Annotated in this window: 93 protein-coding genes; 42 read left to right on the plus strand and 51 right to left on the minus strand. The window is 66.9% G+C overall.

Features of this window, described 5'->3' with window-relative positions:
• Positions 1-32 precede the first annotated feature (32 nt).
• Together AUL30_RS20270 and AUL30_RS06005 are read left to right on the plus strand one after the other, a co-directional pair.
• Positions 33-185 (plus strand): hypothetical protein, encoded by a 153-nt coding sequence (locus AUL30_RS20270; RefSeq protein ID WP_407638265.1) that lies wholly within the window; start codon positions 33-35, stop codon positions 183-185.
• A 56-nt stretch (positions 186-241) separates the two neighbouring features.
• Complete coding sequence (locus AUL30_RS06005; RefSeq protein WP_062226959.1) at positions 242-1,777, plus strand: gamma-glutamyltransferase family protein; 1,536 nt, start codon at positions 242-244, stop codon at positions 1,775-1,777.
• Positions 1,778-2,079: 302 nt separating this feature from the next.
• Here the strand turns inward: AUL30_RS06005 and AUL30_RS06015 are convergent, their stop codons facing one another.
• The 4 genes from AUL30_RS06015 to AUL30_RS06030 all read right to left on the minus strand — a co-directional run bounded on the left by AUL30_RS06015 (position 2,080) and on the right by AUL30_RS06030 (position 6,096).
• Positions 2,080-2,352, minus strand: coding sequence for a helix-turn-helix domain-containing protein (locus AUL30_RS06015; RefSeq protein WP_062226961.1), 273 nt, complete (start codon positions 2,350-2,352; stop codon positions 2,080-2,082).
• Positions 2,353-2,539: 187 nt separating this feature from the next.
• Complete coding sequence (locus tag AUL30_RS06020; protein WP_062226962.1) at positions 2,540-3,517, minus strand: hypothetical protein; 978 nt, start codon at positions 3,515-3,517, stop codon at positions 2,540-2,542.
• 426 nt (positions 3,518-3,943) lie between these two features.
• A complete protein-coding gene (locus AUL30_RS19230) occupies positions 3,944-5,209 on the minus strand; it encodes a PAN domain-containing protein (RefSeq protein ID WP_244490722.1) in 1,266 nt (421 codons plus the stop codon).
• A 227-nt stretch (positions 5,210-5,436) separates the two neighbouring features.
• On the minus strand, positions 5,437-6,096 hold the full coding sequence (locus tag AUL30_RS06030) for a GntR family transcriptional regulator (protein ID WP_083507704.1): 660 nt from the start codon (positions 6,094-6,096) through the stop codon (positions 5,437-5,439).
• Between the two features lie 120 nt (positions 6,097-6,216).
• Between AUL30_RS06030 and AUL30_RS06035 the strand changes: the two genes are divergently transcribed.
• The 3 genes from AUL30_RS06035 to AUL30_RS06045 all read left to right on the plus strand — a co-directional run bounded on the left by AUL30_RS06035 (position 6,217) and on the right by AUL30_RS06045 (position 12,331).
• Positions 6,217-9,663, plus strand: a complete 3,447-nt coding sequence (locus AUL30_RS06035; protein ID WP_062226964.1) for a molybdopterin-dependent oxidoreductase — start codon at positions 6,217-6,219, stop codon at positions 9,661-9,663.
• A 68-nt stretch (positions 9,664-9,731) separates the two neighbouring features.
• On the plus strand, positions 9,732-11,186 hold the full coding sequence (locus tag AUL30_RS06040) for a short-chain fatty acid transporter (RefSeq protein WP_062226965.1): 1,455 nt from the start codon (positions 9,732-9,734) through the stop codon (positions 11,184-11,186).
• 86 nt (positions 11,187-11,272) lie between these two features.
• Positions 11,273-12,331, plus strand: a complete 1,059-nt coding sequence (locus AUL30_RS06045) for an Ldh family oxidoreductase (protein ID WP_062226966.1) — start codon at positions 11,273-11,275, stop codon at positions 12,329-12,331.
• Between the two features lie 21 nt (positions 12,332-12,352).
• Here AUL30_RS06045 and AUL30_RS06050 read toward each other — a convergent pair whose 3' ends face one another.
• Genes AUL30_RS06050 through lhpI (AUL30_RS06065) form a run of 4 tightly spaced genes read right to left on the minus strand, consistent with a single transcriptional unit; the run spans position 12,353 to position 16,791 of the window.
• Complete coding sequence (locus AUL30_RS06050) at positions 12,353-12,988, minus strand: helix-turn-helix domain-containing protein (RefSeq protein WP_306302730.1); 636 nt, start codon at positions 12,986-12,988, stop codon at positions 12,353-12,355.
• Positions 12,989-13,040: 52 nt separating this feature from the next.
• The gene (locus AUL30_RS06055; RefSeq protein ID WP_062226968.1) at positions 13,041-14,069 is read right to left on the minus strand and encodes a trans-3-hydroxy-L-proline dehydratase; all 1,029 of its coding nucleotides are present in this window, start codon (positions 14,067-14,069) and stop codon (positions 13,041-13,043) included.
• Entirely contained in the window at positions 14,062-15,774 is a 1,713-nt protein-coding gene (lhpI, locus tag AUL30_RS06060; RefSeq protein ID WP_062226969.1) for a cis-3-hydroxy-L-proline dehydratase, read from the minus strand. The genes AUL30_RS06055 and lhpI (AUL30_RS06060) overlap by 8 nt, the downstream gene beginning before the upstream one ends.
• 48 nt (positions 15,775-15,822) lie before the next feature.
• On the minus strand, positions 15,823-16,791 hold the full coding sequence (lhpI, locus tag AUL30_RS06065) for a bifunctional Delta(1)-pyrroline-2-carboxylate/Delta(1)-piperideine-2-carboxylate reductase (protein WP_062226970.1): 969 nt from the start codon (positions 16,789-16,791) through the stop codon (positions 15,823-15,825).
• Positions 16,792-16,929: 138 nt separating this feature from the next.
• Here lhpI (AUL30_RS06065) and AUL30_RS06070 point away from each other — a divergent pair, with 138 nt between their 5' ends.
• The gene (locus AUL30_RS06070; RefSeq protein ID WP_062226971.1) at positions 16,930-17,778 is read left to right on the plus strand and encodes a DUF429 domain-containing protein; all 849 of its coding nucleotides are present in this window, start codon (positions 16,930-16,932) and stop codon (positions 17,776-17,778) included.
• Here the strand turns inward: AUL30_RS06070 and mgtE are convergent.
• The 15 genes from mgtE to cyoA form a co-directional block, all read right to left on the minus strand.
• Positions 17,767-19,158 (minus strand): magnesium transporter, encoded by a 1,392-nt coding sequence (gene mgtE / locus AUL30_RS06075; protein WP_083507706.1) that lies wholly within the window; start codon positions 19,156-19,158, stop codon positions 17,767-17,769. The two genes, AUL30_RS06070 and mgtE, sit on opposite strands and share 12 nt — an antisense overlap.
• 248 nt (positions 19,159-19,406) lie before the next feature.
• Positions 19,407-19,796, minus strand: coding sequence for a GFA family protein (locus AUL30_RS06080; RefSeq protein ID WP_062226972.1), 390 nt, complete (start codon positions 19,794-19,796; stop codon positions 19,407-19,409).
• 27 nt (positions 19,797-19,823) lie between these two features.
• Positions 19,824-20,654, minus strand: coding sequence for an ABC transporter permease subunit (locus tag AUL30_RS06085; RefSeq protein WP_062226973.1), 831 nt, complete (start codon positions 20,652-20,654; stop codon positions 19,824-19,826).
• Entirely contained in the window at positions 20,651-21,448 is a 798-nt protein-coding gene (locus tag AUL30_RS06090; RefSeq protein ID WP_062226974.1) for a taurine ABC transporter ATP-binding protein, read from the minus strand. The genes AUL30_RS06085 and AUL30_RS06090 overlap by 4 nt, the downstream gene beginning before the upstream one ends.
• A 3-nt stretch (positions 21,449-21,451) precedes the next feature.
• The gene (gene tauA, locus AUL30_RS06095) at positions 21,452-22,429 is read right to left on the minus strand and encodes a taurine ABC transporter substrate-binding protein (RefSeq protein WP_062226975.1); all 978 of its coding nucleotides are present in this window, start codon (positions 22,427-22,429) and stop codon (positions 21,452-21,454) included.
• A 157-nt stretch (positions 22,430-22,586) separates the two neighbouring features.
• A complete protein-coding gene (locus AUL30_RS06100) occupies positions 22,587-23,819 on the minus strand; it encodes a serine hydrolase domain-containing protein (protein WP_062226976.1) in 1,233 nt (410 codons plus the stop codon).
• Positions 23,820-23,991: 172 nt separating this feature from the next.
• Positions 23,992-25,005, minus strand: a complete 1,014-nt coding sequence (locus tag AUL30_RS06105) for a zinc-dependent alcohol dehydrogenase family protein (protein WP_062226977.1) — start codon at positions 25,003-25,005, stop codon at positions 23,992-23,994.
• A 34-nt stretch (positions 25,006-25,039) separates the two neighbouring features.
• Positions 25,040-26,065 carry an NADP-dependent oxidoreductase gene (locus tag AUL30_RS06110; RefSeq protein WP_062226978.1) on the minus strand — a complete coding sequence of 342 codons (1,026 nt, stop codon included), beginning with the start codon at positions 26,063-26,065 and terminating at the stop codon, positions 25,040-25,042.
• Between the two features lie 156 nt (positions 26,066-26,221).
• Positions 26,222-26,824 carry an SCO family protein gene (locus AUL30_RS06115; RefSeq protein WP_062226979.1) on the minus strand — a complete coding sequence of 201 codons (603 nt, stop codon included), beginning with the start codon at positions 26,822-26,824 and terminating at the stop codon, positions 26,222-26,224.
• Between the two features lie 29 nt (positions 26,825-26,853).
• Positions 26,854-27,402: a copper chaperone PCu(A)C gene (locus tag AUL30_RS06120; protein WP_062226980.1), complete on the minus strand. Its 549-nt coding sequence runs from the start codon at positions 27,400-27,402 to the stop codon at positions 26,854-26,856.
• A gap of 21 nt (positions 27,403-27,423) precedes the next feature.
• Positions 27,424-28,146, minus strand: a complete 723-nt coding sequence (locus AUL30_RS06125; RefSeq protein WP_407638268.1) for an SURF1 family protein — start codon at positions 28,144-28,146, stop codon at positions 27,424-27,426.
• A gap of 35 nt (positions 28,147-28,181) precedes the next feature.
• Positions 28,182-28,571 (minus strand): cytochrome o ubiquinol oxidase subunit IV, encoded by a 390-nt coding sequence (gene cyoD, locus AUL30_RS06130; protein ID WP_062226981.1) that lies wholly within the window; start codon positions 28,569-28,571, stop codon positions 28,182-28,184.
• The gene (cyoC, locus tag AUL30_RS06135; RefSeq protein WP_062226982.1) at positions 28,568-29,206 is read right to left on the minus strand and encodes a cytochrome o ubiquinol oxidase subunit III; all 639 of its coding nucleotides are present in this window, start codon (positions 29,204-29,206) and stop codon (positions 28,568-28,570) included. The genes cyoD and cyoC overlap by 4 nt, the downstream gene beginning before the upstream one ends.
• A gap of 3 nt (positions 29,207-29,209) precedes the next feature.
• Complete coding sequence (cyoB, locus tag AUL30_RS06140) at positions 29,210-31,213, minus strand: cytochrome o ubiquinol oxidase subunit I (protein ID WP_062226983.1); 2,004 nt, start codon at positions 31,211-31,213, stop codon at positions 29,210-29,212.
• Between the two features lie 53 nt (positions 31,214-31,266).
• Complete coding sequence (gene cyoA / locus AUL30_RS06145) at positions 31,267-32,472, minus strand: ubiquinol oxidase subunit II (RefSeq protein ID WP_062227059.1); 1,206 nt, start codon at positions 32,470-32,472, stop codon at positions 31,267-31,269.
• Between the two features lie 229 nt (positions 32,473-32,701).
• Here cyoA and AUL30_RS06150 point away from each other — a divergent pair, with 229 nt between their 5' ends.
• A complete protein-coding gene (locus AUL30_RS06150; protein ID WP_062226984.1) occupies positions 32,702-34,057 on the plus strand; it encodes an MFS transporter in 1,356 nt (451 codons plus the stop codon).
• A gap of 16 nt (positions 34,058-34,073) precedes the next feature.
• Here AUL30_RS06150 and AUL30_RS06155 read toward each other — a convergent pair whose 3' ends face one another.
• Complete coding sequence (locus tag AUL30_RS06155; RefSeq protein ID WP_062226985.1) at positions 34,074-34,604, minus strand: response regulator transcription factor; 531 nt, start codon at positions 34,602-34,604, stop codon at positions 34,074-34,076.
• Positions 34,601-35,896 (minus strand): ATP-binding protein, encoded by a 1,296-nt coding sequence (locus AUL30_RS06160; protein WP_062226986.1) that lies wholly within the window; start codon positions 35,894-35,896, stop codon positions 34,601-34,603. The genes AUL30_RS06155 and AUL30_RS06160 overlap by 4 nt, the downstream gene beginning before the upstream one ends.
• A 161-nt stretch (positions 35,897-36,057) precedes the next feature.
• Between AUL30_RS06160 and AUL30_RS06165 the strand changes: the two genes are divergently transcribed.
• The 5 genes from AUL30_RS06165 to AUL30_RS06185 are packed head-to-tail and all read left to right on the plus strand — an operon-like array spanning position 36,058 to position 41,130.
• The gene (locus AUL30_RS06165; RefSeq protein ID WP_062226987.1) at positions 36,058-37,206 is read left to right on the plus strand and encodes an ABC transporter ATP-binding protein; all 1,149 of its coding nucleotides are present in this window, start codon (positions 36,058-36,060) and stop codon (positions 37,204-37,206) included.
• The gene (locus AUL30_RS06170) at positions 37,203-38,120 is read left to right on the plus strand and encodes a carbohydrate ABC transporter permease (RefSeq protein WP_062226988.1); all 918 of its coding nucleotides are present in this window, start codon (positions 37,203-37,205) and stop codon (positions 38,118-38,120) included. The genes AUL30_RS06165 and AUL30_RS06170 overlap by 4 nt, the downstream gene beginning before the upstream one ends.
• On the plus strand, positions 38,120-38,941 hold the full coding sequence (locus AUL30_RS06175) for a carbohydrate ABC transporter permease (RefSeq protein WP_062226989.1): 822 nt from the start codon (positions 38,120-38,122) through the stop codon (positions 38,939-38,941). The genes AUL30_RS06170 and AUL30_RS06175 overlap by 1 nt, the downstream gene beginning before the upstream one ends.
• Before the next feature lie 44 nt (positions 38,942-38,985).
• Positions 38,986-40,269 (plus strand): ABC transporter substrate-binding protein, encoded by a 1,284-nt coding sequence (locus AUL30_RS06180; protein ID WP_062226990.1) that lies wholly within the window; start codon positions 38,986-38,988, stop codon positions 40,267-40,269.
• Positions 40,270-40,329: 60 nt separating this feature from the next.
• A complete protein-coding gene (locus tag AUL30_RS06185; RefSeq protein ID WP_062226991.1) occupies positions 40,330-41,130 on the plus strand; it encodes a phosphodiesterase in 801 nt (266 codons plus the stop codon).
• Between the two features lie 23 nt (positions 41,131-41,153).
• On the opposite strand, the gene AUL30_RS06190 is transcribed toward AUL30_RS06185, so the two are convergent.
• Positions 41,154-41,957 (minus strand): MBL fold metallo-hydrolase, encoded by an 804-nt coding sequence (locus tag AUL30_RS06190; RefSeq protein WP_062226992.1) that lies wholly within the window; start codon positions 41,955-41,957, stop codon positions 41,154-41,156.
• A gap of 240 nt (positions 41,958-42,197) precedes the next feature.
• Between AUL30_RS06190 and AUL30_RS06195 the strand changes: the two genes are divergently transcribed.
• Together AUL30_RS06195 and AUL30_RS06200 are read left to right on the plus strand one after the other, a co-directional pair.
• Positions 42,198-43,412: an efflux RND transporter periplasmic adaptor subunit gene (locus tag AUL30_RS06195; protein ID WP_062226993.1), complete on the plus strand. Its 1,215-nt coding sequence runs from the start codon at positions 42,198-42,200 to the stop codon at positions 43,410-43,412.
• 17 nt (positions 43,413-43,429) lie between these two features.
• Positions 43,430-45,412, plus strand: a complete 1,983-nt coding sequence (locus AUL30_RS06200; RefSeq protein WP_062226994.1) for a MacB family efflux pump subunit — start codon at positions 43,430-43,432, stop codon at positions 45,410-45,412.
• A gap of 32 nt (positions 45,413-45,444) precedes the next feature.
• Here AUL30_RS06200 and AUL30_RS06205 read toward each other — a convergent pair whose 3' ends face one another.
• The 4 genes from AUL30_RS06205 to carA all read right to left on the minus strand — a co-directional run bounded on the left by AUL30_RS06205 (position 45,445) and on the right by carA (position 51,889).
• Positions 45,445-46,488: a glycosyltransferase family 4 protein gene (locus tag AUL30_RS06205; protein ID WP_062226995.1), complete on the minus strand. Its 1,044-nt coding sequence runs from the start codon at positions 46,486-46,488 to the stop codon at positions 45,445-45,447.
• 17 nt (positions 46,489-46,505) lie between these two features.
• Positions 46,506-46,979 carry a transcription elongation factor GreA gene (gene greA / locus AUL30_RS06210; RefSeq protein ID WP_062226996.1) on the minus strand — a complete coding sequence of 158 codons (474 nt, stop codon included), beginning with the start codon at positions 46,977-46,979 and terminating at the stop codon, positions 46,506-46,508.
• Positions 46,980-47,115: 136 nt separating this feature from the next.
• Positions 47,116-50,547, minus strand: coding sequence for a carbamoyl-phosphate synthase large subunit (carB, locus tag AUL30_RS06215; protein ID WP_062226997.1), 3,432 nt, complete (start codon positions 50,545-50,547; stop codon positions 47,116-47,118).
• Between the two features lie 160 nt (positions 50,548-50,707).
• Positions 50,708-51,889, minus strand: a complete 1,182-nt coding sequence (carA, locus tag AUL30_RS06220; RefSeq protein WP_062226998.1) for a glutamine-hydrolyzing carbamoyl-phosphate synthase small subunit — start codon at positions 51,887-51,889, stop codon at positions 50,708-50,710.
• 284 nt (positions 51,890-52,173) lie between these two features.
• Between carA and AUL30_RS19905 the strand changes: the two genes are divergently transcribed.
• The 3 genes from AUL30_RS19905 to rpoD all read left to right on the plus strand — a co-directional run bounded on the left by AUL30_RS19905 (position 52,174) and on the right by rpoD (position 56,933).
• A complete protein-coding gene (locus tag AUL30_RS19905) occupies positions 52,174-52,623 on the plus strand; it encodes a GatB/YqeY domain-containing protein (protein ID WP_062226999.1) in 450 nt (149 codons plus the stop codon).
• Between the two features lie 112 nt (positions 52,624-52,735).
• Positions 52,736-54,691 carry a DNA primase gene (gene dnaG, locus AUL30_RS06230; RefSeq protein WP_062227060.1) on the plus strand — a complete coding sequence of 652 codons (1,956 nt, stop codon included), beginning with the start codon at positions 52,736-52,738 and terminating at the stop codon, positions 54,689-54,691.
• 274 nt (positions 54,692-54,965) lie between these two features.
• Entirely contained in the window at positions 54,966-56,933 is a 1,968-nt protein-coding gene (rpoD, locus tag AUL30_RS06235; protein WP_062227000.1) for an RNA polymerase sigma factor RpoD, read from the plus strand.
• Positions 56,934-57,004: 71 nt separating this feature from the next.
• Here rpoD and AUL30_RS06240 read toward each other — a convergent pair whose 3' ends face one another.
• The gene (locus tag AUL30_RS06240) at positions 57,005-57,889 is read right to left on the minus strand and encodes a SapC family protein (protein ID WP_062227001.1); all 885 of its coding nucleotides are present in this window, start codon (positions 57,887-57,889) and stop codon (positions 57,005-57,007) included.
• A gap of 234 nt (positions 57,890-58,123) precedes the next feature.
• On the opposite strand from AUL30_RS06240, the gene AUL30_RS06245 reads away from it, so the two are divergent.
• The 3 genes from AUL30_RS06245 (at position 58,124) to AUL30_RS06255 (ending at position 59,555) form a co-directional block, all read left to right on the plus strand.
• Positions 58,124-58,495: a hypothetical protein gene (locus AUL30_RS06245; protein WP_062227002.1), complete on the plus strand. Its 372-nt coding sequence runs from the start codon at positions 58,124-58,126 to the stop codon at positions 58,493-58,495.
• A gap of 248 nt (positions 58,496-58,743) precedes the next feature.
• Positions 58,744-59,028 carry a hypothetical protein gene (locus AUL30_RS06250; RefSeq protein ID WP_062227003.1) on the plus strand — a complete coding sequence of 95 codons (285 nt, stop codon included), beginning with the start codon at positions 58,744-58,746 and terminating at the stop codon, positions 59,026-59,028.
• 62 nt (positions 59,029-59,090) lie between these two features.
• Positions 59,091-59,555 (plus strand): BA14K family protein, encoded by a 465-nt coding sequence (locus AUL30_RS06255; protein ID WP_062227004.1) that lies wholly within the window; start codon positions 59,091-59,093, stop codon positions 59,553-59,555.
• 38 nt (positions 59,556-59,593) lie between these two features.
• Here AUL30_RS06255 and AUL30_RS06260 read toward each other — a convergent pair whose 3' ends face one another.
• The 4 genes from AUL30_RS06260 to AUL30_RS06275 form a co-directional block, all read right to left on the minus strand.
• Positions 59,594-60,556, minus strand: a complete 963-nt coding sequence (locus AUL30_RS06260; RefSeq protein ID WP_062227005.1) for an ABC transporter permease — start codon at positions 60,554-60,556, stop codon at positions 59,594-59,596.
• On the minus strand, positions 60,556-61,497 hold the full coding sequence (locus AUL30_RS06265) for an ABC transporter permease (RefSeq protein WP_062227006.1): 942 nt from the start codon (positions 61,495-61,497) through the stop codon (positions 60,556-60,558). Before AUL30_RS06265 ends, AUL30_RS06260 begins: the two co-directional genes overlap by 1 nt.
• Complete coding sequence (locus tag AUL30_RS06270) at positions 61,497-62,978, minus strand: sugar ABC transporter ATP-binding protein (protein WP_062227007.1); 1,482 nt, start codon at positions 62,976-62,978, stop codon at positions 61,497-61,499. Before AUL30_RS06270 ends, AUL30_RS06265 begins: the two co-directional genes overlap by 1 nt.
• An 82-nt stretch (positions 62,979-63,060) precedes the next feature.
• Positions 63,061-64,074 (minus strand): ABC transporter substrate-binding protein, encoded by a 1,014-nt coding sequence (locus AUL30_RS06275; RefSeq protein ID WP_062227008.1) that lies wholly within the window; start codon positions 64,072-64,074, stop codon positions 63,061-63,063.
• A 286-nt stretch (positions 64,075-64,360) separates the two neighbouring features.
• Between AUL30_RS06275 and AUL30_RS06280 the strand changes: the two genes are divergently transcribed.
• Positions 64,361-65,587, plus strand: a complete 1,227-nt coding sequence (locus AUL30_RS06280; RefSeq protein ID WP_083507709.1) for a GAF domain-containing sensor histidine kinase — start codon at positions 64,361-64,363, stop codon at positions 65,585-65,587.
• On the plus strand, positions 65,587-66,321 hold the full coding sequence (locus tag AUL30_RS06285) for a response regulator transcription factor (protein ID WP_062227010.1): 735 nt from the start codon (positions 65,587-65,589) through the stop codon (positions 66,319-66,321). The genes AUL30_RS06280 and AUL30_RS06285 overlap by 1 nt, the downstream gene beginning before the upstream one ends.
• Here AUL30_RS06285 and AUL30_RS06290 read toward each other — a convergent pair.
• The gene (locus tag AUL30_RS06290; protein ID WP_083507710.1) at positions 66,310-67,026 is read right to left on the minus strand and encodes a GntR family transcriptional regulator; all 717 of its coding nucleotides are present in this window, start codon (positions 67,024-67,026) and stop codon (positions 66,310-66,312) included. The two genes, AUL30_RS06285 and AUL30_RS06290, sit on opposite strands and share 12 nt — an antisense overlap.
• Before the next feature lie 145 nt (positions 67,027-67,171).
• On the opposite strand from AUL30_RS06290, the gene AUL30_RS06295 reads away from it, so the two are divergent.
• From AUL30_RS06295 to AUL30_RS06305, 3 genes are all read left to right on the plus strand, one after another.
• A complete protein-coding gene (locus tag AUL30_RS06295; protein ID WP_062227011.1) occupies positions 67,172-68,155 on the plus strand; it encodes a Bug family tripartite tricarboxylate transporter substrate binding protein in 984 nt (327 codons plus the stop codon).
• 90 nt (positions 68,156-68,245) lie between these two features.
• Positions 68,246-68,722: a tripartite tricarboxylate transporter TctB family protein gene (locus AUL30_RS06300; protein ID WP_062227012.1), complete on the plus strand. Its 477-nt coding sequence runs from the start codon at positions 68,246-68,248 to the stop codon at positions 68,720-68,722.
• A 7-nt stretch (positions 68,723-68,729) separates the two neighbouring features.
• Positions 68,730-70,226: a tripartite tricarboxylate transporter permease gene (locus tag AUL30_RS06305; protein ID WP_062227013.1), complete on the plus strand. Its 1,497-nt coding sequence runs from the start codon at positions 68,730-68,732 to the stop codon at positions 70,224-70,226.
• Between the two features lie 4 nt (positions 70,227-70,230).
• On the opposite strand, the gene AUL30_RS06310 is transcribed toward AUL30_RS06305, so the two are convergent.
• From AUL30_RS06310 to AUL30_RS06335, 6 genes are all read right to left on the minus strand, one after another.
• Entirely contained in the window at positions 70,231-70,527 is a 297-nt protein-coding gene (locus tag AUL30_RS06310) for an HPr family phosphocarrier protein (RefSeq protein ID WP_062227014.1), read from the minus strand.
• A complete protein-coding gene (locus AUL30_RS06315; protein WP_062227015.1) occupies positions 70,524-70,925 on the minus strand; it encodes a PTS sugar transporter subunit IIA in 402 nt (133 codons plus the stop codon). Before AUL30_RS06315 ends, AUL30_RS06310 begins: the two co-directional genes overlap by 4 nt.
• A gap of 194 nt (positions 70,926-71,119) precedes the next feature.
• Complete coding sequence (locus AUL30_RS06320; protein WP_062227016.1) at positions 71,120-71,551, minus strand: HPr kinase/phosphorylase; 432 nt, start codon at positions 71,549-71,551, stop codon at positions 71,120-71,122.
• Positions 71,548-73,353, minus strand: coding sequence for a stimulus-sensing domain-containing protein (locus AUL30_RS06325; protein ID WP_062227017.1), 1,806 nt, complete (start codon positions 73,351-73,353; stop codon positions 71,548-71,550). The genes AUL30_RS06320 and AUL30_RS06325 overlap by 4 nt, the downstream gene beginning before the upstream one ends.
• Before the next feature lie 131 nt (positions 73,354-73,484).
• On the minus strand, positions 73,485-74,186 hold the full coding sequence (locus AUL30_RS06330; protein WP_062227018.1) for a response regulator transcription factor: 702 nt from the start codon (positions 74,184-74,186) through the stop codon (positions 73,485-73,487).
• 98 nt (positions 74,187-74,284) lie between these two features.
• A complete protein-coding gene (locus tag AUL30_RS06335; protein WP_062227019.1) occupies positions 74,285-74,758 on the minus strand; it encodes a pyridoxamine 5'-phosphate oxidase family protein in 474 nt (157 codons plus the stop codon).
• A gap of 329 nt (positions 74,759-75,087) precedes the next feature.
• Between AUL30_RS06335 and AUL30_RS06340 the strand changes: the two genes are divergently transcribed.
• From AUL30_RS06340 to AUL30_RS06360, 5 genes are all read left to right on the plus strand, one after another.
• Entirely contained in the window at positions 75,088-76,698 is a 1,611-nt protein-coding gene (locus AUL30_RS06340; protein WP_062227020.1) for a phosphoenolpyruvate carboxykinase, read from the plus strand.
• A gap of 120 nt (positions 76,699-76,818) precedes the next feature.
• Complete coding sequence (gene arfB / locus AUL30_RS06345) at positions 76,819-77,268, plus strand: alternative ribosome rescue aminoacyl-tRNA hydrolase ArfB (protein WP_062227021.1); 450 nt, start codon at positions 76,819-76,821, stop codon at positions 77,266-77,268.
• 124 nt (positions 77,269-77,392) lie between these two features.
• Positions 77,393-77,887, plus strand: coding sequence for a peptide-methionine (R)-S-oxide reductase MsrB (msrB, locus tag AUL30_RS06350; RefSeq protein ID WP_192843020.1), 495 nt, complete (start codon positions 77,393-77,395; stop codon positions 77,885-77,887).
• Between the two features lie 152 nt (positions 77,888-78,039).
• Positions 78,040-78,468 (plus strand): Hsp20 family protein, encoded by a 429-nt coding sequence (locus AUL30_RS06355; RefSeq protein ID WP_062227022.1) that lies wholly within the window; start codon positions 78,040-78,042, stop codon positions 78,466-78,468.
• Between the two features lie 30 nt (positions 78,469-78,498).
• On the plus strand, positions 78,499-78,756 hold the full coding sequence (locus AUL30_RS06360; RefSeq protein WP_407638266.1) for a BQ00720 family protein: 258 nt from the start codon (positions 78,499-78,501) through the stop codon (positions 78,754-78,756).
• A gap of 77 nt (positions 78,757-78,833) precedes the next feature.
• Here the strand turns inward: AUL30_RS06360 and AUL30_RS06365 are convergent, their stop codons facing one another.
• The 6 genes from AUL30_RS06365 to lptC form a co-directional block, all read right to left on the minus strand.
• Positions 78,834-79,286 carry a PTS sugar transporter subunit IIA gene (locus AUL30_RS06365; RefSeq protein WP_062227023.1) on the minus strand — a complete coding sequence of 151 codons (453 nt, stop codon included), beginning with the start codon at positions 79,284-79,286 and terminating at the stop codon, positions 78,834-78,836.
• A gap of 280 nt (positions 79,287-79,566) precedes the next feature.
• A complete protein-coding gene (gene hpf, locus AUL30_RS06370; RefSeq protein WP_062227024.1) occupies positions 79,567-80,148 on the minus strand; it encodes a ribosome hibernation-promoting factor, HPF/YfiA family in 582 nt (193 codons plus the stop codon).
• Between the two features lie 209 nt (positions 80,149-80,357).
• On the minus strand, positions 80,358-81,749 hold the full coding sequence (rpoN, locus tag AUL30_RS06375; RefSeq protein WP_062227025.1) for an RNA polymerase factor sigma-54: 1,392 nt from the start codon (positions 81,747-81,749) through the stop codon (positions 80,358-80,360).
• A gap of 120 nt (positions 81,750-81,869) precedes the next feature.
• On the minus strand, positions 81,870-82,625 hold the full coding sequence (lptB, locus tag AUL30_RS06380; RefSeq protein WP_062227026.1) for an LPS export ABC transporter ATP-binding protein: 756 nt from the start codon (positions 82,623-82,625) through the stop codon (positions 81,870-81,872).
• A gap of 59 nt (positions 82,626-82,684) precedes the next feature.
• Complete coding sequence (locus AUL30_RS06385) at positions 82,685-83,284, minus strand: LptA/OstA family protein (protein WP_062227027.1); 600 nt, start codon at positions 83,282-83,284, stop codon at positions 82,685-82,687.
• Between the two features lie 5 nt (positions 83,285-83,289).
• The gene (gene lptC / locus AUL30_RS06390) at positions 83,290-83,994 is read right to left on the minus strand and encodes an LPS export ABC transporter periplasmic protein LptC (RefSeq protein ID WP_083507711.1); all 705 of its coding nucleotides are present in this window, start codon (positions 83,992-83,994) and stop codon (positions 83,290-83,292) included.
• 204 nt (positions 83,995-84,198) lie between these two features.
• On the opposite strand from lptC, the gene sppA reads away from it, so the two are divergent.
• From sppA to AUL30_RS06405, 3 genes are all read left to right on the plus strand, one after another.
• Positions 84,199-85,149 (plus strand): signal peptide peptidase SppA, encoded by a 951-nt coding sequence (sppA, locus tag AUL30_RS06395; RefSeq protein WP_062227029.1) that lies wholly within the window; start codon positions 84,199-84,201, stop codon positions 85,147-85,149.
• Between the two features lie 90 nt (positions 85,150-85,239).
• Positions 85,240-85,521 (plus strand): integration host factor subunit beta, encoded by a 282-nt coding sequence (locus AUL30_RS06400; RefSeq protein ID WP_062227030.1) that lies wholly within the window; start codon positions 85,240-85,242, stop codon positions 85,519-85,521.
• Between the two features lie 136 nt (positions 85,522-85,657).
• Complete coding sequence (locus AUL30_RS06405) at positions 85,658-86,056, plus strand: LapA family protein (protein ID WP_062227031.1); 399 nt, start codon at positions 85,658-85,660, stop codon at positions 86,054-86,056.
• A gap of 24 nt (positions 86,057-86,080) precedes the next feature.
• Here AUL30_RS06405 and AUL30_RS06410 read toward each other — a convergent pair whose 3' ends face one another.
• Complete coding sequence (locus tag AUL30_RS06410) at positions 86,081-86,530, minus strand: SRPBCC family protein (RefSeq protein WP_062227032.1); 450 nt, start codon at positions 86,528-86,530, stop codon at positions 86,081-86,083.
• Between the two features lie 98 nt (positions 86,531-86,628).
• Between AUL30_RS06410 and AUL30_RS06415 the strand changes: the two genes are divergently transcribed.
• The 4 genes from AUL30_RS06415 to AUL30_RS06430 all read left to right on the plus strand — a co-directional run bounded on the left by AUL30_RS06415 (position 86,629) and on the right by AUL30_RS06430 (position 90,225).
• Complete coding sequence (locus AUL30_RS06415; protein WP_062227033.1) at positions 86,629-87,738, plus strand: class I SAM-dependent methyltransferase; 1,110 nt, start codon at positions 86,629-86,631, stop codon at positions 87,736-87,738.
• Positions 87,738-88,604 carry a TrmH family RNA methyltransferase gene (locus AUL30_RS06420; RefSeq protein WP_062227034.1) on the plus strand — a complete coding sequence of 289 codons (867 nt, stop codon included), beginning with the start codon at positions 87,738-87,740 and terminating at the stop codon, positions 88,602-88,604. Before AUL30_RS06415 ends, AUL30_RS06420 begins: the two co-directional genes overlap by 1 nt.
• A gap of 1 nt (position 88,605) precedes the next feature.
• Positions 88,606-89,091 (plus strand): signal peptidase II, encoded by a 486-nt coding sequence (gene lspA, locus AUL30_RS06425; RefSeq protein ID WP_062227035.1) that lies wholly within the window; start codon positions 88,606-88,608, stop codon positions 89,089-89,091.
• A 243-nt stretch (positions 89,092-89,334) separates the two neighbouring features.
• Entirely contained in the window at positions 89,335-90,225 is an 891-nt protein-coding gene (locus AUL30_RS06430) for a GNAT family N-acetyltransferase (protein WP_062227036.1), read from the plus strand.
• A gap of 12 nt (positions 90,226-90,237) precedes the next feature.
• On the opposite strand, the gene nagA is transcribed toward AUL30_RS06430, so the two are convergent.
• Both nagA and AUL30_RS06440 read right to left on the minus strand, forming a co-directional pair.
• Positions 90,238-91,386 (minus strand): N-acetylglucosamine-6-phosphate deacetylase, encoded by a 1,149-nt coding sequence (gene nagA / locus AUL30_RS06435; protein WP_062227037.1) that lies wholly within the window; start codon positions 91,384-91,386, stop codon positions 90,238-90,240.
• Between the two features lie 18 nt (positions 91,387-91,404).
• Positions 91,405-91,677, minus strand: a complete 273-nt coding sequence (locus AUL30_RS06440) for a DUF1236 domain-containing protein (RefSeq protein WP_157069950.1) — start codon at positions 91,675-91,677, stop codon at positions 91,405-91,407.
• Between the two features lie 182 nt (positions 91,678-91,859).
• On the opposite strand from AUL30_RS06440, the gene mutS reads away from it, so the two are divergent.
• The 5 genes from mutS to trpS all read left to right on the plus strand — a co-directional run bounded on the left by mutS (position 91,860) and on the right by trpS (position 101,178).
• The gene (mutS, locus tag AUL30_RS06445; RefSeq protein ID WP_062227064.1) at positions 91,860-94,592 is read left to right on the plus strand and encodes a DNA mismatch repair protein MutS; all 2,733 of its coding nucleotides are present in this window, start codon (positions 91,860-91,862) and stop codon (positions 94,590-94,592) included.
• A 93-nt stretch (positions 94,593-94,685) separates the two neighbouring features.
• A complete protein-coding gene (locus AUL30_RS06450) occupies positions 94,686-95,534 on the plus strand; it encodes an SDR family oxidoreductase (protein WP_062227039.1) in 849 nt (282 codons plus the stop codon).
• Between the two features lie 84 nt (positions 95,535-95,618).
• Positions 95,619-98,450 (plus strand): [protein-PII] uridylyltransferase, encoded by a 2,832-nt coding sequence (locus AUL30_RS06455; protein WP_062227065.1) that lies wholly within the window; start codon positions 95,619-95,621, stop codon positions 98,448-98,450.
• Positions 98,447-100,057, plus strand: a complete 1,611-nt coding sequence (gene murJ / locus AUL30_RS06460) for a murein biosynthesis integral membrane protein MurJ (RefSeq protein ID WP_062227040.1) — start codon at positions 98,447-98,449, stop codon at positions 100,055-100,057. The genes AUL30_RS06455 and murJ overlap by 4 nt, the downstream gene beginning before the upstream one ends.
• Before the next feature lie 53 nt (positions 100,058-100,110).
• Entirely contained in the window at positions 100,111-101,178 is a 1,068-nt protein-coding gene (gene trpS, locus AUL30_RS06465) for a tryptophan--tRNA ligase (protein ID WP_062227041.1), read from the plus strand.
• Positions 101,179-101,218: the final 40 nt, after the last annotated feature.

A 101,218-nucleotide genomic window follows, 5' to 3' on the forward strand; every position in this document is an offset into this window, starting at 1 on the left:
TCATCGTCTCGGACGAGAATGAGAGGCTCGGCATGGGCGATCTCGACGATGCGCGCCTGACCCGGGGTATCGGGATCGTCGTCGAAGGCTACGACCTTCCGACGACGCCGGAAGCCTCTGCGGTCTTCAACCGTGCATTCCTGCCGCCGCTGGCCGAGCGCGCGCTCGTGTACAAGACCAAGTAACAAAGGCGGCGGCCAGCAAGATGCAACCGGGCGGCGAGGCGCTATCGCGCACAGGAATGGTGACGAGCCCGGACCTGCGCGCAAGCCAGGCGGGGCGCCATGTCCTTGCCGCCGGCGGGAATGCCGTGGAGGCGGTGGTGGCGGCCGGCGCCGTGCTGGCCGTCACCAATCCGCATTTCTGCGGGCTCGGGGGCGATGCCGTCTGGCTCCTTGCGGACGGGGAGGGGCGGCGTGACTGCCTGCTCGGCATCGGGCAGGCGGCCGGCGCGTTGCCGGCCTATCCGGACGGCATTCCGACGCGCGGCCCCTTGTCAGCACTCACCAGCGCCTGCCTCGTCGACAGTTGGGAAACGGCGCTCGACCTTTCCCGCAAGAGCTGGGGCGGCACGGGCATGCTGTCCGACCTTCTTGAGCCGGCGGTGCGGCTGGCGGCGGATGGCTTCCCCTTGACGGGTTCGCAGGCCTGGTGGCGCAAGTTTCGCGCGGGGTCTGCCGAAGACTGGCCCGGCTTCCTGCCGCTCTTCGCGGCGGATCGGGCGGGCGAGCCCTTCCGCCAGCCGCAACTGGCCAGGTCCTTTCAGCGCATCCAGCGGTATGGCGCGCGCGAGTTTTACGAGGGAGCACTCGCCGCCGACATAGCACGCGGCCTGGCGGCGGCAGGCTCGCCGCTGCGCGTCACCGACCTGCGGGCGGCGCGCACGCGACACGCCGAGCCCGTTTCGCTCGACTATCGCGGCACCACGCTTCTCGCCCCGCCGCCGCCGACCCAAGGCGTCACCACGCTGGCGATCATGGGCATCCTGGCACGTTGCGATCTGCAGCCGCTCGTTCCGGGCGGACCGGAGCATCTGCACCACCTTGTCGAGGCGGTGAAGCGGGCCTTCCTCGACCGGCCGGGCATCGCCGACCCGGATGTCGTGGCGCAGCACACGGAAGAATGGTTGAGCGCCGCCCGGCTCGATGCTCACGCCGCCGCGATCGAGCCGGAGCGCGCAATGGCTTGGCCGCATCGCTTCCGGAGCGGCGATACGGTCTTTCTTGCAGCCTGCGATGCGCAGGGGCGCTGCGCCAGCGTTCTGCAGAGCCTCTATTTCGACTGGGGCAGCGGCGTGGTGGCGGGAGACACCGGCATCCTGTGGCAGAACCGGGGTGCTGCCTTTTCCACCGAGGCAGGCGATCCCAATTGCCTTGCGCCGGGCAAGCGACCTTTCTACACGCTCAATCCCGGGATCGGCCTTCGAGAGGGCCGTCCATCGCTCCTCTACGGTACGCAAGGGGCCGACGGCCAGCCGCAGACGTTGTCGCTCGTCCTCTCCAATCTCCTCGATTTCGGCCTGTCGCCTGCGCAGGCGCTGGCCGCGCCCCGCTTTCTGCTCGGACGAACCTTCTCCGACACGCGGGACAGCCTCAAGCTGGAGGAGTCTGCGGGGGAGGCGACCATTGCGCAATTGTCACGCCGGGGCCACGAACTCGCGGTGATCCCGCATTTCAGTCCGCTCGCAGGCCAGGCGGGGGTCATCGCGATCGGGGCAGACGGGACGATGCGGGGCGCCCACGATCCGCGCAGCGATGGCGCGGCCCTTGGTCTGTGATGCGGATTCGGCAGTGTCTCATGGCGGAAAGACTTCCGCCTCCCATCTCCGAAGGCCTTCGACGATCTCCATCCTGCATGCGCGGAAATGGGCGACCTTCGCCGGCACATGGCGGGTCAGTAAGCAGGTATCGCCGCGCCGGTATGCAGCTTAGCGCTCGTGAACCAGCACTTCTGCCTGTCGTCGGCGGGCCGCGAATTGGTCTTGTTTCGGCCTGACATCATGATCGTTCGCGTGAAGCCGTTCGAGACGGAACTCTCAACCCGCTTCATGCCGAGCAGATGATCGTAGTAAAATGGCAATCATCGGTTATCACCGAATGTCGGCAGAAACCCAAGCTCGTCATTCACGGCTTTCGGGGCGGACCGGGCCGCCTTCAAATCACCGATGTCCATGCCCACGGTGCGCGCCGCGATCAGCGCCTTTTCGAGTTGGCAGGTCGGCTTCCCGGCCTCCAGCTCGACGATGAAGCGCTCGCCCGTGCCGGATCGCTCTGCCAGTTCGGTCTGCGTCCAGCCGAGCGCCTTGCGTTTCTGTCGAATGGCCTGGCCGAAGTCGCGGGCGCTCTTGAACATGCAATATCTCCCTACAGAAACTTACCGTACAGGAAGCTTAACATCATAACAAGCTATGGCTTACCGATCGGGATGAAAGACATGGATTATGCCTGAAGCATCCCGATCGGTAAGACCCTGCTTCGGCCGGGTAGGGTTTGGGCCGTCTACAAGACATTCAGCACCAGCCAGGGCACCGCGTCAGAACTCAGCAGGGCGGCGGATACAGACGGGAGAGTGCCTGCAAGATCACCGACTGGGCATGGGTGAAGGGCGGCATCGCTTCACCGGACGGATCGATCTCATCGTTGACGGCATTGATCAGAGCCAGCAGATGCTCGTCGTCCATCTTGGCTTTACCGCAGATCATCTTCTGCTCGACGAGGGCATGCTGCATCTGGACGATGTCGGTCGCATATTCCACGAACGCATCGACTTCGGCCTGCGTGGGCGACATGGGCCAGTCGAGGAAAAGCTTGATCAAGCCTCCATTGCGAACGTGCGAGGACATGAACTCGTCATAGGTACGGAAGCGCTCGGTCGCTGCGCGCCGCTGGATGAGACCCTCCTGCGTGTCGTAAGGGGCTGTGACTTTGACGGAAAGATACCAGTGAGACGCGAAATAGGCGGACACCATCAGGACGGCCACGACCATGGCCGCGAAAGCTTTCCACCAGTCCTTCCGGGTCGGCGCAGGGGCGGACTCGTGGCCGAAGAGTGCGAGCGTGCGAAGACTGCCCGGCCTGTCGCCGGCAAGACGGTCCCACTGCTCGGCCGCGCGCGCCTTGCGCTTGTCGGCGCCCTTCCGGATCATCTGCATCGCCTGCGCATCGGGATGCGCGACCACTTCGCAATCGTCGCCTCCGGACGGCTGATCGACGAAGTGCCCCGCGGCGCAAACCCAGGCGGTTCGTGCCAAGGTTTCGGCCTTCAAGCGCGTATCGGGTTCCATGTCGCCGTCGCGGGCGGCTTCCAGCGCGGAGACCGCGGCGATCTGTACGGCCATCCTGGGAAAGGCCGCCCGCCGCTCGCGAAGCACCACAGGTTCCCCGTCACCGCTGAGATCCGTGACGTGTCGGATATAGGCAATGCAATAGGAGAGGTTGCCGCCGGCCGCACCGATGCGCTCAAGATGGTCGAGGGCCTCCGCCCTGGTCCGTTCCACCCGTTCATCTGACTTGGTCATGTGCTTCCCGGCTAAGGGCGAATGCGAAGGCGCAACTGCAGCCACGTGCCGATCGCGTGATCGAACCGCCTTCAAGGTCGATTGATGGAATGTCGACGATGGACCGCATAGGGCCCTGCGCTCAGCGATGTGCCGCTATGGCGAGGAACGGCCCAGCATTGCAGTTGTGCTCGAAGACGTCGCAGCCAGGCGCGCAACATAGGAATGCCGATCCGAAGAGCATATTGCGCATAGGCGATACATGGCGAGCAACTTCATAAGTGTCATAGCGCAAGGATGCGCATATCCGCCACGCTTGGCAATGGTCTTATGGTTTATATGCTGCGATTGAAACTGTAGATCAAATAATGCGGCGCGAGATGCAACCGACAGTATATGTATTGCATGTCGCATCGACGGCTGTTGCGATATGCGATCGTTCCCCCGTCAGTCCAGGTCGATCAAAGTCGCGGTGAAGGTCTCGAACGACTTTGCGCCGCTGACCATGCCCTCCATGACGCGCGTCGGGCCGATCCGATCTTTCAGCCAGCATTCCCCCTTGCGCTTCACGAAGGTGAAGGCAACGCATTCCTGGGTGTCGACGCAGGCCAGGCGGCACTCCTGGGGCGATGCGGCGGGGTGGGGCCGGCGTGACAGGTCGCCGCCGGGCAGGTCGATATTTTCGGCAATGCCGCCTTTGGGATCGATGATGCCAAGGGACAGCGCCGCGGGGGCCGGGTCCGCCGGGCGCAGCAATTCGCCCGACAGCGCGACGGCATTGCCATCCGCCGTACCGCGCCTTGCCTTGAGGAAGCAATTCGGGCCGCGGATCACGCGGTCGTCGGTGTTGTAGGTGAAGGCCCGGCATTGGCCGGCTTGGGACAGGCATGCGGATGCACAGCCCGCCGCATCGGCGACGCGCAGGGATGAAAGATCCTCGCCGAAGAAGTCGAGGCCCGCATAGAGCGCCAGCCGGTCCGGGCGCCGGGCGAAGGACTCGATGGCCGAAAGGCGCGTCTGCGCCTCATTCGCAAGGGCCGGGCTCTGCGCTTCGACTGTTGCGACGGGCGTCTCCAGCGGACTGGAAGGCGGAGCGGTGGGCGCCTGCGGTTGGACCGTGACCTCTGCCTGTGGGATGGAATCGCCCTGCCGTCGGTTGATGCCGAAGCGGGCGATTTCCGAGGCCGTGAAGACATGCATGTCGTCCGGCGGCGTGCGGAACATCAGGGTGAAGACATCCATCGACGTGCCGAAGCGGTTCAGGACGTCCAGGACGTCCGATATCGAGAGCTGTGCGCTGACCGCGTCATTCGCCTCGTTCCAGACCTGGTGAACGCCCAATTCCCCGTCGGCCTGGCGTTCCACGCCGGCAAGAAAGATGAAGGAACAGGCCGAGTAGCAGCGCGACCCATCGGGGATGAGCGTCGACAGGCGCCGCGTGAAGACATCGTCCGCGATGAGAAGGCCCGACGAGACGATCCCGCCGCCGCTGTTCAGAACGACCAGTTCGGCCTTCGGGGCGAAATTGAGCGCGCGCCGGAAGTTCAATGCATCCGCCACGCCGATATCGCCATCGAGGCGGATCACCTCCATCCGCTCCGTATCGACGGAAAAGGGGCCGAAGCTGCGCGTTTCGGCCCAGGCCGGGACGGCTGATAGAGAGAGGACGGACAGGACGGCCGCCAGAAGAATGTTGGAGAGGAACCGACGCACGAAACTTGCCCCGAGCTTGCGATGGTGACAGCAAGCCACAGATGGCGTGCCGACGACAAGCGGCTTATCCGAATGGGGTACGTCGCCGATCGTGCCGGCGGGGAGGCCGCTGTGGGGCGCGACATCTCCTCAATCATCGGTGCGGCGGGCCAGTTTACCCAGCCGCTCTTTCACGATCCGATGCCGGATCTTTCGATCAGGCCAAGAGATATTGAAAATGATTTATATCAGAAGTTGACAGCTTCTCGATGTGCCGTTCGGATATGGGCTATGTAAATCGGCTTCCAGACCTTGATGTGCCTGGCCAGAAGCTCCTTTAGTTCTTCCGGCCGCCCAGATTCTATCAAATCGACGATCTCGTAATGCTCGCTGATGGACAGGATTTGTTGCCGTTGGCCTTCCGGACTCGTCAGTCCATACAACCTCATCCGGTCCTTCAAATCCGTAATATAATTCAGAAGCATGAAATTGTTCGAACCGATCGCAATCTGGCGGTGAAATTCCCTGTCGGCTTCGATGTAGGTTCGGTAGTCGTTCGACTTGGCCGATACTTCGATCATACCGGCAAGTTCACGCAGTTTGACCGTGTCGATCGGGCCGCGATCCATGGCGAGCCCTGCCGATTCGACCTCAAGCAAGACGCGCATTTCGAAGATCTGCGAGATTTCGTCCGGAGAGGGCTCCAGGACCTCGAAGCCGCGATTGCGGTGTGGCCGAAGCAGGCCGGCACGCGATAGTTCCAGAAGTGCTTCGCGAACGGGCGTGGTGGAGATGTTCAAGCTTGTTGCCTGGCCGGGCACGGAGATCATGGATTTTGCAGGCATCTGCCCGGAAATGATCTCCGCACGCAGCCACCGCACAACCCTTTCGCGCAAATTTTCAGTCATGCTGCCCTCATTTTGAGCATGCTCTTATAGACGACAACCCAGCACTTGACACCGCTAAAATCCTCACCGATTGTGTAGCGCATTACAGTAAAGCGCTACTCGTCGAAAGGACGGGCATTCATGCTAAAGCCCGGCTTTTGCACCCTATGTCGATCCAGATGCGGCACGTTGAACGAGGTCGTCGGCGATTGTTTGGTCAGCGTTCGCCCCAACCCGGACCATCCCACCGGAAAGGCGATGTGCGCCAAAGGGCGGGCTGCTCCCGAACTCGTCGACAGCCCGCATCGTCAGTTCCATCCGCTGCGACGGACCGCGCCAAAGGGAGCGGCCGATCCGCTCTGGGAGCGCATTTCGTGGGAGGAGGCACTTTCGGAAATCGCCGATCGGCTGGTGACGTTTCGAGAAGAGACGGGCGCGGAGTCCGTTGCTTTCGCGGTGACGACGCCGAGCGGTACGCCGCTCTCGGACAGCATCGACTGGATCGAGCGGTTCATCCGTCATTACGGCAGCCCCAACACCTGCTACGCGACGGAAATATGCAACTGGCACAAGGATTTCGCCCACGCATTCACCTTCGGCTGCGGGATCCCTCCGGCCGATTACGAGAGTGCCGACGTCATCGTTCTGTGGGGGCATAACCCGACAAATACCTGGCTGGCGCAAGCCGATGCCATTGCGAGGGGACGGCGCAGGGGCGCCAAGCTCATCGTCGTCGACCCGCGACCGACGGCCCTGGCGAAGGAGGCGGACGTCTGGCTGCAGGTTCAGCCCGGCACGGATGGTGCGCTCGCGCTCGCGCTCATCCGGCAGATCATCGAGATCGGCGCATGGGACGAAGCCTTCACGCGGGCGTGGACGAACGCTCCTTTGCTCGTGCGACAGGATAACGGTCAGTTCCTTCGAAGCGAGGATGTCTTCGCGGATCAAACGGATGGGAAGGACTACGTCGTCTGGAACAGGGCGACGGGAGCCGCCGAGCCATACGACCCGGACGCCCATGACAACACACTGCGCTCATCGAGCTGGGCGCTGGAGGGCGCGATCGAGCTTCCGCTTCGGAGCGGCGCAGCAAAGGATGCCGGAACGGTCCTTTGCACGCCGGCTTTCTCGCATCTGAAAGAGGCGGCCGACCCTTACACCATCGCTCACGCCTGCCGGATCACCGGCGTCGATCCGCAAGCCTTGCAGGCGGCGGGCCGCCTTCTGACGGCGGATCGGCGGATCGCCTATCACAGCTGGACGGGGGTCGGTCAGCATACGAACGCCACACAGACCGAGCGTTCCATCGCGGCACTCTACGCGCTTACGGGAAGCTTCGACCGGGTCGGAGCGAACCGCGTTCGCCGTGGCCCGCCGGTTCGCGCCGTCAATGCGCTCGATCGCCTGCCCGAAATCCGCGGCAGGGCGCTCGGATATGCCGAGCGCCCTATCGGTCCGGCTGCGAACGGCTGGGTGACGGCACATGATCTGTACCGCGCGATCACGGAAGGCGAGCCATACAAGATCCGGGCGCTCTTCGCCTTCGGAACAAACCCTCTCGTCAGCCAGGGAGACCCCGAGAAGGGTCGTGAGGCCCTGTGCGCTTTGGAGTTCCACGTCCATTGCGATCTATTCCTCACGCCCTCGGCCAGCCACGCCGACATCTTCCTTCCCATCAACACGCCATGGGAACGGGAAGGGCTGCGCGTCGGGTTCGAGATCAATGACGCGGCAGCGTCGCTCGTCCAACTGCGGCAACGCTTCGTATCGCCCCGCGGGGAAGCGCGATCCGACAATGACATCGTGTTCGATCTCGCCTGCCGGATCGGGCTGGGGGATGTCTTTTTCGGGGGCAGCCTCGAGGCGGGTTGGAACCATATCCTCGAGCCGGCAGGGCTTACGGTGGCCCGCCTGCGCGACGAGCCGGCGGGCATCGCGTGCGAGATCGACTGCCGCGAACGGAAATACGCCCTCGATCATCACGACGGTTCGGGCCGGCTTCGGGGCTTCGACACGCAGACGCGGCGGATCGAACTCTACTCGGAACTGCTCCACCGCCATGGGCAGCCCGCAGTTCCGACCTTCATCCCGATAACGGAGCACAGGGCGGAGGGACCGCGCGACTTTCCGCTGACGCTGAGTTCCGCCAAGAACGGCTTCTATTGCCACAGCCAGCATCGCTCGCTGGTTTCGCTGCGCAGGAAGGCCCCGGATCCCATCGCCGAGATCGGCCCGGGCCTTGCGACGGCGAAGGGCATTCGGGATGGCGACTGGGTCCAGCTTTCGACCCGTTCGGGCAGTGCCCGCTTCGTCGCGCGCATAACGCCGCGCCTGCGGGACGACGTCGTCGTTGCCGAGTTCGGCTGGTGGCAGGCATGCGAAGAACTCGACCGTCCGGAACTCGACGCCGTCGGTCCCTGGACGAGCAACTTCAACCGGCTCGTCACGACGATCGACCAAGACCCGGTGAGCGGATCGGTCCTTCAGCGCGCACTCCGGTGTGACATCGCCCTCGATCCGCGAACCGAAGAGCGGCAAAGAGGCTGGCCCGGCCATCGGAGGCTTCGCATTGCCCGGCTGCGCAGGGAAGCAGAGGGGGTAACCGCTGTCGAACTCGAGACGATAGATGGCTCCTACCTGCCGGACTACCGCCCCGGGCAGCATATCCAGCTCAGCCTTCCATTCCCCGACGGCCCCGTATCCCGCGCCTACTCGCTGACGGGCCCTGCCGCGATGCGGCGGCGCACCGGCTATGAGATCGCCGTGCGTCACCAGAAGGGGGTCGGAGCGGACGGGGCCACGTTCGAGGGGCTGGTATCGAGCCATGTGAACATGCGGTGGCGGGTCGGCGATATGGTCGATGTCAGTGCCCCGCGCGGCAGCTTCGTGATCCCCAGAGACCACCGCCAACCCATCGTTCTCCTGGCAGGGGGAATCGGCATCACACCCTTCATCAGTCTTCTGGAAAGCCTGCAGGACGGGTGTCTCAACGAGATATGGCTGTTCTACGCCAATCTCAACAGCAGAACACACGCCTTCCGGACCGCCATAGAGCACCATCAGGCGCGCCTGCCCGGCCTGCGGGTTCAAAACCATTACGATGCCCCCCTCCAATCGGACAGGCTCGGCGTCGATTACGACAGCGGAACGCGCGTCAGCGCAGACGTCGTGTCGGACGAGCTCCTGGAACGGCGCCCGCGCTTCTACATGTGCGGGCCGCCGGCAATGATGGACGCGTTCGCGGACGGACTGACCCGTCGCGGTACGCCGAAGTTCGACATTTTCCGCGAGGTGTTCCGCTCTCCGTCCCCCCTTCCGAAGGACGATGGGAGGACCTTCTCGGTGCGTTTCGCCAACTCGTCGGACGCGGCGGCGACGTGGTCTCCCAAGGACGGAACGCTGCTTTCCTTCGCGGAGTCGCTCGGGATGACGCTGCCGAGCGGCTGCCGGGTCGGCCAGTGCGAGAGCTGCGTGGTTCGGATCGCCTCGGGGCGGGTCCGTCATCTGCACGGACATGAACCGGAAGACCCGAAGGACTGCCTGACGTGCCAGGCAGTTCCGACCGAAAATCTCGTCATCGAGGCCTGAAGGTCGGCCCGATTTCAAACGTCACACGATCATCGATGCGATGTCTTAAGGAGAAGAGGGGAAGTACAATGTCCACACAAGGCACCACACTGGGAAAGGATGCGGCTCACCCGCCTGAGATGAGCGACGGGGTGCTTGCGCGGCTCGGGCTTCGCTTCGCCGCCTGGGCGGAGAAATGGTTTCCGGACGCATTCGTGTTCGCCGCCATTGCCGTGATCGTGGTTGCGGTCGCGGCGGTCGCCCACGGCCTTCCGGTCCGAAGTGCCGTCAAGGCTTTCGGCGACGGTTATTGGACGCTCATCACCTTCACCCTGCAACAGGCGGTGGTGGCCATCGGCGGTTACATCATCGCCAGTTCGCCCCCGGCCTCCCGCCTGATCGCCCGGATTGCCCGCATTCCGCGCACGGGCCGCGGGGCGGTGGCCTATATTGCGCTCATCTCGATGATCCTGTCGCTCTTCAACTGGGCGATCAGCCTCATCTTTGCCGGGCTTCTCGCCAGGGCCATCGCGCAGCGCTCGGACATTCGGATGGACTATCGCGCCGCCGGCGCCGCCGCCTATCTCTGCATGGGTGCGACCTGGGCCATGGGTCTCAGCTCCTCGGCCGCGCAGCTCCAGGCCAATCCGGCCAGCATGCCGCCCGCCCTCCTGGAGATCACGGGTGTCATCCCGTTCACCCAGACCATTTTCCTGTGGCAGTCGATCGCGCTGACGCTCGTCCTGATCGTGATGTCGACCATCATCGCCTACTACTCGGCGCCCTCCGAAGCGGCGGCCAAGACGGCGCAGGATCTCGGGGTCGATGTGCGCACAGTCGTGGAAGCGCTGCCGAAGCGCGAGCAGCCGGGGGAGTGGCTGGAATACAGCCCCGTCATCACGCTGTTGATCTGCGCCCTGGGTCTCGGCTGGCTCTTCCTCGAGTTCTCATCGCAAAACCCGCTCCTCGCGATCTCGAAGCTCAATACCTACAACTTCCTGCTGATCATCGTTGGAATGCTGCTGCACTGGACGCCCCGCAGCTTTCTCAACGCCGCGGCCAAGGCCGTGCCGACGATCACCGGAATCATCATCCAGTTTCCGCTCTACGGCTCCATCGCCGCCCTGATGACCGCGGCCGCCGTCGGCGGCGCGTCGCTGTCGGACAGTTTGGCCCACCTCTTCGTCAGCTTCACCAATTCCGACACGTTCCCGGTGGTGATGGGCGTGTATTCGGCGGTTCTGGGCTTCTTCATCCCGTCCGGCGGCGGCAAGTGGCTGCTCGAGGCGCCGTATGTGATGCAGGCGGCCAACGATCTCCAGGTGCATCTCGGCTGGGCCGTGCAGGTCTACAACGCAGCCGAGGCCTTGCCCAACCTCATTAACCCGTTCTGGATGCTTCCCTTGCTGGGAATTCTGGGCATCAAGGCACGTGCGATCGTCGGCTTCACGGCGCTGCAGCTGGTGATACATACGCCGGTGGTTCTGTTCCTGCTCTGGGCGTTCTCCGAAACGTTGACCTACATACCGCCGGTCTTTCCTTGAGCGATCGACACATCGTGGACGGCGGCCTTGCCGGGCCGCCGTCCACACGCCGTCAACAGCAACCATGATCAGCCGTCAGGAACGCAATGAACCATCTGCCGGACAGCACCATCCCGGACCTACTGGCCAAGGCCGATCGCGAACCGCTCAGCGTTGCAGAGGCCGTCGAACTGGCGGAAGCTATTCTTTCGTCGAACGGATGCTCTGCGGACGTTGCGGCGATCCTTTCGCGCAACTGCGTCGCGGCGGAACGGGACGGGACGTTCAGCCATGGCCTCTTCCGGATTGCAGGATATGTGCGCACGCTGCGCAGCGGTTGGGTCGACGGGCGGGCCGTTCCCGTCGTGGAGGCGGCCGGGCCGGCTCTTGTTCGTGCGGATGCCTGCAACGGCTTCTCGCAGGTTGCCCTGGACGCCGCCACACCGCTGCTTCTCGAACAGGCGCGGGCAGGGGTGGCGGTGCTCGCACTGCGCAACTCGCATCATTTCGGGGCTCTCGCGCTCGATGTCGAGCCCTTCGCCGAACAGGGGTTGATCGCGCTCAGCGTCGTCAACTCGATGCGGCAGGTCGCTCCCTTCGGAGCAACGACGCCGATCTTCGGCACCAACCCCATCGCCTTCGCCGCGCCGCGCCGTGGGCGCGCGCCTTTCGTCTTCGATCTCGCCACCTCGACCATGTCGAACGGCGACGTCCAGCTTGCGGCCCGCGAGGGGCGTACACTCGATGAACCGGCCGGGATCGACCGGCAGGGTGCTGCGACAGTGGACCCGCGCGCAATTCTGGACAGTGGCGCCCTCGTTCCGTTTGGACGGCACAAGGGGGCGTCCATCTCTCTCATGGTGGAGATTCTGTGCGCCGCGTTCGTGGGCGGGCAATTCTCCCACGAAGTCGATTTTACCGGTTTTCCGGGAGCGGAGATCCCCAAGACCGGCCAGACGCTGATCCTCCTGAACCCTCAGGCAGGGCGCGGTCCTGAAGCGGACTTCGTGTCACGGATCGAGGCGCTGTTCGAATGCATGGAGGATGCGGGCGTGGATCGGCTTCCGGGGGAGCGAAGACTGGCCGCCCGCGACCGGGCGGCGCGGGACGGCCTGCGGATCGCCGCCGAACATGTGCAGGCGATGCGATCCTGCTTGGACGTTTGAAACGGTGCAGATGGATAGGGCTCAGCCGGCCCGGCGAACCAGATCCACGACGCGTTGGCTGGAGCATACCCAGAAGATCTCGGCGTCGCTCTTGCCGTGCAACACGCACAGATGCCCCATCGAACTGTCGAGGTAGGTGCAATCGCCGGCGCGCAGGACGACCGGTGCGTAAAGTTCGGTGTGAAGCTCGATTTCACCGCTGAGCACGAGCAGCACCTCTTCCCCCGGATGCCGGACGAAATTCTTGACCTCCCAGGTCTCGTTGGCCTTGACGCGCGCCTTCAGCGGTATCATCGCCTTGGCCACCAGGTCGGTACACAGCATTTCATAGCGATAGGCCGCGTTCTCGAAAATCTGGCCTTCGCCCTTGCGGGTGATCGAACGTCTCCCCTTTTCTCCCTCAATGTCCGTCTGGGAAAAGAGCGCGTCGATGTTGACGCCCAACCCCTCGGAAATCCGGACGATCGTCTCGTAGGTGGGGGACAGGCGGTTGTTCTCGATCTTGGATAAGGCGCTCGCCGACACGCCGGCCTGCGATGCCAGATCCCGCAGTGTCAGGGATCGTGACATGCGCAGGGACCGAACGCGTGACCCGAGGTCGAATTCGTTTGCCCGCTCCCTGGTGACTGTCAATCTTCGTCGTCCGTCCTGGCGCAAGGGCGTCGGCCAATGGCCGCGCCTCTGGTGGCATTAAAGCGGGGGGAGCCCGTTATCGAGCGCCCCAGGTGTCCGTCAGCCGATATCCGCCGGGCCAAGGGTCGCTCGGATCGAGCATATGCTGGTGAATGCCGGTAATCCAACCCCGCCCCGAGATTTCCGGCTGAATGGCAGGCCGGTCGCCGACCTGCGTCAAGCCAAGAATGCGGCCGGAGAAGGTGGAGCCGATGAGCGACTGGCAGGTGAGCGTGTCGCCGAGTGTCATCTCGCCGCGAGCATGAAGCACAGCCATGCGTGCCGACAGGGCGGTGCCGGTCGGTGAGCGGTCCACCTTGCCGGGACGGATCGCGACGGCCGAGCGCGCGGTGAGGCCCGCGCCCCTCCGCTCGACGGGTCCGGCAAAGAGGCAGAACGAGAAATGCGTCCAGTCCGCGTCACCGGGGTGTCGGAAGCCAAGGGCCGCATCTGCCGCATTGGTGACGCGCACGCCCAGGCGCGCGATCTCGTGCGCCTCGTCCGGCACGAGGGCGAAGCCGAGCGCTGCGGCGTCGACGATCACGAAGCTGTCGCCGCCATAGGCCGTGTCCACGGTGATCGTGCCGAGCCCTTCCACCTCGAGCGGAACGCCGAGCCTGTCGGCGAAGCTCGGCAGGTTCTCAACGAAGATGCGCTCCGCCTTGCCCGCACGGCACTCGGCGCGCACCTTCACCAGGCCGCCGGGTGCCTCCAGTATCATCTCGGTGATCGGTTCGCGCATCGGCAGGATACCGGCGTCGAGAAGCACGGTGGAAACGCAGATCGAGTTCGAACCCGACATGGGAGGCGTATCTTCGGGCTCCATGATGATGAATGCGGCCTGGGCCGAGGGGTGGCGCGGCGGCACCAGAAGATTGACGTGCCGGAAGACGCCGCCGCGCGGCTCGTTCAGCATGAAATTGCGCAAGGTGCCATCGCGCGCGATCCAACGGCTCTGCTCCCAGACCGTGTCGCCGGGCGGCGGCGCAACGCCGCCGACGATGACGTCGCCGACCTCTCCTTCGGCATGCGCCGAGATCACATGAATCGTCTTCGAGCTACGCATTGCCGTCTCCGATGGGTTTCAGCCAGGGCGGCAGGCGCGGCGGCGCATGCCCTGTCGTCAGCGCCTCGACGCAATCGTCGAGCGTGCCCAGGCGCACCGTGCAGCCGGACAGGCCGGGCCCGTAATGGGCGTATTTGCCCGACGTGGTCAGCACTGTCTTTGCACCGACCGGGAACACCGGGCGCGTGATGGAGCACCAGCAGAGATCCGTGATCAGATCGATCCCGGCTGCGGCCAGGCGGGCACGCGTGCCGTCCGCAGCGGCCGCGGCTGCCACGTGCCGCCCGGCCGTGACGATCGCCGCCATATGCGCAAGGCGGGACCGCCCCGCCATCGCCTCGGCCAGGGCGCGGCATTCATCGAGGGATGCGTGCGGGCTGCCGACCGCGACCAGCTCGACGGCGGAGGGGCCGTCGTTCAGCTCCTTCCATGCCCGGGCAAGGTCGGCGCGGGTGACGGTCGATACCGGCGCGTCCGGTAGAGCGCAGCCTGCCGCTTCTGGCGTGATCCCCTCCACATGCAGCATGGGGGCCGATGAGGTCGTGCCGAAGGCCGCGCACATCGCCTTCAGGTCATCCCGGGTCGGGCGCGCCTTTGCAAGCCCACGCAGCAGGGGGATACGGTCCCCGGCAATCGTGCCGGCGAGGTGGCCGAGGAGCGGCCATACCGCGGCCCCGGCCTGGTCGGCAAGCTCGACATCGACCACGAGACTGGCCCGCCGCCCGCAATCCAGGAAAGGGCCACACAGGGGCGCCCGGCCGGTGACGGCGATGCACAGGTCCAGGAAGTCCGCATGCTTGGCGGTCCGGGCTCCCAGAACGCTGTTGGCGAATATCACGGCGTTGGATTCCGACCAGCCGATTGCCTCGCCCTCGCTCGGCGCATTGTCGAGATGATAGGGCGCGCAGGTGAAAGTGGGCGCGCACCCCATGCGCACATAGGCATCGGCCAACCGCGACGCCGGGTCGCCGAACGTCGCCGGTACGCCCTGGCGCTCCCAGTTGACCCGGTCCACGGAAATGGCGTTCATCGTTGTGGGCACCCGCGTCCTGGCGCCCATGCCTTCCATGGTTTCGGCGAACAGAAGGTTGGCCGGACCGGCATAGATACAGCCGTCGATATGGGCGCGCGACACGTCTGTCAGCCGGGCAGCACCCTGCTGGCGCGCCATCTCGACCAGGATCCGCATGGCCAGCGCCGCGCCGTCCCCCATCTCCCCAGCCAGCATCCTCTCATCCGTGGGAGAAAGCTCCACCACGGTCTGGGATGCCTCAGCCACGGCGATCGCCAGACCACCCCCCTGGACAACTCCATCGTCGATCCGGACCGTCCCGGCGCGGGACAGGCTGTGATAGGCAGCAGGAGACAGGCGAAGGACCGGAATGGTCCGCCCGAACATCCGCGCCGCGACCAAGGCGCCGAGGGTTGCGACATCCTCCGGTTCCAAAATCAGGAGCGCGGCGGGTGCGTGTCCAGCCAGCGCCAGTTCCACGAGAACCCCGGAGCCGGAGCATGAGCCTCGGCTCGTGCGCATCATCAGGACCTTGCCCGCCACCGACGCTCCGTGCTGTGGATGATGCACGTCGATGATGCGCCCCGATCGGGGATCGATGCCGCCCCAGAAGCTGATCGGCTCAGCCAGGGCCAGGACCGGCCCCTGGGCCGAGCCGCTGATCACTGGTAAGGCAGACAGGGCGACAGTCACGCGGCGTGGCTCATCTTCAGCATGTGAGTGTGGTGAACTGAAGGGGGGTCATCGGGCGCTGACGCCTGCGCCCGATGCAGCCTCGTAGACCATTCTGGCGGCCACGATGTCGGCGAGCGCCGACCCGACGGCCTTGAAATAGGTAATCTCCTCGCGGTTCGTCCTGCCGGGGTTTTTGCCCGCGGCCAGATCGGCCAACGTGGCGCGAACGTGCGATCGGCCGATGATCCCGGCTGCGAGCGGCTGCGTCAGATCGCCGGACTCTATCAGAGCTTCGAGCGTATCGATGAAGACGCTCGACATGACGACCGCATCATCATCAGCTTCCCGCATGCGCGGCGTAAAGCCGCCGATCAGGTCGATATGCGTGCCGGGACGAACCCAGGCGCCTTTCACGAGCGGTTCCGTTGCCAGCGTCGCGGCCGTCACGATATCCGCCGTCGATACGGCCGTTTCCAGGTCGGACACGACCTCCGCCTTCATGCCACTGCTTCGCAGAGTCTCGACAAACCGATCTGCCCGCGCCGCGTCGATATCCCAGACCAGAACGCGCTCGATGGGGCGGACCGCGCGATAGGCTTGGGGAAGCAGGCTCGCCACCCGGCCCGACCCGATGACAAGAAGCGTTTTAGAATCCTCGCGGGACAGGTATCTTGCAGCGAGGGCGGATGTCGCAACGGTTCTTCTGGCGGTGATGACGTTCCCGTCCAGCAAGGCCAGTTGCGCGCCCGATACGCCATCGTACAGGATGTAAGTGGATGTCAGGCCCGGTAATCCGCGCGCGGTGTTTCCGGGCACGACCATGACGATTTTCACACCCAGATAACTCGGATCGTCCCGGCTGTGGGACCATGCGGGCATCAGGAGGAGCGTTGCATCCGGTTCATTGTTCCTGTCGATCGTATGATGGTGTCGAATGGGGGAAACGCATCCCGTGCGAAAGCCCTGGTTCAAAGCGTCGATCAAACCGTCAAACGGCAACAGCGCCCGGGTCATCTCTGCGTCGAGTATCTTCATGATGGCCAGGCCTGCCTTACGCTGAGTGCATTATAGGAAACATGTTTCCTATAATGCATCAAGCCAGCCGCAGCAAGTCGTGGTCAAAACGCCTGGCGCAAGTCCGGCATGTTTTCTTATCCTCAGGAGGCACGGCGAATGCGCCCCTATCGCGACTGCATCATCGGTTTCGATTCGGCCTGGACGGACAAGCCGGGCGCCCCCGGGGCGATCTGCGCCATCCTGGTGGACCGACGCGGCGCCCGCCATTTCGTCACGCCGCGCATGGCGACCTTCCGGCAGGCGCTCGCCTTCATCGACGAGACGGGCGCACAGGCGGAGCGATGCCTTGTCGCGCTGGACCAGCCGACCATCGTGCCCAACGCATCGGGGATGCGGCCTGCCGAGCGCGTCGCGGCGTCTCTCGTGTCCTGGCTCGGTGGCGGCGTGCAGCCGGCGAACCGGGGCAAGCTCGGCATGTTCGACGATGCCGCGCCGCTCTGGCCCTTCCTGAAGGCGCTCGATGCGGTGGAGGATCCGGAAGGCGCGCGCCGGGCCAGGTCCGGCCGCTTCCTCATTGAGGTCTTTCCAGCTCTGGCGGTGGCTTCGCTCGAGGCCGGCTTTCTCGGCCGGCGCCTTGGCCCGCGCTACAACCCGGCGCGCCGCAAGACATTCCGCATGGATGACTGGACGCGGCTTGTCGCGGCACTGGCCACCTATGGCGCGCGCGACGGGATCGACGGGCTGGCCGGCTTTGTCGCGGAACTCGCCACCCCGTCCGCACCGCGCAAGGCGGATCAGGACCGGCTCGATGCCGCCCTCTGTGCGATCATCGGGCTGGAGTGGCTTCTCGGCCCGCGGGAGCGTTCGATCATGATCGGCGATCTTGCCTCCGGATACATCGTCGCCCCGGCCGCACCGCAAGCGCGCCAGCGCCTGGAAGAGGCGGCGGCGCGCTACGGGGTGCCGGTGGACGGCCGGCCGGCCAGGCCCGCCTCAACCGCCTAGGTTCAGCAGCGCCGTGGCGATGCCGAAATAGACGAGCACTCCTGCGGCATCGGTGATCGAGGTGACGAGCGGCGCCGACGCGGTGGCAGGGTCCAGCCTGAAGCGCTGCAGAAGGAAGGGCAGGGTCATGCCGACCAGGCTGCCGATCATCACGATGAGCGTCATGGCCAGTGCCACCACCAGCGCAACCTCCGCCCCGCCGCGCACGGCACCCAGGACAGATACCGCCACGGCCATGGTGAGCCCGAGGCTCACGGCGACGACGATCTCGCGACTCAGCATGCGGCCGAAATCGGAGAAGCGGACATCCCCCGTGGCCAGTGCCCGGACCATGAGCGTCGCCGATTGCGACCCCGCATTGCCGCCGGATCCGATCAGCAGTGGCAGGAAGAAGACCAGCACGACATAGGCCGAGATCGTGTCCTCGAAATAGGCGATGCCGAGGCCCGACAGGATATTGCCGAAGACGAGCAGGATCAGCCAGGTGATCCGCGCCCGGTACAGCATGCCGATGCCGGCTTCGCGCAGGCTGGCGGACAGATTCGGTACGGTGCCGACACGGTGGAAATCCTCCGTGGCTTCCTCTTCCACCACATCCATCGCATCGTCCTGCGTGACGATGCCGACGAGGCGGCCCATCTCGTCGATGACGGGCAGCGCGATGAGATCGTAGCGGGCGATCTGACGGGCCGCCTCTTCCCGTGGGGCGGTCGCGGGAACGCTCACGACGAAACCATGCATCAGCCGGGCGATGGGCATTTGGGGCATGGCCAGGACCAGATCGCGCAGCTCGACCGTGCCGATGGGCCGGGCCTGCGCGTCCACGACGCAGACCTCGTAGATGGTTTCGGAACCCGGCGCCTGCATCCGCAGCGCGTCCAGGGCCTGCCCGGCCGTCAGATCCGGCGCCAGCACGGCATAGTCCGATGTCATGATGGAGCCGGCCGTGCCTTCCGCATAGGCGGCGAGGCGGTTCAGATCCTCCCGCTCGGCCTCGGCAAGCGCCGGCAGGAGATGGGCCTGTTCGTCTCGCTCAAGGGCTTTGAAGAGATCGGTCCGCTCGTCATGCGACATGGCCGAGACGATCGCGGCCAAAGCGCCGCGCTCCATCAGCCCGGCCATGGCCGTCTGCTGCCGGGCATCGAGATAGCCGAACACCCTGGCCTGCCGCTCCTGGGCGATGGCACGCAGGCTGCGCACCGCATCGGCCGGCGTCAGGAGGTTGAGCGTCTGGGCGATATCAGCATCGTGCGAGCGGGCGACCACGGCATCAAGAGCCGCATTGCGGCCATCGGCCAGCCAATCGGCCAGGGCCCGTTCGAGGGTCAGGGTGCCGGCGTCCAGGGTGCCGGTGGTCTGGTGGATCGTGTGCTTGGTCATTGTGCGTCTTCTCCATCCGCGCGCGGCGCGAACGGAGAAGCCGCCGGAGATCAGGCCGGAAGGCTCCTTCCGTCCGGCAGGGCCGGCGCGGCAGCTTGGTCAGGTTGGGCAGCGCTTGCAGGCAAGCGCCGACTGGAGCCGTCGTCCATGGTTCGTCCGTTGCGATTGTCGCCGCGACAAGGCGGCACGGGTGCTATCGTCCCGTGAGCGGAGCTTGTCAATGATCGGGGGTGCAAAGCTCTGGCCGGTCAGTCCTGACCGGTGGGCCGGTCCGTCTGATAGCGGTGCGTGACGGGAAAGTCGGGAAGGAACGCCTCGCGCCGCAGGGTCCAGCACTCGTATTGCGGAACGAAAACGTCCTGCGCATCGAACGCCCCCAAGGGAAGCTCGATCTCGTCGCCCGTGCGGGCAAAGACTGAACTTCCACAGGCAGGGCAAAAGTGCCGTCCGGCGAAGCTGTGCGTCGTGCCCGTGACGCGGACCTTCGCCACATGAAAGATCGCCGCGGCATAGAAGAGCGCGCCATGGTGCTTGCGGCAATCCCGGCAATGGCAGATCCCGACCCGCTCGGGCGCGCCATCCGCCTCGAAGCGCACGGCGCCGCACAGGCACCCTCCGGCATGTCCCGTCCCGTCCATCCTCGCTCCTCCGGCCTCAAACGGCCGTCAGCGATGCCGCGACCAGGGCAGGAGGATATGCTCGATCAGGCGGAAGACCAGCTCGAAGGTGAAGGCGAGCGCTGAAATGACCAGGATGCCGACGATCACCACGTCCGTCACCAGGAACTGCGCTGCGGACTGGATCATGTAGCCAAGGCCCCGTGTTGCGGCCACGAGCTCGGCGGCGACCAGCGTCGTCCAACCCGCACCGAGCGCGATGCGGATGCCGGCGACGATCGAGGGCAGGGCCGCCGGAATGAGGACAAATCGCAGAAGCTGGAGGCGCGTGGCGCCGAGCGAGCGTACGGCATTGATCTGCGAACGGGTGGCGCTGCGCACGCCGAGCGCTGTCGCGATGGCGACGGGCGCGAACATGGCGATGCCGATGACCAGGATCTTGCTCGGCTCGCCGATGCCGAACCAGATGATGACGAGCGGCAGATAGGCGAGCGGGGGCAGGGGCCGGATGAATTCGATGATCGGATCGAGAAAGCCCCGCCCGACAGGGCTGAGCGCCATGAGAAGACCGGCAGGCACCGCGATGGCGACGGTTGCGGCGAGTGCCGTGACCACCCGCACCAGACTGGCGAGCGCATGCTGGGCAAGGGTGGCGTCGGCATAGCCGCGCAGGCTTGCCGCCTGTGCCGCGCGCCAGACCCGCTGCGGCGATGGAAGGAAGACGGCCGAGACCCACCCGAATGTCGAGGCCGCCCACCAGAGGGCGAGGATGAGCGTCAGCGTCGTTGCGGCGGCCAGATACGGCCAGGGAAGGGCGCTTGTCGAACGCACGCGACGCGCCTGCGCCGGTGGCTCCGCCCGGGCCGTCTGCGTGCTCATGCGGGCGCATCCTCCGTTTCGTGAATGGCGTCGGTCAGCGCTTCGCGCAGAGCGGTGAAGCCGGGGTCCGACCGTATGGACCGGGCTGGCTTGCCGGAAAGGAAATCCTGCGAGAACGAAATCTCGACCGATTGGGCGATGCGGCCCGGCCGACCGGACAGGACGATCACGCGGGTCCCGAGGAACAGCGCTTCCTCGACGCTGTGGGTGATCAGCATGACGCCTGCGCCGCTGGCATTCCAGGTCCGCAGGATCAGCTCCTGCATGCGCTCGCGTGTCATGGCATCGAGCGCACCGAGCGGCTCGTCCATCAACAGAAAGTGCGGGTCGGCTGCCAGTGCCCTGGCAATGCCGACCCGTTGGCGCTGGCCGCCGGAAAGCTCCCAGACATGGCGCTGCCCGAACTCGGGAAGGCCGACGGCCTGCAGAAGGGCATTGGTGCGCTCGGCCTGATGCGCGCGGCTGAGGCCCCGGAGGCGCAAGGGCAGCGCGATATTCTCTGCGACACTGAGCCAGGGCAGCAGCGCATCGTCCTGAAAGACCACGGCCCGTTCGGGACCCGGCCCAAGAACGGGCACACCGTCACAGGCGATGCTGCCCTTGGTGGGCAGGACGAAGCCTGCAGCGAGGTTCAGGAGCGAGGTCTTGCCGGCACCCGAGCGCCCGAGCACGGTGACGAAGGCGCCCCGCTCGATGACGAGATCGACCCCATCGAGCACCGCCGCCGCCGGGGCACTGTCCCGGCGGCTCGGGCGATAGGCAAGGCCTACCCGATCGAAGACGAGGCTGCCCACGCGTCAGTCCCCGGCCTTCTCGGCGAAGGACTTGTCGACATAGGGGCTGTAGTCGTCGAGCGCGGTCGCGATCGTGCCCTGCTCCACCAGGAAGGCCGCGGTGGCGGCCACTGCCTTGGCCGTGCCGCCGCCCAGGAAGGCCTCACTCGTCTGGGCTTTCAGATCCGCGAACTCGTAGCCCTTCAGAAGCTGCGGAACGTCCTGTGCGGGTGCGCCGGTCAGCTTGGCGATGGCTTGCGCCTGGCTCGAGGTCGCGTCCCAGGCGGCCGGGTTGGACAGGTAGTCGGCCGTCGCCTCGCCCGTGACCTTGACGAAGGCTTCGACGATATCGGGATGCGCCTCTGCATAGTCCTTGCGCACGATCCAGGCGTCGAAGGTCGGCCCGCCCCAGTCGGCGACATCCTTCGACGTGGCGATCACCGTGCCGCCGGTGGTCTTGATCGTGTTGAGGACCGGGTCCCAGACATAGGCGCCATCGATATCCCCGCGTTCCCAGGCGGCCGCGATATCCTGGGGTCGAAGGTTCACCAGCTCCAGGCTGGACGGTGCGATCCCCCAATGCGACAGCGCCGTCAGGAGCGAGTAGTGGGCGGTCGAGGCGAAGGGCGTTGCGATCTTGTGTCCGGCAAGTTCGGCCGGAGAGGCGATGTTGCGGACCGCCAGGGCCTCGGCCTCGCCGATATTGCCGACGATGTAGATGGCCTCGATGGGCAGTTCCTGGCTGGCCGCAGCGGTCAGCGGACTGGACCCGACATAGCCGATGTCGATGGCGCCGGAGGCGATCGCCGCAATCACGTCGGCGCCGCCTCCGAACAGGTTCCAGGTGATGTCCGCCCTGGTTTCCGCCTCATAAGTGCCGGCGGCCTGCGGAACCCTCGATGGCTCCACGATCTGCTGCCAGCCGATGCGCAGCTCCGCCGCATGCGCGGTGCCGGCCATGAGCAGGCTTGCCGCCAGCGCCGCAATCCGTCCGAATGTCATTGCCCTTACCCCCTTCTGGAAACGATGGGATAAGTCTACTGAATGGATGGACTGTGTAGAGGCACAAACAAGCGTTTTGCGTATCGCAGGTGTGAATGCTTTACCGCGCGATACGCAAGGCTTGGGATTTTCCGCCCCCGTGCGGGGGCCACGACCGTCAGTCCAGCGCCGCGGCGACGGCGTCGAAGAAGACGAGCGGGTCGATCGGCTCCTTGCCCGTGGGCTTGGGCTGCGCGCCGAAGGTCACGATGACCACCTTGCGCGCCGGGTTGATGTAGATGTTCTGCCCCTGGATGCCGATGGCCGCATAGGCGCCATCGGCGATGGCCGGTTCCGTCCAGCCCGTCCACCACATATAGCCGTAGTCGAGCGCCGTTCCGTCCTTCAGCCGGGTCGGGCCGGCGGCCTCGCGCGTCCAGCCATCGGGCAGGATCGAGGCGCCGTCGATCACCCCCTCGTTCAGGAAGAACAGCCCGAAGCGCCCGTAATCGCGCAATGTGGCGCTGATGCCGCTGCCGCCGATCTCCACCCCGTCCGGGGAATCGAGCCACCAGGTCGCGTCCGCTTCCATGCCGTAGGGGATCCAGATCTTCTCCGACAGATAATCTGCCAGGGGGCGCCCCACGGCGCCGTGCACGATCTCTCCCAGGACCTGCGTTTCGCCGGTGCTGTAATTGTTGACGGTACCGGGTTCGGCCGCACGCGGCAGGCGCGCCATCAGGGCCATGGCCGAGCCCGGCTTCTGGCCGATCTGCGCCTGCAAGAGCGCACGGCGGTCGGATTGCGGGTCGGTATAGGTCTCGTTCCAGCGCACGCCAGACGACATCATCAGAACGTCGCGCACGCTCACCCCGTCATAGGCGCTGCCCTTCAAGGCCGGCACGTAATCGACGACCGGCGCGTCGAGCCCGGCCAGGAGGCCCTCCTTGATGGCGATGGCGGCCAGCGTGGAGGTGATGGATTTGGCGACCGACATGGACATCCAGCGCGTCTCCTGCCGGTTGCCGCGCTGGTAGCTTTCGAAGGCGATCTTGCCGTCCTTCAGGACGAGCAGCGCCGTGAAGTTGTCGAGCGCCATGACATCGAAGAGATCGTAGGTCTGGCCGTCCAGTTCGAAACTCACATCGCCCAGCTGGCGCTCGGCACGTGGCAGGTCCCGGACCGTGCCGCCGGCCCGGATGGTGCGCGTGGGAAACAGCCGGTCGATGTTGCGGAAGGTCGCCACCGCATCGTCGGGCAGCAGCGCCCCATCATAGATCTGCTCGACAGTGCCGATCGCCTCTCCGGCATGTGGATAGCTCGTATCCGCAGCCCGCGCGCCCGTGCAGGCCAGGGCGATGCCGAGGCTTAAGAGAAGCCCGCGGCCTGTGCATAAGCTGTGAACGGACATGTGACATACTCCCCCTTCATGGCCATCGGGCGGCCGGTCCGGGACGGACAATATCGCGGCAGGCGGCGCCGGCAAGGCTTCCGGCGCGCCCCGCAAGTTTTGGAGCGTCGCCGAAAGCCGAAGAATTGCGGGTCGTGCGTGCCCGTACCGTGAAGGCCGAGCCGATCCGGCTCTACCACTCGACAACGATCTTGCCGAAATGGCCGGCAGTTTCCTGGTGGCGGAAGGCGGCTGCCAGCTCGTCGAGCGGGTAGGTCCGGTCGATGACCGGGCGCATGCCCGTTGCCTCCAGGGCGGCGATATAGTCGAGCTGGTCCTGGCGGCTGCCGACGATGAGGCCCTGAAGGCGTGCCTGGCGCGCCATCAGGAGCGCGGTCGGAACATCGCCCTGCCGGCCGGTCAGAACGCCGATCAACGCGATGTGCCCGCCCACGCGCACCGCGCGAATGGACTGGGCCAGCGTTCCGGCGCCGCCGACCTCCACCACATGGTCGACGCCCTCGCCGCCCGTCAGTTCCTGGACGCGGGCCCCCCATTCGGGCGTCTGACGGTAATTGATCGTCTCGTCCGCGCCGAGGTCGCGGGCCCGGGCGAGCTTGTCGTCGGAGGAGGATGTCAGGATCACCCGCGCGCCCATCGCCTTGGCGATCTGCAGCGCGGCGATGGAGACGCCGCCCGTGCCGAGCAGGAGGACGCTCGCCCCCGGCTTCAGGCCGCCATCCACGACCAGCGCCCGCCAGGCCGTCAGGCCGGCCGTCGTGATGGTGGACGCCTCGGCATGGCTCCATCCCTGCGGCGCGCGGGTAAAGTCGGTGGCCGCCCGCACGGCGAACTGCGTCGCATAGCCATCGATCCCGTCGCCCGGCGTGCCGCGGAAGTTCCCCACCGCGCCGAAGGGCCGCCCGGCCGGCCACTTCGGGAAGAAGCAGGAGACGACGGGATCGCCGGGCTTGAACTGCGTCACGCCCGCGCCGACCGCTTCCACCGTGCCGCCGGCATCGGACATGGGAATGCGCCGGTCCTGCGTGGGAATGCCGCCATTGGCGACCATGAGGTCGTGATAGTTCAGCGAGGTCGCATGGAGCGCCACGCGGATCTGGCCGGGGCCGGGCGCGCCGGGGTCCGCAATGTCGGCGGCTTCGAGCCGGTCCAGCCCACCTGGGGCACGTACGAGAATGGCTTTCATGGATACACCTCTTTCACATGCTGCTCAGTGTGGGTCATGCGTTTATGCGGATAACGAGCTTGCCGAAATTGCGTCCTTCCAGAAGACCGATGAAGGCCTCCGGAGCGTTTTCCAGGCCATCGACGATGTCTTCGCGGATCGTCATGCGGCCCTCGCGCAGCCATCCTGTCATGTCGCGCAGGAACTCTTCATGGTCCGGCCCGTAATGATCGGCGATGATGAAGCCCTGCACCAGGATGCGCTTGACCAGCAGGCCGGCCATGACGGGTGCGAGCCGGTCGGGCCCGGAGGGCTCTGCGGTCCTGTTGTAATTGGCGATCAGGCCGCAGAGGGGAATGCGCGCGTGATCGTTGAGGCGCGGGAAGACGGCGTCGAAGACCGCGCCGCCGACATTCTCGAAATAGACGTCGATGCCCTCCTGCGTCGCCTGTTCCAGGGCGGCCGGAAAGTCCGGGGACCGGTGGTCGACGCAGGCGTCGAAGCCCAGTTCCTCCATCGCGAAGCGGCACTTGTCCTGCCCGCCGGCAATGCCGACGGCCCGGGCGCCCCGGATCCTGGCGATCTGGCCGACGACCGACCCAACCGCCCCCGTTGCCGCAGCCACGACGACCGTTTCGCCCGCCTTCGGCGCGCCGATCTTCAACAGGCCATGCCAGGCCGTAAAGCCCGGCATGCCGAGAAGGCTGAGCGCATGGGAAGGATGGGCAAGCTCGGGATCGAGCGCCATGACGCCGCGTCCATCCGACAGGGCATAGTCCTGCCAGCCGCCGAAGGCGAGCACCAGGGCACCATCCTGGAAATCCGCATTGCGGGACGCTTCGACACGGGCCACCGTCGCCCCGCCCATGACGTCGTCGAGCGGGTTGGGTGCGGCATAGGAGGCCGCGTCGCTCATTCGGCCGCGCATATAGGGATCGAGCGACAGGTAAAGGTTGCGCAACCGGAACTGGCCGTCCGCCGGCTCGGGGAGGGGCTCCTCTTCCAGGCGGAAATTGTCCGGAACCGGGGCGCCCGTCGGACGTGAGGCCAGGACGATACGGCGATTGCGGGCTTGCGACATGGCATGTGCCTCCTCATACGCGTCCCCCCGGACTGGCCTTCAGCCGGCGCGGGCGGAGCGAGCGTTTCCTCCCCGCCACATCGTGGCCGACGCGGCAGGGTCAAGGGGGGAAGGCGAAGGGTTCGGACGGAAAGACGGCCCGCAGAAGCGGCCCGGTCAGACGGCGGGGCGCGCGGGCCGGTCCAGAAGGACGGCGCGAATCTTGGCGATGGCCTCTTCCTGCGTGGCCTCGTAGGGGATCAGCCCTGCCAGGCGCCCATTGGCGCCGACGAGCAGAAGGGATGTCGTATGGCGCATGCTGTAGCGCTCCGCCGTGCCGCGCTGCTCGGCGGTGACGAGCCAGCCATCCGTGACCTTGCGCACCTCCTGCGGATCCCCCGTAATACCGGTGATCCGGTCGGAGAATGCTGCAAGATAGGGTTTGAGAATGTCCACCGTGTCACGCTCGGGATCGACGGTGAAGAAGAGCGTCTGCAGGTCCTTGCCCTCGTCTCCGAGGGCCTGGAGCCAGCCGGACACCTCGTACAGCGTGGTCGGGCAGACTTCCGGGCAATGGGTGTAGCCGAAATAGACGATGGAGGGCCGGCCCTTGAAGATCGATTGATCGACGGTTCCGCCGCGCGTGCTCACGAGCTGAAAGGGAGCATCGGGCGAGCCGGAGGGCTTGTCGAGCGCCGTCCAGGCAATGACGCCGAGGAGGAGCGTCATCAGAGCGCCGATGGCGCCGATGGCAAGAAGGCGGCCGGGTCGGTTTGCCATGGAAGGGTCCTCCGCTTGCTTTCCCGTCATCAATGCGCGCCGTGGCCCTGGTGCCCGCCATGGGCATCGTGACCCTGCGGCGCCGTGTCGGCAGCGCCCGCGCCTGCCGGGCCCCGCGCGCCGAGCGAACCGACCGACAGGGTCGTCTCGACCGTGCCGGCGCTTTCGAAGCGCAGCGTCAGGGGGATCGTCTCGCCTTCCGCAAGCGGCGTCGGAAGGTCGACCAGCATGAGGTGGTAGCCGTTGGGCGCCAGCGCCAGGCTGCCATGCGCCGGCACCTCCAGCCCGTCCGGCAGGGCATCCATCTGCATCATGCCGCCTTGCGTCGACATGACATGGATCTCCACGCTCTCGGCGCGAGGGCTGGAGGCGCCGAGCAGCCGGTCGGCCGCCGCGCCGGAATTGGTGATCGTCAGATAGCCGGCGCCGACCCGCGCGCCCGGCGCCGTCGCACGGCTCCAGCCGGCGGAGACGGCAAGCTCGCCCTTGAGGACGGTATCTTCGGCGGACCATGCCGGCAGCGCCAGGAAGGCGCAGGCGGCGAGGGCGGCCAGTCGGGTCTTGGCGAAGGGCAGCATGGATAAGCTCCTTTCAGATCGTCAGGGCAGGGGCGGACAGGCCGCACGCCGCCGCGTATCGTCGCGCAGCACGAAGAGCGTGGCGCCGCCGACGAGGCCTGCCAGGCAGAACCAGGTGATGGCGTAGATCAGATGCGAATTGCGGAAGGTGACGACCGTCAGCCCGCCCACCGGGAAGCCGCCCGGATTGGCCGTCGCATCGGCATCGATGAAATAGGGTGCGACGGGGCCGAGCCCCCGGGCGGCAGCGATGGCCGCCACATCGCGTGAGAACCAGCGGTCGCCCGCCGCATCGTTGGAGCGCAGGAAGCCGCCGCCGGGCTCGGTCGGGCGCAGGAGCCCCGTCACCGTCGCCACCGCCTGGGGGGACGCCGGCGCCGCGGCATCGCGCCTGTCTGCCGGAACGAAGCCCCGATTGATCAGGACCGGCGGCCCGTCCTCGCGCAGGAGGGGCGTCATGACCCAGAAGCCGGGTCCAAGCTCCGTGACCGCCTGGACGAAGGTCTGCGCATCCCCGAGCCAATGCCCGCGCAGCGTGACGTGCCTGTAGGCGTCGGCCGCCGGATCGAAGGCGTCCGCGGTCGGCGGCGCGGCCGGCGGGGCATGGATGCGGGCGTCGACGCTGGCGATAAGATCGAGCTTCCATTGCAGGCGCTCGATCTGCCAGATGCCGAGCGCCAGGAAGGCGAGCGCCAGGAGGGCGCCCAGGGCCGCCACGATGATGCTTCGGCGGCGTGTCGGCACGCGCGGGGAAGGCGTCTCGTGGTGGCCCGATGCGGTCACGGCGTGTAGCCGGCCGGCCGCATGTCGTCCATCGGCATCATATTGGTGTTCAGGTGGTACATGACCCACAGCGAGCCGGCCAGCATGATGACCGTGATGACGAGGGTGAAGACCAGCGCCAGCATGTTCCAGCCGCCTTCCGAGCGGGTGTTCATATGCAGGAAGTAGACCATGTGGACGACGATCTGCACCGCCGCGAAGCCCATGATGACGAAGGCCGTCACCTGCGGGCCCATTCCCGTTTCACGCATGGCGATCAGAAAGGGAATGACGGTCAGGACGACCGACAGGACGAAGCCGATCACATAGCCCTTCATCGTCCCGTGGGCGCCGTCCTGGTGATGATGCTCCGCGCCCGTATGGGCGGAATGGGTGTGCTCGCTCATGACAGGGAACCGATCAGGTAAACGAAGGAGAAGACGCCGATCCACACGACGTCGAGGAAGTGCCAGAACATGGACAGGCACATCAGCCGGCGCTGGTTGGCCGGGATCAGCCCATGCCGCGCGACCTGGATCATCAGAACGCAGAGCCAGACGCAGCCGAAGAAGACGTGCAGCCCGTGCGTTCCCACCAGCGTGAAGAAGGCCGACAGGAAGGCGCTGCGCTGCGGGCCGGCCCCGATCTCGATCAGGTGGTGGAACTCGTAGAGCTCCATGCCGAGGAAGGCGACGCCGAGCACGCCGGTGACGGCGAGCCAGAACATCATCGCGCCCTTGCGCCCGATCTGCATGGCCATCATGGCCATGCCGAAGGTCAGGGACGAGATCAGAAGCATGGCCGTGGCCACGGCGACGAGGTTCAGGTCGAACAGGTCGGCGCCGGACGGGCCGGCGGCGAAGGCCTGGCTGTAGACGCCGAAGCAGGCGAAGAGGACCGCGAAGATGAGGCAGTCGCTCATCAGGTAGATCCAGAAGCCGAGCAGCGTGCCGCCGTCCGACTCCGCGTGGTGGTGCTCCTCCTCGACGACGTAGAAGCTGACGGGCTCTGTACCGGCGGTTGCGATCTGTGCGTTCGCCATGGCTCAGGCTCCGGCTGCGAGGGCTTGGGTGCGGCGGTCTTCCTGGAGCGCCACTTCGTCGGCCGGGATGTAGTAGTCCCAGTCGTAGTTGAAGGTGTGCAGGATGGCGGTGACGAGGATGCCCCCGAAGGCGAGCGCCGCCAGCCACCAGATGTACCAGACCATGGCGAAGCCGAGGATGAGCGCCAGCGCCGACAGGACCGCCCCGGCCGCCGTGTTGCGGGGCATGTGGATCGGCTGGTAGCCGCCCACCGGCCGCTCATGGCCGCGCTGCTTCATGTCCCACCACGCATCCTGCTGGTGGACGACCGGCGCGAAGGCGAAGTTGTAGGCCGGCGGCGGCGAGGACGTCGCCCACTCCAGGGTCCGGCCGTTCCAGGGATCGCCCGTCACGTCCCGCAGCGCCTCGCGGTTGCGGTAGCTCACATAGAGCTGGATCAGGAAGCAGGCGATGCCGATGGCCACCAGAACCGCCCCGAAGGCCGCGATGATGAACCAGATCTGGAGCGAGGGGTCCTCGAAATGGTTGACGCGGCGCGTCACCCCCATCAGCCCGAGCACGTAGAGCGGCGTGAAGGCGAACCAGTAGCCGGCGAGCCAGAACCAGAAGCTCATCTTGCCCCAGAAGGGATCGAGCCGGTAGCCGAAGGCCTTCGGGAACCAGTAGTTCATTCCGGCAAACAGGCCGAACACCACGCCGCCGATGATGACGTTGTGGAAATGCGCCACCAGGAAGAGCGAGTTGTGGAGCACGAAGTCGGCCGGCGGAACCGCCAGGAGAACGCCCGTCATGCCGCCCACCGTGAAGGTGACCATGAAGCCCATCACCCAGAGCATCGGCACGTCGAAGCGGATCCGCCCGCGATACATGGTGAAGAGCCAGTTGAAGATCTTCGCCCCGGTGGGGATCGAGATGATCATGGTGGTGATGCCGAAGAAGGAGTTGACGCTGGCACCCGCGCCCATGGTGAAGAAGTGGTGCAGCCACACCAGGTAGGACAGGATCGTGATGACGACCGTGGCATAGACCATCGACACGTAGCCGAAGAGCCGCTTGCCGGAATAGGTGGACACGACTTCGGAGAAGATGCCGAAGACGGGCAGGATCAGGATGTAGACTTCCGGATGGCCCCAGATCCAGATGAGGTTCACGTACATCATCGGATTGCCGCCGAGATCGTTCGTGAAGAAGTTGGTGCCGACATAGCGGTCGAGCGTCAGCAGCGTGACGACGACGGTCAGGATGGGGAAGGACGCCACGATCAGGACGTTGGTGCAGAGCGAGGTCCAGGTGAAGATCGGCATCTGCATCATGCCCATGCCCTTGGCGCGCATCTTCACGATGGTCACGATCAGGTTGATGCCGGACAGGGTGGTGCCGACGCCTGCGATCTGCAGGGCCCATAGGTAGTAATCGACGCCGACGCCCGGACTGTAGGCCGCGCCCGACAGGGGCGGATAGGCTAGCCAGCCGGTGCGTGCGAACTCACCGACGAAGAGCGACAGCATGACGAGGACCGCACCGGCCGTCGTCAGCCAGAAGGACAGGTTGTTCAGGAAGGGAAAGGCGACGTCGCGGGCGCCGATCTGCAAGGGCATGACGTAGTTCATCAGACCGGTGACCAGCGGCATCGCCACGAAGAAGATCATGATCACGCCGTGCGCCGTGAAGATCTGGTCATAGTGATGCGGTGGCAGGAAGCCTTCATTGCCGCCGAAGGCCATGGCCTGCTGCGCGCGCATCAGGAGCGCGTCGGAAAAGCCGCGCAGCAGCATCACGATGCCGAGGATCATGTACATGATGCCGATCTTCTTGTGATCGACGGTCGTGATCCAGTCGCGCCAGAGCGGGCCCCACAGGCGGTAATAGGTGATGGCGGCCAGGAGCGCGCTGCCGATGAGCGCCACCCCGATGAAGGTCACGACCAGGATGGGGTCGTGATAGGGGATCGCTTCCAGGCTCAGCCGGCCGAAGATCAATTCCGTAAGGCCCGTGTTGGATAGCATGGCGTCTGTCGTTCCTTGCACGTTCGCGGATGGGCCGCCGGCCCTGACGAATTCTAGTTCTGCAGCTGGTCCGGTGCGGCCGAGCCCGGCGCCGGGCCGTCATCGCCACTCTGGCCGCTCCCATTCTGCGTGCCACTCTGCCCCTCGTCGGGCGCCTGACGGGGGCCCTCATGCGGGCCTTCATGGGGCGCGCCCTGCGGTGCGGCGTCGTCCGCCGGCTCTTCCGAGCGCGGGCGGCGGTCGGATGCCGGGAAGGTGGCTCCGGGGGCTTCCGCGCCGCCCGCCTCGCCCGCGCCGGCATAGCCGGAGGGGCCATGGCCGAAATGCGAATCATGCGCGCGGTTGGTGTCGTAGATCAGCCGGTCCATGTGGTGCAGGCTGTCCAGGCCACCGCCGCCCTGCATGTCGATATGCATCATCTCGTCCATGCACATGCGGCCGGGTTCGACGCACATGTTCAGGATGGCGCGGAACAGTCCGCGATCGACCTGCGAATAGTAGTGGACGGGCTCCATCTCGCTCGGCGCCTCTACCTCCAGGTAGCGCTCGCGGGTGAGCGGCTGGCCTTGCGCGCGCACCCGCGCCACCCATTCATCGAAGCCGTCCTGCGACATGCCGAGGAACTTGAAGTGCATGTTGGAGAAGCCGGGCCCGGAATAGTTGGACGCGATGCCCTCATAGGTGCCTTCCCGGTTGATGACGGCGTGGAGCTGCGTCTGCATGCCGGGCATTGCGTAGATCATTCCCGACAGGGCGGGGATGTAGAAGGAGTTCATGATGGAGGAGGAGGTCAGGCGGAAGGCGATCGGCGTGTCCACCGGGGCGGCCAGCTCGTTGACGGTCGCGATGCCGAGCTCGGGATAGATGAACATCCATTTCCAGTCGAGCGCGACGACTTCGACGGTCAGGGTGCGCGTTTCCTCCGTCACGGGCTGGCCCGGCGCGATACGGGTGAGCGGGCGGTAGGGATCGAGCAGATGGGTGAACAGCCAGGTCATGGCGCCGAGCGCGATGATGATCATCAGCGGCGCGGTCCAGATCAGGACTTCCAGCTTGGTCGAGTGATTCCACTCCGGATCGTAGGTGGCGTCGCGGTTGGAGGCGCGGTACTTCCAGGCAAAGAACAGCGTGAAGAGGATCACCGGCACGATGATCAGGAGCATCAGCCCGGTCGACCACAGGATCAGGTTGGCCTGGCGCGTGGCGACATCGCCGGCCGGATTCATCACGACGAGGTTGCAGCCGCCCAGAAGGAGCATGAGCGGCGCGAGCACGGCGAGGCGGAACGGTTTGAACGGCAAGACGAGCCCTCGACCCTGAACTGTTCGGACTCTTGCGTGTTAATTCCTTGAGGCAGCACAGGGGATTGGACGTTTTGTCCACCCCCCGACCCTTTGACGACACGCCGCCCCTGCGACTAATGGCTGTTGCAGGGACGTGAACTTCGCCCGGGCGAGGGTTTGACCAGCATCAAGGAGGCTCTTCGGCATGAGCTCGAGCACCGCGCAAACAGCGTCGTCGACGGAGATGGAGCGCCATGCGCGGCAGGTGTCGGGTGGGTCGCACGTCTCACCCGGGGAGCTGGCGCTGGGCGTCGTCATCGGCCGTGCGTCGGAAGCCTTCGACTTCTTCGTCTTCGGCATCGCCTGCGTCATCGTCTTCCCGGCCATCATGTTCCCCTTTGCCGATCCGGTGCTCGGCACGCTCTATTCCTTCGCCGTGTTCAGCCTGGCCTTCATCGCCCGGCCCGTCGGCTCCATCCTCTTCCTGGCGGTGGATCGCAATTACGGCCGCAGCACTAAGCTGACCATCGCCCTGTTCCTCCTCGGCGGGTCCACGGCGGCGATCGCCTTCCTGCCGGGTTACGAGACCATCGGCATCTATGCCATCCTGGCGCTCGTCCTGTTCCGGCTCGGCCAGGGCTTCGCGCTCGGCGGTGCCTATGACGGCCTGGCCTCGCTGCTCGCGCTCAACGCGCCCGAAAAGCACCGCGCCTGGTATGCCATGATGCCGCAGATGGGCGCGCCGATCGGCTTCATCGTGGCGAGCGGGCTCTTCGCCTTCTTCTACCTGAACCTGACCGAGACGGATTTCCTGAACTGGGGCTGGCGCTACCCGTTCTTCGTGGCCTTCACCATCAACGTGGTGGCGCTCTTCGCGCGGCTGCGCCTGATCGCCACGCAGGAATATGCCGAGCTCTACGAGAGCCAGAAGCTGGCGCCCGTCCGGGTGAAGAACCTCGTGGAAAGCCGCGGCCGCGACGTGATCATCGGCGCCTTCGTGCCGCTGGCGAGCTTCGCCCTGTTCCACCTCGTGACGATCTTCCCGATCTCCTACATCGAACTCTATTCGGACCGCGAGATCGGCGAGTTCCTGCTGACCCAGCTCGGCGGGGCGGTCCTGTGCCTCATCTGCGTGGTCCTGTCCGGCGCGATCGCCGACCGCATCGGCCGCCGCAAATATCTCGGCTTCTGCGCGGGCGGCATCGCCCTGCTCAGCGTGGCGACGCCCTTCCTCTTCGCGGCGGGGCTGCCGGGGCAGACGGCCTTCATCCTGATCGGCTTTGCGCTGCTCGGCCTGTCGCACGGGCAGGCGGCCGGCGCGGTGGCCTCCAACTTCGCCAATCAGTTCCGCTATACCGGCTCGGCCATCACCTCCGACCTTGCCTGGCTGATCGGCGCCGGCTTCGCGCCGCTTGTCGCCCTGGCGCTGACGGCCGAGTTCGGTGTCGGCTCCATCGGCCTCTATCTGATGTCGGGTGCCGTCTGCACGCTGGTCGCGCTGTGGTTCAACCGCAATTACCGGCTGAACGAGTTGTCCGGCCCTTCGCCGGACGGCGCCTGACCGCGGGCCCGGCCCGTCAGCGGACCGGGCGCTTTTCCAGCTTGCGGGCCAGGGTGCGGCGGTGCATGCCGAGCCTGCGCGCCGTTTCGGATATGTTGAAATCGGCATCCACCAGTGTCTGGTGGATGCGTTCCCATTCCAGATTCTTCAGTGATGTCGGACGCCCGTCCACCGCGACGCTCGCATCGCCACCCTCACGCTCGAAGGCGCGTTCGATATCGTCCGTATTGGCCGGCTTGGGCAGGTAGTGCGCCGCGCCGAGCTTCACCGCCTCGACCGCGGTGGCGATGCTCGCAAAGCCCGTCAGCACCACGATCCGCATGGCCGGATCGGCCGCATGCAGCCGCTTCACACAGTCGAGGCCGGATGGGCCGACGAGCTTCAGATCGACGACGGCATAGGCGGGGAGGAACGTTGCGAGCAGCCGCTCCATCGCCTCGTAATCGGTGACGTGGCGGACCGTGTAGCCGCGGCGCTCGAAGGACCGGCTGAGCGCCTTGGCCAGGGCCAGGTCATCCTCGACGATCAGAAGCGTTCCTTCGCTCACGGCGTATCCCTTCCCATGGATGCGAGGGGCAGGCGCAGGGTGACGACCGCACCACCATGGCTTTGGTTGCGGGCGGTGAGGCGGCCGCCGAGCTTGCGCACGACGTTGGTCACCAGGAAGAGCCCGAGGCCCGCCCCGGGACGGCCCTTGGTGGATAGATAGGGCTTGCCGAGCCCTTCGAGTACCTGCGGCGCGAAGCCCGGCCCGTCGTCGGACACGGTCAGAACCACGGCATCCTCATCCCGCGCCAGCTCGACCGTGACGTGGCTTCCCGCTTCGAGGGCATTGTCGAGAAGGTTGAAGACCACCTGCTCCAGCGCCAGATCCGCGATCATCGGAGCATCGGGCGCGAAGTCGTCGACATAGTCGAAGCCCTTGGGCTGGCGCACCCCCTTCCAGCGCTCGACCACCGTGGTGAAGAAGCTGGCGACGCTCGTGTGGAGCGTGCCTTCGCCCCGCGTCTGGCCGGCCGAGGTCAGGATGCTCGACACGATGGCCTTGCAGCGGTCGAGCTGCGCCTCCGCTTCGCTGAGCTCCTGGGCCAGTTCGCCGTCCGATCGAAAGGCCGGCGCGCGGCTCCAGTCGTTCAGGATGACCGACAGCGTGGCGAGCGGCGTGCCCAGCTCATGCGCGGCGCCGGAGGCCAGAAGGCCGATGCGCACGATATGGTCCTCTTCGGCGGCCTGCTGGCGCAGCTCGGCCAGCCCGGCATCGCGGATCGCGAGGTTACGGTTGATGCGGATCACGAAATAGACCAGGAGCACCGCCACGAGCAGGAAGGCGATGAAGAGCCCCTGCACGAACAGGCTCGCCGCTGCCGGCCCGGCCGGGTGCGGAATGGCGATGGGCTCGTAGGCAATGGCCAGCCCCGCAAAGCACAGGGTCGTCACCACGGTGAGCGCCCAGGCAAAGTCGGCCGTCAGCAGCACGGCGCCCAGAATGGTCTGCAGGAGATACAGCGATACGAAGGGATTGAGCGCGCCGCCGCTGAAGTAAAGCTGCGCCGTCAGCGCCGCGACGTCGATGAGGAGCTGCAGGAACAGCTCCGTATCGGAAATTCCCTGACGGAACCAATAGCGTGCATAGCTTGCCAGATTGGCAAGGACGATGAGCGCCAGAACGGTGCCCATTTCCCGCAGGGGGAGGGCGATGCCGAGCTTGGTGTGCACGAGCGCGATCGTGGCCACCTGACCTGCGACGGCGATCCAGCGCAGCTGGATGACGAGCAGGAGATTGGTCCGGTTCGCGGCTTCGGCAGCCGGGATCGTCCCGCGTGATCGTGTCTCGGCCATCGGCTTTCTCCCTCCTGATGATCCTCCACGTCCCCGGTAGCGGAAACTGGCAGCCGCATGCAACCGCGGCCGTGCCGGGCTTTCATCGCCCTGTCATGCACACGTCATCCCCTCGTTACGCGGTACGCCGATATGGCTGCGCAACCGGAAGGAGTCGTTACATGGAGCAACAGTCACTGGAGCTTGCGAACATCGGCAAGCGCTTCGGTGCCGAGGAGGTGCTGAAGGGAATCGATCTTTCGATCCGGTCGGGCGAGTTCCTGTCCCTTGTCGGCATGTCCGGCTGCGGCAAGTCCACGCTGCTGCGCATCATTTCCGGGCTCGAGACGCCCGATCGCGGGACCGTCTCCATCGGTGGCCGGGACGTCACGGCGCTGGATCCGAGCGATCGCAACCTTGCCATGGTGTTCCAGTCCTACGCCCTGTACCCGCACATGACCGTGCGGCAGAACATCGCGACGCCGCTGCGCATGCGGCGTCTGCCGGCATCGGCCCGTTTGCCCCTTCTGGGGCACCTGGTGCCGGGCCACGCTGCCACCCGCGCGGGGATCGAGGCGGCCGTGCGGGACGCGGCCGAGCTCCTCCAGATCGGGGCGCTGCTGGACCGCCGTCCCGGCCAGTTGTCCGGCGGGCAGCGCCAGCGCGTCGCCCTGGCGCGCGCGCTGGTGCGCCAGCCCGCTGCTTTCCTGATGGACGAGCCGCTCTCCAACCTCGATGCCAAGCTGCGCGCCCATATGCGCGAGGAACTGGCGCTTCTGCATCGCCGGCTCGGCGCCACCTTCGTCTATGTCACGCATGACCAGGTCGAGGCGATGACCATGTCCGACCGCATCGCCTTGATGGAGGGCGGGCGCATCCTGCAATTGGGCACACCTGCCGATCTGTACGAGCGGCCATCCTGCCTGGCCGTGGCGCGCTTCATCGGCACGCCGGCGATCAACCTTCTGCCGGCAGAGATCGACAGAAGCGGCCGCGTCGCGGTGGCGGGGGCCGACCAGGACATGCATGCCCCGGACGCGCAGGCCGGCCCGGCAACGTTGGGGGTGCGGCCGGAGGATCTCGTCTTCCGGGCCGGCGGCCTGGCCGCGCGGGTCCTGCGCACCGAACTGCACGGGGCAGACCGCTATGTCAGCCTGACGGTCCCGGCGCTCGATCATGCACGCCTGACGCTGCGCCTTGGCGCCGGCGAACCGCTGCCCGTCGGGGCGGACGGGCGTGCCGCGATCGGCTTCACGGCGCGGCGGGCGCACCTTTTCGGCGCCGACGGTCAGCGCACCGCGCTCAAGGTGCGCGAGCGGGTGGCGGCATGAGCGCCGCAACTCTGCCCCTCGATGCGGGCGCGCCTGCCACCCAACGCCGCCGACGCAGCGGCGCATGGGTGGCTTATGCCTTTGCCGGGCCGGCCGTCACGCTGCTTCTGGCCATCTACATCCTGCCCATGCTGCTGCTCGCCGTCTTTTCGGTCACCGACTACCAGCTCGGCGCCCTGTCCTTCGAGTTCGTCGGCCTGGACAATTTCCGCGCGGCCTTTGCCGACCCGGTCTTCATGCGGGCGCTCGGCAATACGCTCGTCTACGCCCTTCTGGTCATTCCCTTCGGCGTTCTGCTGGGCCTCGGCGTGGCGCTGCTCGTCAATGGCACGCGCCGCAGCCGCCCCTTCTGGGAGGTCGCCTACTTCCTGCCCGTCACCGCCACGCTGGTGGCTATGGCAACGGTCTGGCAATTCCTGCTCCATCCCTCGCTCGGGCCGGTGAACGCGGCCATCACCTGGCTCGGCTTCGATCCGGTCTACTTCCTGTCGAACCCGGCGCTGCTCATCCCGACCCTTGCGCTGATGGGCATCTGGCAGGTGCTCGGCTTCAACATGGTCCTGTTCCTGGCGGGGCTGACGGCCATCCCGCAGGATCTCTACGAAGCCGCGCGCCTGGATGGCGCGCGCAGCCCGGTGGACCGCTTCCTGACCGTCACTTGGCCCATGCTCGGGCCGACGACGATGTTCGTCCTGGTCACGACATCCATCACCGCGCTGAAAGTCTTCGAAACCGTGGCCGTCCTGACCAAGGGCAAGGCGGGCTCGGAGACGGTCCTCTACGCGCTGTACCTGGAAGGCTTCGAATACGCCAACACGGGTTATGCCGCCGCGCTGACCCTCATCTTCCTGGTGCTCGTCCTGATCCTGTCGATCGGGCAGACGCTCCATCTCGACCGCAAGGTGCACTATTGATGGCCCGCCTTCGCCGATACCTGCCGCATGTGGTCCTGGCGGCGGGCGCCGCCGTCATGCTCCTGCCTTTCTACTGGATGGTGCTGACGTCCATCCGCTCGCCGGCCGAGATCTTCGACGTCTCGCTCCTGCCCTTCGTCCGGCATGCGGACGTGGCAGAGAACTATTATCGCGCGGCCAGCCAGGTCCCCATGGGACGCTTCATGCTGAACGGCGTCATCGTCTGCCTCGGCATTCTCGTGGTGCAGATCCTGACCGCCGTGCCGGCCGCCTACGCGCTCGCCAAGCTGCGGTTCCGCGGGCAGAAGCTCCTTCTGACCTTGGTGATTGCAGCCCTGTGCGTGCCGGTCCAGGCCCTCGCGCTTCCGCTCTATGTGGGCCTTGCGCAGGCGCAGCTCCTGAACACCTATTTCGCGATGATGGCGCCGTTCTTTCTGTCGGTCTTTGCCATCTTCCTGTTCCGGCAGTCCTTCCGGTCGTATCCGGACGAGATCATCGAAGCCGCCCGCCTCGACGGTTTCTCGCACACCGAAATCTGCTGGGGGCTGGTGCTGCGCGGTTCGCTGCCGGCCCTCGCGGCCTTCTCCGTCTTCTCGGTCGTGGCACACTGGAACGATCTCTACTGGCCGATGATCGTGGTGTCCGACACCGCGCTCGCCCCGCCGCCGCTGGGCATGCTGTATTTCTCGGACGTGGAATCCGGCGCCAATTACGGAGCGCTGATGGCAGGCGCCACGCTGATCACCGCACCGATGGTGCTGTGCTTCCTCCTGGCCCGCCGCAACTTCATCGCCGGCATAACGATGACGGGCGTCAAATGACCCGCAGCCGGACGCAACCTCCCACAGGACTGACAGGAGTTCCCATGACCCTCTCCACCCGCCTTGCGGCCGGGGCGCTCGCGCTCGGCCTCGTCCTGCCCGGCGCCGCCGGGGCGGCCGAGGTCGAATTGCAGGTGCTCTACAACCTGCCCGGCTTCACCAAATTCCACCAGCCGCTGGCCGACCAGTTCATGAAGGACAACCCGGACATCGCCATCAACTTCCTGGCGCCGGCGGCCGGCTATAACGAAGGCCAGCAGCAGGTGCTGCGCGCCGCCGTGACCGGGAACCTGCCGGACGTCTATTTCTCCGGTTACAACCTGACCGCGGAACTCGTCGGCAGGCTCGCGCCGCGCGGCCAGATCACCGATCTGGCGCCCTTCATCGAGGCAGAAGGCGGCGCCGCCTTCATGGACGCCAACTTTACCCAAAAGATGGCCGCGCTCGGCCAGGTCGATGGCCGCCAGTACGGCCTGCCGGTCAACGCGTCTTCGCCGATCATATATGTGAATGCGGATCTGGTGCGTGCCGCCGGTGGCGATCCCGATGCCATGCCCGATACGTTCGACGGACTGATCGCCCTTGCCGCAAAGATCGACGCACTCGATCCCCGCTATGCAGGCATGGGCTACGATATCAACGGCTGGCCCGACGACTGGCTGTGGCAGGCGCTGATCTTCCAGCAGGGCGGCCAGCTCGTCGATGCGAAGACGGGAACCGTCGCCTTCGATGGAGAGACCGGGCTGGAGGCGATGCGCCTCGTTCGCCGCTTCGTGACGGAAGGCGGCCAGGACCTTCTGGACTGGGACCAGTCGCGCCAGCAGTTCGGCGCCGGACTGACCGGCTTCATCTTTTCCACTCCGGCCCATGTTCAGACCATCGAGGCGCTCGTGGGCGAACGCTTCGAGCTGACCACGGCCACATTCCCCATCGCCGACAAGACGGCCGGCGGGGTTCCGACCGGCGGTAACTCCGCCGTCATCCTGACGCAGGACAAGGCCAGGCAGGACGCGGCCTGGAAGTACCTGAAGTGGATCACCGGCCCGGAGGCCCAGAACCAGATCGTGCGCATCACCGGCTACCTGCCGACCAACAAGATGGCGACCGGTGCCGATTACCTCGCGCCCTACTACGCCGAGCATCCCAACGTCGAAACCGCATCGCGGCAGGCCGACCGGTCCTGGCCCTGGGCCGGCTACCCCGGCGGCGATTCGGTGCGCATCTGGCGCACCCAGCGCGACATCATCGGCACGGTCATGCGCGGCGAGGCGACGCCGCAGGACGGGCTGAAGCGCCTGGTCAATGAAACCAACGCCCTGATGCAGTGAGGCGCCAGCGCGCCATGGGCGGGTGCGGCGCGGTCCGCGCCCGCTGCAAGGAGTATGTGAATGAAGATCATCCAGATCACCGATACGCATCTCGTCCCGTCGGGGGGCGTGGTCAACGGTGTCGACCCCGAGCGCCAGCTCCGCGCGGTGGTGGCGGATATCGTTGCGCGTCATGGCGATGCCGACCTCGTCACCATCACGGGGGACCTGTGCAATGACGGCGAGCCGGAGGCCTATCGCCTCCTGTCCGACATCGTCCGCCCGCTTGCCTGCCCCGTTCGTTTGTTGCTCGGCAATCACGATCGCCGCCCCGCCTTCCTCGACGCCTTCCCGGACCACCCGCGCGATGCCTCGGGCTATGTCCAGTCGGTGCTCGACACGCCGCATGGCCGCCTTCTCTTCCTCGACAGCCACGAGGCGGGAACGATCGGGGGCATATACGGCGCCGACCGCCTCTGCTGGCTGGAGGAGAGCCTCGCATCCGCCGGGCCCGAGCCGGTCACCGTCTTCATCCACCACCCGCCCTTCGATGCCGGGATCGGTCATTTCGAACGGATCGGGATGCATGATGGCGGGGCGATCCTGCGGCGGCTCGCCGCCCATGCCGGCGGCGTGCGCCACATCGTGTTCGGCCATATCCACGTGCCGATGGCGGGAACGAGCGCGGAGGGGATCGCCTACAGTTCCGGCCAGTCGCCGGCGCATCGCTTCATCACCGATCTGGCGCTGCGCGACCCGTGGTGGACGAGCGGCAACCCCTGCTACCGGATCCTCATGCTGGACGGGCAGGGCCTGCGTGCCTATGGCGTGGAGGTCGGCCAGGTGCCGACCGCGCGCGCACCGGTCTGCGACGGCCCTTGAGCCGCCCGTGAGACATTGGCGGGTTAAAGGCCCGCCGGAATAAAGACTGTCGGCCTGCGCGGCAGATCCCGGGCCGACAGCGTCAGGCTGTTGCCATCCATCGGCACGATGTCGAAGCGGCCCCCGAGCCGGTCGGTGAACTCGGAGATTCCCGTGGCCTGGCGGTGCATCGGCAGCACCACTGATGCCGACAGGCGCCCGGTGATCTCGCCCATCGTGGCGAGTGTCGCCGTCAGCCCGCCATCGACGGGCACCATCACCACGTCCAGGCGCCCGATCGCCGCATAATGCCGATCCTCCAGCGCGTGGTGGAGGTGGCCGAGATGGCCGATGCACAGGCCCGCCACCTCGAAGATGAAGATCGAATTGGCATCCGGCTCCTGCGTGCCCCAGCGGCGGATGTCGGTGGTCACGTTGCGGATCAGGACGTCGCCGACGGTCAGCGCATGGCGGGCCGGCGCGCCCGCCCTGTCGCCCCAGCCCCGCAGAACATGGGCGATCCCGGGATCGGGCCTGTCCGTATAGTGCGTCCGGTGCGCCTTGTTCATGGTCACGACCATGGGCAGCGGCTCGCTGCCATAGATGCCGGAATAGTCGGTGGCGATGGTGACGCCCTCCGGCGTCTCGATCCGGTAGGTCGAGTGGCCCGCATAGGCGATCTCGACGATCCCGGTAGAGGAGGGCGCCTGCGCATAGGCCACCTTGATGGGCGCCGGCATGGCGTTCGCCATGGCCAGGCAGGTGCTCGACACCGGCTCCTGCGCCACCGCCACGGTGGTAAAGAGGATGCCGGCCAGGAGGCCGAACGCCTTGAGCGATGCATGCATGGATGAACTCCCGCTGCCACCACTGCCGAGCTTACGCGAGGGGGCTGCGCCTGCGAACCGACGGCCTTGCGGCGCAGGACACTTTCCCGTGACGCATGGTCCCTCTTGTTCCGCCCCCGCGCTTGCAACGATCGGACACAATTTGAAAAGGAGCGGAAGGCGGCGAAGTGCTAGATCTTGCCGCAAAGGACGGCGCCGCGAAATCTGAGCGGGCGCCGGTCGAAACAGGTTCACGGCACCATGCTCCAGCGCACCGAACCCCTCACCATGCGGCCCGCCGCCGCGCCGCGCCGCCGGCGGCGCGCAGGCCCGCGCATCCTGGCCGCTCTGGCGGCCTTCGGCGCGCTCGCGGCCGCCATCTTCATCGGGCTCGGCGAGCGGGGCGCCGCACCGCCATCCTACCGCTTCGCGCCGGTCCTGCGCGCCGATGTGGAAGACACGGTGGCCGCTGTCGGAACGCTCGCCGCCATACGCTCGGTGGATGTCGGCGCGCAGATTTCCGGCCAGCTCAAGACGGTGCATGTGGCCGTGGGAGACACGGTGGAGAACGGGCAGCTCCTGGCCGAGATGGACCCCGCCATTACGGTCTATACGGTGGACGCCACGCGCGCGCAGATCGCCAATCTGGAGGCGCAGATCGTCAATGCGCAGGCGCAGCTCATCCTGGCGGGTCAGACCCTGCAGCGCCAAAGGGAGCTGATCCGCGCCAATACGTCGGCCGCCAGCGCCCTGGACACGGCCGTCGCCGGCGAGGCCGCGGCGCAAGGGGCGCTCGACAGCCTGAAGGCGCAGCTGGCCGAGCGCCAGTCCGACCTTCGGCGCGCCGAGGCCAATCTCGGCTATACGAAGATCTATTCCCCGCTGGCCGGCACGGTGGTGTCCCAAACGTCCCAGCAGGGGCAGACCCTTGCCGCCACGCAGACGGCCCCCGTCATCGTGACGGTGGCGGATCTGTCCACCATGACGGTCGAAGCCAAGGTTTCGGAAGCCGATATCATGCGGCTGACGCCCGGCATGACCGGCTGGTTCACGACACTGGGTGGCAGCAGCGAGCGCTGGGAAGGGCGTTTGCGGCTGATCGAGCCGACGCCCGAAATCGAGAACAACGTCGTCCTGTACAAGGCGCTGTTCGACGTGCCGAACAGGGATGGCAAGCTGATGCTCAACATGACGGCGCAGGTCTTCTTCGTGGTGGCAAAGGCCGAGAACGTGCTGACCGTGCCGGCATCGGCCGTCGAGACCGGGCCGCAGGGCAGCGTGGTGCGCGTGCGCAGCTCGGACGGGATCGTGTCCCGCCCGGTCGAGACGGGACTGGCCACCCGCGCGGTGGTGGAGATCCGGTCCGGCCTGGCGGAGGGCGAGGAGGTCGTGACCGGCACGGATACGGCCCGCGCCGCCGCCCCCGCGGCATCCGGCCAGGGGCGCCCCCGTGGCGGCCCCCCGACCATCTTCTGAACCGGGGAGAAGATCCTATGACGGCTTCCCTTCCGACGATCGACGGCGCGGTTGCGGCCCGGGTGCGGCCGGCGCGGCTCAGCCTCAGCAATGTCGGCCGGCGCTTCGGGGCCGCTCCCTCCGAGGTCACGGTGCTGCACGATGTCAGCCTGACCATCGAGCCCGGCGAGTTCGTCGCCATCATGGGACAGTCGGGCAGCGGCAAATCCACCCTCATGAACATTCTGGGCTGTCTCGACCGGCCGAGCCAGGGGCACTACGCGATCGACGGGCAGGATGTGGCCACGCTGTCGCCAGACGCCTTGTCGCATCTGCGGCGCGACATGTTCGGCTTCATCTTCCAGAGCTACCACCTGATCCCAGGCTCCAGCGCGCTGCGCAATGTCGAGCTGCCGGGCATCTATTCGGGCATGTCGGCCGAGGCGCGGGCCAGCCGCGCCGAGGCGCTGCTCAGCCGGCTGGGCCTGTCCGAACGGCTGGACCACCGCCCCGCGCAATTGTCCGGCGGGCAGCAGCAGCGCGTGTCCATCGCCCGGGCCTTGATGAATGGCGGCTCGATCATCCTGGCCGACGAGCCGACCGGGGCGCTCGACACGGCGTCCGGCCGTGAGGTCATGGCACTCCTGCGCAGCCTGCATGCGAGCGGGCACACGGTGATCGTCATCACCCATGATCGTGCCGTTGCGCAGGAGGCCGAACGGATCATCGAAATCCGCGATGGCCGCATCCTGTCGGACAGCGGCGCGGCGCGGCCGGTGGACAGCCCCGCGCCTGCGCGCTCGCAGGCTCCGCTTCCGGCCGGGGCCGGCATGTCCGGCCTGTCGGAGGCGGCCCGCATGGCGGGGCGCTCGCTCGCGGCGCAGCCGCTGCGCACGCTCCTGACCCTTCTCGGCATGATGATCGGCGTGTCCGCCGTCATCGTCATGCTGGCCATCGGCAACGGTTCGCGGCAGGACGTGGTGGACCGCATCAGCGCCATGGGGTCGAACCAGCTTCTGGTTCGGCCCGGGGCCCCTGGCCAGCGCACGCCCGACGGCGTCACCGCGACGCTCGTTCCCGACGATGCACGCGCCATCGCCGCCCTGCCCAATGTCGCGGCCGTGGTGCCGGAAATCCAGGGCAGCGTCACGCTGCGGGCGGGGGCGGTGGACTATCAGTCGACCGCTTCGGGGACGTGGCCGGACTTTCCCGATGCGCGCAACTGGCCGCTCGCCACGGGCACCTTCGTGACGCAGGCGGACGAGCGCAGCTACGCGCCGACGCTCGTGCTCGGCCGCACCGTCGCCGATATCCTGTTCCCGGACGGGCGTGACCCGGTCGGCCAGTATGTGCTCGTCAACGCCAACCCGTTCCTCGTCGTCGGCACCATGTCGCAAAAGGGTGCGTCGCCCATGGGAACCGACCAGGACGACATCGTCTTCGTTCCCCTGTCCACCGGCGGCCTGCGCCTGTTCGGCCAGCGGCACCTGCGCTCCATATCGGTCATGGTGGAGGATACGTCCCGCATCGATGCGACGCAGGCTCAGATTCAGGATCTCCTGGATGCGCGCCACCATGTCCGCGATACGAGCATCCGCAACATGGCCTCGCTTCTCGACGCCGTCAGTCAGACGGCCTCGACCATGACGATCCTGCTCGGTTCGGTGGCGGCAATCTCGCTTCTGGTCGGGGGCATCGGCATCATGAACATCATGCTGGTGAACGTGACCGAGCGCACGCGTGAGATCGGCATCCGCATGGCGGCCGGCGCCTCACGCGGGGACATACTGCGCCAGTTCAACACGGAGGCGGTCGTCGTCTCGGCCATCGGTGGCGGGGTCGGCTGTATCATCGGCCTCGGCGTCGCGCTCGCCTTGCGCTCCCTCGGCATATCGACCGCGATCACCGCCGGCCCGGTTCTGATCGCCTTCGGGACCGCCTTCCTGTCCGGACTCGTCTTCGGCTACCTGCCCGCACGCAAGGCGGCGCGGCTCGATCCGGCCGCAGCGCTGACCAGCTAGCGACGGGGCGGCCTGGTGCGGGCTGGCGCGGCTCAGGCCGCCTGCCAGACTGCCTCATAGACCGCCGCCAGCTCCTCAACCTCGCGCGCCAGCGGAAAGTCCTCTTGTGCATGGGCAAAGGCGGCGCGCGCTGCGGCCGCCAGGCGCTCGGGATCGTCCAGGAAGTCCGCGATGCCCGCCATCAGCGCGGCGGCGTCGTCGGCGGGAACGATCGTCCCGCAGCCGGGCGCGACCACATCGGAAAAGACGCCCACATCGGCCGCGACGACGGGCACGCCGCTGGCCATGGCCTCCAGGGGGGTCAGCCCGAAGCCTTCCCAGCGCTGCGGCGCGACGAAGAGGTCGAGCGTACGGTAATGCGGCGCGACATCCGGGAATTCCCCAAGAAAGAGGATCCGGTCGGAAAGGCCCGCGGTAGCGATGTCTGCGCGCAGCCTGGCCTCGAAAGCGCGGTGCTCGGCCGTTGCCCGGCCGCAGATGATGGCCTGCCATTGCGGACGCTGCGGCAGCAGCGCGATCATCGCCGCCACGAAAAGATCGGTGCCCTTCTGCGCGCGGATCCGCCCGAAGCAGCCGATGGTGCGCCGCTCGGGCAGGCCGAGCTCCTCGCGGGCGGCATCGCGGCTGGCCGGTGGGTGGAAGCGCTGCAGGTCGATGCCATGCATGACCACGTGGTGCGGCACGCTCAGGTAATCCGCCGTCTTGCGGCTCGTGGCGATGACGCCATTCATGCGGTTGATCAGGAAGCGGGTCCAGCCCGTGTGGCGCCGCTGCGAGGCGGAGGTGAAGACGAGCTTCAACGGCATGCGCAGGAGATCCCGCAACACGACCCCGGCGAGCATTTCCACGTTGCGGCGCGCATGCCAGATGCGGAATGGCCGGCCATGCGGCCGGCGCCACAGCGCCGGCAGCATGCGCAGCGGAAGGCGCGGAACATGCGGCGGCAGGCCCGGCCCGAGCGCCACCGCCTTCGAACGCGCGGCCTGCAGCGGCAGGAGCTGGATGATGGTCGAGGTGACACCCGACAGGCGGCGCTTGAAGTTCGGCGCGATCACCAGAATGTCGGATGTTCGCATGCCGCTGATCCCGCGCGTCAGGCCCAGCGGATTTCGAGCACCTCGTAGGACCGTGCGCCGCCCGGCGCGGCGACCTCCACCGTGTCGCCCTCGCTCTTGCCGATCAGGGCACGGGCGATGGGGGAGGTGATGGAGATCCGGCCGTTCTTCACGTCGGCTTCCTGCTCGCCGACGATCTGGTAGGTCTTCTCTTCTTCCGTGTCCTCGTCCACGAGCTTGACCGTGGCTCCGAACTTGACGCGATCGCCCGACAGCTTGCTGAGGTCGATCACCTCCGCACGGGCCAGGAGATCCTCCAGCTCGGCGATGCGCCCTTCGTTCAGGCTCTGCGCCTCCTTGGCGGAATGGTATTCGGCATTCTCCGACAGGTCGCCATGCGCGCGGGCCTCGGAAATCGCGGTGATGATGCGCGGGCGTTCTTCCTGCTGCCGGCGGCGAAGCTCTTCCTTGAGAGCTTCGAAGCCCGAGGTGGTCATAGGAACCTTTTCCATGCCGATACCCTTGCTCGCCGCCGCGGTGGAGGCCTGACGGCGGCGATACGAATTAAAAGAAAGACCGGCGCCCTGGGGCGCCAGCCTCAACAGAATCATTTCTGCCTGCTGATCAAACACCCCGGAGGGCGGAAGTTCAAGCCGCCGGAAAGTAGGACTGGAGCGAGCGCACTTCAAGATTGCCGGCCCGCAGGGCCGCGATCGCCTCCGCCGCCGCCGCCATTCCGGCCAGGGTCGTGTAGTAGGGGACCTTGTGCATCAGGGCGGCGCGGCGCAGCGAACGCGAATCCGAAACCGCCTTGGCGCCTTCGGTCGTGTTGAGGACGATCTGCATCTGACGGTTGCGGATCGCATCCTCGATATGCGGCCGGCCTTCCAGCACCTTGTTCACCTTGTCGGCGACGATCCCATGCTCGGCCAGGAAGGCCTGCGTGCCCTTGGTCGCCGAGACGCTGAAGCCCAGTTCCACCAGCTTGCGGATGGGCCCGAGCACGGCCGTCTTGTCGGCATCGCGCACCGACACGAAGACGCTGCCGTCGCGCGGCAGGTCCACCCCGGCGCCGAGCTGCGCCTTGGCGAAGGCCAGCGCATAATCCACGTCGAGCCCCATGACCTCGCCCGTGGAGCGCATTTCAGGCCCCAGCAGCGTGTCGACGCCGGGGAAGCGCGCAAAGGGGAAGACCGCTTCCTTGACCGCGATATGGCGCAGGTTCTTCACGTCCGGGCGGCCGCCATAGGCCGCAAAGGCGCTTTCCAGCGTTTCGCCTGCCATGACGCGCGCGGCGATCTTGGCGACGGGGGCGCCGATGGTCTTAGCCACGAAGGGCACCGTGCGGGAGGCGCGGGGGTTCACCTCCAGAACGTAGATGTCCTCACCCTTGATGGCGAACTGGACATTCATGAGCCCACCCACCTTGAGCGCGATGGCCATGGCGCGGGTCTGTTCCTCCAGCGCGTCGGTGATGGCGGTCGACAGCGAATGGACGGGCAGGGAGCAGGCGGAATCGCCCGAATGGATGCCCGCCTCTTCAATATGTTCCATGATGCCGGCAACGAAGGTGTCCGTGCCGTCGCACAGGCAGTCGACATCCACCTCGATCGCGTCGGACAGGTAGGAGTCGATCAGCACCGGCGACTTGCCGGACACGACGACGGCTTCCTTCATGTAGCGTTCGAACTGCGCATCGTGCCGCACGATCTCCATGGCGCGCCCGCCCAGCACATAGGAGGGGCGGATGACGACGGGATAGCCGATCCGCTCCACGATGGCGCGGGCTTCCTCGACCGAGCGGGCAATGCCGTTTTCGGGCTGGCGCAGATCGAGCGCGTGGAGAAGCTTCTGGAAACGGTCGCGGTCCTCGGCCAGATCGATCGCATCGGGCGAGGTGCCCAGGATGGGAATGCCGGCCTTTTCCAGCGCTTCGGCGAGCTTGAGGGGCGTCTGCCCGCCGAACTGCACGATGACGCCCAGGAGCGTCCCGCGCTCCTGTTCGGCCCGCAGGATCTCCAGAACGTCCTCGGCCGTCAGCGGCTCGAAATAGAGCCGATCCGACGTGTCGTAATCGGTCGACACGGTTTCCGGGTTGCAGTTGATCATGATGGCTTCCAGCCCCGCATCCTTCAGGGCGAAGGCCGCGTGGCAGCAGCAATAGTCGAACTCGATGCCCTGGCCGATCCGGTTGGGACCGCCGCCCAGGATCACGACCTTGCGCCGGTCGCTCACCTCGGCTTCCGAGCGGGGCATGCCGGCAAAGGGCAATTCGTAGGTCGAGTACATGTAGGGCGTGGGAGAGGCGAACTCCGCCGCGCAGGTGTCGATCCGCTTGAAGACCGGCCGCACGTCGAGCCGCGCCCGCAGCTCGGACACGGCCTCGGCGCTCGTACCCGCCAGGCGGGCGAGCCGCGCATCGGAAAAGCCCATGCTCTTCAGGTAACGCAGGTTCTGCGCATCCTGCGGCAGGCCATGCTCGCGGATCCGCGCCTCGGTCGCCACGATCGCTTCCAGCTTGTCGAGGAACCAGGGGTCGATCTTGCAGGCCTGATGGATCCGGTCCTTGCCCATGCCCATGCGCAGGGCCTGTGCGACCATGCGCAGCCGGTCGGGCGTCGGCCGGCCGAGCGCTTCGAGGACCGCATTGGTGTCGTCGTCCTCGCCCAGGCCGGGGATCTCGATGTCGTCGAGCCCTTCGAGCCCGGTTTCCAGGCCGCGCAGCGCCTTCTGCAGCGATTCCTCGAAGGTCCGGCCGATGGCCATGACCTCACCCACCGACTTCATGGCGGTGGTCAGGGTCGGCTCGGCGCCCGGGAACTTCTCGAAGGCGAAGCGCGGCACCTTAGTGACGACGTAGTCGATGGAGGGTTCGAAGCTCGCCGGTGTGGCGCCGCCGGTGATGTCGTTCTTGAGTTCGTCCAGCGTGTAGCCGACGGCCAGCTTGGCCGCCACCTTGGCGATCGGGAAGCCCGTCGCCTTGGAGGCCAGCGCCGAGGAGCGCGACACGCGGGGGTTCATCTCGATCACGACGAGGCGGCCGTCGGCCGGGTTCACGGCGAACTGCACGTTCGAGCCGCCGGTTTCCACCCCGATCTCGCGCAGGACCGCGATCGAGGCGTTGCGCATGACCTGGTATTCCTTGTCGGTCAGCGTCAGCGCCGGGGCCACGGTGATGGAATCGCCCGTATGCACGCCCATCGGATCGATGTTCTCGATGGAGCAGACGATGATGCAGTTGTCGGCGCGGTCGCGCACGACCTCCATCTCGTATTCCTTCCAGCCGAGCACGGATTCCTCGATGAGGACTTCCGTCGTGGGGGAGGCGTCGAGCCCGCCTTCCACGATCTCGAAGAATTCCGACCGGTTATAGGCGATGCCGCCGCCGGTCCCGCCCATGGTGAAGGAGGGGCGGATGATGGCCGGCAGGCCGACAGCCTCCAGTCCCTCGGCCGCAGCGGCGAGCGCCCGCGCCATGTAGCGCTGCTTGCGGTCGGTTTCGGCAAGGTTCCACTGGTTCTCGAGCTGCGCCAGGGCGGCGTCCCGCTCGGGGCCGGCCTCGAGCGTGCGGATGATCTCGGCGCGCTTTTCCTCGTGCACCAGCCGGTCGGCATGCTTGGCTTCGGTGGCGTTGGCCAGGAAGGAGCGGGGCGTCGCCAGGCCGATCCGGCCCATCGCCTCGCGGAAGAGGGCGCGATCCTCGGCCATGTCGATCGCGGTGGCGTCGGCGCCGATCATCTCCACGCCATAGGTGTCGAGCACGCCCATGCGCTTGAGGGAGAGGGCCGTGTTCAGCGCGGTCTGCCCGCCCATGGTCGGCAGGATCGCATCGGGGCGTTCCTTGGCGATGATCCGGGCCACGACGTCCGGGGTGATGGGCTCGATATAGGTGGCGTCAGCCAGGTCCGGATCCGTCATGATGGTCGCCGGATTGGAGTTGACCAGGATGATCCGGTAGCCTTCCTCACGCAGGGCCTTGCAGGCCTGCGTTCCGGAATAGTCGAACTCGCATGCCTGACCGATGATGATGGGGCCCGCGCCGACGATGAGGATGGATTTGATATCGTTGCGTTTGGGCATCTTGGATCCGTCTGTTCGTTCGTGCGCGCATGCATCCGCGCCGGGAAACGGCCGGATGGCGATCGGGAGTCGTGAATTTGGCTAAGGCCGCCTTATAGGCGAGGCGGCGGCGGGACGGAAGGGGGCAGGTCCAAGCGATTTCGCCCGCCCCCCGCCCATCTCAGGCGGCCTTGCGACGATGGTCGTCGATCAGCTGGAAGAACCGCTGGAACAGGTAGTGGGAATCCTGCGGCCCGGGCGAGGCTTCCGGATGATGCTGAACCGAGAAGACCGGCCGGTCCCGCAGGCGGATGCCGCAATTGGTCCCGTCGAAGAGCGAAATGTGGGTTTCCTCCACATCGGCGGGCAGCGATTCCCGATCCACCGCGAAGCCGTGATTCATGGAGACGATCTCCACCTTGCCGGTGGTGAAGTCCTTGACCGGGTGGTTCGCGCCGTGATGGCCCTGGTGCATCTTTTCGGTGCGCGCACCCAGCGCCAGCGCCAGGAGCTGGTGCCCGAGGCAGATGCCGAAGATGGGAATTCCCGTCTGCGCAAGGCTGCGGATGGTCGGCGCGGCATAGTGCGCCGTGGCGGCCGGATCGCCCGGGCCATTGGACAGGAAGATGCCGTCCGGCTTGTGGGCCAGCACCTCGTCCGCGCTGGCCGTTGCGGGCAGGATCACGACCTGCGCGCCATGGCCGGACATCAGCCGCAGGATGTTGCGCTTGGCGCCGTAATCGATGGCGACGATCGTGTAGGCGGCATCGGCCTTGGGCGCGTAGCCGGCGTTCCAGGCCCAGGGCCCCTCGTTCCAGACTTCCGCGTGGTTGGACGCCGCGTCACGCGCCAGGTCCAGCCCGACGAGGCCCGACCATTCCCGCGCCTTGGCAATGAGCGCTGGCACGTCGAAGACGCCGTCCGGGCTGTGGGCGATCACCGCATTGGGCATGCCCTTTTCGCGGATCATGGCGGTGAGGGCGCGGGTGTCGACGCCCGACATGGCGACCACGCCGCGCGCCTTCAGCCAGGTGTCGAGCCCCTGCGCGGACCGGTAATTGGACGGCGCCGACACGGCGGCGCGGAAGATCGCGCCGACGGCCCCGACGGCATTGTCCGGCGCCAGATCCTCGATATCCTCGGCATTGGCGCCGACATTGCCGATATGGGGAAAGGTGAAGGTGACGATCTGCCGGGCGTAGGAGGGATCGGTCAGGATCTCCTGGTAGCCGGTCAGGGCGGTGTTGAAGCACACCTCGCCCAGTGCCTCGCCGGTGGCGCCGATACCCTCTCCCTCGATCACCGTTCCATCGGCGAGCACGAGTAGGGCGGTCGGCTTGCGCTGTGTCCAACCTTCGCTCATGGGGGCCTTCCTTGGCTTCGCGCGGCATGGCTGGCGGGCCGTGCGCCATGCGGCGCCAGCCCGTTCGTCGTGAATGCCGGTCGTTTCGGTTGAGCTATGCATATCGCCGCTGTGAGCTTCCCGCGCAACCCCCCTTGCGGCCCGGTCGGGCAGATATTAATCCCTGTGGCGCAAACAGGGCATGCGGCGCACACGGCGCCTCGCCCGATTTCGGTGCCGTTCCCGACGGGCAATGGCTGCCGCAAGCTTTATGGACCCATCGATCGAGGGAAAGCTTAAGGGAAATGCGCGACCAAATCGCCGCGGCCCTGGACGACGCCCGGACCCGGAACGACCCATCACGCCTCTGCACGCTTCGGCTCATCGCCGCCGCCATCAAGGATCGCGACATCGCGCTTCGATCCGAAGGGCGCGAGCGGCTCGATGATTCGGGCCTTGCCGATCTTTTGGCCTGCATGCTCCGCCAGCACGAAATGAAGGCCGAGCTCCTGCGCGCGGATGGCGAGAGCGCCCGCGCCGACGAGGAGCGCCGCCTGGCGGGCATTCTTGCGGAGTTCCTGCCGCCGCCGCTGGACGCGCCGTCCATGCTGGCCGCCTGCCGCAAGGCGGTGGAAGACACCGGCGCGCGCGGCCTGCGCGATGTCGGCCGGTGCATGAGCGCGCTGAAGACGGCGCATGGCGCCGCCCTGGACCTGCCGGCGGCCGGAGAGATGGTCCGCGGCCTTTTGCGGTGAGCCGTCCGGCCGAGCCCGTGGAAAGCTGTGGAAAGCTGTGGACAGCGGGCGAAACATGCGCGCCTGCGCCTGCGGGCTGGATTTGGCGGCGCGGGCGGACGATATGTCCGGCATGAGGTTTCCGCCCCACTTCCTGGAAGAGATCAAGAGCCGCATCCCGATTTCCGAGGTGATCGCCCGGCGCGTCACCTGGGATCGCCGCAAGACGCAGGCCGGCAAGGGCGACTTCTGGGCCTGCTGCCCTTTCCATGGCGAGAAGACGCCATCCTTCCATTGCGAGGATTCCAAGGGCCGCTACCATTGCTTCGGCTGCGGCGTGTCGGGCGATCATTTCCGCTTCATGACCGAGCTCGACGGCATGAGCTTCCCGGAGGCGGTCGAACGCCTGGCGGCGGAAGCCGGCGTGCCGATGCCCGAACGCGACGCCGCCGCCGAGCGCCGGGACGAGCAGCGCGCCAGCGTCATGGATGCGCTGGCCCTGGCCCGCGGCTTCTTCCGCCAGACCCTGCAGGAGGCCGACGGCGCCAAAGCACGCGCCTATCTGCGCGATCGTGGCATCACCAGCGCGGTCCAGGCCGAGTTCGGCCTCGGCTATGCGCCCGACAGTCGCTCGCGGCTCAAGGAGTTCCTGGCCGGGCGCGGCGTCGGCAAGGCCGAGATCGAGGGGGCGGGGCTCGTCGTCCATGGCGATGGCATCCCGGTTTCCTACGATCGCTTCCGCGACAGGGTCATGTTCCCCATCGAGGACGTGCGCGAGCGCGCCATCGCCTTTGGCGGGCGTGCGCTGGCCGCGGGCGTCCCCGCCAAATATCTGAACTCGCCGGAGACGGACGTCTTCCACAAGGGCCAGACGCTCTACAACCTGGCGCGGGCGCGCCGGGCCGCACGGACGCTCGGCACGCTGATCGTGGTCGAGGGTTATGTCGATGTCATCGCCCTTCACCAGGCGGGCTTCGGCCATGCCGTCGCGCCGCTCGGCACGGCGCTGACGGACCGGCAGCTCGACCTTCTATGGCGCACGGCCGGCGAGCCGATCCTGTGTTTCGACGGCGATGCGGCCGGGCTGAAGGCGGCGCAGCGCGCCGCCGATGTCGCCCTGCCGCTGCTCAAGCCCGGGCGTTCGCTCCGCTTCGCGCTCCTCCCGGCCGGCCAGGATCCGGACGACCTGGTGCGCGATGGTGGGGCAGAGGCCTTCACGCAGGTGCTGGAGCGCGCGCGCCCGCTCGCCGACATGCTGTGGTCCCGCGAGACGGCCGGCGGTGTCTACGATACGCCGGAGCGGCGCGCCGAGCTGGAGGGGCGGCTCAAGGGCCTCGTGCGGCAGATCACCGATGAAAGCGTGCGGCGCCATTACCAGCAGGACATGCAGGAGCGGCTCGACGGCTTTTTCGGCCCGGCCCCGGCCTCCCGCCGCGACTATGAGCGTGGCCAGGGCAACTGGCGGAGCGGTGGCAGTCGGGGCGACGGCCGGGCCGGGTCGAACCGCGGCGCAGCCGCCCGGCGCAGCGCCGTCTCCGACCGGCTGATCCGCTCGGGCCTCGCCTCCGCGCAGGGCCGCGCGGCGCCCCCCACCATGCGTGAGATCGGCATCGTCATCGGCTTCATCAGCCATCCCTCGCTCCTGAACGAGGCCTTCGACTATTTCGCCGATCTGGAACTGCCCGACGGCGAGCTGGCGCGGCTGCGCTCGCTCGTGCTCGATGTGGCGATGACCGCGCCGCTGATCAGCCGCGACGCGGTGATGGACGCTTTCGAGGCGGCCGGGGTTACGGATGTGTTCACCGGCTTCGAGCGGCGGGTGCGCATGAACCGGGACTGGGCCTTCCTGCCGGAGGCGGCCGTGGAGGATGCGCGGGAGGCCTTGCGACAGGCGCTTCACTTGCAGCACCGCCACCGGTCACTACATAGGGAACTCCGGAATGCGGAAGCGGCGTTCGCCACCGAGCAGACGGAGCAGGCCTATGCGCAGATCGTGGAAATCAAGCGAGAGATGGACAATCTGGCCGGAACCGAGGCGCTGATCGACGGTTTCGGACTCTTGTCGGGGCGGCCTGCCCGCAGCGTCTGAATGGCGCGCCGAGCGCCGCCAACGCGTCTAGTTTTTTTGTGCAGAGCCTTGACTCTCAAGGGTGAAATCGAAAGAGACGGATGCCAATAGCGGCATCAATGAAATTTGGATTGGTATAATTGGCGGAGCCAGGCGGTTCGGGGCGAATCGCAGTGGCGCCGTGCAGTCGGGCGGCTATGGCCGCCGGTCCGGTTTATCAGGCATTTACCGCCCTGCCTTATGATCAGGGCGCGGCACGCCGGGCGCGACCGACGCGAATTGGAGAGATACGCGAATGGCGACTAGGGTCAAGGAAAGCGAAGCGGCCGTCGAAGAGCGTCCGGAGACGCCTGACAGTCCTCTGCTGGACCTTTCGGACGACGCCGTCAAGAAGATGATCAAGGCCGCCAAGAAGCGCGGCTTCGTGACCATGGAGAAGCTGAACTCGGTTCTGACCGCGGAGGATGTCACCTCCGAGCAGATCGAGGATACGATGGCCATGTTGAACGACATGGGCATCAACGTCGTCGAAGAGGACGAGTCCGAGGAAGGCGAAGAGCAGGAGCGCGAGGAAGCCGGCCAGGAAGTCGCGGAGGTCGGTACCGGCGCCGTCGCCACGACCCAGAAGCGCGAGGCGGGCGACCGCACCGACGATCCCGTGCGCATGTACCTGCGCGAAATGGGATCGGTCGAGCTCCTGTCGCGCGAGGGCGAGATCGCCATCGCCAAGCGCATCGAGGCCGGCCGCGAGACGATGATTGCCGGGCTGTGCGAAAGCCCGCTGACCTTCCAGGCCATCATCATCTGGCGTGACGAACTCAACGAAGGCAACATCATGCTGCGCGAGGTCGTCGACCTCGAGGCCACCTATGCCGGCCCGGAGGCGCGCCAGCCGGCAGCGCCCGCGTCGGAGGACGAGGTGCCGCCGGTCGCCGAAGCCCCGCAGCCCGGTTCCGGAGAGGAAGACGAGGAAGACGACGACCTCGAGAGCAACATGTCGCTCGCGGCCATGGAGGCGGAAATCCGCCCCCAGGTCATGGCGACGTTCGACATCGTGGCCGACAATTACAAGCGCCTGCGCAAGCTGCAGGACCAGCAGGTCGAAAACCGGCTGGCCGCACAGGGCACCCTGTCGCCGGCGCAGGAGCGCAGCTACCGCAAGCTGAAGGAGGATCTGATCACCTCCGTCAAGTCGCTGTCGCTCAACCAGAACCGCATCGACGCGCTCGTCGCCCAGCTCTACGATATCAACAAGCGGCTGGTCGGCAGCGAGGGACGGCTTCTGCGCCTTGCCGAGGGGCATGGCGTCAAGCGTGAGGAGTTCCTGAAGAGCTATCACGGCGCCGAGCTCGATCCGAACTGGACCCGCCATATCGCCAATCTTTCGGGCAAGGGCTGGACGAAGTTCGCCTCTGCCGAAAAGGAGACGATCAGGACCCTGCGCCAGGAGATCCAGAACCTCGCCACCGAGACGGGGCTGGAGATCACCGAGTTCCGGCGCATCGTGCATATGGTCCAGAAGGGCGAGCGCGAAGCCCGGCAGGCCAAGAAGGAAATGGTCGAGGCGAACCTGCGCCTCGTGATCTCCATCGCCAAGAAATACACCAATCGCGGCCTGCAGTTCCTGGATCTGATCCAGGAAGGCAATATCGGCCTGATGAAGGCGGTGGACAAGTTCGAGTACCGGCGCGGCTACAAGTTCTCCACCTATGCGACATGGTGGATCCGCCAGGCGATCACCCGGTCCATTGCCGACCAGGCGCGCACGATCCGCATTCCGGTGCACATGATCGAGACGATCAACAAGATCGTGCGGACCAGCCGGCAGATGCTGCATGAGATCGGCCGCGAGCCGACGCCGGAGGAACTGGCCGAAAAGCTCGCCATGCCGCTCGAAAAGGTCCGCAAGGTCCTCAAGATCGCCAAGGAGCCGATCAGCCTCGAAACGCCCGTGGGTGACGAGGAAGACTCGCATCTCGGCGACTTCATCGAGGACAAGAATGCCATCCTGCCCATCGACGCGGCGATCCAGGCGAACCTGCGCGAAACGACGACCCGGGTCCTCGCCTCGCTGACCCCGCGTGAGGAACGCGTGCTGCGCATGCGCTTCGGCATCGGCATGAACACCGACCACACGCTGGAAGAGGTGGGGCAGCAATTCTCGGTCACGCGCGAGCGCATCCGCCAGATCGAAGCCAAGGCGCTGCGCAAGCTGAAGCACCCGTCCCGCTCACGCAAGCTGCGCAGTTTCCTGGACAGCTGATCGCAGGAACGCGATGACGCATAAAAAGGCCGGCCCCGCCTGGGGACCGGCCTTTTTCAATGCCCGGCCGGTCAGGCGGCCTGAAGCTGCAGGGAGCGGCGCTCGGCAAGGCCCTGCCAGGCGAATTGCGATGCCAGGTGCAGGACGATCAGATCGAGCCACCCCTTGGTATGGAATGCGAGCACCTTTTCGGCGGGCAGGTCGCGATAGGCCTGTTCGTCGATCTGCCAGAAGCCTTCGACCGAACCGGTCGTGCCGTTGCCGAAGCGCAGGTTGATGGACTGCTGGCGCAAAAGCCCGGCCTCTGCCAGGGCCGCACCGAAGGCGCGGGTCGTCACGTGATCGTCGGCATAGGCCTGGCAGAAGTTCATCGCCTCCTGCGCATGGGTGGTCGGCGTGCCGTCGACCTCGAACAGGGGGGCCGATCCATCCGCGTCCGATCCGGCGCCGAGCAGCGGGCTGGCCCGGTCGAAGCCGAGGACAGGCGTGGCGCCGGGCGCCGATGCGACGGCGATAAAGGGATAGCGCCGGACATAGGCCGGGACATAGGTTCCCGCCGCCCATTGGCCTTCTGCCGTCAGGAACAGGTTCGCCTCCGGCTCGACGCCCACAACGGCAAGCGGCATGGGATCGACGATGTCGGAGAAAACGATCGGGTAGTGCCGCCCGGCGGCCGCGAACTCGGCACTGGTCAGTGGCAGTGCGGCGGCGTTGCGCGCAAAGTCGAAGCCCTGGCCCGTACGCAGGCAAAGGCCGGCATGATCGGGATGGCGCAGGATGGCCGGGTCCTTGTAGAACAGGGGCGGCGGGGTGGCCTGCGCGGTTTCGGCAACAGCGGGACCGGCCGCAGCAGGAATGGCCGCAGCGGGATGGGCCGATTCGGCCGGTGCCGCCGATCCACCGCTGCGCGGGCGCGCGGCCGCGCCCTTCTTCGCGCGTGAAGGCTTGGTGCTCATAAGGGGTTGCCCTTCGATCGTCTCTTACATGGCCCTGGCCGCCGGTATGAACCGGCATGCGGGATCGGGCGGCACTATAGGTTCGATATCATCCAACGTACAGATAATATCTCTATTCCGTCGTTCCTGAACCCGTTCTGAACGCGGCCTTCGAAGCGGGTTCAGTTCCCGAAGCGCAGGATCGCCTCCAAGGTCAGGCCGCATCGGGCGGCCATATGTCAGGAGGTAGAGATCATGATCCGACGGTTCATGCGTGCGGCCATCATGGCGATGGCACTTGGCGGCGGTGTCGCTGCCGGCATGGGCGGCGCTCAAGCCCAGGAGTTGCGCTTTGGTGTGACGGCTGCCCAGGCGCCGACATTCCAGGAGGTCCAGTATGGCCGGGACCGGTGGCACGACCATCGGCGCGACCGCTGGCGCGACGACCGGCGCGGCGGCTGCGACGCGCGGCAGGCTCTGCGCAAGGCGGACCGCATGGGCGTCCACCGCGCACGCATCGTCGATGCCGGGCGCCGCTCGGTAACGGTTGCCGGACGCGATCGCGGCGGGCGCACCTTCATCCGCTTCGCCAATGTGCGGGGATGCCCTGTGGTCGGCGGTCGCTGAAACTCCGCTATCCGGCGGATGCATGGCTGCCATGCATTGCGCCGGGTAGCTCACCCCCGCGGGATATGCGATCAACATTGCCAGCGGGCATCCTCCTCCCAGCCCGCAACTTTAGAAGCCCGCCCGGTCCTCCCCCGGTGCGGGCTTTTTCTTTGGCTGGAACGAATGTCGCACCTGGCAGTTGTTTGTTAGCGATTTGTTAAGCCGCGGCGGTTGGCGCGCGGCCGCCAGAGGGAAAGGTGCGTATCATGAGGAAATTGACTATTGCCGGTTGTTCGGCCTTGCTCCTTGCCGTTACGGGCTGCCAGTCGGTCGACCGCGAGATCGCGGCGCCGGCGGCCATTGGCGGTCTTGGTGGAGCGGCCATCGGCGCCGCGGCAACGGGTGATCTGGGCGGAGCGCTGATCGGCGGTGCCATCGGTACGGCGGCGGGCGCGCTGGTCGGCGCCTCCACGCGCCGCGGCGAATGCGTCTACCGCGACGATTACGGCCGCCGTTACACGGCCCAGTGCCCGCGCGGCTATCGCGGCTGAGCCGCCGGCCGGGCTTGGCCTTTGCTGGTGGGCCCGGCAGCCGGGAGAGGATCAGGGAGCAGATGATGGGAATGGCAGCCAAGTCGCGCAGGTGGATCGCTCCGGTCCTCCTGATCATGGCCACCGGCTGGACAGCACCGCAGGCGGCTGCCGCACCGGTGGCGCCGTCCCGGCCGGCGGCGGCGTCCACCACCGCGGCAGGGCCGATCCAGCTTGTGCAGGGCACGACGGATTTCGGAGAGATCCTGCGCGGCGTCCAGCGCGACCAGGACATACGCGAAGGACGCCGCCCGCCGCCGCGCTACCGCGACGACCGGCGCTGGGACCGCAACGACCGCTGGGAGCGTGAACGCCGCTGGGAGCGGGACCGGCGGGACCGCCGCCGGTGGGAGCGGCCCTACGAGCCGCGCGCCTATCGTGGATTAAGCCGCCGCCAGGCAGCCTGCGCCCAACGCTACCGAACCTACGATCCGCGGACGAACACCTTCTTCATCCGCCCGGGCGTGCGCGCCGTCTGCCGGCTCTGACGCTCCGGCATATCGATGCAGGATGGACCGGCCGCGCCTCAGGCGCGGCCGGTCTTTTTGCCTCCGGCAATGGTGATGATGGCAATGATGATGAGGCCGGTGATCAGCAGGCGCAGCCCTGCGCTCACGCCGAACGTGTTCAGCATCGTGACCAGCAGATAGAGGAAGAGCGAGGCGCCCCACAGCCCGGCGACATTGGCCTGACCGCCCGCTACAGAGGTTCCGCCCACCACAACGACGGCGATGGAGGCGAGGAGATATTCCTCCCCCATGTTCAGCGACGCGCCGCCCGAGAATGCCGCAAGCACCGCGCCGCACAGCGCTGCCATGACGGCCGACAGGACGTAGGTGGCCCAGCGGACGCGATCGACGCGGATTCCCGCCAGGCCGGCGGCCCGCTGGTTCTGACCGATGGCCGTGACCGAGCGGCCGTAGAGGGTCCGGTGCAGGAGCACGGCCATCAGGACGGCCAGGACCAGCGTGGCGATGGCCAGGATCGGTATGCCGAGGACGCGCCCGGTGGCAAAATCCGCGAAGGCTTCCGGCGGCCGCACGCGAAGGCCCCGCCCATAGGCGATGGCCGTGGACTGCACCAGGAAGCTCGCCGACAGCGTGGCGATGATCGGCGGAATGGAGAGAAGGCGGATCAGCCCGTAATTGAAGCAGCCGACGAGGGCGCCGACGCTCAGTGCTGCGGCGAGCCCCGGAAGGATCATCGCATTGTCGCCCCCCATGACCTTCATGGCGACCGCCCCGGCCAGGGCGATGGTGGCGGGGATGGACAGGTCGATATTGCCTGGCCCCGTGGTGATGACGAACATCTGGCCGAGCCCGACGATGACATACATCGTGGCGAAGGTCAGCGCCGTCGTCAGGACCTGGCCGGACCCTTGACCGCCGGAGAAGGCGATGGTTGCCAGAAAGATCAGCAGCGCGCCCAGGAAGGAAAAGGCGGACGGGACGCGCTGGCCGAAGTCCCGCGCGGCGGTGAAAAGAGCCATCAGGCAGCCCTCCGTTCGGCCCGGTTGACCAGCGCCCGCAGCGCCAGGACAAGAATGAGGATGGCGCCCTGCGCCCCGATCTGCCAGTCGGGCGATATGCGCAGGAAGGCCAGGAGCGAGCCGGCGAGGGTCAGCGTGAGGGCGCCGAGCACGGCGCCGATAGGAGAGACCCGGCCGCCGGTGAACTCGCCGCCCCCGAGGATAACCCCGGCAATCGACAGAAGCGTGTAGCGCAGCGCGATATTGGCGTCGGCCGAGGTGGTGAGGCCAACCAGCGCAAGGCCCGACAGGACACCGAACAGCCCGGCCAGCGCATACATGATCATCTTGACGCGCAGGAGCGACCAGCCCGCCCGCGCAATGGCCTGCGGGTTGCCGCCCGCGCCCCGCAGCACTGCCCCGAATGCCGAGCGCATCAGGAAGAGGTGCATGACGATGGCCAGGATGCCGCTGGCGATGAGCGCGAAGGGGATGAAGGGCGTGCGCAGCTTGACCAGCGCCTGCAGCCAGGCCGGCGCGCTGCCGCCCGGTGACGGCAGGAGCAACACGGCCGCGCCCAGCCAGACGAAGGACATGCCGAGCGTGACCACGATGGACGGAAGGTTGCGCCAGTGGATCAAGGCGCCGACCAGCGCATAGACGAGGACGCAGCCCGCAAGCGCGGCCACGCCGAGGAGCGGCGTGTCGTTCAGGAGGGTGGCCCCGATGCAGGCCGTGAAGGAGACGAAGCTGCCGATCGACAGGTCGATATCGTTGACGGCGATGATGAAGAGCTGCGCGATGGTCGCAAAGGCGATGGGCAGCGCCAGGTTGAGCATCAGGTTGAGCCCCATGAAGCTCATGGCACGGGGCTGGATGATGAAGATCGCTGCCAGAAGCAGGGCGAGCGATACGGGCGGCAGCAGCGCGCGCAGGTGACGCGGGGTCAGGACGGACGTCATCAAGCGGCATCCTCGGTGAAGGAGCTCTGCAGGACGCGGGCCTCGGTCAATTCGCTCTGTGGCATCTCGGCGACGATCCGGCCGGACCGAAAGACATAGGTGTGGTCGCAGCTTCGCAACTCGTCGAACTCCGTCGTGTACCAGATGAAGGTCCGCCCCCGCGCGGCTTCCGCGCGGATCAAGGCATAGACATCCTGCTTGGTGCCGATGTCGACGCCGCGCATCGGGTCGTCCATCAGGATGATGTCGGCATCCGAGGCGAGGGCGCGTGCAAAGAGGGCCTTCTGCTGGTTGCCGCCCGACAGGGTCAGGATGTTGTTGCCCATGTCCGGCGTGCGGATGCCGATGCGCTGGCGCCACTCATCGGCCATGGCCGCTTCTGCGGCCGTATCGATGAGGCCCATGCGGCGCAGCCGCGCCAGCGACCGGACCGTGATGTTGCCGCCGATCGACCAGAGCGGAAAGACGCCGTCGCTCTGCCTGTCGCCCGCGACGAAGGCAACCTTGCCGGTCAGCTGCGCATAGCGCGAGCGGGCCATCGCCGCATTCTGCATGAGCACGAGGAGCGCCGTCTGCCCGTGGCCGGCCAGCCCCGCCAGTCCGACGATCTCGCCGCGATGGGCTTTCAGGGCCAGCCCGCCGGTCTGGCGCGGCGGCGTGGCCTGTGCGACGACCGGCCCGCTGCGGACACCGGCGGCGGCCGCCACGCTCGGGGCCTGCGCCGCCACATGGCCCATGGCTTCGACGAGGCCTGTCCGGGTGAAGCCGGCGGCCGGCCGCAGCGCCGTGACGCGCCCGTCGCTCATGACGGCGATGCGGTCGCAGGTGGAGAGGATTTCCCCCAATATGTGCGAGATGAGGACGATGCTGCCGCCCTCGGCCACGAAGCGGCGCACCTGCGCCAGAAGCTGCGCGGCGACGGTCTGGTCCAGCGAGGATGTCGGCTCGTCCAGGATGATGAGCCGCGGCGCCGTGTCGGATACGGCGAAGACGATGGCGATTTCCACCATCTGCCGTTGCCCGAGCGCAAGGTCGGACAGGAGATCGTCGGGCCGGATGCCGTGGCCGGGGAAAATCCGGTCGAGCGTCTCCCGCACCAGGGCGGAGGCGCGCCGACGCCAGGACAGGCCGCGGATCGCCGGATGGCGGATGCGCATGTTCTCGGCCACCGTGAGGTTGGGGCAGAGCGATAGTTCCTGGAAGACGCAGCGTATGCCGAGCCTGTTGGCCTGCGCGACGCCGTAGCGCCCCGTCTCGTCCGTGCCGGCGACGGCGAGCGTCCCTGTATCGGGAGAAAGATTGCCGGCCAGAACCTGCATCAAGGTGGACTTGCCGGCGCCGTTGTGGCCGGCAAGGCCGATGCACTCGCCCGGCATGATGGCAAGGCTCACGCCCGCAAGGGCCCGGACCGCGCCGAAGCTGCGTTCGATGTCCCGCAGATCGACGAGAGGGGGCGTTGCCCCCGCGCGATTGTCCGCCATCCGATCTTTAGACCCTCCCCGGTCGTGCATGACGGGCGGCGGCGTGCCGGCGCCGCATGGGACGCCGGCACGCCGCAACGCCTTAGTTGGTGCCTGCGATGACCTTCTGGGCGTCTTCCAGCGTGTATTCCACGTTGGCGACGCCGCCTTCCGGCGTGGTCTTCAGCGCATCTTCGAGGCCGGCCTGGTCGATGGCCAGGAACGGCACCACGAGGTCCTTGGGCACGTCCTTGCCATCCAGGATCTGCTGGGCGACCCAGAAGGCCAGCGTGCTCACGCCCGGCGCGATGGAGACCGACATGGTCTCATAGCCATTGGCGTCCTTCTGCTGCTTCCACCACAGGAGCTCGTCCTGGCGGTTGCCCATGATGATGGTGGGCGTGGGGCGGCCGGCCGCGGCGAAGGCTTCGGCCGCGCCGAAACCGTCACCGCCCTGCGTTACCACGCCGACGACCTCGGGAATGCTGGGCAGAACGCCGGCGACGGAGCGCTGGGCCACGGTCTGCGTCCAGTCGCCCTGCACTTCGGAGACGACCTTGAAGTTCGGATGCTTCTGGGCGCCAGCGGCGATGCCGGCATGAATTTCCGAATCGACCGAGGTGCCGGCGAGGCCGCGGATCTCCAGGAGATTGCCGCCATCGGGATAGCGGCCAGCGAGGTAGTCGAGCTGGTCGGACCCCATTTTCTTGAAGTCGACCGCCACGCGCCAGGCGCAGGGCTCGGTCACGATGCCGTCGAAGGATACGACGGTGATGCCCGCGTCGCAGGCTTCCTTGACGGCGCCGTTCAGCGCGGTGGGGGAGGCGGCGTTGATGACGATGGCGTCGTAACCCTGCAGGATCATGTTCTGGATCTGCGCGGCCTGCTCCGTCGCCTGGTTCTCGGCCGTGGTGAAGGCGTCCGCCGAGGCGACGACCCCGTCCGCGACGGCCTTGCCCGTGACGGTCTGCCAGCTCTGCAGCATGGCCTGGCGCCAGGAGTTGCCGGCATAATTGTTGGACAAGGCGATGGTCTTGTCCGACGTATCGGCGGATGCGGCGCCGGCCGTGCACATAACGGCGGCGGCGGACAGCCAGATGGCATGACGTTTCAGCATGAAGAATCCTCCCGGTTCGGATGCAACGCGGCCCCCCGCTCCTCCGGGGTGCGCCCCGTCCGGAGCGTGCCGCAATCCGGATGGGAGTGTTTCCACTTCCACCCGGCCTGTCCAACCCTTTCGTCGCAGATCGGATGCGGGTTCCCGCATATGCCCTGCGGGCAATCTTCCGCTTTGCGCTGGAAAGTCGGTTGGCGACGTGCATGAAACATGATGCGCTAGGGGGATGGGAAGCGTGAGACAGGTTGCGACAGACTCGGGGGACCGCCCGGCGCGCAGGCCGGGCATGCGGCACGAGACGGTGTATCGGCACCTTCTGCGGGTCAGCCGGGCGCTGGCCGGTCAGCTGGACTTCCAGTCGGCCATCCACGCCGTATCGCACGAGCTGCATGAGATCCTGCCGCACGATCACCTGGACATCTGCATCATCCGGCGGGACATGCATGTCGCCTACGAGGCGGGGCTGCATACGGACTGGGGCCTGACGCCGACGCCCCATCCGGTGATCGGCAGCCCGATCCGCGATCTGTTGAACGGGCTTGAACCCTTCCTCATTTCGGACGACGCCATCAACGATCCGCGCTTCAGCTTCGACGGCGCCTTCAGCCACCCGATCCATGACCAGAACCTGCGCAGCCGCCTGCATGTGCCGCTGATCGTCCACGGGGAGATCATCGGCGCCCTGTCCTGTTCCAGCCATGCGACGGGCTTCTACCGCCGCACCGACATTCCCCTGGCGCAGCACCTGGCGGACACGCTGGCGCCCTATCTCTACGCGCTGCGCGCGGCCGAGGATCTGCGCCGCTCGGCCATAGACGAGGCGGCCGGCCGCGCGCGGGAGGAGGGCCTGCGCGAAGGCGCGCTGCGCCTGACGGAGGAGCTGGAGCAGGAGCGCCAGCGCATCGGCATGGACCTGCATGACCAGACGCTGGCCGACCTGACGCGCATCGAGCGCCGCATCGCGCGCCTTGCACAGGCGCCCGGCGGCGCGTCCGGGGAACTGGCGGCCGTGGGGCAGGGGCTGCAGCGCTGCATGGCGGAGCTGCGCGAAATCATCGACGATGCGCGCCCCAACGTGCTCGAACTCTTCGGCTTTGCCGATGGCGTGGAGGACTTCCTGAACCGCGCGCTCGCCGATGGCGGCGGCATTGCCCATGGCCTGACCGACGACAGCGCCGGCGCCTTCGACCGGCTGGCGCCGACCCTGCGCCTCGCCCTCTTCCGCATCGTGCAGGAGGCGGTCAACAATGCGGCGCGCCATGCCGAACCCTCGACCATCCTGGTGGAGCTTGCCGCGGGGAGGGACGCGGCGGGTGGCCGCCTGACCATCATCGTCAGCGATGACGGGATCGGCTTCGATACGGCCGTGCGGCGCAAGCGGCTGGGTGGCCTGCGCAATATGCAGACGCGCGCGCGCCTCGTCTCGGCGGCGCTGGATATCGACCGCCGCGAGGATGGGCCGGGCACACGGGTCCGCCTGTCGCTTTCGGCGCCGCTGGGAGGGCAGGGCTGATGGACATCCTGATCGTGGAGGACGATGCCGTCCACCGCAGCTTCCTGCGCGACGTCATCGCCGCGACCCTGCCCGGCTCCAGCCTGCACGAGGCGGCCGACGGAGAGGAGGGGGAAAGCCTGGCGCGGCGGCTGGGCGCACGCAATGTGGTGGTGGACCTGCAGATGCCACGCCGCACCGGTGTGGACATGGCGCGTGCTGTGTGGCGCGAGCGGCCGGATACGGCCATCATGTTCTGGTCCAACTATGCGGACGAGGCCTATGTGCGGGGCGTCTCGCGCATCGTGCCGCCCGGCGCGGCCTATGGCTATGTCCTCAAATCGGCTTCGGAGGAGCGCCTGAGCCTGGCCGTTCGCAGCATCTTCGTGGAAGGCCAGTGCGTGATCGACCGGGAGATCCGCACCGTGCAGCAGAAGGCTGCCAGCCATTTCGAAGGCCTGTCGGATGTGGAATACGAAATCCTCATCGACCTTGCCCTCGGCATGACCGATCGGCTCATCGCGGAGCGGCGGGGCCTGTCGCTGCGCAGCGTCCAGAACCGGCTGCAGCAGATCTATGACAAGCTCGGCATCTACCAGCAGGACCTGCCGGCCGATGCGGTCAATTTCCGCACGCGGGCCGTCAGCCTGGCCCTGCTGCGCCGGCTCATCAACCGCGCCGGCCTGGAAGAGGCCGATGCCGATATGCGGCGCTGGCTGGAGCAGCGCGAGCGCCGCGCCGCATCAGCCGGCTAGGCCATGCGTGCGGATCAGATCGATGGCCATGGCGTCGCCGCGCTCGCGGTGGATCTGCAGCAGCCGGGCGGCCTCGAACTCGTCGCCGGAGGCCAGCGCCGCAAACAGCGCCCGATGTTCCTGGTTGGACCGCACGGGCAGCGGGCGGAAGGGGACGATGGCCATGCGGGCGCGGTACTGCTCGGCCCAGCAAGTGCGCAGCGACGCCTGCAGGCGCAGATTGCCGCTCGCCTGCGCGATGCGGGAGTGAAACGCATCGTCGAGCCGTGACCAGCCGGCAATGTCCTCTTGCCGCGTCGCGCGTTCCATATCGTCCATGAGCTTTTGAAGCGCGGCGGCATCACCCGCGCCCATGCCATCGCGCGCGACGATCCGGCAGGCCATCGCCTCCAGCGCCGAATAGACCTCGTAGATCTGCACCAGGCTGGAGGTCGAGGGGCGCCGCACCGTCATGCCGTGTCGCGGGCGGATGTCCACGAGGTTTTCATTCTGCAGGAGCAGCAAGGCTTCGCGCACCGGCGTGCGGCTCATGGCCAGCCGTTCGGCCACCGCCGATTCGAGAAGCGTCGTGCCGGGCGCCAGTTCGCCGCTCAATATCTGCGCACGCAACGCCAGATAGGCTCGGTCCCGGGCAGGACCCACGATTTCGTGATCGCAGCTCCAGTCGGTGCCGTTGCTGGCCTGCGGCGGTTTCCGCCCGTCCATAGCGCGTCTCCCAACGACGTATACGTTGACAGTAGGGCAACGAGTTTCGACAGTGCGTGTCAAGAGGCCGCAAAAGGCCCCAGGGAAACGTCTTCGGCGCAAGGCCGCCGCTCAATGGATTCGTCGCGGACGAATGGGAGGATACATGGTCGCACGCACTCTTGTACTTGCAACGGCGCTTGCCCTGACGGGCACTGTGGCCATGCCCGCCATGGCGCAATCGGATTATCCGCAGCGGCCGATCCAGATGATCGTGCCCTGGGGCGCGGGTGGCGGCACGGATGCGGTGGGGCGCATCGTCGCCACGCTGCTGCAGCAGGAGCTCGGCGTTCCGGTCAACGTGGTCAACCGGACGGGCGGATCGGGGGTCGTCGGACACAGTGCCATCGCCAATGCGCGGCCGGACGGTTACACGATCGGCATCATGACGATCGAGATCGACATGATGCACTGGATGGGCCTGACCGACCTGACCTATGAGAATTTCGACGTCCTGGCCATGATGAACGCCGATCCGGCCGGGCTGATGGTCTCGGCCGATTCCCCGCACCAGACGGCCGAGGCGCTTCTGAAGGCCATTCGCGAGCAGCCGGCGGGGACCTTCAAGGCGTCCGGCACCGGGCAGGGCGGCATCTGGCACCTCGGACTGGCCGGCTGGCTCATGTCGCACGATCTGGCGCCCAATCACGTCACGTTCGTTCCAAGCCAGGGCGCCGCATCCGGCATCACCGACATGGTGGCGGGCGGGGTGGACCTGATCCCGTCCTCGCTGGCGGAAGGGCGCTCGATGATCGATGCGGGCCGTGTGAAGGCGCTGGGCACCATGTCGGCCGAGCGGCAGGAACTCTTCCCCGACGTTCCGACCATCCAGGAATCCATCGGCTCCGACTGGACCCTGTCCGTCTGGCGCACCGTCGCGGCGCCCAAGGGCCTGCCGGACGACGTGAAGGTGCGGCTCGAGACAGCCCTCAAGGCCGTCTATGATTCCGAAGATTACCGAAGCTTCATGGCCGACCGCGGCTTCGGCATGCGCTGGGCCGATGGGCAGGAAGCCACCGCCATTGTGGCCGCGGACGATGCCACGCTCGGCGCCGTCATGAAGGAAGCCGGGCTGGCGCAGCAGCAATAGGCACGCGGGCCAAGCGCCCATGGTCCGGCCGGCCGCTCGAAGCGCCGGCCGGACATCGCGTCCATTCCTCATAGAGGCGAGCCTCTCCCGATGATCAAGCTCAGCGAGTTCCACCTCGGCCTGTTGACGGCCGTCCTGGCCGCTTTCCTCGTCTACGCCTCCCGCAGCTTCGGGCCGATCCCCGGACAGGATTACGGGGCGGGCACCATGCCGCGCCTGATCGGCTGGTGCGGCGTCGCGCTGGGCGTCTACATGATGCTGGCCAGCCTGCGCAGCCTGCCGGGCGCGCTGCGCCCGCATCTTGCGGAATGGACGGGCTCGCGCCGCAGCATCGCCTCGGCCCTGGCGGTGCTGGGCGTCATCCTTTTCTACATCCTGTTTTCCGAACAGTTGGGCTTCATCCCGACCTCGGTCCTGTCGCTGACGGGTTTGATGCTGGCCCTCGGCACCCGGCCGCTCGCGGCGATCGCCGTTGCCGTCACCGCCACGCTGGCGGTCTACTATACCTTCTCCAAGCTTCTCCTGGTGCCGCTGCCGCTCAGCCCGTACCTGACCTTCCTGGGGTAAAGCTCATATGTTCGCGATCCTGGAACAAGCGGCAGGCCTGGTCTTCGACCCCTATGTGCTGCTGGTCATCCTCCTGTCCGCCATCTTCGGCATGTTCGTCGGCGCCATTCCGGGCCTGACGGCGACCATGGCGACGGCACTGCTCGTGCCGATCACCTTCTTCATGGAGCCGGTTCCGGCCATCGCGGCCATCGTCACCGCCACCGCCATGGCCATCTTTGCGGGGGATATCCCGGCGGCGCTCCTGCGCATGCCGGGCACGCCTGCCAATGCCGCCTATGTGGAGGACGCCTACCGCATGACGACGAGCGGACGGGGCGACGAGGCGCTCGGCGCAGCGCTCGTCTTCTCGGCCATCGGTGGGCTCTTCGGCTCGATCGTCCTCATGACGTTGTCGCCCGCGCTGGCGGAGGTCGCGCTGCGCTTCAGTTCGGAAGAGTATTTCTTCCTGGTCCTTCTGGGCCTGTCCTGCGCCGTCTTCGTTTCGCCCGGCTCGCCGACGCGCGGGCTGATCTCGCTCCTGATCGGCCTGTTCCTCGCCACCATCGGCATCGACAATCCGGCAGGTCAGCCGCGTTTCTCCTTCGGCAATGTGGAGTTGATGGCGGGTATCCAGTTCATCCCCGCCATGATCGGCCTCTTCGCCGTGTCGGAGGTTCTGCGCACCGTCACGGCGACGACGCCGCGCGGCCCCGTCGCGCGGGTCGAGGGGACGGGCATCTTCCGGAGCCAGTGGAAGAACCTGAAGCAATACCCCGTGCAATGCGGCCGCGGCTGCGTCACCGGCACGGCCATCGGCATCCTGCCCGGGGCCGGGGCGGACATCGCCGCCTGGATTTCCTATGCCATTTCCAAGCGCTTCTCCCGCATGAAGGAGCGTTACGGGCGCGGGCATGTGGAAGGGCTCGTGGAAGCGGGCGCCGCCAACAACTCGTCGGTCAGCGGCGCCTGGATTCCGGCGCTCGTCTTCGGCATTCCGGGCGATTCCATCACCGCCATCGTGATCGGCGTTCTGTATGTGAAGGGCATCAATCCGGGTCCGGCGATCTTCATCAACGATCCCGCGTCGATCTATGCGATCTTCATGACCTTCATCCTGGCCAATATCATCATGCTGCCGCTGGGCTGGCTGGCCATTCGCGGCGCACGGCCGATCCTGTCCATCCCGCCGGCCATGCTGATGCCGATCATCCTGATCTTCTGCATCGTCGGCGCCTTTGCCATCAACAACTCGCTCGCCGGCGTCGTCATGATGTTCTGCTTCGGGCTTCTCGGCTTCTTCATGGAAGAGAACGACATTCCGATCGCCCCGGCGATCCTGGGCCTCGTCCTCGGGCCCATGCTGGAGCAGAACTTCATCTCCTCCATCATAAAGGCGGATGGCAACCCGCTGATGCTCTTCGAGCGTCCCATTGCCGGCGCGCTCGGTGTCTTCACGATTCTCGTGTGGCTGCTGCCGCTCGCCATGATGCTCCTGCGCAAGCGCCGGCATCAGCCTGCGTAATGCGTCAGCACTCCTCTCCGAAGCGATCGGCGACAAGGGCGGCGATCGCCTCGAGTGCCTCCTGCGCATCGGGGCCGACGGCCGACACCTCGATCGAACTGCCCTGGCTTGCGGCCAGCATCATCAGGCCCATGATGGAGCGTCCGCCGACCGTATAGCCATCACGCGAGATGGTCAGCTCCGCGTCGAACCCCTCGGCCGTCTGGACGAACTTGGCAGAGGCGCGGGCGTGCAGGCCGCGGCGGTTCAGGATGGGGAGGGTCCGCGACAGGCGGTGCTCGGTCGTGTCCTGCATGGTCATTTCCCGGCCAGGATGCGGCTGGCGACGGCGATGTATTTGCGCCCGGCCTCCTGGGCCTCTACCAGCGCGACATCCATGGGCCGCGTTTCGCGCACCCGGGCGAGCTTGATCAGCATGGGCAGGTTGACGCCGGCCAGGACATCCACGTTGCCTTCGTCCATCACCGAGATGGCGAGGTTCGACGGCGTGCCGCCGAACATATCCGTCAGGATGATGACGCCATCGCCCTTTTCTGCGGCGCGGACGGCGGCGACGATATCCTCGCGGCGCTGTTCCATATCGTCCTCCGGGCCGATCGACACGGTTTCGAACGCTTCCTGCGGCCCGACGACATGCTCGACGGCGGACTTGAACTCCCGCGCGAGTTGGCCGTGGGTTACGAGCACCAGTCCGATCATGCTTGCGATATGCTCCAGCTTGCTGCCGAATTGGGCGGCAGCGGCGGATTGTGCGCCTGCTTAGAAACTGCTGCAAGATGCCCATGCGGGTGAAGTGGAATTATTCGAGAATACAACGCAAAAGTGAGCCGGTGCGGCCTTTCGGCCACTTATAGCCGGCAATACGTCATTATGCTGCGTTGCAATGTAAATCGTCAGCCTGCCGTCAAAATGGTCAGCACAACCTCTGCGCTCAGGCTGGCCTGGCGGGCGGGAAGATGCAGCTGGCGCACCGAAACGCCGTGCAGGGTCAGGGCTGGCGCGTCCGGCATGCGGGGCGGGTCGTCGCTCAAGGAAACGGCCAGGACCACCGGGGCCTCTGGCGCGTGCGGCATGCGCAGAATGCCGACCCCGGATATCTCCATCAACCCGGCCAGGCTGTCCGGCGCGCGGCCGATAAGCCGCCCCGCCTGCGCGGACAGGAGGACCTGGTCGTCGGCGACGAGCGTGGCATCGTGCCCCTCCCGGCGCGCCAGCCGCAGGAGACACAGGCCGAGGGCCGACTTGCCGGACCGTGCCGGACCCAGGATCAGGATTCCCGCGCCATCGATGGCGATGAGCCCACCATGCTGGTTGGCCCCGGTCACGCCGCAGCCGGAAGGGTCATGGTGAAGCGCGCGCCGGTGATGCGGGCGGGGGACTTCGGATCGCGGATATTCTCGGCGGTCAGCGTGCCGGCATGGGCTTCCACGATCTGCCGGCTGATCGAAAGGCCGAGCCCGGAATTCTGGCCGAAGGCTTCGCCGGCCGGACGGTCGGTGTAGAAGCGCTCGAAGATCCGGTCGATCTTCTCGGCCTGGATGCCCGGCCCGTTGTCCTCCACCGTCAGGACGACACGGTTGCGGCTCCGGCGCAGCCGGACATGCACCTTGCCGCCCTCGTCCGGCACGAAGGAGCGTGCATTGTCGATGAGGTTCGTCAGGACCTGGCTCAGCCGCAGATCGTGCCCGGCGACGGCGAAGCCCTTGAGCCCCGCCGGCGGCGGCTCGACGGCAAGGTCGATGGCAACGATACGGCCATCGCGGCTGTGCGAGCGCGCACCTTCGACGACCGATCCGGCCAGCCGGTCCATATGGACGATGTCGGACAGTTCGCGCGCCAGTTCCGCATCCAGACGAGAGGCGTCGGAAATGTCGGTGATCAACCGGTCCAGCCGCTTCACATCGTGCTGGATCACCGCCAGCAGGCGTTGCCGGGAGTCTTCGCTGCGGGCGAGCGGAAGCGTCTCCACCGCGCTGCGCAGCGAGGTGAGGGGGTTCTTCAGCTCATGGCTGACATCCGCGGCAAAGGATTCGATGGCATCCATGCGAGCATAAAGCGCGTTGGTCATATCGCGCAGGGCGGTGGCAAGATGGCCGACCTCGTCGGCCCGGTCGCCGAAATCGGGGATCTCCTCGCGGGCATTGACTGAGCGGCGCACGCGGATGGCCGCGGCGGACAGGCGGCGCAGCGGCGTGGCGATGGTGGAGGCCAGGAAGATCGACAGAAACACCGTGACGAGCGCGGCCACCGCGAAGGTCCGCACGATGGCCATGCGCTCCGCTTGCACGATCTTGTCGATATCTCCGCCCTGCGTGGACAAAAGGAGCACGCCCAGGACCGCCCGGAAGCGCTGGATCGGCACGGCGACGGAAACGATCAACTCGCCATTCTCGGTGGAGCGCACGACCGTGGATGGGCCGCCCGTCAGGGCGCTCATCACTTCTGGATAGGTGCTGCCAGAGCCGCCCGGAGTCTCGCGGTAGACGGGCAGGCTGGAGTTGCGGAACAGGCGGCCAACCTCGTCGCCCAGCCATTCGCCGAAGTTGCGCTCCGCCGGCTCTACCGGCGGCAGATTGTAGCGCAGGATCTGTCCGCGCGAATACAGATGGCGCGAATCGAGGATCAAATTGGCGTCCCGGTCGTAGATGCGGGCGCGGGTGCGTGTGGGGGAAATGAGGCGGCGCAGGAGCGGTGCCACCCGCTCGGGATTGATCGGGAAATCCAGGCTGTCGGACAGGTCCATGCCGGGTTGCAGCGTGGAGCCGGCCTGCAACTCCAGAAGCCGCTCCGGGTCGAGCGATATGGAGTTGGTTTCCACCGTCGCAGAGGACGCGATGGCGCTGGCGATGATCTCGCCCTGTGTCAAAAGGCTTTCGACACGCGCGTCGATCAGGCCGGCCCGGAACTGGTTCAGGTACAGAATGCCCGAGACCAGCACCAAAAGCGCCACGAGGTTCAGGAAGATGATGCGGCGCGTGAGCGAGGAAAAGATCGTGTGGCCCAGCACCCAGCGCAGGCGCAGGAGGCCGCGGCGAACCAGCGGGACGCGCCGCCAGCGCGCCCTGCGCCAGTGTGCCCGGCGTGCGGGGCGTCGCGTATCCTCTCGCGTGTCGGTGGTCGAAGCCAAGCGTCAGCCCGTTCCTGCTGCCGCGCTCTGCGGCGGCGCCGCACGCCGTCGCCACGGACGGCCCCATGCGGCAAATCTACCTGTGAGCCCCGTGCCTTATCATGGCGGCGAGGGGCGCGCGAGGGCTCGGTTCAGATCTCGCGGAAGCGGTAGCCGACGCCGTACAGCGTCTCGATCATATCGAAATCGTCGTCGATCGCCTTGAACTTCTTGCGCAGCCGCTTGATGTGGCTGTCGATCGTGCGATCGTCCACATAGACCTGCTCGTCATAGGCGGCATCCATCAAGGCGTCGCGGCTCTTCACCACGCCCGGGCGCTGCGCAAGCGCATGCAGGATGAGGAATTCGGTCACTGTCAGCGTGACGGGCTTGCCCATCCAGGTACAGGTGTGCCGCTCCTGATCCATGACGAGTTGCCCCCGCTCGAGCGAGGATTCCGGCGTGGCGCCCGGCTTGGCGCCCGCTTCGCGCGGGGCGCCGCGCCGCAGGATGGCGCGCACGCGCTCGACCAGGAGGCGCTGGGAAAAGGGTTTGCGGATGTAATCGTCGGCGCCCATCTTCAGGCCGAACAATTCATCGATCTCCTCGTCCTTCGACGTCAGGAAGATCACCGGCAGATCGGACTTCTGGCGCAGGCGGCGCAGGAGTTCCATGCCGTCCATGCGCGGCATCTTGATGTCGAAGATCGCCAGATGCGGGGGGCGCGCCTGCAGGCCCTCCAGCGCGGATGCCCCATCCGTATAGGTCTCCACGCGATAGCCCTCGCTTTCAAGGGCGATCGAGACGGAGGTCAGGATGTTGCGGTCGTCATCGACCAGGGCAATCGTCGGCATCGCGTGTTCCGTATTCAGACAAGTTCGCCTGGCCTGTGTGGACGGCAATTGTGGCATTTCTACCACAATTGCCGTCCCGCGGCCAGAGCGGGCCGGTGCTAGAGGTCCAGCTTCTCGTTGTGGCTGACATCCGGCCGGTCCTTGCCGCCCAGATAGGCGCGGGCGAATTCATAGGCCTGGCGGACCTTGCTCGTGTTCACATCCCAGATCTCGGCCTGCGTCGGCTCGATTGCCAGCACGGCGACGCCTGGGCCGTCCTTGCCCTGCGGCATCCAGGCCTCGGCCTCCGCATCCCAGGCATCGTCGATCAGCGCCTTGTCGGTCGATACGCGGGCGCGCCCGGACACGGAGACGTACTCGCCATGCCGGGTGAAGGACAAGGCAACCCGATCGTCGGCCTCGATCTCGTCGACCTTGTGGGAATCGAGATCGGTGATGAAGAGGAGAAGGTCGCGGGCGCTGGAGAGTTTCAGCGCCATCGGGCGTGCCCGCAATTCCTGGCCGTCCCGCGTCACGACCATCGCCGTGTCGAACTTCTCGATCATATCCCAGAATTGCGTCGTATCCGTCATGTCAAAGCTCCGTTTCAGCACCGGTTCAGAACCCCGTCCGATGGGGTGATCCCTCTCGACAACGCATGAGCGGCCGGAAAGTGCCTCAAGGGCGGGCATCCTGCCCGCGGGCCCTGCTCAAACAACGAACAGGCCCAAAAACTGAATTTGCGCAGTGTAAAACGATTGAAAATCCGAAGACATCTTTTAAACCGATTGAAATACTTTTGGGCGTAAGTATTTTGGCGGTTCGGACTTGCTGTCAGGTTCGGTTCCACGTATTGCCCGGAAGACAGGTGGGGTGGCAACGCGCTCCGCCGCCGACGGCTTGACCAGTGGAGCAATTGACGATGGATGAGATCGGGCAGCGCAACCCCGCGCGCGGCATCGAGACGACCGGCCTGTCCGGCGCCCTTTCCGTACGCTGGAACCTGACAGAGGCCGAGTTGGTGGAAACCGCCGTCCGCCGCGGCGAGGGGCGGCTGACGGCGCATGGCGCCTTCGTGGCGACGACCGGCCAGCACACCGGGCGCTCCCCGAAGGACAAGTATGTCGTGCGGGATGCATCGACGGAGTCCACCCTGTGGTGGGACAACAACAACGCCATGACGCCAGAAGCCTTCGCGTTGCTTTACGAAGACTTCCAGAAGCACGCGGTGGGCAAGGACCTCTTCGTCCAAGACCTGATCGGCGGGGCCGACGAGACCTATGCCCTGCCGACCCGGGTCGTCACCGAGCAGGCCTGGCACTCGCTGTTCATCCGCAATCTTCTGATCCGGCCGGACGCCGAGGCGCTCGCCCGCTTCGATCCGGAACTGACCATCATCGACCTTCCCAGCTTCAAGGCCGATCCGGCGCGCTATGGCGTCCGCTCGCAGACGGTGATCGCCTGCGATCTGACGCGCAAGATCATCCTGATCGGCGGCACGGCCTATGCCGGTGAAATGAAGAAATCCGTCTTCACCGTGCTCAACTACCTCCTGCCCGAGCGGCACGTCATGCCGATGCACTGTTCGGCCAATGTCGGCGCGGCGGGGGATGTCGCGGTGTTCTTCGGCCTGTCGGGCACCGGCAAGACGACGCTGTCGGCCGATCCGCGGCGCACGCTCATCGGCGACGACGAGCATGGCTGGGGCGAGCACGGCGTCTTCAATTTCGAAGGCGGCTGCTACGCCAAGACGATCCGCCTGTCGGCCGAAGCCGAGCCGGAGATCTTCTCGACCACTCGCCGCTTCGGCACCGTTCTGGAGAACGTCGTTCTGGATGCCGCCCGCGTTCCGGACTTCGACGATGGCAGCCTGACGGAAAACACCCGCGCGGCCTATCCGCTGCACTACATCGCCAATGCGAGCGACAGCGGGCGCGCCGGCCATCCGCGCAACATCGTGATGCTGACGGCCGATGCCTTCGGCGTCCTGCCGCCCATCGCCCGGCTGACGCCGGCGGAAGCCATGTATCACTTCCTGTCCGGCTACACGGCGAAGGTCGCGGGGACCGAGCGCGGCGTGACGGAGCCGGAGGCCACCTTCTCGACCTGCTTCGGTGCGCCCTTCATGCCGCGCCACCCATCGGAATACGGCAATCTCCTGCGCGATCTGATCGCCGAGCACCAGGTGGATTGCTGGCTGGTCTCGACGGGCTGGACGGGCGGCGCCTACGGGACGGGCCGTCGCATGCCCATCCGGGTCACCCGCGCCCTTCTGTCGGGCGTGCTGGACGGCTCGCTGCGCGATGCCGAGTTCCGGGCGGACCCGAACTTCGGCTTCTCGGTTCCGGTCTCCGTCCCCGGCGTGGAGGATGCGATCCTCGACCCTCGTGAGACCTGGGCGGACAAGGCAGCCTATGACCGCCAGGCCCAGCGCCTCGCCGACATGTTCCGCCGCAACTTCGAGAAGTTCGAGCAGCATGTCGACGCCTCCGTCCTGAAGGCCGCCCCGAACCTCGCCATCGCCGCCGAATAAGCAATCCGCCTCTCGCCCCCTATCAGGCCCGCCCGATGCTTCCCATCGGGCGGGCCTTTTCGTTACAAGGGGTGCAACGGGGCCGCGACGGGCTCCGCGCGGCAGGAACGGGGACGTGTCATGATCGTGTCGGCTCGGGGTGACCTTGCCATATCCTCGCGCGTGACGATCCCGGCCGACGAGCTGGAGGAAAGCTTCATCCGCGCCAGCGGGCCTGGCGGGCAGAACGTCAACAAGGTCGCGACGGCGGTTCAGCTGCGCTTCCTTGCCATGGCCTCCACCGTCCTGTCGGACGAGGTGAAGGCGCGCCTGATGAAGCTGGCGGGACAGCGCGGGACCCTGGGCGGCGAGATCGTGCTCGAGGCGTCGCGCCATCGCAGCCAGGAGCGCAACCGGGAGGACGCGCGCGAACGGCTGGCGGAGCTGGTCCGCACGGCGTTGCAGCCGCCCCCGCCGCCCCGCCGCAAGACACGGCCGACCAAGGGCTCGGTCGAGCGGCGGTTGAAGGCCAAGAAGGGGCGGTCCGATATCAAGCGCATGCGCAACCGGCCCGCCGGCAAAGGCGACTGACGCTTCCCGGGGGGAAGGGGGCTGCGGCCCTGTGCCCACTCTCTGCCCTCTGGCCGCGCCGGCATGACGCGACCATATGATGGGAGCGGAGGGCATGCGGTTTTTTTCAAAAAGGGAGCGTGCGATGATCGGTCGTCGACAGTTGCTGGCAGGCGGCGCGGGCCTGTGCCTGGCCGGGCTTGGCCTTGCCTCGGCCCGTAGCCGGGCGGAGGAGGCGAGCTTCCCCGTGACCTTCAGCGATGCGGAATGGCGGGCGCGCCTCAGCGGCGACCAGTATGCCGTCCTGCGGCAGGAGGCGACGGAGCGGCCCTTCTCCAGCCCGCTGAACGGTCAGAAGCGGCGGGGCACCTATAGCTGCGCCGGGTGCGATGCGCAGCTCTACAGCTCCAACGCCAAATATGATTCCGGCACCGGCTGGCCGAGCTTCTACGAAGCGCTGGACGGCGCGGTCGGAACGAAGACGGACTACAAGCTCGTCGTCCCGCGCACCGAGGTCCATTGCGCGACCTGCGGCGGCCATCTCGGCCATATTTTCGACGATGGTCCGCCGCCGACCGGAAAGCGGCACTGCATCAACGGCGTGGCGATGAATTTTGCCGCCGGCGCACGCATGGGGTGAGCCTTAACGGTTCATTCATCAAGCGGGCGCAGGCTCAACCTATAGGGATGTTGAAGAGCCCGTTCGCGGTGACCATATAATTGCGGAAGGGGAAAGGGTGCCTTGAAGGGCCCGGACCTCAGTTAAGTCGCTTGATGCAAGGACTTGTCGCAATGAGCAGGATGACTCCGTTCTCGAACCCCCTGTTGCTCGGCTTCGACGGCGTGGAACGCACGCTGGAGCGGTTGCAGAAGAGCGGGGATGGATATCCGCCCTACAATATCGAACGCATCCGCAAGGATGCAGAGGGCGGCGATACGGTCATCAGGATTACTCTGGCCGTTGCCGGGTTCGGTCCCGGCGACCTCGATATCACCACCGAGGAAAACCAGCTGACGATCCGAGGCTCGCAGGCCGACCAGAAAGACCGCGATTTTCTGCATAGGGGGATTGCATCCCGTCAGTTCCAGCGCAGTTTCCTGTTTGCTGACGGTATGCGGATCCTGGGTGCGGAGCTGAAGAACGGCCTTCTGTCGATCGACCTGGCAAGACCAAGACCCGAGCGTGTCGTGAAGAAGATCGACATCGTCGTTTCTGACTGACGGCGTCGAACCGAACGAACGAGGAGCCTTATGATGACCGATCTGCATACCGGACCTTATACCGACAGCGAACTGGCCTCTCTCGGCGAAGGGCATGTCGCCTATCTGCGGCGCATGTCGTCCGACGATATCCGTGCCAAGTTCCCGTCGGCACAGTCGATCCGCCCCGGCTTGAGCCTCTGGGCGCTGTTTGCGGCCGATGGAACGCCTTTGGCGGTGTCCGATGACCGTGGCAGCATCCTGGCGAGCGCCAGCGAGAACGAGTTGACGACCGTCAGCCTGCATTGATGGCGCGGCCACCGATTGTCCCCACGTGACGGCCGGCGCTTCGCCGGCCGTTTCGCGTTCCGGCCGGCGGTCGCAGCCTACAGCGCGCCGCCCTGGCTGAGCAGGCGGTGGATCGTCGGCGCATCGTGAGCGGCGCGCAGATCGGCCACCATGTCGGGATTGCGTAGAAGACGCGCCACGCGCGAGAGCGCCTTCAGATGATCGGCGCCGGAATCCTCCGGGGCGAGCAGCAGGAAGAACAGATCCACCGGCTCGTCGTCCAGGGCCTCGAACTCGATGGGCCGCCCCGCCCGGCCGAACACGCCGACCATGCCGGGCAAGGCCTTCATCTTGCCGTGGGGAATGGCGATGCCGTTTCCAACGCCTGTCGAGCCGAGGCGTTCGCGCCGCGTGACGGCATCGACGATGTCGCGTTCGTCCAGGCCCGACAGGAGCGCGGCCCGCTCGGAAAGCTCCTGCAGGACTTGCTTCTTGGAATGAGCCCGCAGCGAAGCGATCACGGCATCGGGGCGGATGAAGTCGAGCGGCATCGGCAACAGGATGTTCCCTTCCGAGGGAAGCCGACGTGCGCCATCGGTGTCCCCCAAGCTTTCGGAATGGCGTCGCCGGACGCATTCTCGCGTGCGGATACCGGCGTGCCAAGGCCGGCGGGCGCAGCTCCTTGACGGAACGTCGCCCGACCGGGCGCGCCCCGTTTAGAGCATCACACGCTCAATTGGAACCATCAGTGCTTCAGGATTGCGCGAGCGCGCACACGCAAAGGGGCCACCGGACGGTGCCGGCAGCCCCTCATCGATCGGCAGCTAGGTGTCAGGCGCGATCGCGCAGCGTCGACGGGTCGACCCAGCCGACATTGCCGTCCGCACGCCGGTAGACGATGTTGATTTCGCCGTTCCCGGCATTCTTGAAGATCACGACCGGGCTGTCGCGGCGATCCAGTTCCATGACGGCGCCGGCCACGGAGAAGACGCCGACGGGGAAGGAGGTCTCCGCCACGATGGCCGGGGCGTAATCTTCCGGGATCTCGTCGTCCTCGGCCTCGGAAATCGGCGCGAAGACGGAATAGGCCACTTCCGTGCCCTTGCCGTTGGTTGCACCCTTGTGGTCCTTGAGCCGGCGCTTGTAGCGGCGCAGCCGCTTCTCGGTCTTTTCGAGCGCTTCCTGGAAGCTCAGCTCGGGATCATGCGCCATGCCGGCCGCCTGGAAGGTGACGCCGGTGTCGAGCCGGAGCAGGCAATCGGCCGTATAGCGCGACGATTCCTTGGAGATGACGACAGTCCCTGAATAGTTCCCGTCAAAATATTTCGCGATCTGCTCCATCAGCTTGTCCTCGATACGGCTGCGGAACGATTCACCGACATCCATGTGACGGCCGGATACGCGAATTGTCATTTCCTATCCCTTCCCTTTTTGACGCGGAGCTGGCCGCGGCGCTCGGGCTGCGACCTTTTTCCGCAGGTCCAGCGTAAACCTGTCCCGATCCGTAGCAAGCAAAACTTCGCTCTCCGTCGGGCGGCACGTCGACGCCAGGCAAAGGAACGCACGAGCCTGCGGCGACGTTGCGGCAGCCCGCGGAATTTAAGGGATTGCGGGAGGAGAAATCAGGAGGCGAGACGGGCCGCGTTCAGCTCCCGTCGGCGCTGGATGGACGAGGCGATGCCGAGCGCTTCGCGGTACTTGGCGACGGTGCGCCGGGCAAGGTCGATTCCCTGCTCCTTCAGCCGCTCGGCGATATCGTCGTCCGACAGGACGGCCCCGGCCGTTTCCTCGTCCAGCAGCCGGCGGATGCGCAGCTTTACGCTTTCGGCGGAATGGGCATCCCCGCCATCGCTGGCGGAAATGGCATTGGTAAAGAAGTACTTCAGCTCGAATGTGCCGCGCGGCGTCTGCACGTATTTGTTGGCCGTCACGCGGCTCACGGTGGATTCATGCAGCCCGACCGCATCGGCCACGCAGGCGAGCGTCATCGGCTTCAGCCCGTCCACGCCCCGCGTCAGGAAGGCATCCTGCCGGCGGAAGATTTCGGACGTGACCTTCAGGATCGTCCGCGCCCGCTGGTCGAGCGACTTCACCAGCCAGGAGGCCGATTGCTGGCATTGCGCCAGGTAGGCGCGGTCGCCCTCGGCCATCGTGTCGACCGCGCTCGTATAGTCGTTCTGGATGATGAGCCGCGGCAGGGAGCGCGTGTTCAGCCGAACGCGCCAGCCGCCCCGGCTGTTCGCCGTCACGAAGACGTCCGGCGCCACGATGTCGGCAGGCTGCCGTGCGAAGGCGAGGCCGGGCTTGGGGTCCAGGCGGCGGATTTCGCCAAGGATGTCCATCAGCCCGTCCTCGTCCTCGCCCGTCAGGCGGCGCAGGGTCTGGAAATCGCGCCGGGCCAGGAGGGGGAGATTGTCGAGGACGATGGCGATGACGGGATCGAGACGGCCATGCCGCGCGAGTTGCAGGCCGAGGCAGTCCGCAAGATCGGTGGCGAACAGGCCGGCCGGCTCGGCGCGCATGCGCAGCGTCAAGAGGCAGGCGGAGACCCTGTCCTGCCCGATGCCGAGATCGGCGGCGAGGTCCGCAGCGCTGGCGCGCAGGTAGCCCGTATCGTCGAGATGCATGGCGCAGGCTTCGCCGATCCGGCGTTCCGGCGCTCCGGGAAAGATATCGGCAACCTCCCGCAGCGCATGGGCAAGGAGCGAGATTCGCTCATCGGCCAGATCCTCCACGCCGCCCGCGCCGCGCTCCGCGCCGGCGCCCTGCAGCGGGCCGGACCGCGCCGGGGCAGAATCGGCCGGCCCGGGCTCGGAATGGGTGGCTGCCGATGTGTCCTTGGCCTTGCGGCCGGGCGCCACCACCTCCAGCAAGGGGTTCTGCTCCACCGCCTGGCGGACGAAGGCGTCGAGCTCCATGGCGCCGAACTGCAGCAACCGGATCGATTGCAGCAATTGCGGCGTCATCACCAGCGACTGGCTCTGGCGCATCTGGAGCTTGAGCGAAAGGTTCATGCCTCTCCAATCCGCGGGTGGTGGACGCCATCGCACGGGCGACCGGACACACTCAAGCAAACTGGTCCGCATCTTGCATGTCAAGCAAGCGCTTTGAGGTTGCGCTCGTCCGACGCACCCCTAATAGGTGAACTGTTCGCCCAGATAGATGCGCCGAACATCGGTGTTGGAGACGATTTCGTCGGGCGTGCCATGCGTCAGGACGGCCCCGGCATGCATGATGTAGGCCCGGTCGATCAGGCCGAGCGTCTCGCGCACATTGTGATCGGTGATCAGGACCCCGATGCCCCGCCGGGTCAGGTGGCGGACAAGTTCCTGAATGTCGGCCACGGCGATCGGATCGACGCCTGCGAAGGGCTCGTCCAGGAGCATGAAGCTCGGCCGCGAGGCAAGGGCGCGTGCGATCTCGCATCGCCGGCGCTCGCCGCCCGACAGAGCCGTGGCGGGCTGCTTGCGCAGGTGCGCGATCCTGAACTCCTCCAGGAGGGCGGTGAGCTGTTCCTCCCGCGCGCGCCTGTCCGGCTCCACCACTTCGAGGACCGCGCGGATGTTGTTTTCTACGGTCAGGCCGCGGAAGATGGAGGCTTCCTGCGGCAGGTAGCCGATGCCGAGCCTTGCCCGGCGGTACATGGCGACGCGGGTGATGTCATGGCCATCCAGCTCGATCCGGCCGCTATCGACCGGGACGAGGCCGGTGATCATGTAGAAGCAGGTCGTCTTGCCGGCGCCGTTCGGCCCGAGGAGGCCGACCGCCTCGCCGCGGCGCACGCCGACATCCACCCCGTCCACCACGCGCCGGCCCCGATAGGTCTTGGTGATGGCGCGCGCGACGAGGGTTCCGTCGGCGGTGGCGGGGCGCTGCGCCGGAGCGCGCATGCCCTCCACGCTGTCTCGTTGAGCGGTCGTCAAGCTGGTCGTCCTTGTCCGCGCCTGGGTCAGTTCGCGTTCTGGCTGCCCGGCGATAGCAGCATGCGCACACGCCCGCCACCGCTTGCCGGCGCACCGCCGCAGTTCTGGCTCTGCAGCTGCGCCACGCTGGTTTCCATGTTGATGGTCAGCCGGCAGCCCGTCGCCACGTTCGGTCCCTGCGTCAGGACCACGTCGCCCGTCATCACCACGATCTGCGTCGCCATGTCGAAATCCGCGCGGTCGGCCGTCGCCACCTGGTCCGCCGACTTCACATAGACGTCGCCTTCGGCCTCCAGGCGCTCGATATCGCTCGAATTGCCCGGCATGTTGCTGGTGGCCGCCGGCTGCGCGGCGTTGCCGTCCGCCTGGGCGCGGCGGACGTAATGAACGATCAGCTTCGCCGTGCGAAGCTGCGTCTCACCCTGGACGACGTCCACATCGCCCGAAAAGGTCGCGACCGATTGCGCGTCATCGACGTCGAGCTGGTTCGATTCGATGGTGATGGGCTGGTCGCCCTGCACCTGCAGGCCACCGAAGCTGTTTCCGAACCCCCCGGCCTGTTGGGCCAGGGCAACACCAGGCAACAGGAGGGCAGCGGCAAGCACATTCCGAAGGCACGCAATCATGGGTTCTACTCGCCGTTTGCCGCGCGTCGGTCCTCGCCGTCCTGCGGCAGGAGGGTCAACTTGACGCGGTTGCCGAAGGTCAGTCGATCGCCACCATTCTGGATTGTGACGTTGCCAGACTGCAAGGTCTGATTGGGGGTTGCGATGGAAACCGGTCCGCGACCGTCCAGCCGGCCCTCGTTCAGAAGGATATCGGCGCTGGACAGGGTGATCGTCACGTCGTTGGACGTGCGCACGCGGATGTCGTCATACAGGCGCAGCGTTTCGGACTTGGGATCGTAGCGGCCATTGGTGGCCGTGATGTCGGCCTCGGTCTCCGGGTCCAGCGCGACGGTGGCGTTGATGCCCTCCAGATCGATGGCGCCGCTGCGATCGAGCGCCTGCTTGGCCTTGCGCGCGACGACCGAGAAGGGGCGGTCGCTCTTGTCCGTGCCGGACATGCGCGGATCCTCCATGACGAGGCGGCCGTCCTCGATCGTCGTGGCGGCCACGGTCAGGTCGACGGGGATCGACCGCGCAAGCCAGGTGGCGAAAAGGCCGCCCGCCACGATGACGGCCGCCGCGACCGGCAGCGCCACGCGCAGGATGCGCACCCGGCGCGCGTGACGGTTTGCCCGCGCGAACTCGGATGAGGTCCGGGCGCTCGCAGCGGTTGCAACGCGCCGTTCCACCGGCTGTCCTGTCTCACCTGTCGGGTGCTGGTCGGCCATGTCCTGTTCCGGTTTCGTCGACGAGATCACGCGGTCTGTATGATTGTGTCGATCCGTTACGAGCCATATGCGGCTTTTGCGGGGTAAAGGGAAGGTGGGCCGGTGATTTTGCGGTGCTTGGCAAGGCTGCGCGGAGCCGCTATTGCGACAGTGCGGAGCGCGCCGCGAGGGCAGGCGCGACGGCACTAACTGCAGGTGGCGGGCATGAGCGCTCAGGACTGGATCGACCGTCGGCGCCTGCGCCGCAAGCTGAGCTTCTGGCGCTTCGCGGCGATCCTCATCCTTCTTCTGGTCCTGGCGGGGCTTCCCTTCCTGGTGGGCGGCCGCGGCATCCTGCGCAGCCCGCAGATCGCCTCCGTCGCCATATCGGGCATCATCACCGAGAATGACGACCGGCTGGCACTCCTGCGCGAGCTCGGCGAAGACGACGGCGTCCGCGCGGTCATCCTGAAGATCAACTCGCCCGGTGGAACGACCGTCGGCGGTGAAACCCTGTACAAGGCGGTGCGCGATCTGGCCGTGCACAAGCCCGTCGTCGCGGAAATCGGCACGCTCGGCGCCTCGGCCGCCTATATGGTCTCACTCGGCGCGGACCGCATCGTGGCCTACAACTCCTCCATCGTCGGCTCGATCGGCGTGATCTTCCAATATGCCGACGCCTCGCGGCTTCTGGACACGATCGGCGTGCGGATCGACGCCGTCCGGTCGGCGCCGCTGAAGGCGGAACCCTCGCCCTTCGCACCGGCGCCGCCGGAAGCCATCGACATGATCCGCCGTCTGGTGATGAGCAGCTATGACTGGTTCGTCGGCCTGGTGGTGGAGCGGCGCCCGCTCGACGAGCCGACCGTGCGCCGCCTGGCGGACGGCTCGGTCTTCACCGGGGAGCAGAGCCTTGCGAACGGGCTGATCGACGCGCTCGGCGGCGAGGCCGAGGCCCGCCGCTGGCTGGAGGAAGATCGGGGTATTCCCGCCGGGCTGGAGATCGTCGAGCACGAGCCGGACGATGGGTCGCGCTTCGGTTTCCTGCGCGGCGCCGCCTACTCCCTCCTGTCGATCGATCCGACCGGCCTGAACCTGCGGGAGCTCTTCCTCGGTCAGGGCGGTCGCCTTGACGGGCTGGTGTCGCTCTGGCAGCCTCCGACCGATCCAGCCTAAAACGGCGGGCCGCGGCGACACGCCACTGGCCACGTCGCCCGCGGATGCGGTAAGCGCTCCGGACGCCGACTTTCTGAAGGTTGAAGACCCGTGATCAAATCCGAACTCGTGCAGATCATCGCCAGCCGCAACCCGCATCTGTACCAGCGGGACGTGGAGACCATCGTCAACGCCATCTTCGACGAGATCACCGACGCGCTGTGCGAATCCAACCGGGTCGAGCTGCGCGGCTTCGGCGCCTTCTCGGTCAAGAACCGCCCGCCGCGCGCCGGCCGCAACCCCCGCACGGGCGAGGCCGTGGATGTCGAGGAAAAGTGGGTGCCCTTCTTCAAGGCCGGCAAGGAACTGCGCGAGCGCCTGAACGGCGAATGAGCCATCCGCAGCGCGCGTCACGCCGCTCCACGTCCATGCGGATTGATTTCGGCAGCGGGGCGCTTAGTTTCCAAGCCGCGGCGGATCGAGGGTATGGGCGCAATGCGCGCCTGCCTCATAAGACACGGGAACCGGAATGGCATCCAAGCTCCTGACCATCTTCATCGGCTTGCCCCTGGCGGCACTCCTGATCATCTTCTGCGTCGTGAACCGTACGCCCACGACGGTCAGCCTCGACATCTTCGGCACGACGCCGCAATTTTCCATGACGCTGCCGCTCTTCGTCCTCCTGATGGTGGCGATCATCCTGGGCGTTGTCCTGGGCGGCATCGGAACCTGGCTCACCCAAGCCCACTACCGGGCGAAGTCGGCACGCCGGCGCCGGGAGATCGAGGGGCTGAAGCATGAGGTCGAGGTGTCGAACGAGCGGCTGCGCCGCCTGCGCGAGGAGCGGGACCGCGATCTGATCGGCCCCGACGCCGCGCTCCCGGCCCCGCAGCCGCACACGGCCATCACGCGCGCCGCCAACGCCTGATCCAGCCGGACGGGGCGGTGCCGGCTACAGGCTGCCGTCCCGGATCCTCTGGGTCAGCCGGACGAAGAAGCGGTCCACAAGCTTGCGACCGGCCGATTCGATGAAGGACTGGCCGAAGCTCGCCAGCCGCCCACCGGCCTGCGCCTCTGCATGATAGGTCAGGATCGTGCCGCCATCCGGCGCATCGCGCAGGCGGACGGCCGCGAGACCCTTGGCCAGACCGGCAAGGCCGCGCCCCTCGCCATGCAGCACATACTGCTCGGCGGGGCGAACATCGGTCAGTCGGATGGTGCCGTCGAAGCGAATCCGCGCCAGGGACAGTTTGACAGCGACCGTCGCCTCCAGAAGGTCGGGGCCGACCCAGACCAGACGCTCGCAGGCATGGATGCAATCCTTCAAAACATCTGGGTCGTTCAGCCCTTCCCACACGCGTTGACGCGGCAGGGCAAGCTCAACCTCTCCATCCAGTTCCATGCGGTAATCCTTCCTCCTTGGCCGCCTGGGAGATAGGGCGTATCGGCCGGGTTTGCGACCGTTCCCTCATCGCGCAAAATGCTCTACACGACGTTGCCATGAAACGATCTCGGGACAGAACGCCGATGCCCGGCCCGGGCAGCCGGGGCAAGAAGGCGGGCCAGCCGGTACGTGTGCAGTCCGCGCGGCCGCGCCCGCCGGCCGCCGAAAAGGCGGCCGATGTACCCGCAGCGCCCCGGGCCAGCGCCGCCGAGCGGGGCGAGGAAGCGCGCGCCGCGCGCCCGCCCATTCGCTATCCCGAAGGGGACCTGCCGCCCTGCCACATGCCGGTGATCCTGACCGTCGAGCCGAGCCAGGACTACGCGCTTCTGGATTGCGGACATGGCGAGAAGCTGGAGCGCTACGGACGGCTCACCGTCCGCCGGCCGGAAAACCAGGCCATCTGGCGGCCGCGCCTCGATGCCGCTGCCTGGGACGGCGCCGATGCCATCTTCACCGGCGATACGGACGAGGAAGGGGCAGGGCGCTGGCGCTTCCCGAAGGGCGATCCGGGCGAGACCTGGCCCCTTGCGCAGGACGGCATGCCCTATCTCGGCCGGTTCACCTCCTTCCGGCATGTCGGCGTGTTCCCCGAACAGGCCGCGCATTGGCGCTATATGTGCGAGGCCATCGCGGCGGCTGGCCGTCCGGTCCGCGTCCTGAACCTGTTCGGCTATACGGGGCTCGCCTCGCTGCTGGCGGCGCGTGCGGGGGCCGAGGTCACGCATGTGGACGCTTCCCGCAAGGCCATCGCCTGGGCGCGGGAGAACCAGGACCTGGCCGGGCTGGCCGACAGGCCCGTCCGCTGGATCTGCGAAGATGCCGTCCGCTATGTGGAGCGCGAGGTGCGGCGTGGCTCGACCTACGACATCATCCTGTTCGATCCGCCCAAGTTCGGGCGCGGCCCCAAGGGGGAGGTCTGGCAGCTCTTCGAGGATCTGCCCTACCTCATGGCGGAACTGCGCCAGCTTTTGTCAGAGCGGCCCATCGCCCTGGTGCTGACGGCCTATTCGATCCGCGCCTCCTTCTATTCGCTCGCCGCCCTGATGGCGGATCACTGCCGCGGCCTCGGCGGCCGGATCGAGGCGGGCGAACTCGTCATTCCAGAGGCCGGGCCGCAGGGACGGCTCCTGTCCACCTCGCTCTTTTCCAGATGGGTCGCAACGTGATGAATGACGGCAGGAAGGATCTGCGGCCGCTGGCGGCGCCCGGGCGGGTCAAGGAAGTGACGAGCGTCTCCAACCCGATCGTCAAGAACATCCGCAACCTGGCCATGCGCAAGACGCGCGAGGAGACGGGCTTGTTCCTGGCGGAGGGTTTGAAACTCGTCATCGACGCCCTGGACAGCGGCTGGAAGATCGACACGCTCATCGTGTCGCGCAACCAACTGCCCGACAACGCGCTCCTGTCGCGCGCGGCGGCGCGCACCGTCGCCGCCGGCGCCGACGTGCTCGAGGCGTCCGACAAGGTCCTGTCGGCCATCGCCCGCCGCGACAACCCTCAGGCCGCAATCGGCGTGTTTCGCCAGACGTTGAGCGATCTGTCGCGCATCGAGCTTGGCGCCGACGGCGTTCTGGTGGCGCTGGACCGGGTGCGCGATCCCGGCAATCTCGGCACGATCCTGCGCACCGCCGATGCGGCGGGCGCCAAGGGCGTGGTGCTGATCGGCGAAACGGTGGATCCGTTCTCGCTGGAAGCCGTCCGCGCCACGATGGGGTCGATCTTCTCGGTCCCGGTGGCCCGCGTCAGCGAAAAGGCCTTCCTGCAATGGCGGGCCGGCTTCAAGGGCCTCGTCGCCGGGACGCATATGAGCGGCACGGTCGATTACCGGACCCCGGACTATGCCGCCCGGCCCACCGTGCTTCTGATGGGCAACGAGCAGTCCGGCCTGTCCGATGCGCTGGCAGGGGCCTGCGACACGCTGGTGCGCATCCCCCAGGTGGGCCGCGCCGACAGCCTGAATCTGGCCATCGCCACCGGGCTCATGATCTTCGAAGCACGCCGGGCGCGCCTGTCGCTCGATGCAAAGGCCTGAAATGACGATGCGCTTCGCCCTCGTGAACCTGTTCGTCGTGGTGATGGCCGTCTTTCTGGACCAGTTCATCAAGCTGGTCGTCGTGGCCACCATGCCGCTCGGCTCGGCGATCCCGGTCCTGCCCTTCCTGGCGCTCCTGCATGCGCGCAACGAGGGCATCGCCTTTTCCATGTTTGCCAGCTTGAGCGGGTGGACGCTGGCGGCGGCCTCCTCGCTCGTCCTCCTCTTCGTCCTCTGGCTCTGGTGGAACACGCCGCGTGAGCGCAGGCTGACGCACTTCGCCTTCGCCATCATCTTCGGCGGCGCGGTCGGTAACCTGATCGACCGCGTGACGCTCGGCTACGTCACCGACTACATCTATTTCCACACGCCGGTCTGGTCCTTCGCCGTCTTCAACCTGGCCGACGCCTTCATCACCGTGGGTGCGGCGCTGATCATTCTGGACGAGTTCTGGCTGCTTCCCCGCCGGGCCCGGCGGGGCGCCTGAAGCCCGCCGCATGTCGCATCCGGGCCGCATTGCGGGGCCCGGGCCATGAGAGTAGGATCGCGCCCATCTGACGGGTCCGCCGGTCACACAAGCTTCGCGAAGCTTCGCTAGGCCATGGATGGCCGGCAAAAGAACCCGGCCGCCGGCAGGGCGATCCGGTGCAGGCATAGCAGCGCAGGCCAAGAGGTGCAGGCGCGCAGCGCCTGCACGGGGGTGCCGAGGGCGGCGACTGGAGGACGGAACATGAGCGTGCTGCATCCGCACAAGCCGTTACGACGGGGCCCTACGGCGCTCGGCTTCCTGCCGGCGCGCCTGAAGGCCAAGGCCTTCGACGCCGAGATGCCGCCGCTCGGGCGCATCGGCGATCTGGAGGTTCGCGTTGCGTCCAGCAAGGCGGAAGTGAAGGCCGCCCAGGCCCTGCGCTACCGCATCTTCTACCAGGAAGGTAGAGCCCGGCCCTCCGCCCTGCAGCGCATGGCGCGGCTGGACCGCGATCCCTTCGATCGGATCTGCGACCATCTCATCGTCCTCGACCGCAGCCTGCCCGGTACGCGCACCCAGCAGGTCGTGGGCACCTACAGGCTGCTGCGCCAGGAGCGGCTGCCGGCCGGCCGCAGCTTCTACACGGCGCAGGAATTCGAGATCGATTCCCTCGTCGCGCGCCATCCGGGCAAGCGCTTCCTGGAACTCGGCCGTTCCTGCGTGCTGAAGGACTATCGCGGCAAGCGCACGGTGGAACTTCTGTGGCAGGGGATCTGGTCCTATGTGCTGCGGCACCGGATCGATGTCCTGTTCGGTTGCGCGTCGCTGTCGGGCGTCGATCCGCAAGCGCTGGACATGCCCCTGTCCTTCCTGCGGACCAACGCCGCCGCGCCGGAAGCCTGGCAGGTGCGCGCCGTGCCGGCGCGTTACGTCGCCATGGGGAGCGGTCCCTGCCAGGATCCGCGCCGTGCGCTCGCCGCGCTGCCGCCGCTCCTGAAAGGCTATCTGCGGCTCGGCGGCTATATCGGCGATGGCGCCGTGGTGGACGCCCAGTTCGGCACCACGGACGTGCTCGTGGTCCTGCCGGTCGAGCGCATCAGCGCGCGCTACGTGACCCATTATGGCGAGGATGCCGGCCGCTTCGCGGCCTGACGTCGGCGGCGCTCAGTCCGCCGCCGCAAACAGCCTTCCGTCGACCATGACCTGCCGCACGGCGAAGCTATCGTCCAGAAGCGTCATGCTGGCGCGGTAACCGGGCGAGATCGCCCCCAGCTCCCGCTCCAGCCCCAGCGCCCGCGCCGGATTGGCGCTGGCCATGGCAATGGCCCGACCGGGTGACACGTCGGCAAGCGCCATCATGTTGCGCACCGCCTCGATCATCGACAGATGCGCCCCGGCCAGCGTTCCGTCCGTGCCTTCCAGCCGGTTGCCGACCAGCCGGATCGGACGGCCCATGAGGGTGAACTGCGTGTTCTTGCCGGCCAGCGTGGGCATGGCGTCCGTTACCAGGCACAGGCGCTCGGGCATGAGGCGCGCCGCCAGGCTGAGATTGCGGGGCGCCACATGGATCGCATCGGCGATGATTCCGGCGAACAGGCCGGGCTCGGTCAGGACGGCCCCGACGATGCCGGGCTGCCGGCCCGCCAGTGGCGGCATGGCATTGAAAAGATGGGTGGCGCCGATCAGGCCCGCATCCGCCGCCGCGGCCATCTGTGCGTCAGACGCCTCGCTATGGCCGGCAAAGACGCGCACGCCGCTGGCGATCAGGCGCTTCAGGAGCGCCGGATCCTGCCGTTCGGGCGCCAGCGTCACCAGCCGCATGAGGGGGGCGGCATCGCAGATGAGATCACAGTCGGGCGCGGTCAGCGGACGGATGGCATCCGGCGGGTGGATGCCCGGCCGCGCGGGAGACAGGAACGGCCCTTCCAGATGCACGCCCAGGATGCCGGGCACCCCCGCCCGGACCGCATCCCCCACCGCCGCCAAAGCCTGCGTGAAGCCCGTTCCGGGCGCGGTGATGTAGGTCGGCAGGAGATGCGCGGTGCCGCCCTTTCGGGCCGCCGCAGCGATGGTGGCGATGGTCCGTGCGTCCGGCGTATCGTTGAAGAGCGCGTCGCCGGCGCCGTTGATCTGCAGATCGATGAAGCCGGGCGCCAGGATCGGGACGGTGATGGCATTGGCTGGCCGGCGGCCCTCAGCCGGTTCGATGGCGAGGATACGGCCTTCATCGACATGGACGAGCCGGTCGGTGGCGGCCGCCCCGCCGCCTCCGTCGAAAAGCCGCTCTGCCAGGAAGGTGGTGCGCGTCGCCATGACGGCGCGGCCGGCCCGTCAGCCGATGCGCACGATGGCGCGCGTTCCCATGTCGACGATGACCGGGCGGCCTTCGTAGTAGAAATAGCCATAGACGCCGTCACCGCCCTCGGGTTGATGGATCTGGACGTTCTGGGGCACCGAGGCGCCGATGGAGGGGGGCGTGGCCAGGCGCGCATCTTCGGTCGGGTGCTGGAGCGCGTAATCGGACACGGACGGCGCGCTCTGTGCAGCCGCGGCCGTGGCCAGCGCCATGAGTGTCACGGCGGCGATGACGAGCTTGCGAACCATGTTGACCGATCCTTCCGATGCGAGATGGCATCCTGGCCCGCCGGGCGTGAACGGCGCCTGAACGAATGCCGACAGGAGTTCATATTGTGTCGGGCGCGCGCTGCGCAAGCTGCCGCTTTGGCCGCGAAAGAGGATTCTTCATGTGGAAGGAGGCGCAGCCGTCCTTCCATCGCCCGGCCGCGATGGGTAGATGTGCAACCGATGACGCACGACAGGACGAGGCCCAGCAGCGGATGAGCGACGCGGACGCAAGCCCGACGCCGATGATGGCGCAGTATCTCGCCATCAAGGAGGCCAATCCGGACTGCCTCCTCTTCTACCGCATGGGGGATTTCTACGAACTCTTCTTCGACGATGCCGTCCGCGCGGCGGCGAGCCTCGGCATCGCACTCACCAGGCGGGGCAAGCATCTGGGGCAGGATATCCCCATGGCCGGCGTGCCCGTCCATGCCTCCGACGACTACCTGCAGCGGCTGATCGCCGACGGTTACCGCGTCGCCGTCTGCGAGCAGACGGAAGACCCGGCAGAAGCGCGCAAGCGCGGCTCCAAATCGGTCGTGTCCCGCGCTGTCACCCGCCTGGTGACGCCGGGCACGATCACCGAGGAGCGGCTGCTCGATCCCGGCCGCCCCAACTTCCTCGTCAGCCTGTCCCGCCTGGGCGGCAAGGGGCCGGGCGCCCAATACGCGCTGGCCTGGACCGACCTGTCGACAGGGCTCTTCCGCATTGCCGATACGCAACCGGAGCGCCTCGTCTCGGACATCATGGCGCTGGAGCCGAGCGAGCTCATCTTCCCGCAGACCCTGGCCGACGAGCCGGAAATCCTCGCCCTGGCCCGCCGGCTGCAACGGGCGGCGCGGGCCGAGCCCGCCGTGCTCTTCGACGGATCGACCGCCCCGGAGCGGCTCTGCCGCTTCTACGAGGTGTCGACGCTGGCCGGCTTCGGGACCTTCTCGCGGGCGGCCATGTCGGCGGCGGCGGCGCTCGTCACCTATCTCGGCAAGACGCAGTTCGACGCGCGGCCCGCATTGGAGCGCCCGCAGCCGGTGCGCAGCGATGCGATCATGCTGATCGATCCCGCCACCCGCGCCAGTCTGGAGCTGACCCGGACCCTCTCCGGCAAGCGGCAGGGCTCTCTCCTGGCGACGATCGATCGCACGCTGACCGGCCCGGGCGCGCGTCTCCTCGCCACCCGGCTGGCCCAGCCGCTGACGGACCCGGACACGATCGGCCGCCGCCAGGACAGCGTCGCCCTGTTCCATGCCGATGCCAGCCTGTCATCGGCCCTGCGCGCCGCCTTGCGCGGCGGGCCGGATATCGAGCGGGCGATGGCGCGCCTGTCGCTCGACCGCGCCGGCCCGCGGGATATCGGCACGGTGCGTGACGGGCTCGAGCGCATCGCGCTGCTGCGCGGCCTTCTGGCGGAGGCTGCCCTGCCGGCCGAGATGTCCGAGGCGCTGGACAGGTTGGCGGCGCTGCCGCAGGATCTTTTGGAGCGGCTCGCCAGCACGCTGGGCGACACGCTGCCCTTGAACCGGCGCGATGGCGGCTTCATCGCCTCGGGCGTCATCCCCGCGCTGGACGAGGCCCGCGCATTGCGCGACGAATCGCGCCAGTACATTGCCGCGCTGCAAAGCCGCTACGCCGAGGAAACCGGCGTGCGCAGCCTGAAGGTCAAGCACAACAACGTGCTCGGCTATTTCATCGAGGTTCCGGAAGCGCAGGGCAAGGCGCTGCTCGATTCCTTTGCCGGCTTCGTCCACCGCCAGACCATGGCGAGCGCCATGCGGTTCTCGACCGCAGCGCTGGCGGATCTGGAAACGCGCATCGTGGACGCGGCGGCCACCGCGCTGCGGCTGGAGCTCGAAGCCTTCGACGCCCTGCGCGCCGCCATCCTGGTCGAGATGCCGCGCCTGCGCGAGGCCGCCGAGGCTCTTGCCGTGCTGGACGTGTCCAGCGCCCTGGCCGAGCTGGCGCGCGCAGAGGACTGGGTGCGCCCGACCGTCGACGAGAGCCTGGCCTTCTGTGTCGAATGCGGCCGCCATCCGGTGGTCGAAGCCGCTCTGAAGGCCGGTGGCGGGGAAGCCTTCGTCGCCAATGATTGCGATCTGTCACCGCCGCCGGGCACGAGCGGCGGCGCCATCTGGCTTCTGACCGGGCCGAACATGGGCGGCAAGTCGACCTTCCTGCGGCAGAACGCGCTGATCGCCGTCCTGGCGCAGATCGGATCCTTCGTCCCGGCCACGCGGGCCGTGATCGGCATCGTCGATCGCCTGTTTTCCCGCGTGGGGGCATCGGACGATCTGGCCGAAGGCCGCTCGACCTTCATGGTCGAAATGGTCGAGACGGCGGCCATCCTCAACCAGGCCGGGCCGCGCACCCTCGTCATCCTGGACGAGATCGGACGTGGGACCGCCACCTATGACGGGCTGTCCATCGCCTTCGCCGCCGTGGAGCACCTGCACGAGGCCAATGGCTGCCGGGCCCTCTTCGCCACGCATTTCCACGAGCTGACGGCCCTGTCCGCCCGCCTGACCCGCCTGAAGAACGCGACCATGCGCGTGAAGGAATGGGAAGGGGAGGTGATCTTCCTGCACGAGGTCAAGCCCGGTGTGGCGGACCGCTCCTATGGCATCCAGGTGGCACGGCTGGCCGGCCTGCCGCCGGCGGTCGTGGAGCGCGCACGCCACATTCTGGCCGAGCTCGAAAAGGGCAAGCAGGGCGAGAAGCGGACGGCCTTCATCGACGATCTGCCGCTCTTTTCCATGCTGGCGCGGCCGGCCCCGGCAGCACCCAAGGCCGCGCCTTCGCCTGCGCTTGCCGCGCTCGACCGGCTCGATCCCGATACGATGACGCCCCGCGATGCGATGGAGGCCCTGTACGAGCTGAAGCGGCTGGCCAGCACGCAGAAATAAGGTCGGCTGACAAATCGGCCTGGAACGGGGACGCGGCGGCAGGGTTGTCCGCCTTGAGTGAAGCGCCGCGGGCGCCAGCAAGGAGCAAACCCTATGGCCGAGAATTTCCCACCCCAGCATCAGGATGCCGAGCCGGGCCGTGAGCACGAGATGACGCCACGGCCGGACTATATGCCCCGCTTCAAGGGCTCCGACCGATTGCCCGGCAAGGTGGCGCTGATCACGGGCGGAGATAGTGGCATCGGCCGGGCCAGCGCCGTCAGCTTCGCACGGGAGGGGGCGGATGTGGCCATCGTCTACCTCGACGAGGATACCGACGCGCAGGAAACGCGCGCGGCAATCGAGGCGGAAGGGCGTCGGGCGCTCCTGATCCGCGGCGACGTGCGCGACAAGGGCTTCTGCATGGACGCCGTGCGCCAGACGGTGGAGGCGTTCGGCAAGCTGGACATTCTGGTCAACAATGCCGCCCACCAGGAAGAGGCGAAGGACCTGCGCGACATCAGCGAGGAGCAGCTCGCCAAGACCTTCGAAACGAACATCTATGGCTACTTCTTCATGACGCAGGCCGCGCTGGACCACTTGTCCGAGGGCGCATCCATCGTCAACGTGACGAGCGTCAACAGCTACAAGGGCAACGACACGCTGATCGACTATTCCTCCACCAAGGGCGCGATCACGGCCTTCACCCGGTCCATGGCGCTGAACCTGATGGACCGCAAGATCCGCGTGAACGGTGTCGCGCCCGGCCCCATCTGGACGCCCTTCATCCCCATGTCGATGGATGCGGAAAAGGTCGCCTCCTTCGGCTCGCAGGTGCCGATGGGGCGCGCGGGGCAGCCGAACGAGGTGGCGTCCGCGCTCCTGTTCCTGGCCAGCGACGATGCCTCCTACTTCTCCGGGCAGGTCCTGCACCCGAATGGCGGGACGATCGTCGGCGCCTGATGTCGGCCTGCAGGCCGGCACGTCCTTTGCCCCCGCCGCCGAATGCGTCTATAGGCCTTGGCAAGACCGGCTCGACGGATGGACATGGCTGACGCTTCCGCAAGACCCCGTCCGGACGCCCTGAACGAGCGTCCGGACCTGCGCTTTTCCGAGATACTGGACACGGCCGCCCTGCGACGGGATCTCGCCGCCATCGCGGCGGCGGGCGGCGATATGCGGCCCGCGCTCCTGGCGCGCCTGCGGACCGCCAAGGACGAAGGGCGCAAGGCTGCCGAGCGCCTTCTGTTCGAGGATGGCGGCGGCACGCTCTGTGCCGAGCGCATCAGCCTTCTTCAGGACGAGCTCATCCGGGCCATCGTCGAGTTCGCCCTGGAACATGTCTTCGAGGGACAGAATCTGTCGCCCGCCGAACGTGTCGCGGTTCTGGCCGTGGGCGGCTACGGGCGCGGCACGCTGGCGCCGGGCTCCGACATCGATCTTCTGTTTCTCTTGCCCTACAAGCAGACGGCCCTCGGCGAGCAGTGCGCCGAATATCTGCTCTATCTCCTGTGGGATCTGGGCTTCAAGGTCGGTCATGCGACCCGCTCGGTCGAGGAGTGCATCAAGCTCTCGCAGAGCGACTTCACGATACGCACGGCCATTCTGGACCGTCGCCTCATCATCGGCAATGCCGCGCTGTTCGCGGAATTGAACACGCGCTTCGACACGGCCGTCGTGGCGGGGACGAGCGCGGAGTTCATCGCCGCCAAGCTGGCCGAGCGCGATGCGCGCCACGCCCGCTCCGGCGATACGCGCTACCTGGTGGAGCCGAATGTCAAGGAAGGCAAAGGCGGCCTGCGCGACATCAACACCCTGTTCTGGATCGCCAAATATCATTTTGGCGTGGGCACGCCCCAGGGGCTGGTGGATATCGGCGTCCTGTCACGGCGCGAGGGGCGGATCTTCGAGAAGGCCGAGGATTTCCTGTGGGCCGTGCGCTGCCACACGCATTTCCTGACGGGCAAGGCAGAGGAGCGCCTGTCCTTCGATCTGCAGCCCGATATCGCCGACCGGCTGGGCTACAACACCCATCCCGGGCTTCGGGATGTCGAACGCTTCATGAAGCACTATTTCCTGATCGCCAAGGATGTGGGCGATCTGACGGGTATCCTCTGCGCTGCGCTGGAGGAAGAGAACGCCAAGGCGCCGTCCGGCATGCGGCGCATCTTCGGCCCGCTGCGTGCGCGCTCGCGGTCCATACCCGGCACTCTGGCCTTTCGCACCGACAATGGCCGCATCACCGTGGCGTCGAAGACGGTCTTCACGGACGATCCGGTCAACCTGATCCGCATCTTCCGCCTGGCGGCGCGCCATCAGCTCGAATACCACCCGGACGCCCTGAAGCTGGTGCGCCGTTCGCTGCGGCTGATCGATTCCGATCTGCGCGAGAATGCCGAGGCGAACAGTCTCTTCCTCGACGTCCTGACCGATCGCAACGACCCGGAACTGCATCTGCGCCGAATGAGCGAGGCCGGGGTTCTAGGGCGCTTCATCCCCGAATTCGGGCGCATCGTGGCGATGATGCAGTTCAACATGTACCACCACTATACGGTGGACGAGCATCTCCTGCGCTCCATCGCCATCCTGTCGCAGATCGAGCGGGGGCTGCATCAGGACGAGCTGCCGCTGGTGGCCGGCGTGATCAGCGCGATCAAGGACCGCACCGTCCTTTATGTCGCGCTTCTCCTGCACGACATCGCCAAGGGGCGGCCGCAGGATCATTCCATCGCCGGCGCAACCATCGCCCGCCGGCTGTGCCCGCGGCTTGGGCTTGACGAGCGGGAAACGGAACTCGTCGAATGGCTGGTGCGGGACCACCTGACCATGTCCATGACCGCCCAGCAGCGCGATCTGAACGACCGCAAGACCATTCTGGACTTTGCCGAAAAGGTCCAGTCGCTCGACCGGCTCCGCCTGCTCACCGTCCTGACCGTCTGCGATATCCGGGCGGTGGGTCCGGGCGTGTGGAACGGTTGGAAGGGCCAGCTCCTGCGCACGCTCTACTGGGAAACGGAACCGGTCCTGACGGGCGGCTTCACGCAGATGTCGCGCTCCAACCGCGTGGCGCTGGCGCGCCGTGAGCTGGAAGCGCGGCTTGCCGACTGGCCGGAGGCCGACCGCCGGGCGGCACTCGATATTCATTACGACAACTACTTCCTGACCGTGCCGCTGGACGATCAGGTCCGGCTGGCGGAGTTCATCCGGTCCAGCGACAAGGCGGCGCTGGCCACCACCATCCGCACGGACCGTTTCCACGCCATAACCGAGATCATCGTGATCGCGCCGGACCATCCGCGCCTCCTGTCCATCATCACGGGGGGCTGCGCGGCGGCGGGGGCCAACATCGCCGATGCGCAGGTCTTCACCATGACGGACGGACGGGCGCTCGACATCGTCACCGTCACGCGCGAGTTCGCGGACGACGAGGACGAGCATCGGCGCGCCAAGCGGATCGTGCGCAACATCCAGGATCTGCTCGGCGGCCAGGAAGCCATGCCCACCATGCTGGCCCGCCGCCGCAGCCGGGACCTGTCCACCTTTGCCGTCATGCCGCAGGTGCGCATCGACAATCGGCTCTCCAACGCGCTGACGGTGATCGAGGTGGAGGGGCTGGACCGGCCGGGTCTGCTCTGCGACCTGACGGGCGCCATGTCGGACCTCAATCTCGATATTCGCTCCGCGCACATCTCCACCTACGGCGAGAAGGCCGTCGACGTCTTTTACGTCACCGACCTGATCGGCATGAAGATCACCGGCGAAAACCGCATGGAGCGCATCGAGCGCAGGCTCCTGTCCGTCCTGGAAAGCGCCGAGGGCGAGATATCCTCCGTCGGTGCGGCGCGCAGCTCCATCGCGCAGGGATTGGCACGCGCGTGAGCCTGATCTCGAAATTCGCGACCGTCGGCGGGGCGACGCTCATATCGCGCATCTTCGGCTTCGCGCGCGAGATGATGATGGCCTCGGCGCTCGGGGTCAGCCCCGTTGCCGACGCCTTCAACCTCGCCTTCCGCTTCCCGAACCTCTTCCGCCGCTTCTTTGCCGAAGGGGCGCTCAACTCGGCCTTCGTTCCCCTCTTCTCCCGCGCGCTGGAACAGGAGGGCGAAGCGGGGGCCCGCCGCTTCGCCACGGAAATCTTTTCCACGCTGACGCTGGTCCTCTTTGCGCTGACGGTGCCGGCCATCATCTTCATGCCCTTCCTGGTGCGCACCATCATCGCGCCCGGGCTCAACCTGTGCATCGACGAGGCGGCGCTGCCGCAGGCGCTGAGCTGCGCCGAGCGGTTCGACATCACAGTCACCTTCTCGCGCATCATGTTCCCTTATCTCGCCTCCATGTCGCTCGTGGCGATGATCGGCGGCATCCTGAACGCCTATCGGCGCTTCTTCGCCGCGGCGGCCGCGCCGGCGCTCCTGAACCTCTTCCTCATCGCCATCCTGGCCTGGTGCCTCTGGAGGCAAGAGGATACGCGCATGCTCGGCTTCATGATGAGCTGGGGCGTGCTGGCGGCCGGCGTGGCGCAGTTTGCCATGGTTGCCATTGCCATGCGGATGGCGGGCTTCTCGCTCGGGCTGCAGCGGCCGCGCTGGACGCCAGGCCTCAAGCGCCTGCTGGTCCTGGCGGGGCCGGCGGCACTGATCGGCGGCATCACGCAGATCAACCTCTTCGTCGGGCAGGCCGTCGCCTCCTTCAAGGAGGGGGCCGTGTCGATCCTGACCTATGCCGACAGGCCCTACCAACTGCCGCTCGGCATGGTCGGCGTGGCGATCGGCGTCGTGCTTCTGCCCGAACTGTCCCGCGCCCTGAAGGGCGGGCGCATCGCCGAGGCGCAGCACACCCAGAACCGGAGCCTCGAATTCGCGCTGTTCCTGACCCTGCCGGCGGCGGTGGCGCTGTTCATTATGCCCGAGCCCATCGTGCGGCTGATCTATGAGCGCGGCGCCTTCGGGCCGGACACGACGCGCGCAGTCGCCGCGGTGCTCGGCATCTATGCGCTCGGCCTGCCGGCCTTCGTCCTGATCCGCGTCTTCTCGCCCGGCTACTTCGCGCGGGAGGATACGCGCCGGCCCATGTTCGTCACGCTCGCCTCCGCCATCGTGAACACCGTCCTGTCGGTGGCGCTGTTCTTCCTCCTGGCCGAACGCGGAATCGCCATGGCCACAACGCTGGCGGGCTGGATGAACGCGCTGCTCCTGTTCCATGGGCTCTATGCACGCGGCCATTGGGTGGTGGATCGGGCGCTCCTGCGCCGATGCGCCATGCTTCTGGTCTCGTCCCTGATCATGGGCGCGGTCATTCTTTTTGCCATGCCCTATGCGCGGGCCTTTGCGCAGACGCATGGAACATTGGGGCAGATCGGGGGGCTGATCGCCCTGATCACCCTGGCGATGATCGCCTATTTCGGGGCGGCGCTCGTGACGGGCGCTGCCGACAGGGCCATGGTCTTCCGCATTCTCAAGCTGCGCGCCGGCCGTCGCGGCGCTTGATCGCGCGCGCGCGGCGGGCAATAAGACGGCCGTCAAGCATGGGGCAAGGCGATATGGCAGATTTCACGCAACGGGTGTTCTCCGGCGTCCAGCCGAGCGGCAACCTGCATCTGGGCAATTATCTGGGCGCGGTTCGTCGCTGGGTGGCGCTGCAGGACAGCTATCCGTGCATCTTCTGCGTGGTCGATCTGCACGCCATCACCGTCTACCAGGACCCATCGGCGCTGGAAACCGCCACGCGTGAGGTGGCCGCCGCCTACCTGGCCGCCGGGATCGACGCCAAGGCGCATATCGTCTTCAACCAGAGCCGCGTGCCCGAGCATGCGGAACTGGCATGGCTGTTCAACTGCGTGGTGCGGCTCGGATGGCTCAACCGCATGACGCAGTTCAAGGACAAGGCCGGCAAGGACCGCGAAGCCGCCTCCGCCGGGCTGTATGTCTACCCCGCGCTCATGGCGGCGGACATTCTGGCCTACCGCGCGACGCACGTGCCCGTGGGGGAGGACCAGAAGCAGCATCTGGAGCTGACGCGCGACATCGCCGCCAAGTTCAACCACGACTATGCGGCGCGGATCGCCGAGCGCGGCCTGGGCGTGCCCATGACCATGGGCGAGCAGGAGGTCCAGGGCTTCTTCCCGCTGACCGAGCCGCTCATCGAAGGTCCGGCCACGCGCGTGATGAGCCTGCGCGACGGCACGAAGAAAATGTCGAAGTCCGACCCGTCCGACCTGTCCCGCATCAACCTGACGGACGATGAGGACCAGATCTCCAAGAAGATCCGCAAGGCCAAGACCGATCCGGACGGGCTGCCCTCCGAACTTGCCGGCCTTGCCGGGCGGCCGGAGGCCGACAATCTCGTCGGCATCTATGCGGCCCTGGCCGGCCGAAGCCGGGAGGCGGTGCTGGCGGAGTTCGGGGGGCGTCAGTTCTCGGAGTTCAAGCCGGCGCTGGCCGATCTGGCCGTCGCCAGCCTGTCGCCCGTATCGGCGCGCATGCGCGAGCACCTGGCCGATCCGGCCGGAATCGACGCGGTGCTGCGCGACGGGGCCGAGCGGGCCCGCGCCATCGCGGCCGAAACCATCGCACAGACCAAGGCCATCATGGGCCTGTTGAACGACTGACGGGACGGCGTAGCGCACCCCGCTTGCGGCGGGGTCGCCC

This window comes from Aureimonas frigidaquae (assembly GCF_001463905.1).
Taxonomy (GTDB): Bacteria; Pseudomonadota; Alphaproteobacteria; order Rhizobiales; family Rhizobiaceae; genus Aureimonas; species Aureimonas frigidaquae.

Excerpts from the sequence above, each read along its gene's own strand:
- cyoD (WP_062226981.1), bottom strand. The coding sequence starts at position 28,571 with ATGAGCGAGCACACCCATTCCGCCCATACGGGCGCGGAGCATCATCAC.
- AUL30_RS06275 (WP_062227008.1), bottom strand. The coding sequence starts at position 64,074 with ATGCTGAAACGTCATGCCATCTGGCTGTCCGCCGCCGCCGTTATGTGC.
- AUL30_RS06310 (WP_062227014.1), bottom strand. The coding sequence starts at position 70,527 with ATGACCATGCAGGACACGACCGAGCACCGCCTGTCGCGGACCCTCCCC.
- AUL30_RS06280 (WP_083507709.1), top strand. The coding sequence starts at position 64,361 with ATGCGGCACGAGACGGTGTATCGGCACCTTCTGCGGGTCAGCCGGGCG.
- tauA (WP_062226975.1), bottom strand. The coding sequence starts at position 22,429 with ATGACATTCGGACGGATTGCGGCGCTGGCGGCAAGCCTGCTCATGGCC.
- AUL30_RS06035 (WP_062226964.1), top strand. The coding sequence starts at position 6,217 with ATGCTAAAGCCCGGCTTTTGCACCCTATGTCGATCCAGATGCGGCACG.
- mgtE (WP_083507706.1), bottom strand. The coding sequence starts at position 19,158 with ATGACCAAGCACACGATCCACCAGACCACCGGCACCCTGGACGCCGGC.
- AUL30_RS06105 (WP_062226977.1), bottom strand. The coding sequence starts at position 25,005 with ATGAAAGCCATTCTCGTACGTGCCCCAGGTGGGCTGGACCGGCTCGAA.
- AUL30_RS06040 (WP_062226965.1), top strand. The coding sequence starts at position 9,732 with ATGTCCACACAAGGCACCACACTGGGAAAGGATGCGGCTCACCCGCCT.
- AUL30_RS06080 (WP_062226972.1), bottom strand. The coding sequence starts at position 19,796 with ATGGACGGGACGGGACATGCCGGAGGGTGCCTGTGCGGCGCCGTGCGC.
- AUL30_RS06405 (WP_062227031.1), top strand. The coding sequence starts at position 85,658 with ATGGCATCCAAGCTCCTGACCATCTTCATCGGCTTGCCCCTGGCGGCA.
- AUL30_RS06270 (WP_062227007.1), bottom strand. The coding sequence starts at position 62,978 with ATGGCGGACAATCGCGCGGGGGCAACGCCCCCTCTCGTCGATCTGCGG.
- AUL30_RS06170 (WP_062226988.1), top strand. The coding sequence starts at position 37,203 with ATGAGCGCCGCAACTCTGCCCCTCGATGCGGGCGCGCCTGCCACCCAA.
- AUL30_RS06410 (WP_062227032.1), bottom strand. The coding sequence starts at position 86,530 with ATGGAACTGGATGGAGAGGTTGAGCTTGCCCTGCCGCGTCAACGCGTG.
- trpS (WP_062227041.1), top strand. The coding sequence starts at position 100,111 with ATGGCAGATTTCACGCAACGGGTGTTCTCCGGCGTCCAGCCGAGCGGC.
- AUL30_RS06165 (WP_062226987.1), top strand. The coding sequence starts at position 36,058 with ATGGAGCAACAGTCACTGGAGCTTGCGAACATCGGCAAGCGCTTCGGT.
- lhpI (WP_062226970.1), bottom strand. The coding sequence starts at position 16,791 with ATGAAGATACTCGACGCAGAGATGACCCGGGCGCTGTTGCCGTTTGAC.
- AUL30_RS06190 (WP_062226992.1), bottom strand. The coding sequence starts at position 41,957 with ATGCATGCATCGCTCAAGGCGTTCGGCCTCCTGGCCGGCATCCTCTTT.
- AUL30_RS06020 (WP_062226962.1), bottom strand. The coding sequence starts at position 3,517 with ATGACCAAGTCAGATGAACGGGTGGAACGGACCAGGGCGGAGGCCCTC.
- AUL30_RS06260 (WP_062227005.1), bottom strand. The coding sequence starts at position 60,556 with ATGGCTCTTTTCACCGCCGCGCGGGACTTCGGCCAGCGCGTCCCGTCC.
- AUL30_RS06340 (WP_062227020.1), top strand. The coding sequence starts at position 75,088 with ATGGATGAGATCGGGCAGCGCAACCCCGCGCGCGGCATCGAGACGACC.
- AUL30_RS06365 (WP_062227023.1), bottom strand. The coding sequence starts at position 79,286 with ATGCCGCTCGACTTCATCCGCCCCGATGCCGTGATCGCTTCGCTGCGG.
- AUL30_RS06450 (WP_062227039.1), top strand. The coding sequence starts at position 94,686 with ATGGCCGAGAATTTCCCACCCCAGCATCAGGATGCCGAGCCGGGCCGT.
- greA (WP_062226996.1), bottom strand. The coding sequence starts at position 46,979 with ATGGAAAAGGTTCCTATGACCACCTCGGGCTTCGAAGCTCTCAAGGAA.
- lptB (WP_062227026.1), bottom strand. The coding sequence starts at position 82,625 with ATGCGCGCTCCGGCGCAGCGCCCCGCCACCGCCGACGGAACCCTCGTC.
- AUL30_RS06420 (WP_062227034.1), top strand. The coding sequence starts at position 87,738 with ATGAATGACGGCAGGAAGGATCTGCGGCCGCTGGCGGCGCCCGGGCGG.
- AUL30_RS06245 (WP_062227002.1), top strand. The coding sequence starts at position 58,124 with ATGATCCGACGGTTCATGCGTGCGGCCATCATGGCGATGGCACTTGGC.
- AUL30_RS06305 (WP_062227013.1), top strand. The coding sequence starts at position 68,730 with ATGTTCGCGATCCTGGAACAAGCGGCAGGCCTGGTCTTCGACCCCTAT.
- AUL30_RS06385 (WP_062227027.1), bottom strand. The coding sequence starts at position 83,284 with ATGATTGCGTGCCTTCGGAATGTGCTTGCCGCTGCCCTCCTGTTGCCT.
- cyoC (WP_062226982.1), bottom strand. The coding sequence starts at position 29,206 with ATGGCGAACGCACAGATCGCAACCGCCGGTACAGAGCCCGTCAGCTTC.
- AUL30_RS06045 (WP_062226966.1), top strand. The coding sequence starts at position 11,273 with ATGAACCATCTGCCGGACAGCACCATCCCGGACCTACTGGCCAAGGCC.
- msrB (WP_192843020.1), top strand. The coding sequence starts at position 77,393 with ATGATCGGTCGTCGACAGTTGCTGGCAGGCGGCGCGGGCCTGTGCCTG.
- AUL30_RS06300 (WP_062227012.1), top strand. The coding sequence starts at position 68,246 with ATGATCAAGCTCAGCGAGTTCCACCTCGGCCTGTTGACGGCCGTCCTG.
- lspA (WP_062227035.1), top strand. The coding sequence starts at position 88,606 with ATGACGATGCGCTTCGCCCTCGTGAACCTGTTCGTCGTGGTGATGGCC.
- AUL30_RS06200 (WP_062226994.1), top strand. The coding sequence starts at position 43,430 with ATGACGGCTTCCCTTCCGACGATCGACGGCGCGGTTGCGGCCCGGGTG.
- AUL30_RS06100 (WP_062226976.1), bottom strand. The coding sequence starts at position 23,819 with ATGTCCGTTCACAGCTTATGCACAGGCCGCGGGCTTCTCTTAAGCCTC.
- dnaG (WP_062227060.1), top strand. The coding sequence starts at position 52,736 with ATGAGGTTTCCGCCCCACTTCCTGGAAGAGATCAAGAGCCGCATCCCG.
- AUL30_RS06355 (WP_062227022.1), top strand. The coding sequence starts at position 78,040 with ATGAGCAGGATGACTCCGTTCTCGAACCCCCTGTTGCTCGGCTTCGAC.
- AUL30_RS06440 (WP_157069950.1), bottom strand. The coding sequence starts at position 91,677 with ATGGTTCGCAAGCTCGTCATCGCCGCCGTGACACTCATGGCGCTGGCC.
- AUL30_RS06185 (WP_062226991.1), top strand. The coding sequence starts at position 40,330 with ATGAAGATCATCCAGATCACCGATACGCATCTCGTCCCGTCGGGGGGC.
- carB (WP_062226997.1), bottom strand. The coding sequence starts at position 50,547 with ATGCCCAAACGCAACGATATCAAATCCATCCTCATCGTCGGCGCGGGC.
- AUL30_RS06195 (WP_062226993.1), top strand. The coding sequence starts at position 42,198 with ATGCTCCAGCGCACCGAACCCCTCACCATGCGGCCCGCCGCCGCGCCG.
- hpf (WP_062227024.1), bottom strand. The coding sequence starts at position 80,148 with ATGACAATTCGCGTATCCGGCCGTCACATGGATGTCGGTGAATCGTTC.
- AUL30_RS06030 (WP_083507704.1), bottom strand. The coding sequence starts at position 6,096 with ATGACTGAAAATTTGCGCGAAAGGGTTGTGCGGTGGCTGCGTGCGGAG.
- AUL30_RS20270 (WP_407638265.1), top strand. The coding sequence starts at position 33 with ATGGGCGATCTCGACGATGCGCGCCTGACCCGGGGTATCGGGATCGTC.
- arfB (WP_062227021.1), top strand. The coding sequence starts at position 76,819 with ATGATCGTGTCGGCTCGGGGTGACCTTGCCATATCCTCGCGCGTGACG.
- AUL30_RS06430 (WP_062227036.1), top strand. The coding sequence starts at position 89,335 with ATGAGCGTGCTGCATCCGCACAAGCCGTTACGACGGGGCCCTACGGCG.
- AUL30_RS06115 (WP_062226979.1), bottom strand. The coding sequence starts at position 26,824 with ATGGCAAACCGACCCGGCCGCCTTCTTGCCATCGGCGCCATCGGCGCT.
- AUL30_RS06360 (WP_407638266.1), top strand. The coding sequence starts at position 78,499 with ATGATGACCGATCTGCATACCGGACCTTATACCGACAGCGAACTGGCC.
- AUL30_RS06285 (WP_062227010.1), top strand. The coding sequence starts at position 65,587 with ATGGACATCCTGATCGTGGAGGACGATGCCGTCCACCGCAGCTTCCTG.
- AUL30_RS06085 (WP_062226973.1), bottom strand. The coding sequence starts at position 20,654 with ATGAGCACGCAGACGGCCCGGGCGGAGCCACCGGCGCAGGCGCGTCGC.
- AUL30_RS06175 (WP_062226989.1), top strand. The coding sequence starts at position 38,120 with ATGGCCCGCCTTCGCCGATACCTGCCGCATGTGGTCCTGGCGGCGGGC.
- AUL30_RS06055 (WP_062226968.1), bottom strand. The coding sequence starts at position 14,069 with ATGCGTAGCTCGAAGACGATTCATGTGATCTCGGCGCATGCCGAAGGA.
- sppA (WP_062227029.1), top strand. The coding sequence starts at position 84,199 with ATGAGCGCTCAGGACTGGATCGACCGTCGGCGCCTGCGCCGCAAGCTG.
- AUL30_RS06120 (WP_062226980.1), bottom strand. The coding sequence starts at position 27,402 with ATGCTGCCCTTCGCCAAGACCCGACTGGCCGCCCTCGCCGCCTGCGCC.
- nagA (WP_062227037.1), bottom strand. The coding sequence starts at position 91,386 with ATGGCGACGCGCACCACCTTCCTGGCAGAGCGGCTTTTCGACGGAGGC.
- AUL30_RS06330 (WP_062227018.1), bottom strand. The coding sequence starts at position 74,186 with ATGCCGACGATTGCCCTGGTCGATGACGACCGCAACATCCTGACCTCC.
- AUL30_RS06015 (WP_062226961.1), bottom strand. The coding sequence starts at position 2,352 with ATGTTCAAGAGCGCCCGCGACTTCGGCCAGGCCATTCGACAGAAACGC.
- rpoN (WP_062227025.1), bottom strand. The coding sequence starts at position 81,749 with ATGAACCTTTCGCTCAAGCTCCAGATGCGCCAGAGCCAGTCGCTGGTG.
- AUL30_RS06455 (WP_062227065.1), top strand. The coding sequence starts at position 95,619 with ATGGCTGACGCTTCCGCAAGACCCCGTCCGGACGCCCTGAACGAGCGT.
- AUL30_RS06295 (WP_062227011.1), top strand. The coding sequence starts at position 67,172 with ATGGTCGCACGCACTCTTGTACTTGCAACGGCGCTTGCCCTGACGGGC.
- AUL30_RS06250 (WP_062227003.1), top strand. The coding sequence starts at position 58,744 with ATGAGGAAATTGACTATTGCCGGTTGTTCGGCCTTGCTCCTTGCCGTT.
- AUL30_RS06110 (WP_062226978.1), bottom strand. The coding sequence starts at position 26,065 with ATGTCGCAAGCCCGCAATCGCCGTATCGTCCTGGCCTCACGTCCGACG.
- AUL30_RS06240 (WP_062227001.1), bottom strand. The coding sequence starts at position 57,889 with ATGAGCACCAAGCCTTCACGCGCGAAGAAGGGCGCGGCCGCGCGCCCG.
- lptC (WP_083507711.1), bottom strand. The coding sequence starts at position 83,994 with ATGGCCGACCAGCACCCGACAGGTGAGACAGGACAGCCGGTGGAACGG.
- AUL30_RS06160 (WP_062226986.1), bottom strand. The coding sequence starts at position 35,896 with ATGGCCGAGACACGATCACGCGGGACGATCCCGGCTGCCGAAGCCGCG.
- AUL30_RS06180 (WP_062226990.1), top strand. The coding sequence starts at position 38,986 with ATGACCCTCTCCACCCGCCTTGCGGCCGGGGCGCTCGCGCTCGGCCTC.
- AUL30_RS06150 (WP_062226984.1), top strand. The coding sequence starts at position 32,702 with ATGAGCTCGAGCACCGCGCAAACAGCGTCGTCGACGGAGATGGAGCGC.
- AUL30_RS06265 (WP_062227006.1), bottom strand. The coding sequence starts at position 61,497 with ATGACGTCCGTCCTGACCCCGCGTCACCTGCGCGCGCTGCTGCCGCCC.
- AUL30_RS06255 (WP_062227004.1), top strand. The coding sequence starts at position 59,091 with ATGATGGGAATGGCAGCCAAGTCGCGCAGGTGGATCGCTCCGGTCCTC.
- carA (WP_062226998.1), bottom strand. The coding sequence starts at position 51,889 with ATGAGCGAAGGTTGGACACAGCGCAAGCCGACCGCCCTACTCGTGCTC.
- cyoB (WP_062226983.1), bottom strand. The coding sequence starts at position 31,213 with ATGCTATCCAACACGGGCCTTACGGAATTGATCTTCGGCCGGCTGAGC.
- AUL30_RS06070 (WP_062226971.1), top strand. The coding sequence starts at position 16,930 with ATGCGCCCCTATCGCGACTGCATCATCGGTTTCGATTCGGCCTGGACG.
- AUL30_RS19905 (WP_062226999.1), top strand. The coding sequence starts at position 52,174 with ATGCGCGACCAAATCGCCGCGGCCCTGGACGACGCCCGGACCCGGAAC.
- AUL30_RS06315 (WP_062227015.1), bottom strand. The coding sequence starts at position 70,925 with ATGATCGGACTGGTGCTCGTAACCCACGGCCAACTCGCGCGGGAGTTC.
- AUL30_RS06415 (WP_062227033.1), top strand. The coding sequence starts at position 86,629 with ATGAAACGATCTCGGGACAGAACGCCGATGCCCGGCCCGGGCAGCCGG.
- mutS (WP_062227064.1), top strand. The coding sequence starts at position 91,860 with ATGGGTAGATGTGCAACCGATGACGCACGACAGGACGAGGCCCAGCAG.
- AUL30_RS06290 (WP_083507710.1), bottom strand. The coding sequence starts at position 67,026 with ATGGACGGGCGGAAACCGCCGCAGGCCAGCAACGGCACCGACTGGAGC.
- AUL30_RS06205 (WP_062226995.1), bottom strand. The coding sequence starts at position 46,488 with ATGCGAACATCCGACATTCTGGTGATCGCGCCGAACTTCAAGCGCCGC.
- AUL30_RS06005 (WP_062226959.1), top strand. The coding sequence starts at position 242 with ATGGTGACGAGCCCGGACCTGCGCGCAAGCCAGGCGGGGCGCCATGTC.
- AUL30_RS06335 (WP_062227019.1), bottom strand. The coding sequence starts at position 74,758 with ATGACGGATACGACGCAATTCTGGGATATGATCGAGAAGTTCGACACG.
- rpoD (WP_062227000.1), top strand. The coding sequence starts at position 54,966 with ATGGCGACTAGGGTCAAGGAAAGCGAAGCGGCCGTCGAAGAGCGTCCG.
- cyoA (WP_062227059.1), bottom strand. The coding sequence starts at position 32,472 with ATGCTCCTTCTGGGCGGCTGCAACCTCGTCGTGATGAATCCGGCCGGC.